At 71.2% G+C, this 114574-nt stretch carries 100 protein-coding genes, 1 other RNA gene and 2 pseudogenes (2 of these 103 running past the window's edge); 56 read left to right on the top strand and 47 right to left on the bottom strand.

Annotated elements, in window-relative coordinates; translation table 11 throughout:
- Window positions 1-32: the 3' end of a TetR/AcrR family transcriptional regulator gene (locus OIE67_RS07415; protein ID WP_106234058.1), read on the top strand. The gene continues 577 nt to the left of window position 1, outside the view; 32 of the gene's 609 nt are visible here — the last part of the coding sequence; its start codon lies beyond the left edge, outside the window; the stop codon is at window positions 30-32.
- A 23-nt stretch (window positions 33-55) separates the two neighbouring features.
- On the opposite strand, the gene OIE67_RS07410 is transcribed toward OIE67_RS07415, so the two are convergent.
- The 4 genes from OIE67_RS07410 to OIE67_RS07395 all read right to left on the bottom strand — a co-directional run bounded on the left by OIE67_RS07410 (window position 56) and on the right by OIE67_RS07395 (window position 3552).
- Complete coding sequence (locus OIE67_RS07410; protein ID WP_326637932.1) at window positions 56-880, bottom strand: hypothetical protein; 825 nt, start codon at window positions 878-880, stop codon at window positions 56-58.
- Between the two features lie 90 nt (window positions 881-970).
- Window positions 971-1270 carry a DUF4193 domain-containing protein gene (locus OIE67_RS07405; protein WP_090929286.1) on the bottom strand — a complete coding sequence of 100 codons (300 nt, stop codon included), beginning with the start codon at window positions 1268-1270 and terminating at the stop codon, window positions 971-973.
- Between the two features lie 321 nt (window positions 1271-1591).
- Window positions 1592-2860 carry a sensor histidine kinase gene (locus OIE67_RS07400; RefSeq protein ID WP_407674831.1) on the bottom strand — a complete coding sequence of 423 codons (1269 nt, stop codon included), beginning with the start codon at window positions 2858-2860 and terminating at the stop codon, window positions 1592-1594.
- A gap of 38 nt (window positions 2861-2898) precedes the next feature.
- Entirely contained in the window at window positions 2899-3552 is a 654-nt protein-coding gene (locus OIE67_RS07395) for a response regulator transcription factor (RefSeq protein WP_106234055.1), read from the bottom strand.
- A 235-nt stretch (window positions 3553-3787) separates the two neighbouring features.
- Between OIE67_RS07395 and OIE67_RS07390 the strand changes: the two genes are divergently transcribed.
- Complete coding sequence (locus OIE67_RS07390) at window positions 3788-3952, top strand: hypothetical protein (RefSeq protein ID WP_165974805.1); 165 nt, start codon at window positions 3788-3790, stop codon at window positions 3950-3952.
- 54 nt (window positions 3953-4006) lie between these two features.
- On the opposite strand, the gene OIE67_RS07385 is transcribed toward OIE67_RS07390, so the two are convergent.
- A complete protein-coding gene (locus OIE67_RS07385; RefSeq protein ID WP_326637914.1) occupies window positions 4007-4795 on the bottom strand; it encodes an inositol monophosphatase family protein in 789 nt (262 codons plus the stop codon).
- Entirely contained in the window at window positions 4795-6816 is a 2022-nt protein-coding gene (locus OIE67_RS07380; protein WP_326637912.1) for a S9 family peptidase, read from the bottom strand. The genes OIE67_RS07385 and OIE67_RS07380 overlap by 1 nt, the downstream gene beginning before the upstream one ends.
- An 11-nt stretch (window positions 6817-6827) precedes the next feature.
- Here OIE67_RS07380 and OIE67_RS07375 point away from each other — a divergent pair, with 11 nt between their 5' ends.
- Window positions 6828-7796, top strand: a complete 969-nt coding sequence (locus tag OIE67_RS07375; RefSeq protein ID WP_326637911.1) for a ferrochelatase — start codon at window positions 6828-6830, stop codon at window positions 7794-7796.
- 20 nt (window positions 7797-7816) lie between these two features.
- Here OIE67_RS07375 and OIE67_RS07370 read toward each other — a convergent pair whose 3' ends face one another.
- Window positions 7817-9052 carry a lytic transglycosylase domain-containing protein gene (locus OIE67_RS07370; protein ID WP_326637909.1) on the bottom strand — a complete coding sequence of 412 codons (1236 nt, stop codon included), beginning with the start codon at window positions 9050-9052 and terminating at the stop codon, window positions 7817-7819.
- Window positions 9053-9144: 92 nt separating this feature from the next.
- On the opposite strand from OIE67_RS07370, the gene OIE67_RS07365 reads away from it, so the two are divergent.
- From OIE67_RS07365 to OIE67_RS07355, 3 genes are read left to right on the top strand one after another with little or no spacing between them, the layout of a single operon-like run.
- Entirely contained in the window at window positions 9145-10347 is a 1203-nt protein-coding gene (locus OIE67_RS07365; protein WP_326637906.1) for an MFS transporter, read from the top strand.
- Window positions 10348-10401: 54 nt separating this feature from the next.
- Complete coding sequence (locus tag OIE67_RS07360; protein ID WP_326637904.1) at window positions 10402-11124, top strand: polysaccharide deacetylase family protein; 723 nt, start codon at window positions 10402-10404, stop codon at window positions 11122-11124.
- A 47-nt stretch (window positions 11125-11171) separates the two neighbouring features.
- Complete coding sequence (locus OIE67_RS07355) at window positions 11172-12449, top strand: D-arabinono-1,4-lactone oxidase (RefSeq protein ID WP_326637902.1); 1278 nt, start codon at window positions 11172-11174, stop codon at window positions 12447-12449.
- Window positions 12450-12600: 151 nt separating this feature from the next.
- Here the strand turns inward: OIE67_RS07355 and OIE67_RS07350 are convergent, their stop codons facing one another.
- Window positions 12601-13446, bottom strand: coding sequence for a hypothetical protein (locus tag OIE67_RS07350; protein ID WP_326637900.1), 846 nt, complete (start codon window positions 13444-13446; stop codon window positions 12601-12603).
- Between the two features lie 119 nt (window positions 13447-13565).
- Between OIE67_RS07350 and OIE67_RS07345 the strand changes: the two genes are divergently transcribed.
- Both OIE67_RS07345 and sepH read left to right on the top strand, forming a co-directional pair.
- Window positions 13566-14528: a protease inhibitor I9 family protein gene (locus OIE67_RS07345; RefSeq protein WP_326637898.1), complete on the top strand. Its 963-nt coding sequence runs from the start codon at window positions 13566-13568 to the stop codon at window positions 14526-14528.
- A gap of 160 nt (window positions 14529-14688) precedes the next feature.
- Window positions 14689-18102, top strand: a complete 3414-nt coding sequence (gene sepH, locus OIE67_RS07340) for a septation protein SepH (protein WP_326637896.1) — start codon at window positions 14689-14691, stop codon at window positions 18100-18102.
- A 419-nt stretch (window positions 18103-18521) separates the two neighbouring features.
- On the opposite strand, the gene OIE67_RS07335 is transcribed toward sepH, so the two are convergent.
- Together OIE67_RS07335 and OIE67_RS07330 are read right to left on the bottom strand one after the other, a co-directional pair.
- Entirely contained in the window at window positions 18522-19988 is a 1467-nt protein-coding gene (locus OIE67_RS07335) for a PH domain-containing protein (protein ID WP_326637893.1), read from the bottom strand.
- A 284-nt stretch (window positions 19989-20272) separates the two neighbouring features.
- On the bottom strand, window positions 20273-20788 hold the full coding sequence (locus OIE67_RS07330) for a PH domain-containing protein (protein ID WP_326637891.1): 516 nt from the start codon (window positions 20786-20788) through the stop codon (window positions 20273-20275).
- 754 nt (window positions 20789-21542) lie between these two features.
- Between OIE67_RS07330 and OIE67_RS07325 the strand changes: the two genes are divergently transcribed.
- The 5 genes from OIE67_RS07325 to OIE67_RS07305 all read left to right on the top strand — a co-directional run bounded on the left by OIE67_RS07325 (window position 21543) and on the right by OIE67_RS07305 (window position 28555).
- Window positions 21543-22055: a YbhB/YbcL family Raf kinase inhibitor-like protein gene (locus OIE67_RS07325; RefSeq protein WP_326637889.1), complete on the top strand. Its 513-nt coding sequence runs from the start codon at window positions 21543-21545 to the stop codon at window positions 22053-22055.
- Window positions 22056-22239: 184 nt separating this feature from the next.
- A complete protein-coding gene (locus OIE67_RS07320) occupies window positions 22240-23850 on the top strand; it encodes a hypothetical protein (RefSeq protein ID WP_326637888.1) in 1611 nt (536 codons plus the stop codon).
- A gap of 267 nt (window positions 23851-24117) precedes the next feature.
- Window positions 24118-25302, top strand: coding sequence for an RNA-guided endonuclease InsQ/TnpB family protein (locus OIE67_RS07315; RefSeq protein WP_326637887.1), 1185 nt, complete (start codon window positions 24118-24120; stop codon window positions 25300-25302).
- Between the two features lie 100 nt (window positions 25303-25402).
- A complete protein-coding gene (locus tag OIE67_RS07310; RefSeq protein ID WP_326637885.1) occupies window positions 25403-27643 on the top strand; it encodes a bifunctional SulP family inorganic anion transporter/carbonic anhydrase in 2241 nt (746 codons plus the stop codon).
- Window positions 27644-27916: 273 nt separating this feature from the next.
- The gene (locus OIE67_RS07305) at window positions 27917-28555 is read left to right on the top strand and encodes a class I SAM-dependent methyltransferase (protein ID WP_326637883.1); all 639 of its coding nucleotides are present in this window, start codon (window positions 27917-27919) and stop codon (window positions 28553-28555) included.
- Between the two features lie 14 nt (window positions 28556-28569).
- Here OIE67_RS07305 and OIE67_RS07300 read toward each other — a convergent pair whose 3' ends face one another.
- The 4 genes and pseudogenes from OIE67_RS07300 to OIE67_RS07285 all read right to left on the bottom strand — a co-directional run bounded on the left by OIE67_RS07300 (window position 28570) and on the right by OIE67_RS07285 (window position 32425).
- Complete coding sequence (locus OIE67_RS07300; protein ID WP_326637881.1) at window positions 28570-29700, bottom strand: methyltransferase domain-containing protein; 1131 nt, start codon at window positions 29698-29700, stop codon at window positions 28570-28572.
- Between the two features lie 23 nt (window positions 29701-29723).
- Entirely contained in the window at window positions 29724-30644 is a 921-nt protein-coding gene (locus OIE67_RS07295) for a radical SAM/SPASM domain-containing protein (protein WP_326637879.1), read from the bottom strand.
- A 190-nt stretch (window positions 30645-30834) separates the two neighbouring features.
- Window positions 30835-31293 (bottom strand): annotated as a pseudogene (locus OIE67_RS07290) (ester cyclase); the annotation flags it as partial.
- 697 nt (window positions 31294-31990) lie between these two features.
- On the bottom strand, window positions 31991-32425 hold the full coding sequence (locus OIE67_RS07285) for a hypothetical protein (RefSeq protein WP_326637877.1): 435 nt from the start codon (window positions 32423-32425) through the stop codon (window positions 31991-31993).
- Between the two features lie 87 nt (window positions 32426-32512).
- Between OIE67_RS07285 and OIE67_RS07280 the strand changes: the two genes are divergently transcribed.
- On the top strand, window positions 32513-32866 hold the full coding sequence (locus OIE67_RS07280) for a MerR family transcriptional regulator (RefSeq protein ID WP_326637876.1): 354 nt from the start codon (window positions 32513-32515) through the stop codon (window positions 32864-32866).
- 507 nt (window positions 32867-33373) lie between these two features.
- Complete coding sequence (locus tag OIE67_RS07275; protein ID WP_326637874.1) at window positions 33374-34183, top strand: hypothetical protein; 810 nt, start codon at window positions 33374-33376, stop codon at window positions 34181-34183.
- An 85-nt stretch (window positions 34184-34268) separates the two neighbouring features.
- Here OIE67_RS07275 and rnpB read toward each other — a convergent pair.
- The 4 genes from rnpB to OIE67_RS07255 form a co-directional block, all read right to left on the bottom strand.
- Window positions 34269-34660: RNase P RNA component class A (rnpB, locus tag OIE67_RS07270), an RNA gene on the bottom strand.
- Between the two features lie 141 nt (window positions 34661-34801).
- Window positions 34802-36091, bottom strand: coding sequence for a bifunctional RNase H/acid phosphatase (locus tag OIE67_RS07265; protein WP_326637872.1), 1290 nt, complete (start codon window positions 36089-36091; stop codon window positions 34802-34804).
- The gene (locus OIE67_RS07260) at window positions 36088-36828 is read right to left on the bottom strand and encodes a zinc ribbon domain-containing protein (RefSeq protein WP_106234022.1); all 741 of its coding nucleotides are present in this window, start codon (window positions 36826-36828) and stop codon (window positions 36088-36090) included. The genes OIE67_RS07265 and OIE67_RS07260 overlap by 4 nt, the downstream gene beginning before the upstream one ends.
- A 2-nt stretch (window positions 36829-36830) precedes the next feature.
- Window positions 36831-37631: a Nif3-like dinuclear metal center hexameric protein gene (locus OIE67_RS07255; RefSeq protein WP_106234020.1), complete on the bottom strand. Its 801-nt coding sequence runs from the start codon at window positions 37629-37631 to the stop codon at window positions 36831-36833.
- A 106-nt stretch (window positions 37632-37737) separates the two neighbouring features.
- Here OIE67_RS07255 and OIE67_RS07250 point away from each other — a divergent pair, with 106 nt between their 5' ends.
- From OIE67_RS07250 to OIE67_RS07240, 3 genes are all read left to right on the top strand, one after another.
- Window positions 37738-39192 (top strand): flavin-containing monooxygenase, encoded by a 1455-nt coding sequence (locus OIE67_RS07250; protein ID WP_326637868.1) that lies wholly within the window; start codon window positions 37738-37740, stop codon window positions 39190-39192.
- A 155-nt stretch (window positions 39193-39347) separates the two neighbouring features.
- Entirely contained in the window at window positions 39348-40376 is a 1029-nt protein-coding gene (locus OIE67_RS07245; protein ID WP_326637866.1) for a dipeptidase, read from the top strand.
- Complete coding sequence (locus OIE67_RS07240; RefSeq protein WP_326637864.1) at window positions 40373-41452, top strand: M20/M25/M40 family metallo-hydrolase; 1080 nt, start codon at window positions 40373-40375, stop codon at window positions 41450-41452. Before OIE67_RS07245 ends, OIE67_RS07240 begins: the two co-directional genes overlap by 4 nt.
- 60 nt (window positions 41453-41512) lie before the next feature.
- Here the strand turns inward: OIE67_RS07240 and OIE67_RS07235 are convergent, their stop codons facing one another.
- Window positions 41513-41908, bottom strand: coding sequence for an SSI family serine proteinase inhibitor (locus tag OIE67_RS07235; protein ID WP_326637862.1), 396 nt, complete (start codon window positions 41906-41908; stop codon window positions 41513-41515).
- A gap of 334 nt (window positions 41909-42242) precedes the next feature.
- Here OIE67_RS07235 and OIE67_RS07230 point away from each other — a divergent pair, with 334 nt between their 5' ends.
- The 5 genes and pseudogenes from OIE67_RS07230 (at window position 42243) to OIE67_RS07215 (ending at window position 47971) form a co-directional block, all read left to right on the top strand.
- A complete protein-coding gene (locus tag OIE67_RS07230) occupies window positions 42243-43673 on the top strand; it encodes an Nramp family divalent metal transporter (RefSeq protein WP_326637861.1) in 1431 nt (476 codons plus the stop codon).
- 97 nt (window positions 43674-43770) lie between these two features.
- Window positions 43771-44862, top strand: a pseudogene (locus OIE67_RS55370) (zinc-binding dehydrogenase); the annotation flags it as partial.
- Window positions 44863-44871: 9 nt separating this feature from the next.
- Complete coding sequence (locus OIE67_RS55365; protein WP_407674888.1) at window positions 44872-45834, top strand: NADP-dependent oxidoreductase; 963 nt, start codon at window positions 44872-44874, stop codon at window positions 45832-45834.
- 17 nt (window positions 45835-45851) lie between these two features.
- Window positions 45852-46808 (top strand): helix-turn-helix transcriptional regulator, encoded by a 957-nt coding sequence (locus OIE67_RS07220; RefSeq protein ID WP_326637857.1) that lies wholly within the window; start codon window positions 45852-45854, stop codon window positions 46806-46808.
- Between the two features lie 35 nt (window positions 46809-46843).
- Window positions 46844-47971 carry a C45 family autoproteolytic acyltransferase/hydolase gene (locus OIE67_RS07215; RefSeq protein WP_326637854.1) on the top strand — a complete coding sequence of 376 codons (1128 nt, stop codon included), beginning with the start codon at window positions 46844-46846 and terminating at the stop codon, window positions 47969-47971.
- Here OIE67_RS07215 and OIE67_RS07210 read toward each other — a convergent pair.
- Genes OIE67_RS07210 through OIE67_RS07200 form a run of 3 tightly spaced genes read right to left on the bottom strand, consistent with a single transcriptional unit; the run spans window position 47926 to window position 51656 of the window.
- Window positions 47926-49440 carry an AMP-binding protein gene (locus OIE67_RS07210; protein ID WP_326637852.1) on the bottom strand — a complete coding sequence of 505 codons (1515 nt, stop codon included), beginning with the start codon at window positions 49438-49440 and terminating at the stop codon, window positions 47926-47928. The two genes, OIE67_RS07215 and OIE67_RS07210, sit on opposite strands and share 46 nt — an antisense overlap.
- On the bottom strand, window positions 49441-50493 hold the full coding sequence (locus OIE67_RS07205; protein WP_326637850.1) for an acyl-CoA dehydrogenase family protein: 1053 nt from the start codon (window positions 50491-50493) through the stop codon (window positions 49441-49443). It abuts the gene before it with no gap.
- Window positions 50490-51656, bottom strand: a complete 1167-nt coding sequence (locus tag OIE67_RS07200) for an acyl-CoA dehydrogenase family protein (RefSeq protein WP_326637848.1) — start codon at window positions 51654-51656, stop codon at window positions 50490-50492. Before OIE67_RS07200 ends, OIE67_RS07205 begins: the two co-directional genes overlap by 4 nt.
- A 323-nt stretch (window positions 51657-51979) precedes the next feature.
- Between OIE67_RS07200 and OIE67_RS07195 the strand changes: the two genes are divergently transcribed.
- A complete protein-coding gene (locus OIE67_RS07195) occupies window positions 51980-52579 on the top strand; it encodes a TetR/AcrR family transcriptional regulator (protein ID WP_106234003.1) in 600 nt (199 codons plus the stop codon).
- 80 nt (window positions 52580-52659) lie between these two features.
- The gene (locus OIE67_RS07190) at window positions 52660-53658 is read left to right on the top strand and encodes an AurF N-oxygenase family protein (protein ID WP_326637845.1); all 999 of its coding nucleotides are present in this window, start codon (window positions 52660-52662) and stop codon (window positions 53656-53658) included.
- On the opposite strand, the gene OIE67_RS07185 is transcribed toward OIE67_RS07190, so the two are convergent.
- Entirely contained in the window at window positions 53606-54385 is a 780-nt protein-coding gene (locus tag OIE67_RS07185) for a class I SAM-dependent methyltransferase (RefSeq protein WP_326637843.1), read from the bottom strand. The genes OIE67_RS07190 and OIE67_RS07185 overlap by 53 nt on opposite strands.
- Before the next feature lie 50 nt (window positions 54386-54435).
- On the opposite strand from OIE67_RS07185, the gene OIE67_RS07180 reads away from it, so the two are divergent.
- Window positions 54436-55002 carry a copper resistance CopC family protein gene (locus OIE67_RS07180; protein WP_326637841.1) on the top strand — a complete coding sequence of 189 codons (567 nt, stop codon included), beginning with the start codon at window positions 54436-54438 and terminating at the stop codon, window positions 55000-55002.
- The gene (locus OIE67_RS07175) at window positions 54999-56033 is read left to right on the top strand and encodes a copper resistance D family protein (protein ID WP_326637839.1); all 1035 of its coding nucleotides are present in this window, start codon (window positions 54999-55001) and stop codon (window positions 56031-56033) included. Before OIE67_RS07180 ends, OIE67_RS07175 begins: the two co-directional genes overlap by 4 nt.
- A 79-nt stretch (window positions 56034-56112) precedes the next feature.
- Here the strand turns inward: OIE67_RS07175 and OIE67_RS07170 are convergent, their stop codons facing one another.
- The 3 genes from OIE67_RS07170 to OIE67_RS07160 form a co-directional block, all read right to left on the bottom strand.
- Window positions 56113-57312 carry a hypothetical protein gene (locus OIE67_RS07170; RefSeq protein WP_326637837.1) on the bottom strand — a complete coding sequence of 400 codons (1200 nt, stop codon included), beginning with the start codon at window positions 57310-57312 and terminating at the stop codon, window positions 56113-56115.
- Between the two features lie 79 nt (window positions 57313-57391).
- A complete protein-coding gene (locus OIE67_RS07165; RefSeq protein ID WP_326637835.1) occupies window positions 57392-58198 on the bottom strand; it encodes a class I SAM-dependent methyltransferase in 807 nt (268 codons plus the stop codon).
- A 10-nt stretch (window positions 58199-58208) separates the two neighbouring features.
- Window positions 58209-59468, bottom strand: a complete 1260-nt coding sequence (locus tag OIE67_RS07160; RefSeq protein WP_326637833.1) for a cytochrome P450 — start codon at window positions 59466-59468, stop codon at window positions 58209-58211.
- A gap of 89 nt (window positions 59469-59557) precedes the next feature.
- On the opposite strand from OIE67_RS07160, the gene OIE67_RS07155 reads away from it, so the two are divergent.
- From OIE67_RS07155 to OIE67_RS07140, 4 genes are all read left to right on the top strand, one after another.
- On the top strand, window positions 59558-59965 hold the full coding sequence (locus OIE67_RS07155; protein ID WP_326637831.1) for a PaaI family thioesterase: 408 nt from the start codon (window positions 59558-59560) through the stop codon (window positions 59963-59965).
- A gap of 102 nt (window positions 59966-60067) precedes the next feature.
- Window positions 60068-60493, top strand: a complete 426-nt coding sequence (locus OIE67_RS07150) for a nuclear transport factor 2 family protein (RefSeq protein ID WP_326637829.1) — start codon at window positions 60068-60070, stop codon at window positions 60491-60493.
- A 45-nt stretch (window positions 60494-60538) separates the two neighbouring features.
- Window positions 60539-63274 (top strand): alpha/beta fold hydrolase, encoded by a 2736-nt coding sequence (locus tag OIE67_RS07145; RefSeq protein WP_326637827.1) that lies wholly within the window; start codon window positions 60539-60541, stop codon window positions 63272-63274.
- Window positions 63271-64119: an ABC transporter permease gene (locus tag OIE67_RS07140; protein WP_106233986.1), complete on the top strand. Its 849-nt coding sequence runs from the start codon at window positions 63271-63273 to the stop codon at window positions 64117-64119. The genes OIE67_RS07145 and OIE67_RS07140 overlap by 4 nt, the downstream gene beginning before the upstream one ends.
- 15 nt (window positions 64120-64134) lie before the next feature.
- Here OIE67_RS07140 and glpK read toward each other — a convergent pair whose 3' ends face one another.
- The 3 genes from glpK to OIE67_RS07125 form a co-directional block, all read right to left on the bottom strand.
- Complete coding sequence (gene glpK / locus OIE67_RS07135) at window positions 64135-65646, bottom strand: glycerol kinase GlpK (protein WP_326637823.1); 1512 nt, start codon at window positions 65644-65646, stop codon at window positions 64135-64137.
- Window positions 65647-65667: 21 nt separating this feature from the next.
- Window positions 65668-66474, bottom strand: a complete 807-nt coding sequence (locus tag OIE67_RS07130) for an MIP/aquaporin family protein (protein ID WP_326637821.1) — start codon at window positions 66472-66474, stop codon at window positions 65668-65670.
- A 109-nt stretch (window positions 66475-66583) separates the two neighbouring features.
- Entirely contained in the window at window positions 66584-67042 is a 459-nt protein-coding gene (locus OIE67_RS07125) for a GNAT family N-acetyltransferase (RefSeq protein ID WP_326637819.1), read from the bottom strand.
- 245 nt (window positions 67043-67287) lie between these two features.
- Between OIE67_RS07125 and OIE67_RS07120 the strand changes: the two genes are divergently transcribed.
- A complete protein-coding gene (locus tag OIE67_RS07120) occupies window positions 67288-69396 on the top strand; it encodes an ATP-binding protein (RefSeq protein WP_326637817.1) in 2109 nt (702 codons plus the stop codon).
- Between the two features lie 8 nt (window positions 69397-69404).
- Here OIE67_RS07120 and OIE67_RS07115 read toward each other — a convergent pair whose 3' ends face one another.
- Together OIE67_RS07115 and OIE67_RS07110 are read right to left on the bottom strand one after the other, a co-directional pair.
- Complete coding sequence (locus tag OIE67_RS07115; RefSeq protein ID WP_326637815.1) at window positions 69405-70325, bottom strand: terpene synthase family protein; 921 nt, start codon at window positions 70323-70325, stop codon at window positions 69405-69407.
- Between the two features lie 155 nt (window positions 70326-70480).
- A complete protein-coding gene (locus OIE67_RS07110) occupies window positions 70481-70873 on the bottom strand; it encodes an ankyrin repeat domain-containing protein (RefSeq protein WP_106233978.1) in 393 nt (130 codons plus the stop codon).
- 95 nt (window positions 70874-70968) lie between these two features.
- Here OIE67_RS07110 and OIE67_RS07105 point away from each other — a divergent pair, with 95 nt between their 5' ends.
- Window positions 70969-71868: a proteasome assembly chaperone family protein gene (locus tag OIE67_RS07105; RefSeq protein WP_326637811.1), complete on the top strand. Its 900-nt coding sequence runs from the start codon at window positions 70969-70971 to the stop codon at window positions 71866-71868.
- A 91-nt stretch (window positions 71869-71959) separates the two neighbouring features.
- Window positions 71960-73024 (top strand): Gfo/Idh/MocA family oxidoreductase, encoded by a 1065-nt coding sequence (locus OIE67_RS07100; RefSeq protein WP_326637809.1) that lies wholly within the window; start codon window positions 71960-71962, stop codon window positions 73022-73024.
- 45 nt (window positions 73025-73069) lie between these two features.
- On the opposite strand, the gene OIE67_RS07095 is transcribed toward OIE67_RS07100, so the two are convergent.
- Complete coding sequence (locus OIE67_RS07095) at window positions 73070-73873, bottom strand: tyrosine-protein phosphatase (RefSeq protein WP_326637807.1); 804 nt, start codon at window positions 73871-73873, stop codon at window positions 73070-73072.
- Between the two features lie 160 nt (window positions 73874-74033).
- On the opposite strand from OIE67_RS07095, the gene OIE67_RS07090 reads away from it, so the two are divergent.
- Entirely contained in the window at window positions 74034-74810 is a 777-nt protein-coding gene (locus tag OIE67_RS07090; protein WP_146177988.1) for a hypothetical protein, read from the top strand.
- Window positions 74811-74835: 25 nt separating this feature from the next.
- Here the strand turns inward: OIE67_RS07090 and OIE67_RS07085 are convergent, their stop codons facing one another.
- Together OIE67_RS07085 and OIE67_RS07080 are read right to left on the bottom strand one after the other, a co-directional pair.
- Window positions 74836-77376, bottom strand: coding sequence for an ATP-binding protein (locus tag OIE67_RS07085; protein ID WP_326637804.1), 2541 nt, complete (start codon window positions 77374-77376; stop codon window positions 74836-74838).
- Window positions 77377-77445: 69 nt separating this feature from the next.
- Complete coding sequence (locus OIE67_RS07080) at window positions 77446-79557, bottom strand: M6 family metalloprotease domain-containing protein (RefSeq protein ID WP_326637802.1); 2112 nt, start codon at window positions 79555-79557, stop codon at window positions 77446-77448.
- Between the two features lie 106 nt (window positions 79558-79663).
- On the opposite strand from OIE67_RS07080, the gene OIE67_RS07075 reads away from it, so the two are divergent.
- A complete protein-coding gene (locus tag OIE67_RS07075) occupies window positions 79664-80824 on the top strand; it encodes a PucR family transcriptional regulator (RefSeq protein ID WP_326637800.1) in 1161 nt (386 codons plus the stop codon).
- A gap of 18 nt (window positions 80825-80842) precedes the next feature.
- Here the strand turns inward: OIE67_RS07075 and OIE67_RS07070 are convergent, their stop codons facing one another.
- Window positions 80843-81262 (bottom strand): MarR family winged helix-turn-helix transcriptional regulator, encoded by a 420-nt coding sequence (locus tag OIE67_RS07070; RefSeq protein ID WP_106233966.1) that lies wholly within the window; start codon window positions 81260-81262, stop codon window positions 80843-80845.
- A gap of 85 nt (window positions 81263-81347) precedes the next feature.
- Here OIE67_RS07070 and OIE67_RS07065 point away from each other — a divergent pair, with 85 nt between their 5' ends.
- The 8 genes from OIE67_RS07065 (at window position 81348) to OIE67_RS07030 (ending at window position 87589) form a co-directional block, all read left to right on the top strand.
- Window positions 81348-83081, top strand: a complete 1734-nt coding sequence (locus tag OIE67_RS07065; protein WP_326637797.1) for an ABC transporter ATP-binding protein — start codon at window positions 81348-81350, stop codon at window positions 83079-83081.
- Between the two features lie 104 nt (window positions 83082-83185).
- Window positions 83186-83455 (top strand): MFS transporter, encoded by a 270-nt coding sequence (locus tag OIE67_RS07060; protein WP_326637796.1) that lies wholly within the window; start codon window positions 83186-83188, stop codon window positions 83453-83455.
- Complete coding sequence (locus tag OIE67_RS07055; RefSeq protein WP_326637794.1) at window positions 83452-84150, top strand: MFS transporter; 699 nt, start codon at window positions 83452-83454, stop codon at window positions 84148-84150. Before OIE67_RS07060 ends, OIE67_RS07055 begins: the two co-directional genes overlap by 4 nt.
- 94 nt (window positions 84151-84244) lie before the next feature.
- The gene (locus OIE67_RS07050; protein WP_326637792.1) at window positions 84245-84676 is read left to right on the top strand and encodes an Hsp20/alpha crystallin family protein; all 432 of its coding nucleotides are present in this window, start codon (window positions 84245-84247) and stop codon (window positions 84674-84676) included.
- Between the two features lie 56 nt (window positions 84677-84732).
- Complete coding sequence (locus OIE67_RS07045; protein ID WP_326637789.1) at window positions 84733-85044, top strand: MerR family transcriptional regulator; 312 nt, start codon at window positions 84733-84735, stop codon at window positions 85042-85044.
- An 86-nt stretch (window positions 85045-85130) separates the two neighbouring features.
- Window positions 85131-86672: a gamma-glutamyltransferase family protein gene (locus OIE67_RS07040; protein ID WP_326637787.1), complete on the top strand. Its 1542-nt coding sequence runs from the start codon at window positions 85131-85133 to the stop codon at window positions 86670-86672.
- Between the two features lie 23 nt (window positions 86673-86695).
- The gene (locus OIE67_RS07035; protein ID WP_326637785.1) at window positions 86696-87232 is read left to right on the top strand and encodes a hemerythrin domain-containing protein; all 537 of its coding nucleotides are present in this window, start codon (window positions 86696-86698) and stop codon (window positions 87230-87232) included.
- A 33-nt stretch (window positions 87233-87265) separates the two neighbouring features.
- Window positions 87266-87589, top strand: a complete 324-nt coding sequence (locus OIE67_RS07030) for a DUF5709 domain-containing protein (protein WP_326637783.1) — start codon at window positions 87266-87268, stop codon at window positions 87587-87589.
- Here OIE67_RS07030 and OIE67_RS07025 read toward each other — a convergent pair.
- A complete protein-coding gene (locus OIE67_RS07025) occupies window positions 87582-88232 on the bottom strand; it encodes an HAD family hydrolase (protein WP_326637782.1) in 651 nt (216 codons plus the stop codon). The two genes, OIE67_RS07030 and OIE67_RS07025, sit on opposite strands and share 8 nt — an antisense overlap.
- Window positions 88233-88398: 166 nt before the next feature.
- Here OIE67_RS07025 and OIE67_RS07020 point away from each other — a divergent pair, with 166 nt between their 5' ends.
- Entirely contained in the window at window positions 88399-89013 is a 615-nt protein-coding gene (locus OIE67_RS07020) for a Uma2 family endonuclease (protein WP_326637780.1), read from the top strand.
- On the opposite strand, the gene hrpA is transcribed toward OIE67_RS07020, so the two are convergent.
- Together hrpA and OIE67_RS07010 are read right to left on the bottom strand one after the other, a co-directional pair.
- The gene (hrpA, locus tag OIE67_RS07015; protein ID WP_326637778.1) at window positions 89003-92875 is read right to left on the bottom strand and encodes an ATP-dependent RNA helicase HrpA; all 3873 of its coding nucleotides are present in this window, start codon (window positions 92873-92875) and stop codon (window positions 89003-89005) included. The two genes, OIE67_RS07020 and hrpA, sit on opposite strands and share 11 nt — an antisense overlap.
- 93 nt (window positions 92876-92968) lie before the next feature.
- Complete coding sequence (locus tag OIE67_RS07010) at window positions 92969-93337, bottom strand: VOC family protein (protein WP_326637775.1); 369 nt, start codon at window positions 93335-93337, stop codon at window positions 92969-92971.
- Window positions 93338-93395: 58 nt separating this feature from the next.
- On the opposite strand from OIE67_RS07010, the gene OIE67_RS07005 reads away from it, so the two are divergent.
- Window positions 93396-93833, top strand: a complete 438-nt coding sequence (locus tag OIE67_RS07005) for a MarR family winged helix-turn-helix transcriptional regulator (protein WP_326637774.1) — start codon at window positions 93396-93398, stop codon at window positions 93831-93833.
- A 17-nt stretch (window positions 93834-93850) separates the two neighbouring features.
- Here the strand turns inward: OIE67_RS07005 and ppgK are convergent, their stop codons facing one another.
- Window positions 93851-94609, bottom strand: coding sequence for a polyphosphate--glucose phosphotransferase (gene ppgK, locus OIE67_RS07000; protein ID WP_326637772.1), 759 nt, complete (start codon window positions 94607-94609; stop codon window positions 93851-93853).
- Window positions 94610-94728: 119 nt separating this feature from the next.
- Between ppgK and OIE67_RS06995 the strand changes: the two genes are divergently transcribed.
- A complete protein-coding gene (locus OIE67_RS06995) occupies window positions 94729-95877 on the top strand; it encodes a TIGR03118 family protein (protein WP_326637769.1) in 1149 nt (382 codons plus the stop codon).
- Between the two features lie 149 nt (window positions 95878-96026).
- Window positions 96027-96680 (top strand): TenA family protein, encoded by a 654-nt coding sequence (locus OIE67_RS06990; RefSeq protein WP_245955418.1) that lies wholly within the window; start codon window positions 96027-96029, stop codon window positions 96678-96680.
- Window positions 96681-96793: 113 nt separating this feature from the next.
- Here OIE67_RS06990 and OIE67_RS06985 read toward each other — a convergent pair whose 3' ends face one another.
- Window positions 96794-97372, bottom strand: a complete 579-nt coding sequence (locus OIE67_RS06985; protein WP_326637765.1) for an HAD family hydrolase — start codon at window positions 97370-97372, stop codon at window positions 96794-96796.
- A 109-nt stretch (window positions 97373-97481) separates the two neighbouring features.
- On the opposite strand from OIE67_RS06985, the gene OIE67_RS06980 reads away from it, so the two are divergent.
- The gene (locus OIE67_RS06980) at window positions 97482-98300 is read left to right on the top strand and encodes a DUF4253 domain-containing protein (protein WP_326637764.1); all 819 of its coding nucleotides are present in this window, start codon (window positions 97482-97484) and stop codon (window positions 98298-98300) included.
- Window positions 98301-98471: 171 nt separating this feature from the next.
- Here OIE67_RS06980 and OIE67_RS06975 read toward each other — a convergent pair whose 3' ends face one another.
- A complete protein-coding gene (locus OIE67_RS06975) occupies window positions 98472-99281 on the bottom strand; it encodes an SAM-dependent methyltransferase (protein WP_326637762.1) in 810 nt (269 codons plus the stop codon).
- A gap of 206 nt (window positions 99282-99487) precedes the next feature.
- A complete protein-coding gene (locus OIE67_RS06970; RefSeq protein ID WP_181306872.1) occupies window positions 99488-100744 on the bottom strand; it encodes a helix-turn-helix domain-containing protein in 1257 nt (418 codons plus the stop codon).
- Window positions 100745-100965: 221 nt separating this feature from the next.
- Here OIE67_RS06970 and OIE67_RS06965 point away from each other — a divergent pair, with 221 nt between their 5' ends.
- From OIE67_RS06965 to OIE67_RS06945, 5 genes are all read left to right on the top strand, one after another.
- Window positions 100966-101688, top strand: coding sequence for a hypothetical protein (locus OIE67_RS06965; RefSeq protein ID WP_106233931.1), 723 nt, complete (start codon window positions 100966-100968; stop codon window positions 101686-101688).
- A gap of 825 nt (window positions 101689-102513) precedes the next feature.
- Window positions 102514-102729, top strand: a complete 216-nt coding sequence (locus OIE67_RS06960; RefSeq protein ID WP_326637756.1) for a hypothetical protein — start codon at window positions 102514-102516, stop codon at window positions 102727-102729.
- Between the two features lie 49 nt (window positions 102730-102778).
- Window positions 102779-103540: a maleate cis-trans isomerase family protein gene (locus OIE67_RS06955; protein WP_326637754.1), complete on the top strand. Its 762-nt coding sequence runs from the start codon at window positions 102779-102781 to the stop codon at window positions 103538-103540.
- Complete coding sequence (locus tag OIE67_RS06950) at window positions 103537-104712, top strand: FAD-dependent oxidoreductase (protein WP_326637752.1); 1176 nt, start codon at window positions 103537-103539, stop codon at window positions 104710-104712. Before OIE67_RS06955 ends, OIE67_RS06950 begins: the two co-directional genes overlap by 4 nt.
- Before the next feature lie 51 nt (window positions 104713-104763).
- Entirely contained in the window at window positions 104764-106575 is a 1812-nt protein-coding gene (locus tag OIE67_RS06945; RefSeq protein WP_326637749.1) for an RNA polymerase sigma factor, read from the top strand.
- Between the two features lie 53 nt (window positions 106576-106628).
- On the opposite strand, the gene OIE67_RS06940 is transcribed toward OIE67_RS06945, so the two are convergent.
- Entirely contained in the window at window positions 106629-108551 is a 1923-nt protein-coding gene (locus tag OIE67_RS06940) for a Xaa-Pro dipeptidyl-peptidase (protein ID WP_326637747.1), read from the bottom strand.
- 282 nt (window positions 108552-108833) lie between these two features.
- Between OIE67_RS06940 and OIE67_RS06935 the strand changes: the two genes are divergently transcribed.
- A complete protein-coding gene (locus OIE67_RS06935; RefSeq protein ID WP_326637745.1) occupies window positions 108834-109493 on the top strand; it encodes a FadR/GntR family transcriptional regulator in 660 nt (219 codons plus the stop codon).
- A 73-nt stretch (window positions 109494-109566) separates the two neighbouring features.
- Here the strand turns inward: OIE67_RS06935 and OIE67_RS06930 are convergent, their stop codons facing one another.
- A complete protein-coding gene (locus tag OIE67_RS06930; RefSeq protein ID WP_326637743.1) occupies window positions 109567-110310 on the bottom strand; it encodes a hypothetical protein in 744 nt (247 codons plus the stop codon).
- A gap of 159 nt (window positions 110311-110469) precedes the next feature.
- On the opposite strand from OIE67_RS06930, the gene OIE67_RS06925 reads away from it, so the two are divergent.
- Window positions 110470-110715, top strand: coding sequence for a hypothetical protein (locus OIE67_RS06925; protein ID WP_106233919.1), 246 nt, complete (start codon window positions 110470-110472; stop codon window positions 110713-110715).
- A 135-nt stretch (window positions 110716-110850) separates the two neighbouring features.
- On the opposite strand, the gene OIE67_RS06920 is transcribed toward OIE67_RS06925, so the two are convergent.
- The 3 genes from OIE67_RS06920 to nirB form a co-directional block, all read right to left on the bottom strand.
- Window positions 110851-111393: a nuclear transport factor 2 family protein gene (locus OIE67_RS06920; RefSeq protein ID WP_326637739.1), complete on the bottom strand. Its 543-nt coding sequence runs from the start codon at window positions 111391-111393 to the stop codon at window positions 110851-110853.
- 466 nt (window positions 111394-111859) lie between these two features.
- Window positions 111860-112204 (bottom strand): nitrite reductase small subunit NirD, encoded by a 345-nt coding sequence (gene nirD / locus OIE67_RS06915; protein ID WP_326637737.1) that lies wholly within the window; start codon window positions 112202-112204, stop codon window positions 111860-111862.
- Window positions 112201-114574, bottom strand: partial view of a nitrite reductase large subunit NirB gene (nirB, locus tag OIE67_RS06910; RefSeq protein WP_326637735.1) — the 3' portion only. Its footprint extends 56 nt past the window's final position; the window shows 2374 of its 2430 coding nt (coding positions 57-2430); its start codon lies beyond the right edge, outside the window — the gene reads right to left on this strand; the stop codon is at window positions 112201-112203. The genes nirD and nirB overlap by 4 nt, the downstream gene beginning before the upstream one ends.

The raw sequence follows: 114574 nt of genomic DNA, 5'->3' as shown, positions 1-114574 counted from the left end.
TCGGCGGCCTGCGCGTCGATCCGGCCGCCTGACGGCCGGCTGCCGAGCCGCGCGCTCAGGCGTCGAGCTGGTCCTGGGGCGTCGCGGAGCCGACCGCGCCGGACGCATCGCCGGAGGGCAGCTTGACGCGCAGGTCCGCGCGGATGGCCTCGCCCAGTTTCTTCGTGGCCATGCGGTTGAGCGCGCCGCCCGCGACCGCGCCGGTCAGGAAGGGCCCGAAGGTGGTCAGGTGGCGGCCCAGCGTCCGCATGAGCCGGTTGCGCAGGGCGGTCTTGGTGGCGGCACCGAGCGCCAGGGAGACGGACGCGGGGGCCAGCGGGTCGACGCCGCGCTGTTTGGCCCAGGCGGCCGTGAACGCGACCGCGCGCTGGGTGCCGGTGCCCTGGACGCGGACGCCGTAGACCTCGTGCAGCTCGGCCAGCAGCTTGACCTCGATGGCCGCGACGACGATGGTCTCCGCGACGAGCTGGGCGGGGGCGGAGAGCAGGAGGGGTGGTGCGGCGAACTCGGCCGCTGCCAGTGCTCCGCCGATGGCGCCGACCGTCATCGTGGCCTTCTGGGCGGTGCGCACCAGGTCGTCGGCGAGCTCCTCGCCGGTCAGGCCGTGATGATGTTCGGCGAGGGTGTGCAGGTCCCGGATCGGGATGCGCGGCGCGATGTTGAGGAAGACGTCCGCCAGCCAGCGGCCACGGCCCGCGCCGGTCTCCCGGGCCTTCCTGGCCCCGGTGGACAGCGCCCGGGCTAGTCGGCCGAGCAGCCTGCGCCGCTCGGCCGGCTCGAGCTCACCTGGCGCGGTGAGCCTGCCTACGAGCTCGCCGACCTCGTTCTCGGGGTCGGCGACCTCACTGCCTGGTTGACGGTCTTTCTCCGGTACGGCCACGCGATGCCTCCATGTCTCTTGGTCGCGATCGCTCAGGGATGAACCGATGCCGGTCCTCGCCATCTCCCCGAGCCTGCTCGCTCCAGATGATCAGGCGGCGCACTCCCGGCAGACCTGCTGGCCGTTCCTCTCGGAGGCCAGCTGGCTACGGTGATGCACCAGGAAGCAGCGTGAGCAGGTGAACTCGTCGGCCTGACGGGGGATCACCCGCAGGGACAGCTCTTCGTTGGACAGGTCGGCGCCGGGCAGTTCGAGCGACTCGGCCAGATCGGTCTCGTCGATGTCGATACTGCCGGACGACTTGTCCGTGCGCCGCGCCTGAAGTTCCTGAAGGCTGTCCTCCCCCAGGTCGTCATCTGTCTTGCGCGGGCTGTCGTAGTCGGTAGCCATTGTGCTTACTCCATCCCCCTCAGCTATATGTCTTCGCGCTCATCGCGCGTCTTCTAACGTCCGGGAAGCCCATCTTGTGCCCGTTCCGTCGGGGAGATTTCCCATCGGTACCCCGCGGAAACGAACAACGAACCTCCCAACACGTCAGGGCCTGCTGCCGACGGCAATGGTTAGCCAAATATGGCGAAACCCACAGCCTTGGCGTCATGCACCACCGTGTTCGACGGCACATCCAACCACATGTGCGGCGCGAATGAGACGCCCCCCGTGCCTCAACACGCGCATCAACATGCGGACGAACGCGCCGGAACGCCACGAGTGTCAGCGCCTCGGCAGTCTGACGGTCACGACAAGGCCTCCACCTTCGCGTGGCACGGCGGTCACATTTCCGCCGTGCGCCTGTACCACCGCACGGACGATGGACAGCCCGAGCCCTGATCCCTTGGCCGATTCGACGCGGTCCGCATGGAGCCTCCTGAAGGGCTCGAACAGGCTGTTCACCTCGTACGCCGGGACGTGCTGCCCCGTGTTGGCCACCTGAACAACCAAGGCACCGTCCGCCATTCCCGTCCGGATCCATACTTTTCCGTTTTCGGGAACGTTGTACTTGACCGCGTTCTCCAGCAGGTTGCTCACGGAGCGCTCCAGGAGCACCGGATCGCCTACGGTAGGCGCGCTGACCAGTTCGGTGGTGACGGTTACGCCGTGCTCCTCGGCGAAGGGCGTGACCTGTTCCACGGCCGTCTGCGCGACTTCCTGAACGTCGAGCGGTTTACGCACCGCGAGTTCGCGTTCGCTCCTGGCGAGCAGCAGCAGCCCCTCGATCAGCTTCTCGTTGCGCGCGTTGACTTCGAGCAGGGTACGCCCGAGCGCCTTCAGGTCCTCGGACGCCTCGGGATCGGACAGGGCGATCTCCAGGACCGTCCTGTTGATGGTCAGCGGCGTACGCAACTCGTGCGAGGCGTTGGCCACGAACCTGCGCTGCGTGTCGAAGGCGACGTTGAGCCGGGCGAGCATGGCGTCGAAGGTGTCGGCCAGCTCCTTCAGCTCATCGCCCGGGCCCTCCAGGGCGATGCGCTGGTGGGCGAGCGTGCTCTCCGAGAGCTTCTTGGCGGTCGCGGTCATCTGCGCGACGGGCTTGAGCGCCCGGTCGGCCACGAAGTAGCCGATGATGAGCGCCAGGATCCCCACGCCCACCAGGGCCAAGGGGGCGCTGCCGAGCAGCCCGTCACGGGCGTTGGCGATGGCCAGCTCCTGGAACTGGCGCCAGCGGTTCTGCAACTGCTCGTTCTCGTAGGGGCCCAGGCCCAGATCGATCGTCGGCCAGGCCGTGCTGATGGCCGTGCCGACGATGGCGTAGACCGAGATGAGCAGCACCGCCCCGGCCCCGAACACGAGCGTGCCGTAGGTGAGTGTCAGCCGCCACCGGATGCTGACCTTGGCGGGGAGCTCCTTCACACGTTCCATGGTGGAGCGCTGAACGGGCTGCCGCGCAGGCGGAGGGGGGCCGTCCCATGCGGGCGGCCCCGTCGGCGGCGGCGGCGCCTCCTGCACCCGCGTCGTCTTCCGCGCCGAATGCGGGCTGATCATGGGGTGCGTCGGCCCAGCCTCGCGTTCTGGCCTTTCAGTCACAACTTGTACCCAACTCCGGGCACGGTCTCGATCACCTGAGGCTCGCCCAGCTTCTTCCGCAGCGTCATCATGGTCACGCGGACCACGTTGGTGAAGGGATCGATGTTCTCGTCCCAGGCCTTGTCCAGCAGGTCCTCCTGGCTGACGACGGCGCCCTCGGCCCGCATCAGCTCTTCGAGCACCGCGAACTCCTTCTTCGTCAGCACGACCTCCTTGCCGTCGCGCTCCACCAGCCGCTTGCCCGGGTCGAGCCGGATGCCGCCGCGCTCCAGCACGGGCGGCAGGGCGGGGGCCGAACGGCGGCCGAGCGCGCGGACCCGGGCGACCAGCTCGACGAAGACGAACGGCTTGGCGAGGTAGTCGTCGGCCCCGAGGCCGAGCCCCTCCACCTTGTCGTCCACGTCGCCGGACGCGGTCAGCATGAGGATCCGTGAGGCCGTACGCTGCTCGACCAGCCGCCGGCACACCTCGTCGCCGTGGACGACGGGCAGGTCGCGGTCGAGCACGATGACGTCGTAGTCGATGTAGGAGGTCCGTTCGAGCGCGCCGCCGCCGTCGTAGGCGACGTCGACCGCCATCGCCTCGCGCCGCAGCCCCGTCGCGATCGCGTCGGCGAGCACCCGCTCATCCTCAACCACCAGCACTCGCACGCCTGGCACACCTCTTTCCCGATTCTGGGCCCTCATTGTGCCCACCACCTCGATAAGCGCACGGTAAGGCATGTTCGGGACGAGCTGACCCCGGGAGAGACGGCGCCAGGAGAATTTCATGTTTCGGAAGGCGACAACCTGGGGTATGCCTGCGGGACACCCATTGCCCAGTCTTCATCCGGCAATGGGGTAACTTCGCCCCCCACACGGATCGAACCCCCAGAGAGTAGGTGAGATGGGCGAGTTCACGACCACGATCGAACACCGCCTCGACCAGGCTTACAAGGGCCTTCGGGAGGCCCGCAGCGTCGGCGACGACTACCTCGCCGACACCCTCACCGCCGAGATCGAGGACCTGCGACGACTGGCCGACGATCACGGCATCCCGTTGCCCCGCTAGCTGACGCGAAACGGCCGGAGCCAGGCTCCGGCCGTTTCGCTCCCGACACCTTCGTCAGGCGTCACGTTCGGGGTTCAGCCCTGCCAGCAGATCGTGCAGCTCCTCGAACAGTCCCGGGGCCGCGCACAGCGCGAAGTCGGGGCTGACCGGCCTGCCGTGCAGCCCGCCCAGCCTGGCGCCCGCCTCGGTGGCCACCAGCCCGGCCGCCGCGAAGTCCCACTGGTTGACCCCGCGCTCGTAGTAGGCGTCCACCCGGCCCGCCGCCAGCGAGCACATGTCGATGGCGCACGAGCCGCCGCGCCGGATGTCACGCACGCGCGGCACGACCTGCGCCACCACCTCGCCCTGGACGGCCCGCCGCTCCTTGAAGTACCCGAACCCGGTGGCGACCAGTGCCTGCGCCAGCGGCACGCCGGTGTTGCAGCGCAGCCGCTCGTGCCCGAGCCAGGCGCCCTGGCCGAGCGCCGCGGTGTAGACCTCGCCGCGGGCCGGCACGTTGACGACGCCCGCCACGACCTGGCCCTCGACCTCCACGGCGATCGACACGGCCCAGTCGGGCAGGCCGTACAGGAAGTTGACCGTGCCGTCGATCGGGTCGACGATCCAGCGCACGTCGGACTCGCCGGGCGCCTCGCCGCCCTCCTCGCCGAGGATCCTGTCGCCGGGCCTGGCCGACAGGATGCGGTCGCGGATCAGCTCCTCCGACGCCTTGTCCAGCGTGGTGACGACGTCGGTGGGGCTGGACTTGGTCTCGATCTCGGCCGACATGGTCGGCCGCTTGGCCAGGATCATCTCCCCCGCCTCGCGGGCGATGTCCTCGGCAAGTCTCAGGAAGTCCGTCATCACGCCACCGAGTCCGGACGCTTCCACTCCTGGCCGAGCACGTGCTGGGCGAGGAAGGCGAGCACGGTCTCGTACCAGGCGACGGCGTTGCCCGGCTTGAGGATCCAGTGGTTCTCGTCGGGGAAGTAGAGGAACTTCGAGTCCACCTCCGTGCGGCGCAGGTCCCACCACAGCCGCAGGCCCTCGCCGATCGGCACCCGGTAGTCCTTGTCGCCGTGGATGACGAGCAGCGGGGTGGTGATCTTGTCGAGCGAGTGGTGCGGCGACAGCAGCTGGTAGCGCTCGCCGCCGGGTACGCCGAACTCGCGCTGCCAGTACATGGCCGCGTCGGTGGTTCCGGCGAACTGGTCGAGGTGCCACAGCGAGGCGTGGGTGACGATGGCCTGGTAGCGGTCGGTGTGGCCGGCGAGCCAGTTGGCCATGTAGCCGCCGAACGAGCCGCCCAGCGCGGCGACGCGCTCGCTGTCGATGTCGTCCCTGGCCAGGGCCACGTCCACGATCGCGTCGAGGTCGGCCTGGGTGCGCGGGCCCCAGTTGCCCCAGCCGCGGTCGATCATCTCCTGGCCGTAGCCGGTGGACAGGCAGGGGTCGGGCAGCAGGACGGCGTACCCGTGCTGGGCCATGATCCACGCCTGCCAGCGCCACTGCCAGTCGTTCCAGGAGGCCACCGGGCCGCCGTGGATGAACAGCAGGAACGGCGCGGGGTCGGCGGCGGAGGCGCCCTCGGGCAGGACGAGCCAGCCGCGGACGGTGGCGCCGTCGTCGGCGGTGGCGGAGATCTCGGTCAGCGTGCCGGGCACCTCGGGGCGCGGCGCGGGCGTGGGCAGGTCGGCGATGTCGCCGGTGGCGGCGTCGATCCTGGCCGGCCCCGGCGCGAGGTTGACGGCGCTGCGCAGCGCGTAGACGAACCGGCCGTCGGGGGACGGGCTGAGCCCGAGGTAGGCCGCGTCGTCCTGGGTCAGCCTCTCCGCGTCGCCGTCGAGCGGGACGCGGAAGATCGGGCGGCGGCCCTGGTGGTCGGCCACGAGGTAGACGGCGGAGCTGTCCGGCGCCCATTCGAGGTCCATCGGGAACAGGTCGGGCGCGTACGCGCGGCCCTCGCCGGTGGCGAGGTCGGCAATCCACAGCTCGCTGCGGGCCGAGACGTCGAAGCCGGTGTGCCGATCGCGCGAGCAGGCGATCCTGCTCCCGTCGGGAGAGACCGCCAGCGGGCCGGTGAAGTCGTGGGCGTCGTCGCTGAGCAGCGGCCGCCGCTCGCCGCTGGCCACGTCGATGGCCACCAGGTCGGTGCGCCACTGGCCGTTCGGCAGGTATTCGCGCCAGGTGGTGATCACGGTGGCGCCGTCGGGGGTCAGCTCGAACCCGCCCTCGCGCAGCGCCTCGCCCGCGTCGGGGGTCAGGTCGCGTACGTCCTCCAGGCGGTCCGCGCCGAGCCTGGCCGCGAACAGCCGGGGCCGGCCGGGCCCGAGGTCGTGGTCCCAGAACCGGACGGGGTAGCCCTCGTGCAGGATGGCGCTGATCCCGGCGTCCTTGCGGGCCTTGCGCTTGTCCTGTTCGGCCGCCTCCTCCCCGTCGAGCACGTCGGAGGAGAACACGACCACGTCGCCGGCCGTGCGCACGGCGCCGATGCCGCCGGGCCTGGCGGCCACCTGGCGGGCCTCACCGCCCGCGCGGGGCAGCAGCCACAGCGACGGCACCTCGTCGGTGGAGTCCTTGACGGTCACGTCGGGCCGCGCCGAGGTGAACAGCACGTCCCCGGCCGCGGTGAAGACGGCGGCGGACTCACCCTTGGCCGAGCGCGTCAGCCGGTACGGCTCGCCGTCCACGGGAATGGCCCAGAGCGCGGTGCCGAACGACTTGCCGTCAGGGTTGAGGGACTGGACGGTGGAGACGAGCCTGGAGCCGTCGGGCGATAGCCGCAGCGACAGAACCCGGGGGATGGCCACATAGTCACGTATGTCGTTGAATGCGCTCACCCGATCGAACCTACCTCGCGGAGGAGACCGGAGGCACTCCCGCATAGGGTTGTCACGTGGGAATTTACGACGCCTTGCTGGTCCTGTCGTTCGGCGGTCCCGAGGGGCCCGACGACGTGATGCCGTTCCTGGAGAACGTCGTGCGCGGGCGGGGCGTGCCCCGCGAGCGGCTGCTCGAAGTGGCCGAGCACTACCAGAGCTTCGGCGGGGTCAGCCCGATCAACGAGCAGAACCGCGCGCTGGTCGAGGCGCTGCGCCCGGTCGCCGGAGTGCCGGTCTACTGGGGCAACCGCAACTGGCACCCGTTCGGCGAGGACACCGTGCGCCGGATGAAGGACGACGGCGTCAGGAAGGCGGCCGTGTTCGCCACCTCCGCGTTCGCCGGCTACTCCAGTTGCCGGCAGTACTACGAGGACATCGACCGGATCTCCGTCGAGGGCGGCCCCGAGCTGGTCAAGATGCGCCACTACGGCGAGCACCCCGGGTTCGTGGCCGCGATGGCCGACCGCGTCCGCGCGGCGCTCGACCGGCTCGGGCGCGACGACGCGCGGCTCGTCTTCACCGCCCACAGCATCCCCGTCTCGATGGCCGAGACGGCCGGGCCGTCCGGCGGGCTCTACGAGGCGCAGCTGCGCAGGAGCGCCGAGCTGGTCAGCCGGGCGCTCGGCCGCGACCAGCCGTGGGACCTGGTGTGGCAGTCGCGCAGCGGCCCGCCGCAGGTGCCGTGGCTGGAGCCGGACGTGTGCGACCATCTGCGCAAGATCGACGCCGGATCCGTGGTGCTGGTGCCGATCGGGTTCGTCTCCGACCACATGGAGGTCGTCTACGACCTCGACACCGAGGCGAAGGCGGTGGCGGCGGAGCTGGGCCTGCCGATGGAGCGCGCCGCGACGGCGGGCACCCATCCGCGGTTCGTCCAGATGGTGCGCGAGCTGCTGGAGGAGCCGGAGCCGACGCCGTGCCCGCTCACCTGCTGCCCGCCCCCGCGCCGCCGGCCCCAAACGGCCGCCGCCGCTCAGGCGTAGGCGCGGGCGTACGGCACGGCTCAGGCGTAGGTGCGGGCGTACGCCTCGGCGATGCCCATGACCTTGTTCACGTAGTCCCACGAGTGGTTGTAGAACCAGATCGCCTTACGCAGCCGCTCGCCGCCCTGGCCGGCCTTGTTCGCGCACAGGTAGTTGGCCGCGCCGGGCACGGCGTCGTACGGACTCCAGATGTCCTTCTTGCCGTCACCGTCGCCGTCGACCCCGTAGTGCTTCCAGGTGGCGGGCATGAACTGCATCGGCCCGAGAGCGCCCGCGCTCGAAGGGCCGTTGTTGCGCCCGTGGCTGCTCTCCACCTGCCCGATCGCGGCCAGCACCGTCCAGGACAGGCCGGGGCAGCGGGTGGCCGAGGCCTTGTAGAGCTCCAGGTAGCTGCCGGGGCGGCCGACCGTGACCTGCTGCGGCTGACCCTGCTGCGGCTGATCCTGGGACGGCTGGTCCTGGGACGGCTGCCGCTGCTTGGGGACACGGGCGGAGGCGTCCAGCATGACGATCTGGGCGCCCTTGCCGAGCAGCCGGCGTACGCCCGACTCGCGGATCCTGCCCTCCTTGCCGTGCAGCAGCACCGCCACGCCCTGCGCGAACCCCAGCGTCCGGCCCAGGTCCGCGCTGACGAGCCCGTCCACGCCGTGCAGCCCGAGCGGGGCCGAGGCCGCGACGCGCAGCCGGGGCCCGCCGTCCACCTGGTACATGGCGCCCAGAATCATGCCGAACTTGCGCATCGCGGCGGCGTCGGCCACCAGCTCGCCCCTGGCCAGCGCCTGCCACACGGCGGGCTGGTCGGCGACGGGCTGCGGCGTCCAGGAGCGGAAGTCCGCCGGGTCCACCGCCAGCAGGTTGATCGTGGTGCCCGACACCTTGACCGCGCCCGCGTCCACCACGGTCGCCTTCCGCACACTGGCGAGCTCGCCGAGGCGGAACCTGGTCTGCTTGGGCACGGTGCCGGGGGCGATGGCCAGCACGCGCGGCGGCGTCGCGGTGACCTTGGCGCCTGATCGCGCGAGGTCCTTGACCGGCTGCTTGACCGGCTCCTTGATCGGGGCCGCCGTGGGCACCAGCTCGTCGAGGCGCGGCGCGGGCGACTGGGGCGGGCTGGGCTGCCTGCGTACGGGCGGCTCCTGGGCGGTGGTGACCACGTCGTCGCCCACGAGCACGACGACCCCGCCGGCCGCCGCCGTGGCGGCGAGCACGGCGATGACCATGAGCATGACCGCACGGAACGAGGGAAGACCCGACACCCGGGACACGTTAACTCACCCCGCCCGAAACCGACTTGCCATCCGGACATACGGTGCGCAATGGTTAGCTGCTTGCGTAAGGGGGAAACAGCGTGGTCGGGCCTTACCGGGGATTGTTCGACAGGCCCGGCGTCAAAGCGTTCGTGCTGGCCGGTCTCATCGGCCGGATGCCGATGTCGATGCTCGGCATCGGCATCATCCTGCTGATCTCCACCTTGACCGGCTCCTACGCCACCGCCGGGGCGGTCGCCGCCACCACCAACGTCGCCTTCGCCGTCGCCGCGCCGTTGTCGGGCCGGCTGGTGGACAGGTTCGGGCAAGGGCGGGTGATCCCGCCCTTCGCCGTCGTCAACGCGGTCGCGCTGGCGGCCCTCATGGTCGCCGCCCAGTGGGGGCTGTCCGACTGGACGTTCTACGCCAGCGGGCTCATCGTGGGCGCCACCTCACTGTCCATCGGCTCGATGGTGCGGGCCCGCTGGTCGGTCATCTACGGCGGCTCCGGCAGGCTGCACACCGCGTTCGCGTTCGAGTCGGTGGCCGACGAAGTCGTCTTCGTCACCGGGCCCGCGCTGGTCACGGTGCTGGCGACCAGCGTGAACCCGTACGCGGGGCTGATCGTGGCGCTGTTGTGCATGCTGGGCGGCAGCCTGGCGCTGGCCACGCAGCACGACACCCAGCCGCCCGTGCAGGGGGTCAGGTCGTCGGCGGGCTCGCCCATCCTGATTCCCGGCATCGCCCTGCTGGCCTGCGTCTCCCTGGCGCTGGGCGCGATCTTCGGCTCGGTCGACCTGATCACGGTGGCCTTCGCCGACGAGCACGGCGCGAAGGGGGCCGCCGGGTTCCTGCTGGCCGCGTTCGCGGGCGGGTCGATGGTCTCGGGGCTGTGGTTCGGCTCGCGGAACTGGCGGATCCCGCTGCGCAAGCGGTTCGTCAGGGCGCTCGGGCTGTTCGTGGTGGGGCTGGTGCCGATCATGTTCATCGGCAGTCCGTGGATCATGGCGGGGGCGCTGTTCCTGGCCGGGTTCGCCATCTCCCCGACGCTCATCACGGTCTTCTCGATCACCGAGCGGATGGTGCCGCAGTCGCTGCTCACCGAGGGCATGGCCTGGATCTCGACCGCGATCGGGTTCGGGGTGGCGCTGGGCTCGTGGGCGGGCGGGGCGCTCACCGAGTCGTACGGCGCGTCCAGCGCGTACGTCTTCTCCGTCTGCGCCGCCGCCCTGGCCGTGGCGGTGGGAATCGGAGGTTCGGGTTTGCTGAGACTTCCCGAGGCTCCTTCACCGTCGCAGGCGTGATCCGCTACCGTCGGGACATCCCTCGCAACACCCATCACACCGGAAGCTTTTGTTATGTCCCGACGAATCACATCACTTCTAGCAATCGCGGCTGTCTGCGTCGCTGTCGCCCCGGCGCCGGCGTCCGCTCAGGCGCCCAAGAAGGAGCCCATCGACTGTTCGCAGGTCAAGTGCATCGCGCTGACCTTCGACGACGGACCGGGCAAGTACGCCGGCACGCTGCTCGACACGCTCAAGAAGAACGGCGCCAAGGCGACGTTCTTCCTTGAGGGCCAATACGTGAAGAGCCGCCCCTCCTACGTCAAGCGCATGGTCGCCGAGGGCCACGAGCTCGGCAACCACAGCTACAGCCACCCCGACTTCACCAAGAGCGAGGCCGGGACCATCAAGAGCGAGATCCAGAAGACCCAGGACGCGGTGAAGAAGGCGGCGGGCGTCGAGCCCAAGCTGCTGCGCCCGCCGTACGGGCTGGCCGACCTCCAGGTCTCCGACATCGCCGCCGAGTTCGGCATGCCGATGATCCTGTGGACCGCCGGCTCCCAGGACTGGAGCTCCAAGAATGTCAAGGCCATCCAGAAGCAGACGCTGGCCGTGGCCAAGCCCAACGGCATCATCCTGATGCACGACTGGGTCAAGCAGACCGTGGACGGCATGCCGTCGCTCATCAAGACGCTGAAGAACAAGGGCTATCACCTGGTGACGGTCTCCGACGTGATCAAGAGCCAGAACCTCGAGCCCGGCGACATCTACCCCGTTCCGGAGGGCTGGGAGAAGTGAGTATCGTTCGCGTCTAACGCAACGATGCTCTTTTCCAAGGGGTGCTCGTGACCTTCGTGAACTGGGCCCGCAACCAGTCGGGCACCCCCGCCGAGGTGCGTACCCCCGCCTCCGTCGAGGACGTCGTACGCGCCGTCCGGGACGCCGCCGCCTCAGGGCGGCGCGTCCGCATGATCGGGACGGGCCACTCCTTCACCGGAGTGGCCCTGACCGACGGCATCATGCTCCGCCCCGGCGCGCTGACCGGGATCAGGTCGTACGGGGACGGCCTCGTCACCGTGGCGGCCGGCACCCCGCTGCGCGCGCTCAACGAACTGCTCGCCGAACGCGGCCTGGCCCTGGCGAACATGGGCGACATCACCGAGCAGACCGTCGCCGGCGCCATCCAGACCGGCACCCACGGCACCGGCCGCGACAGCGGCGGCCTCGCCGACCAGGTCGCCGAGCTGGAACTCGTCCTCGCCGACGGCTCCGTGACCACCGCCGCACCGGGCGAGGACCTCTTCGACGCGGCCCGCGTGGGGCTCGGCGCCCTCGGGATCCTGACGGCCGTGACGTTCCGGGTCGAACCCGCGTTCCTGCTGCACAACCGGCGGCGCAAGCTCGCGCTCAGCGACATCCTGCGCTCGCTCGACGACCTGACCGCGGCGAACGAGCACCTCGACTTCTTCTGGCTGCCGCACACCGACGCCTGCCTGGTCAAGACCAACAACCGCAGCCCGGGCCCGGCCCGGCCGCCCGGCGCGGTGCGGCACTGGCTGGACAACGTGTTCCTGGAGAACACCCTCTTCGGCGCCGCCTGCGCGCTCGGCGCCCGCTCCCCCGGGTTCATCCCGAAGATCAACGCCGTCAGCGCGGCGGCGCTGGGCGACTCGGAGTCGGTGGACGCGTCGTACAAGGTGTTCACGGCGCGGCGGGACGTGCGCTTCCTGGAGATGGAGTACGCCGTCCCGCGCGAGCGCCTGGCCCAGGCCCTGCGCGAGACCGGGGACCTGATCGGGCGCATGGACTGGAAGATCACCTTTCCGGTGGAGGTGCGGGTGACGCCGCCCAGCGACGCGTGGCTGTCCACGGCGTACGGGCGGTCGACGGCGTACGTCGCCTGCCACATCTATCGGCCGACGCCGAACCCCGCCTACTTCGCGGGCGTCGAGGAGATCATGACCCGCCTGGACGGGCGTCCCCACTGGGGCAAGCTGCACACGCGCGAAGCCGCCTACCTGGCCAAGGTGTACCCGCGCCACGCCGACTTCGCCGCCCTGCGCGACCGCCTCGATCCGGGGCGCCTGTTCACCAACGACTACCTGGACACCGTGCTCGGCTGACCCCGCTCAGCCCGCCGACCCGCCATCCCGCCGCTGAGCGAGTCGTCAGGGGACGCTCCGGCCGGACAGCCGGTCGTCACCACTCGTCACCACGGACCGTCGCCGGCCGGACAGCCGGCCACCACGGACCACACCCCGGCCGGACGACAGGTCACCAGAGGCCGTCCCGGCCGGCGGGATGGTCTTCCGAGTCGTCCTGGCCCGCGGGCGGAGACGGCTCCTCGGTGGCCGACGGCGCCTCGTCGGTCCCGTCCGGCTGCTCGGGCTGTTCCTGCGGCGGCGCGTCCGTCGTTCCCTGTGACGGCTCCACCGGCTCCGACCGCGTGGGCGTCGGCGTGGGCGTGGGCGTGGGACGCGCGTCCGGCGTCCTGCTCGGGGTCGGCGTCGGGGTCGGCGTGGGCGTCGGGGTCGGGGTGGCGGGCTCGTGGGTGAGGGTGTGCGGCGGGTACGCGGGCGCCCGGTTCTCCGGCTCGCGGGTGACCGGCGTCCTGTGTTCGCGCGCCTTCACCGGCGCCTTCCCGGTGACCTGCTCGTGCACCGTCCGCTCGGCCACCGCCTGGTAGACCAGGATGCTCCCCATGCTGACCGCGAACACCGTCGCCGCCGCCACGCCGACCTTCATCCACGGCAGCCCACGCCCCGGCCCGTGTACGGCCGGCATCACCAGCGTGCTCCCAGCGTCACCCGAGGCCGTGTGCGGGGTCGTCTCCCGGTCGGCCGGGGTCGCGTGCGCGGCGGCGGCCAGCAGGCCGCCCTGCTCGGGGTCGCGTCCCCCCTTCGGGACCAGGGTGTGGTGTTTGACCCGTTCTCCGGTGCGCTTGAGGTAGTGCGTGTAGATCGCCGTCGCGACCGAACTGGCGACGCTGACGACCGCCGCCCCGATCACCGTGCCCGCCACGCCCAGGTACGACGCGGCCACCGCGGCCGTCACCGCGGCCAGGGCACTGCCCAGGATCTGTGGGACGCTCAGCTCGAACCTCCGCTGCCCGTCACTCATCCCCCGGTTCAGTCCTTCCTCGTCATGCGTTCGGTATTGGTAAAGAGCTGTCTCGTGAATAGACGCGAGTGCGTGTCCTGTTGTTCCTGTGACCTGCGCGACAGGCACCCTTATAGCTCGTGCCCCGACGACTCGGCCTGCCCTCCGTTTACCTCGCCGCGGCCGTGGCCACGGCCGCCGCGACCGCCGTACCCTCCGCCATGACGCCCGCCTCGGGTCTCGCCCTGCGTCCCTCGCTGTCCGAGCCCGCCCGCCCGTACATCGTCATCGCCCGCAGCCGGGTGGCCGCCCGCGACCTCGTCGGCGAGGTGCGCTGGCGGGTGCGCCGCTACTACACCTCGGCGCTGCCCGGCTTCGCCACCTTCCTCACCGCCGCCGAGCTGGACGACCTGCGCGCCGACCGGCGGGTGCGCTCGATCGAGCCCGACCGCCAGATCCGCCCCATGACCGGCGCCAGACCCTCCCGCCCCTACGCCGTGGAGGCCGAGGGCTCGGGCGTCACCGTGTACGTCGTGGACAGCGGCGTCGAGACGGGCACGGAGACCGGGGGCCGACGGATCTTCGGTGACCGGGCCTGGCGGGCCTTCGACGCCACCGGCGGCACCGGACGCGACTGCGGCGGCCACGGCACGCAGTCCGCCTCCCGTACGCACGGCGTCGCGCCGGAGGCCGGCCTCGCCTCCGTCCGGGTGCTCGGCTGCGGCGGCTCGGGCACGCTGTCGGACGTCCTGGCCGGGCTGGACTGGATCCGCAGGCACGCCAGAGGACCCGCCGTGACGAGCATGGCGATCGACGGCGCCGGCTCCCCCGCCCTCGACCGCGCCGCACGGTCGCTGGTACGTAAAGGCGTGTTCGTGGTCGGAGCCTCATCCACCGGCACATGTCACGTCACTCCGGACGGCCGGGCATACTCTCCGCACACCCCGTATCTCGCCGGAGCCGCCGCCCGTCACCTGGAACTTCACCCCGAAGCCGGCCCCGCCGCGCTCGCCACGTGGCTGAAGTGCGCACCCACCCGTGCCGCGATTCGCCAGAACCCGTCGAGGGCATCTAACCTCCTCATGCGCGATGGCGGGCTCTAGAGTGATGGATTCCACAAATGTGACCGGCGTCACAACGCCTGCGGGCTATCCCAGGAAGGCGATGTTCGGACATGCCGGGTACGGTGCTGGCAGGCAACCGGCACACGCGAGAGACTCAAGGGTCCGGGGGAAGAATGGCGACGCTGACGAAGGGACTCGCATGCAGGAGCTCCGACTCGTCGCGGTAAGTGAGGACGGCACCTACCTCGTGCTGGCTACTGCCGGACGGGGTACGCGCTTCACGCTTCCCGTGGACGACCGGCTCCGTGCTGCCGTCCGCGGCAACTTCTCCCGTCTCGGCCAGTACGAGATCGAAGTGGAGAGTCCGTTGCGCCCCAAGGAGATCCAGGCCCGCATCCGAGCCGGAGAGACGGCGGAGGAGATCGCGGCGACCGCCGGGATCCCCGTCGAGCGCGTCCGCTGGTTCGAGGGGCCGGTGCTGCAGGAGCGGGAGTACGTCGCCCAGCAGGCGCAACGTGTGGCCGTACGGATGCCGGGCGAGTCCGCTCCCGGGCCGACGCTCGGCGACCTCGTCGCGGAGCGGCTGACCAGGCGCGGCGTGCCCACCGACGAGATCGACTGGGACTCCGCCAAGCGCGACGACGGCCTGTGGCGGGTCAAGCTCGGCTACGTGTGGAACGGTCACACGCGCCACGCCGAGTGGCTCTTCGACCCGCGCAAGCGGCACGTGACACCCCACGACGACGAGGCCCTGCGGCTGTCGTCCGCCGACTTCGACCCCGATCCCGCCGTGGTGGAGGACACCACGGTGATGCCGTTCGCGCCGCGGGTGGCCAAGCTGCAGCCGGTGCCGCCGCTCGCCTCCGACGCGCTGCCGTTCCCGTCGGTGGTACGCCGCGAGCCGGAGGAGCCGGCCGTCGGCTACACCCCGCCGGTCCGGTCGCCGGAGACCGCCTACACCCGGCCGCCCGAGACGCCGCCGCGCGAGGCGCCCTTCGCCCCCGGCCCGCGCCAGGACTACGACCAGGGCGAGGAACCGGCCGCCCACTACGACACTCCGGCCAGGGACTCCGGCCACCGCGCCGACCCCGGCCACCGGCAGGACTCCGTACGCGAGCCCTACCGGCCCGAACCGCCCGCCCGCGAAACCGGCCACACCCGCCCCGGCGACACCTCGTCCCGCCGCGGCGGGTCTTCGCCGTGGCTGCCCGACTTCGGCGCGGGACGCTCCGGCGACCGCGAGACCGACTCGATCTACGCCCCGGCCGCCCCGTCATCCTCCCGCCCCACGCCCTGGCCGCCCACCGACGACACCCCGTCCCACACCGACCAGCACTTCACTCCGTCCGACGACCACCGCCCCTCGCACCGTCCCTCGCCCACCCAGGACCACCGCCCCAACGGGCCGACGTCCGCCCAGGACCAGCGCACCACGAACGGGCCGGCATCCGCCGAGGACCAGCGCACCGCACCCAGGCCCGCTCTCGCCGACGACCAGCGGCCGAACGGGCCCGCTTCCGTCGAGAACCGACCCAGCACGCAGAGCCCCGCCTCTGACGCCCGGCCGGACGGCTTCACGCCCGTCCAGGACCAGCAGACGGCACGGCCGCAAGCACCCGCCGACGCGCTCTCCCCCGCCCAGGCCCAGCCGGTCGCCGACCTGCGCAACACGACGGCCACCCAGTCCGAGCCGCCATCCGCCCAGCCCGCGCCCCCGGCCCGCCAGACGGAACCGGCCGCCCACGCTGAGACGGCCACCACACAGCCCGAGACTCAGGCCGTCCAGCCCACGCCGCCGACCCACCAAACGGGACCGGCCGCCCAGGCGGAGACGGTCACCGCGCGACCCGAGGCTCAGGCTGGCCAGCCCACGTCTTCGGCCGTCCACCCGGAGTCGGGCACCCAGGCCGGGTCGGGCACCCAGGCCGAGCCGAGCGCCCAGGTTGAGCCGGCCTCTCAGGCTGAGACCGCCGTCGTCCGGGCGGACGCGCCGCCCACCACGGCTCCGTCCGCCGTCACGACGGCCGAGCTCGCGGAGAAGGCCGTCGCCGAGACCGCCGCCGACGCGCAGACCTCTGCCAGGACCGAGTCCGGGGCTGCGGCGAGCCAGGCCGGCACCGGCGCATCCGTTCCCACGGCGGAGGACACCTCGCGGACCGCCACGGAAGCGGCCACCGCATCCGTTGCGCCGGCCGCCTCCACGGACGTCACGGTGGAAGTGGTCGGGCAAGCCACCACCGCAGAGCCCGCTGCCACGGCCACCTCGGAGACGACACCCGCTCCCGCCGCGAAGGCCGTGACTCCCGCGACCGAGGCCCAGCCCGAGCTCGCGTCCGGATCCGCACCGGCCCAGCCCGTCGAGAGCAGCGAGACCGCCGCCGAGGCCACCAGCACAAAGGCCGTCGAAGCCGACAACACGGCCACTACCGCCGAGCCCACCAAGAGCGACACGACCACCACGGCCGGAGCCCCGGAGGCTGCAACCACCGCCGATCAGCCGGTCGCCACCGAGCAGCCGGCCAACAGCGAGAAGCCGCTCGTCAGCGAAGTGACCACCGCGTCCCAGACTGCGGCGTCCCAGACTGCGACATCCCAGACTGCGGCGTCCCAGGCGCCCTCGTCCCAGACGACGACCGCCTCGAATACGGCAACCGCGTCCGACTCCACGGCCGAGAGCACGGCCAAGGACACGACCGAGACGACAGACACGGCGAAGGACACGGCCGAGACGACGGGCACGGCTAAGGACACGGCTCCGGCCCGGACCACGTCCGCTCCCGGCTCCACCGTCACCGCCGAAACCGCCGCCAACCCCGGGGCCGCATCAGAGACCCCGGTCGCGGCCGGGACAACGCCAGCTACTGAGACCGCTGCCGCTGCCGAGACCACGGCGACTGCCGACTCCACGGCTGCAGGCTCCACGGCTGCAGGCTCCACGGCTGCCGAGTCCACCGCTACCGACTCCACGACTGCCGCCGAATCCACGGTCGCTGCCGAGGCTACGGTCACTCCCGAGACGGTTGCTTCCGAGACCACGGCGACTTCCGAGACGACGGCCGCCGCTGCATCGGCCGCCACCGCCGAGCCGTCCACGAGCGACGAGACGAAGTCGGCCGCCGAGGTCGCCGCCGCCGCCGAGACGACGCCGGCTCCCGACGCGACGCCCGTCCCCGAGGCCGCTGCCGCTCCTGAGGCGACGCCCGTTTCTGAGACGGTCTCCGTTCCCGAACCGACGCCCGCTCCCGAACGGGCAGCCGCTTCCCCGGCGGCGGCCGTTCAGGAAGAGACGCCCGCCTCCGAAGACGCTCCTGCGGCGGCGACCGAATCTGAGACGCCGACCCCGGCGAAGCTGGCGGCGCAGAAGAAGACGGGGCGGCCCGCGCCCGAGCAGCCGGCTCGGGAGAGCAAGCCCCCGGCGCCCAAGCCGAAGCCCGCTCCTGCGGTTCCGGCGGCGCGCGCGGCCAAGGACGAGCCGAAGGAGGATCCGGCCGTGCCCGTGCCCTCTCCGCCGCCCGCTCCGGCCGCCCGTCAGGCGCGCAAGGGTTCGAGGGGCCGCCGGGCCTCCGTGCCGACCTGGGACGAGATCATGTTCGGCGCCCGCCGCCAGGACTGATCAGAACGACCCAAGCCTGACCAGCACGGGCCCCGAACCGACCGGGCTGAGCCCGGACTGACCGGGTTCAGGCCAGGACCGCCCGGGCGAACCCGAACTGTCCCGGCCGGACCAGGACTGACCGAGGGCAGATCGCAGGAGGCCGGGCGACGGGCGACGGTGGCGGAACCCAGGACACCCGTCCACGCGCCCATGTCACCGCGCCCACCAGCAGGCCCACAGGTCTACCGGGCCCACCAGATCCACCACGTTCATGGATCCACGGGTCCACCGCGTCACCGCGTCCGTCAGCTCCGCCGATTTCACGAGTCCACCAGCGTCCATGGAACCAGGTCCACGGGCTCACGGGTTCGTGAGATCCACGGTCCACCAGAACCACAGGGTCACCAGATTCACCGGGTCACCGGGTGAGTCCTCGGTCAGGGCTCGTGGTGTTCCAGGAAAGGTGTGAGCCACTCCGGGGTCACCTCGGTGGGGAAGCCGACCGCCTGTGGCAGGGACACGTCGATGGCCGAGTAACCCCCCTTGCCGGCCCCGACCCCGGCGATGAGTGTGAGGACCCCGGCCTGTCGCTGGAACCATGTCTGCCGCAGCCGCCAGCCCACCACGGCCCGGCGTTCGACCACGGCCTGGGCGCGGCGCAGTGAGCCCGACCGTACCGACAGGCGTACCCCGTCGTAGCCGTGGCCCAGGGAGGCGTAGCGGTCGAGTCCGAGCGGCACCCCGATGCCGGCCATGGCCAGCAGCAGCACCAGCAGGACCCACCACAGCACCGCCCCGGTGAGCGCCGCCGCGACGGCGGCGAGCAGGGCGGCGAGGAGCCAGGGGAAGACGGCGCGGAACAGCCGCCGCCGGCGCGCCACCGGCGGATGGGGCCTGAGCTCACCGCGGTAGGGGCCGATCGCGTCGCCGGTCACCTGGAAGGCCACGTCGCGGGGCACGTCGGGCAGCAGTTGCCCCCGCGTCTCCGAGTCGCCGAGCCCGGTGACGATGGCCCAGACGCGGGTGACGCCCGCCCACCGTTCGGCCAGGCCGTCCACGATCTCGTAGCCGCGTACCCGCTGCGACTCCAGCGACACGCTGCGCCGGTTGATCAGCCCGCGTTCGGCCACGAGGTAGCCGTCGCGGCGCTTGAGTGTGAAGTCCCAGTTGAAGATCGCGTACATCAGACCGCCCGCGAACGGCATCGCCACCACCAGCAGCACCGCCAGCGCCAGCAGCAGATAGGGGTGCTCCCAGAGCCACTCGCCCGCGTTCCAGGCGGTGTCCCGGCTGAACCCCAGCTCGTCGCCCCATTGGAACGCCAGCCCCACCAGGCCGCCGGCGAAGGCGAAGGGGGTCAGCAGGTACGCGCCCGAGAGCGGCCCGTACAGCAGCCACCTGCGCGGCACGGCGATGATCGGGCGCTCCCTGGGCCCGCCGGCCGGCGCCGCCTCGCCGGGGGTGTGCGGCTCGGGCTCGGCGGTGCGGCGCAGGAGCACCGCCTTGAGGCGTTCGGCCTCCTCCGGCGTGACGCCGGCCAGCTTCGCCTCCTCCTCGCCGCCGCTCGCCCCGGTGTCGATCTTGAGGATGGTCAGGCCGAGCAGCCGGTGCATGGGCGGGGTGGAGACGTCGACGCCGCGGATGCGTTCCAGGGGGATGGTACGGACGGAGCGGCTGATCAGCGAGCGCTTGGTCTCCAGGCGGTCGCCGACGATCTCGTACGTGAACGTGGCCCAGCGGATGATCGCGAACACCACGGCGCCGATGACGCCCGCGGCGGCGTAGCCGTACGACCTGGCCGAGAAACCGCCCACGAACAGGACGCCGACCAGGGGAAGGAGCAGTGAGGGGAGCATGCGCACCGGGTCGATGAGCAGCACCTTGGGGCTGAGCCGCTGCGGCACCCGTACGGCGGGCCCGGGAAACGGTCCAGGCCCCGGCCCCGTACCGGGATGACCCGGCAGAGGCGGGACGTGTCCGCCTTCCCTGGCGTCCGGGGGCGGCCCGGCCGGCGGCGACCATCCGCCGCCCTGAGGAGGCACCGGCACGGGAGGCCGCCCGTCACGCGGTGGCGGCGGGTCGCTGGACCGCGACGGGTCGACGGGTCCGGACGGGTCGGTGGATCGGAACGGGTCGGTGGGTCCGGACGGGTCTGACGAAGGGGGCGGGTCGTCCGGGTGAGGGCCGGTCACGTCGCGTCGTCCCTCAGTTGTTCGGCACGGTGGGCCAATTCCTCGGCCAGCCCGGCCGCCACCCGGTAGTCGAGCCCCTTGATCGTGGACGAGCCCGCGTGCGACGCCGTGCGGATCTCCAGGGTGGCCAGACCGAGCATCCGCTCGAACCACCCTTGCCCCTTGTCGACCGTCTGGATGCGGCTCACAGGCACGAACACCCACTCCCTGGTCAGGAAGCCCGACCTGGCGAAGACGACGTCTCCTGACAGCTCCCAGCGATGCACGGCGTACCGTACGAACGGCTCGGCCGCGAGGAACGGCAGCGTCGCCACCACGACCGCGGCGGGCAGCAGCCACGGGTCACGGGCGAACCACTCGGGCACCCAGGACCATCCGCCGGCCCACCGCGAGAGCAGCAGCGAGATGCCGGCGAAGAACACGAAGGCGATCAGCGACTCCAGCAACCACAGCCGTACGGCCTTGGGCGAGACGCGGTTCGCCGGATCGCGCAGCGGGCCATTTGACGTCACAAAGCCAGCTTAGGGTGCGAACCGCCGGGGTGATCTGCCAGCGGGGCGGTAAAGATCCGCCGGACGCTCCGGCGTGTCTGCCACCCGGGGACTTCACGCGGGTGCATGCTCGTTGGCGGCCCGGCCGCAGGCTGTCGAGCTTGGCCACGTCGGCGGCGCCACGTTCGTGCCAGCCAGGCTCGGGCGGCGCGGGGACCGCACCACAGCGCGAGCGCCTAACGCAACGTGGCAGCCGCCGTCCGCGCCCTCGCCCGCGAACGCCGCCCGCCGCAGCCGACAGGCGCTCCCGCACACGAACGCCGCCCGCCGCAGCCGACAAGCGCCCTCGAACCCGAACGCCGCAGCCGGCAGGCCCCCCCCGTACGCGAACGCCGCCCCATCGGGCGAGCCCCTTTAGCCGAACGGCGCGACCTGGCGCACCCGATTTTTCGTCCGGACCCGTTAATGGAACGATGGCCCCGTCAGCCACGGCCAAGGGCCCGCACCGCCTCCATGTGCGGCCGCGGCGAACGCGCAGCCCAGAAATGGTCCGCCGGCATGTCCGGATCGTCCCCCGACCTGGCGCTCCTACCGTCTCCGATGTGGCCAAGTTCACTACGCGGATGCCGTCATTCCGGCAGTTTTCGGATCCTTTACCTACCACCGACCATCGAGAAACGGTCTGCGCACCGCCGAGACCCGCGTAGCATCATCCGGCATGGGGCTGTGTAACACGGCATCACGCATGCGACGCATCACTGTCAGTGTGACAGTGGTGGCACTCGCGTTCGCGCTGGCGGGTTGTGGCAGCTTTTTCGGCAGGTCAGAGGCGAAGGACATCGCGGAGATCAACGTCGCGAGCCCCGAGCTGCGCGACGGCGAGCCGCTGCCGCGCGAATACTCCTGCCGGGGCGATCAGGGCAGTCCGCCGCTGCGCTGGTCGAGCCAGCCCCTGTCCGAGGCGGAGTCGATCGCCATCGTGGTCGACAGCCACACGTCATCCGAGTCGGCCGTGCACTGGGTGCTGTACAACATCCCGGCCACCACGACCGAGCTCGGCCCCGATGCCGCCGCCGATCCCCCCGAGGGATCCGGGCAGGCGAAGGTGACCAGCGGGAAGGTGGGCTACGAGCCCCCCTGCCAGGACCGGGCCAGCTACCGGTTCACGGTCTACACGTTGGACGGCAAGGTCGATCTGCCGGGAGGCTCCGAGCTTCCCGAGGTTCTGAAGAAGATCGCGGATCAGACCATCGCCCGCGGCAGGCTCACCGCGGTGAACATTGAGTGAGCAGTCAAATACGACATGTAGTACCGGTGTACCAATTCTTCACGTAGGGTGTGACAACTCTCATAGTGGTCCGACACAATCAGATCCAATCGTTAGGCACTGGTGATCAAAGGGGGCAGGTCGCGTCGATGGCCGCGCGATCTCATCGGTGCCAGAGGGAGGCCATGACTTTGAGGGTGGTGCAATGATCGCGGTCGTCATCAGCTTGGTCGCTGTCGTGCTCGCCGTGCTCGCTGTCGTGGCACTGGGCATGCGCTCCATGAACCGCAGGGAGAGCTCGCTACCTCCGGAACGGCTGAAGGAGATGGCCGAGAAGGAGGAGAACACGCTCACGCGCTCGACGGACCAGTTCGCGGCGCACGAGCCGCGCATGGCCAACTTCAGCCCCGACTTCAGCCCGATCGACGAGCCGAAACCGAAGCCGGTCCGTACCGGTCAGCGGGGCAGGCGCGGCGTCGACGAGTGGGGCAACCCGAGCACGGACGACGACGACGAGGAGTTCTGGGCCAACATCCGCAGCGACGCGGAGGAGGGCGGCTTCGGCGCCGGCGGCACCGTCGCCGCGCGCAAGGGCGCCTCCCGTCCCGTCGAGCGTGAGCGGCCCGCCGCCGAGCGTCCGGCCCAGCGTGAGCGTCCTGCCGAGCGTGAGCGTACGGCCGAGCGCGAGCGGCCCGCGGAACGCGAGCGCACCGCTCCGCGTGAGCGGCCCGCCGAGCGCCGTTCCGAGCGGCCCGCCAAACGGTCCAGCCGTTCCGCCAAGCCGCAGCCCGCGACCGCCGGCGCCGATCCCAACGCCGCCACCGTCCAGGCCCCCCTCCCCCAGCGTCAGCCCGCGGCCGCCAACCTGGCCGACCTGGTCGAGCCGCAGAAGCGCGCCGCTCCCTCGCAGTCCGAGCTGGCCGACCAGCGCACCGTCACCTTCGCGGCCCCGACGGCCGACGTGATGAGCATCCTCGGCGCGGGCGCCCAGCCGGTGCCCGCCCCCACCCGTCCCGAGTCGTCGCCCGTGAGCCGGCCCGCGCGGGCCGAGCGCCCGGCGGCCAGGCCCGCCCCGGTGGCCTCCAACGGGGTCTCCTCCAACGCCTATCCGGCGAGCGGCGGCAGCGGCTCGTTCCCGGCCCAGCCCTCGGTGAGCGGCAGCGGCTCGTTCCCCGCGGTGAGCAACCCGGCGAGCCCGGTGAGCAACCCCGTGAACCCCGCCTCCAGCGGCAGCTTCCCCGCCGTCCCCGCCGCGCCCATCCACGGCGCGCCGACGAGCGACCCGTTCCCCGCGTACGGCGGCGCCGACGCCCTGGAGACCACCTACCCGCCCGCGGCGGCGAGCTCGTCCGGCTCCTGGCCCGCCTCTCCCGACATCTTCGACGACCCCGCCCCCGCGGCCGCCGCCTATCCCGGCGCGAGCTCGTGGCCGGCGTTCGAGCAGCCCGCCGAGCGTTCCTCCTATCCCGCCTCCTACGAGGTACGGGCCGGCTGGGCCGTGGCCGACGACTCCGACCCGCTCACCGCCCCCTCCCCTGCGACCGGCACCCCGACCGCGCCCGCCCGCGCGGTCTCCAACTACGACGACGTGCTCTCGGCCCCGAAGCCGCCGCAGTCGCCGTTCGGGCCGGGCGCCTACGAGACGGGCGACATCACCACCGCCCCCGCCGCCGCCTGGCCCGACCCTCCGGCCGCGGGCAACGGCGCTCAGGGCACCTGGCCCGGGTACACCGGGCAGCCTCCGGCGCAGGACAACGGCCGTGGCAACCACCGCCGGGGCCCGGAGCAGGACTATCCGAACGACTACTACCGATGATCTTCAGCGCCTATCAGGGGCTTCCCGAGGGCAACTGTCGCCTTCGGGCGACGGAGGAATCGGGAGCGGGAGGATCACCAAGGCGGCCCGAGCGTGCATTGACCTTTCAGATCTGCACATCAGAGATCTCCGTTCATCGCGCATCAGATGGATAGCGCTGTTATAACGATCGTGTGACTCGTCAGGTGCGCACTTCCCCGGGCGCGGCGTACGACCTCGGGCACCACGTCGTGTGGTGCCCGAACGAGCGGCCGAAAGGCGGTGGCCGTGCGTAGATCGTTCAAGTTCCTGCTGCGTCCCACCGCACGTCAGGCGGCGGCGCTTGCGGCGTGCCTGGAGGACCACCGGCAGCTCTACAACGCCGCTCTGGAGCACCGGCGCACCGCCTACGCCAAGGCGGGCGCGAGCGTCCGATACGGAGACCAGTCGGCCGACCTCAAGCACATCCGCGCCGACGACCCGGACGGCCAAGGCCGCTGGTCGTTTTCCTCGCAGCAGGCCACCCTGCGGCGACTTGACAAGGCGTTCCGCGCGTTCTTCGACCGCGTCGAAGCGGGCCGCACGCCGGGCTACCCCCGCTTCAAAGGGCGTGGCTGGTTCGACAGCGTGGAGTGGCCCAAGGACGGCGACGGCTGCCGGTGGGACTCCCAGCCCGAGCACCCCGCCGCGATCTACGTCCGGTTGCAGGGCATCGGGCACGTCCGTGTCCACCGGCACCGCCCCGTACACGGAAGAGTGAAGACGATCAGCGTCAAGCGCGAGGGCCGCCGCTGGTACGTGCTCGTGTCGTGCCAGGACGTACCCGCTCAGCCCCTGCCCGCGACAGGTGCGGTCACCGGTATCGACCTGGGCGTGGCGTCGCTGGTCACCACCTCCGACGGCGAACACGTGCTCAACCCGCGTCACCTGGCGGCGACCGCTGACCGTCTCGCCGTCGCGCAGCGGGACCTGGCCCGCAAGCAACGCGGATCCAAGCGCCGTCGCAAGGCCGTCGCCCAGGTCGCCGCCCTGCACGCCAAGGTCCGCCGCCAGCGGCTCGACGGGGCACACAAGACCGCGCTGGCGCTGGTCCGCAACTACGACGTGATCGTGCACGAGGACCTGCGGATCACGAACATGACCCGCTCGGCGTCCGGCACGATCGACAACCCGGGCCGCAACGTCGCCGCCAAGGCCGGGCTGACCCGCTCGATCCTCGACGCGGGTTGGGGGGTGTTCCTGACGATCCTCGCGCACAAGGCTGAAAGCGCCGGTCGAGAGCTGATCGCGGTGAACCCTGCCGGCACCTCCCGCACCTGCGCCCGATGCGGGCACTGCGCGAAGGACAACCGCCTCACCCAGGCGGAGTTCGCCTGCACGGCGTGCGGGCATGCCGCACACGCCGACGTCAACGCGGCGATCAACATCTTGAGGGCAGGGCTTGCCCTTCGCCGGGCTGCGGAAGCGGCTTAGCGAGAAGCCGCTCCTTTCAGGGAGCGGAGGAGTCACTAATGCGTAAAACCCGCGTGACGCCCACCCAAAGCGGGGTCGACGGAGCAATAGGGTTTGCTCCATGTTCCGCGACACGCAGAGTAGCTGGCTGAGCACCCTCCGGCATGACGTGCCAGCCTCGCTCGTGGTTTCCCTCGTCGCGGTGCCCCTTTCCCTGGGCATCGCGATGGCCTCCGGCGCGCCGCTGACAGCCGGGCTCATCGCCGCCGTGGTGGGCGGCATCGTGGCGGGCGCGCTGGGCGGTTCCGCCGTCCAGGTGAGCGGTCCCGCCGCCGGTCTCTCGCTGGTGGTCGTGGACCTGGTGCACACGTACGGATGGCGTGCCACCTGCATGATCACCCTGCTGGCCGGGGCCGTACAACTCGTCCTCGGAGTGTTCAAGGCGGCCAGGGCCGCGCTGGCGGTGTCACCCGCCGTGCTGCACGGCATGCTGGCCGCGGTCGGCGTCATCATCGCCCTCTCCCAGCTCCACATCGTGCTGGGCGGCAGCTCGCAGCGCTCCGCCATCGCGAACCTCGTCGAGCTGCCCGGGCAGATCCTGCACCTGCACGGCCACAAGGTCGCCGTGGGCGTGCTCACGATCACCGTGCTGGTGCTGTGGACGCGCCTGCCCCGGCGGATCAAGGCGGTGCCCGCGCCACTGGTGGCGCTGCTCACGGCGGCGGTGACGGCGTGGGCGTTCGGCTGGGACGTCACCCGGGTGGACCTGTCGGGCGGCTTCACCGACTGGGCCTTCCCCGTGCTGCCGCAGGGCGACTGGCATCTCGTGGTGGCCTCCGTGCTGCTGGTGGCGCTGCTGGCCGGGTGCGAGTCGCTGCTGTGCTCGGTCGCGGTGGACGGCATGCACGGCGGCCGCCGCGCCGACCTCGATCAGGAGCTGACCGGCCAGGGCGTGGCCAACATGGTCAGCGGCGCGCTCGGCGGCCTGCCGCTGGCCGGGGTGATCGTGCGCAGCACCGCGAATGTGGCGGCGGGCGGGCGTACCCGCTGGTCGACGATCCTGCACGGGGTGTGGGTGCTGGTGTTCGCGACCGGGTTCGGCTGGTCGATCACACTGATCCCGCTGGAGGCGCTGGCGGCGCTGCTGGTGTTCATCGGCATGCAGATGGTGAACCTGGGCCACATCAGGAAGGTGCACGGGCACGGCGAGGTGCCGGTGTACGTCGTCACGCTCGTCACCGTGATCCTGCTCGGCCTCGCCGAGGGTGTGCTGGCGGGTCTGGCCCTGGCCGCGCTGCTCGCGCTGCGCCGCCTGACCTGGGTGACCGTGCTCAAGCGGGCGGAGGGCGACGGGCGGCTGCATGTGACGATCTCGGGGTCGCTGACGTTCCTCGGGGTGCCGCGGCTGACGCGCGAGCTGCGCACGATCCCCGCGGGCACGCCCGTCGACCTCGACCTGAACATCGACTTCATGGACAACGGCGCCTTCGAGGCCATCCACTCCTGGCGGCTCGACCACGAGCGCATGGGCGGCACGGTCGACATCGACGAACTGCACGACGAGTGGTACGCGCTGGCGGCCAGCGGCGCCCACATGCTGCCGGTGAAGTCGCCGCCGAAGGCGCCGGACCGCTGGTGGCTGCCGTGGGCGCAGCGGCGGCGGCGTCCCGAGCCGGTCCCGCTGGACGGCGCCGTCGCGGGCGCGCAGGAGTGCCTGCTCACGGCCGGGGCGCGCGAGTACCACCGCAGTACGGCGCCGCTCGTCCGTCCGATCTTCACCGAGCTGGCCCGCAAGCAGCAGCCGACCCACCTGTTCATCACCTGCGCCGACTCCCGGATCATGCCCAGCCTGATCACCGCCAGCGGTCCCGGCGACCTGTTCACCGTGCGCAACATCGGCAACCTGGTGCCGCGCCGGGGCTCCGAGCCGCACGACGACTCGATGGTGGCGGCCATCGAGTACGCCACGCAGGTGCTGGGCGTGCACACGATCACGGTGTGCGGCCACTCGGGCTGCGGCGCGATGGCCGGGGTGCTGAGCGGCGGGGTGCAGGCGGGCAGCCTGCCCGGCCTGCGCAGGTGGCTGCGGCACGGTGACCACAGTCTGGCCACGTTCATCGACACCGAGGGCGACCGGCTGCACAGCGGGGCGCTGGACGTGCTGTGCCGGGTGAACGTGCAGCAGCAGCTGGAGAACCTGCGCACCTACCGCAAGGTCGACGAGCAGGTCAGGGCGGGCAAGCTGGAGCTGGTGGGGCTGTTCTTCGACATCGGCTCGGCGCGGGTGCACATGGTGCCGCCGCTGCGCCCCTCGAACGCGCCCAGGACGTTCGACCATCCGGTGGCCGCGGGCGAGGAGTAGATCCCGCCCGTTCTGCGTAATCCTCCGCAGAACGGGCGGGGAAGCCGGGTTAGGGTCGCGGTGCCAGCGAGGTGCTCCCGTTGCCCACGGCGCCCCTCGCGACGCCGGTCCTCACTCCCAGGGGCCGGAGGGGCGGAGGCGCGCGCCGTTCGAGCTGTGCCCCCTCTCGGGGCCGCCGATGGTAGCCGGACGGAGCGCGACCCACCTCCGCCCCTCACCGGCCGGAACGCGTTGAGCCGGGCATTCTGGTAGAAACAGAACCCGGGGGACGCCATGACATCAGACTTCCAGAATCCGCGCTTCGCGCAGGCGTACGCACGGATGAGCGTGCTCACCGACCAGCGCGGCGCGTACGAGCACCGGCGGCGGCTGCTGGCGGGCGCCGAGGGCCGGGTGATCGAGATCGGCGCCGGCAACGGCCGCAACTTCCCGCACTATCCGAAGGCTGTGACGGAGGTCGTGGCCGTGGAGCCGGACGACACGCTGCGCGGCCTGGCCACCGCCGCGGCCAGGTCGGCCCCGGTGCCCGTCTCCGTGATGGCCGGCCACGCCGAGGCCCTGCCCGGCCCGGAGAACGACTTCGACACGGCGGTGGTGTCGCTGGTGCTGTGCTCGGTGCCGTCACAGCAGCGGGCGCTGGCGGAGATCGCGCGCGTGCTCGTCCCGGGCGGGCGGCTGTGCTTCTACGAGCACGTACGCTCGGCGAACCCGCTGTTCGCCCTGCTGGAGGACGCCATCACCCCGGCCTGGCGCCGAGCGGCGGGCGGCTGCCACCCGAACCGCGACACCCTGCGGGCGATCGAACGAGCGGGCTTCGAGGTGACCGAATCCGACCGGTTCACCTTCTCCCCCCAGCCCCTCGTCCCCCGCACCGCCCACATCCTGGGCCACGCCCGTACGACGAAACCCTGAGGGTGCCCCGCCTCCTACCGGCCGATGACGGCCTTCCAACGGCCGCGCCGAAGCGTGATCACCCCGTCGTGGCCGATCGTCGCCCGGGCGCCACGAAACGGCAGCTCGCCATGGCGGATCCAATGGTCGCGCACGTCGTCGAGGTGGTCCCACAGGCGGCGCGGCCCACCCTGATGCACGGTGACGTCACCCTCGCGCTCCTCGGCGCGGGCCCACGAGCCGTCCTCGTGCGTCATGACCGCGACGCGGAGGTCGCCTTTCTCCAGGTAGTGGTGCTCGATGCCGGGCGCGAGTATCTCCAGCATGGTGCGGACGTCCCACGCCTCGACCACGTCCAGCACCGGATAACGGCCGCGCGTGACGTACTCGCCCGCCGCCGTTTCGGCTAGCTCGCACAGCGCCGGATCATACGGCGGGTAGTCGTCGCCGGTCCTGGCGTGCATGAACATGGCCTGGTCACGCTCGATCCTGCCGGCCGCGGTGCCGTCCTCCCGTTTCTCGGCGGTGAGAACGAGCCCCATGTCGGCGAGCGTGGTGACCAACCGGCCGCCGACGTGCAGCGCCTCCAGCCATGAGGGCGGGACGGTCCGCACCGACACCATCGCGACGACGCGGTCCCACCGCCCGGGCAGTGGGCCCTGGGCGTCGGTGGTGATGAGCTCCGGCTGGTGACCGAGCTCGTCCAGCCGGTCTCGGGCCGCGCTGTTGAGGTACGGGTCCACGTCGACGGCGCTGACGCGAGCCGCTCCGAGCCGGGCGCAGAGTACGGCGGTGCCGTACCCGCTGCCGGTCCCGACGTCCAGCACGGTGCATCGGTCGCCGATCGAGGCGTGCCGGTACATCTGCACCACCAGCCCCGGCAGGGTGGACGACGAGGTGGGCAGACCGGCCGGAACCGCACCCGGCCCGGCGTGATCCGCGTGCAGGGCGCCGACCCGGGTCACAAGCGTCTGGTCGCTGTACGCCGCCTCCAACCACATGCGGTGATCGGACGTACCGTCGCGAAGCTCCCAGCCGCTGGAGGCGTACTCCCACCACCGAGGAACGAACGCGTGCCGCGGTACGGACTCGACGGCGCCGCGCCAGCTGGAGCCGAGCGGGGTGGCGACCGCGGCCAGGGCCCGCGCGTGCTTCCTCCATTCCATCGCAGAGCGCTCACCGACGCCGGTCACCGACCGCCTCCTGTCTCCGGGCGAATCTCGCGTGCGGAAATCCGCGGCAGAACAAGTGCGTCGCCCTCGCAGATGGTCTCGGCCGGTTTACAGTCACCGCCGTCCTGGTTCGGCTTGCAGGGGGTGTTCGGCTTGCAGTCGCCGTCTCGCGGCTGAGGCCGGCGAGGCACCTGCGCGAGCAGCTCGTACCAGGCGGCGCTGCCGAAGATGTCGGCCAGCCGAGTGGTGCGGACGTTGCCGGCCGAAGGCAGGAATCGGGACAGGACACACATCCGGACGTCGCCGTTCCAGGAGACGGCAGCACGACCGTCACCGCACTGGCCACACAACTCGTTCACGTTCGACTGCACACCCATGGTGCGGGCGGCGCGGCCGACCGCACGTATCCGGTCGGGAGCCCCGACATGAGCAGCGCCCATGCTGATCATCTCCTCACGAGCTTCGTCAGCACGCTGACCAGGCCCACCGAGGTCAACGATGCCGACTTTGAGCGCGATGCCGCGTTCGATCGCCCGCAGGATGTTGGCACGGGTCCTGGCATGGCTGCCTCGGCGGTCGGTGATCCTGTCATGCTCGGCGGCGACGTCGCTGTAATAGGACGTCGCCAGCGTCACGTCCGGATGGGAGTACAGCTCCCACAACGGGGCGGTGACGCGGTACAGGTTGGAATACACCTGCACGCGCAGCCCCACCCCGAGAGCGTGCTCGGCCAGGCGCGAGAAGTCCGGGTGAACGGTCGGCTCGCCACCGATGAGCTGGACCGTCGTGATGCCGGCGGCGGGAGCGGTGTCGAGGAGCCGTTCCCAGTCGGCGCAGGTCATCTGCCCATGACCCTTGGTAGGGCCGGCGTCGGCGTAGCAGAGGCTCGGGCACCGCAACTGGCACCGCTGGGTGAGCTCCAGCTCCAGGAACCACACCGAGGCGAGGGCGGGTCGGGCCCCGGAAGCCGGAGTGGCGAATGCTGGTTCAGCCGTCATGATGATCGACTTTCTTGAGGCGGGTCTGTTCTGGCGCCGAGGGGTGAGCCGGCATCAGAAACGCTGCGGGCCGCGCTGAGGTGACCAGCGGCTCGCAGGTTATCCCTTCCATGGTTCAGGCGGCGGCGGTTCAGGTAACGGCGGGCAACCGCCCGCGGCCGCTGTGTGACAGCCGACGCGAACAAAAGCCGCCGAAATGGGCGCTGACCGACGTTGCTCCTCCGAAACGCCGGCTGACCTCCTTCCTCCCCGGTCTCAGCCCTCCGCCCGCGGGCGTCGGCGGAGATCGCGCGTGCTCGGGTCGCCGGGGGACGGCATTCGGGTCGGGGACGAGCCCCGCCTGACGGAGCAACCCGTACACATCGGTCTCGCCCCAGAACTCGACGATCTTGCCATCATGCAGTCGGTACGACTTGATCCCTGTCATGGTCAGATCTCTGCCCGTGCGGTCGTGCGCATAGGTCAGCGTGAAGGCCGCAGTGACCCGGTCCCCGGCCGCGAAGAGGTCGTCGATGCGCACGCGCAGTTCGACAATCCGGGCGTCAAGATCGACGCTTCGACATGGTGCCGCCCTCGCACGTGCTGGCCCGCGCCATGGATGAGCACATCCTCGGCCATTAGGCCCTCTAGGTCAGTTGTCCGACGGTCCTCGAAGATCCGCAAGTAGCGGCGGACGACTTCGGCATGACGCTGGGCGATGGATTTCGTCACGTCCGGCATGCACAACCCTCGCAATCGCGCGGCCACTGACCAAATATCGGAGCTCAGGAGATCGTGTCTCCGCCTTCACCGATCAGGCGGTCATCTCTTGTTTCAGCGAGGTATTCGTTCACCTGGCGCGGGTTGCAGCCGCGCCACGCTGTCACGAAATGAGCTTTCCTGCTTGTGGGAGAAGCGTCATCATGCGGCCGCTCCAGCGACGCTATGTAGCTGTCCACGTCGTGCCGGCGGTAACCGCGCATCGTGATCTCGAAGCGAGGATTCCCGTGGGTTTGCCGGGTCCTCGTGCGTAGAAATCACGCATCGTACTCGCGCAAAGCACGACGCCCAAGAGTACGAGGGCCAGGAGTGTCGCGAATTCGAAGCCGGAAGGCCGGACGATGACCAGTCTCGTCAGGCCGAAAATCACGATGATCGGCGGAGCGGTGAGCGCGATGATTTCTGTGTGACGGGGAGGCCGTTCCACCAGGGCCTGCGGTCCGCCGGGCTCATGGGCTCGATATGTCAGAGCGCGGCCTGCCGGTACATGTCTCCAGGGCGTCAAGGAGCAGACGCTTCGACGAAGGTCATGCGGCTACAGACTTCGCCGCACGGCTCGGCCGCCAAGGTGCGAGCTGAAGCACTCCGAACGTCACCTCGACCACGAGGAACAGCCACAACACCCGCGTGACGCCCTGGCTCAACGCATAGGCCTGCCAGATCGCGAAAAGCGTGCGTGCGGCGCCGTCGAACAGTCCGTGCACCGGCAGTGGTCTGACGATGCGCAGAACGGCCCAGACGACGACCACCGAACCCATCAGATTCGCGTACAGAATCTGCAGGGGATCGAGGGACGGCAGGACGCCCAGTCCGAGGGTGGCGCCCAATGACGAGAGGGCGCCGTGGACGAGGGCGTAGGTCCACGGCGTCACGAATCCGGCCGTGACGACGAGGTCGTACCAGGCGCTCGCACGCACGACGTGCAGATAGGAGGGACGGGAAGGGGTGAAACGGCGGATCACGGTGGACCTCCTGCGGTTGCTCAGCGGGAGTGCCACGCTAAAGGGTGGAGTAGGCTCCAAGGTCAAGTCCGGAGCCGACGGAGGATCATGCGCATCGGAGAACTGGCCGCCCAGGCGGGCATGACCAAGGACACCATTCGGTTCTACGAAAAGGTCGGCCTCGTCGCAGGCCATCGGCTGGCCAACGGCTATCGCGATTTCCCTCCCGAGACAGTGGTCTGGCTGCATTACGTACGCACGGCGCAGAAGCTCGGTTTCTCGCTGGCGGAGATCGCACGGCATGGCGAGGAGCTGCGCGACGCACCGGACAGCGCGGAGGCCCTGTCCGCGCTGTTCCAAGAGAAGATCCAGGTCATCGATGAGCGCATGGCCGAACTCGGTGCCCTGCGAGCCGAACTCACCGCACGTGTCGGCACCGGGTGCCCGTTGCGGGCGAGCTGAAGGTGCGCAGCGCCCATCGCCATCTCGGGTTGATGGCCTCTTCTCGCTGGTCAGAGCAGCATGATCTTTTCTTTCACATGTGGCACGAAGGCTGATCTTCATAGCGACTTGCCCGGCAGTGCGACCGCGCGGACGACGGCAAGCGAGCTGGTCCGGCTCGTTGGTGCTGCTCGTCATCCGTGCTGATCGGCGAGGCCGCAGTTCGCGTAAGGAGTAGTCGCAGGCAGTCCGGTAACCGGTGCGAGGCAGCACGTCAATCCAGTCGAGGTCACGGACAGGGATGGCATACCGCTCGACTTCATGATCCACGTGCCGAGGCCACGACTCGCCGATAGGCAGTGTCTGGCCCGCCGGCGGCCGGGGTCGTGCAGGAAAGCCGCTCGTGCTGGCCGAGCGACTGACGGCCGCCTCCCCTCGCGAAGCCGCCCCTCACCCAGTACATTTTTCTTCGTCGCGTCCGGGCTCGGTGTCTCCTCGCTAGTTTCTCTGGGTGAACGGGATGGTGGCATGGATTTCCAGCTTGCCGTGGTCGCCGACCATGTCGTCTGCGTGACCAGCATCCTCATGCTCGTCCTGTCGGCGGCATTCCTCGCCTTCTCCGCGTTCAAACGCGACGCTGCGGAAAATGCCGGAAAGGGAGGGCATGTGTTATCTGCCGGCGCCCTCACTCTCATGGGCAGCCTTCTGGCCAGCGCCACCTGCCTGCCGACCTGGTTCGGTGTTTCCTACGAGGACTCCAGCAAAATCCTGCAAGCGATCGGCGGCATCTCGGCGGTGACGGGCGCGACGATGGCGATCAGGTCGCTGCCCGGATTCATGCGCTTCATCCGTCCCGTGCTCCGCCTCCTCCAGGCCCTGGGCGCCCTCGTGGTCTTTCTCGCCGTGATCATGGGCATAGCCACGATCCCTAGGGCGGCCACCGGGTATATGGACATCGAATACCTGAAGGGCGACAAACCGGCCAGAAGTCGCGAATGTCAGCCAATTCTAGGCTTCGCCTATTGCACCGACCATTACACCCTACGACTCCCCAGCCGCTCCCAAACGGACACGACATACCGGGTCAATTGTTTGGCCTACTGCGGTGGAAACACCATCATCCGCCTTCAGGTGGCCGGATGCCCAGAAACGAAGTCCAGCTACGAAATCACCGGAATCGTTCCTGCTCTCCGAGGCGAACTCAACTCCGCCGACTCACCCCTCCAGATCAAGACGGACGATATGTCCCCCGGTCAGGGCCTCCGGATCCACCTCCGCAGAACCGACCCGGCCACTTGCCCCGCCGATTTCATCCTGATTTCCGGCAAGCTGATGTAATGGGCACGAACGAAAGCAGATCGTCGAGGATCTCGCGGGAGTGTGTCAATGGATTCGTGCATCAAGGCAACCGGAAAGTGATGGGGTGACGAGTCGGCCTGTAGGCCGGGTTCTGTCCTTCTGATGAAGGGGCGACCATCCATCTAGGGCCGCCGTTGCCGGCGGTCTCAAGCGGTCTACCCGCGCGGCTCGGGCGGGCAGCCCTCGAACGTCGCGCGCGGAACGCTCCGGAGAGCGTCCCTTCTTGACCTTGCTCCGGGTGGGGTTTACCTAGCCGCCCACGTCGCCGTGGGCGCTGGTGGTCTCTTACACCACCCTTTCACCCTCACCTCCCGGCCAGGCCGGAAGGCGGTCTGCTTTCTGTGGCACTTTCCCGCGGGTCACCCCGGGTCGGCGTTACCGACCACCCTGCCCTGTGGAGCCCGGACCTTCCTCGGCGGGCCTGATGAGGCCCGACGCGGTCGCCCGGCCGACTCGTCTGCGGAAGGCTATCAAACTTCACGTCGTTTCCCACTCAAGCGCAAGATCGGACGGCTGGAATGAGGTGGTCATCGCCTGAGGGGGGTGGTGGCGAAGTCGGCGGCCGTGCCGGGTGACACAGTCCCGGCACGGCCCCGGTCAGCGCAGGTGGGAGGTGTCGTTGAACGACTTCACCACGGACGGGCCGTCCGCGTAGTACTCGATCAGCGACAGGCAGGCCAGGTCGAGGTGCATGCGGTAGAGCGACTCCAGCGGCGCCATCAGGGCCTGCCTGAGGAGCAGCTTGATGGGCGTCACGTGCGAGACCGCCAGCACCGTCTTGCCCTCGTGCCGTTCCGCCAGCCGTTCCCTGGCCGCCTCGACGCGGCGGGCGGTGGTGGCGAAGCTCTCGCCGCCCGGTGGGGCGACCTCGGGGTCGGCGAGCCAGGCCGCGAGCTCGGCGGGCCAGCGGCGCTGCACCTCCGTGAACGTGTGGCCCTCCCAGGCGCCGAAATCGGCCTCTCTGAGGTCTTCGCACATCTCCACGTCGAGGCCGGTGCGGGCGGCGACCGCCTGCGCGGTCTGGCGGGCGCGGGTGAGCGGGGAGGTGACGATCACGTCCAGCCGGTACGGCTCCCGCGACAGCCGCTCCGCCGCCGCCGACGCCTGGGCCAGGCCGGCGGCCGTGAGCTCGGCGTCGCCCCGGCCCGAGAACCGGCGTTCGACGGACAGTTCGGTCTCGCCGTGGCGGAGGAGGAGCAGGGAGGTGGCGACGCGGGTAGGCGGGGCCCAGCCGGTGCCGGTGGCCGTGCCCGCGGGTCTGGCTGTCTGCTGGGCGGTGGCGAGGGAGGCGGTGGGGCCGGACAGTTCGGAGATGTCGCCCGCGTCGAGGAGGTCGGTCTGCCCCGTGGCCGCCGGCTTCTTCGTTGCCTTGGTGGCCGTTCGGCGGCCGGCCTCGGGGGTTCCGTCATCCCCGCGCGTGCCGGTCGCGGGCCCGGCTTCGGTGGCCGTGCCGCCCGCCGTCCAGGTGAGGCCCTTGGCGGCGGCGTCCATGGCCTCGTTGGCCAGGCGGTCGGCGTGCTTGTTGCGTTCGCGCGGAATCCACGTCCACTCGGTCACGCGCAGCCGCCTGACCAGCGAGCCGGCCTGCGCCGCCAGCGGGCGCAGGCCCTCGTTCTTGATCTTCCAGCGGCCGGCCATCTGCTCGACGACCAGCTTCGAGTCCATCCGCACGGCCACGGCCGAGCCGTCGCCGCCCAGGTCGAGCACCGCCTGCAGGCCCGCGATCAGGCCGCGGTATTCGGCGACGTTGTTGGTGGTGACGCCGATCGCCTCGGCCGCCTCCGCCAGCACCTGGCCGTCGGCGGCGTCCTTGACGACCGCGCCGTAGCCGGCCGGCCCCGGGTTGCCCCGCGAGCCGCCGTCGGCCTCGATGACGTAGGAGGTCACAGGCCTGACTCTGCCGTACGGACGAGGATGCGGCGGCACTCCTCACACCGGAGCACCTCGTCGTGGGGAGCGGCCTTGATGCGGTTCATCTCGGCGATGGACAGGGCCACCTTGCAGCCCTGGCACCGGCCGCCGTGCAGCATGGCGGCGCCGACGCCGTACTGCTCCCTGAGCTTCTCGTAGAGCTTGAGCAGGTCGGCGGGGATCTCACCGGCGACGCCCGTGCGGCGGCCCTGGACCTCGGCCGACTCCTTCTCGATCTCACCGAACGCGGCGTCACGGCGGTCCTCGGCCGCCGAGAGCTCGGCGCGGACCTCGTCGCGCTTCGTCACCAGGTCGGTCACCTTGGTGTCGGCGGCCTCCCGGCGCTCCATGATCTCCAGCACGACCTCTTCCAGATCGCCCTGGCGCTTGTGCAGCGAGACGATCTCGGACTGGAGGCTCGCCAGGTCGCGGGGCGAGGTCACGGCGCCGGAGTCGAGGCGCTTCTGGTCACGGTCGGCCCTGGTGCGCACGGCTTCGACGTCACTCTCGGCCTTGCTCTGCTCACGCGCCAGGTCGCCCGACTCGGTCTCGGCCTCGATCACCTGGGTAGCGAGCCTGGCGTGCAGCTTGGACCGCTCGTCGATCACGGCCAGCTCGGGAAGGGTGCGGCGGCGGTGGGCCAGCCGGTCAATCACGGAGTCGAGCTCTGCCAGGTCGAGCAGTCGCTTCTGGGCCTCGGGGGCTGCTTTCATGATCAATATCCTCTTGTCCAAGCATCGGTGACCGTGGCGGAGACACGCGTCTCAACGGTAACGCCACTGGCGTGCAGGATGGACGCCGCGCTGTCGAGCCACGGCCACTCCGTCGCCCAGTGGGCGGCGTCGATCAGCGCGGGGCCGCCGGACTCCACGAACTCGCTGGCCGGATGGTGCCGCAGATCGGCGGTCAGGAAGACGTCGACGCCCGCGGCGGCGGCCGTGGCGAGCAGCGAGTCGCCCGCGCCGCCGCTGACCGCCACCCGCGCGACCGGGCGGGACGGGTCGCCCGCCACGCGGATGCCCGCGGACGTCCGCGGCAGGCCCTTGGCCGCCTGCTCGGCGAACTCCTCCAGCGTCATGCCCGCCGCCACCTCCCCGATGCGGCCCAGCCCGCGCCACGGGTCGTCCGCGAACGGTTTGAGCGGCACCAGGTCGCCCACCAGCCCGACAGCCCTGGCCAGGGCGTCGGAGACCCCCGGATTGGCGACGTCGGCGTTGGTGTGGGCGGTGTAGAGGGCTATGTCGTTCTTGATCAGGGTGCGGATCAGCCGGCCCTTCGGCGTGGTGGCCGCGACGGTCGTGGTGCCGCGCAGGTAGAGCGGGTGATGGGTGACGATCAGGTCGGCCCCCCAGTCGAGCGCCTCCTCGGCCACGGCGGCGACCGGGTCGACCGCGAGCAGCACCCGGCGCACCTCCTGGGCCGGATCTCCGCTGACCAGCCCCACCGCGTCCCACGACTCCGCCCTGGCGGGCGGGTAGGCCGCCTCCAGCACCTCGATCACGTTCGTCAACGTCACAGCAGCCACCTGCGCAGACTACCGGTCCGCCGGGTTCGCGGGGTGTCTTCGGAACGGGGTTCGGCGTAACGTAAGTGGATCCTGACTTCGAGGCGGGAGGGACGGCATGGCACCAAGCGTGGCGATCGTCGGTGCGGGGTTCGGTGGGCTGTGCATGGCGATCCGGCTCGAACGCGCCGGCATCCGGTCGTACACGGTCTTCGAGAAGGCCGGTGATCTCGGCGGCACCTGGCGGGACAACAGCTATCCCGGGGCCGGGTGCGACATTCCCTCGCATCTGTACTCGTACTCATTCGAGAAGTACTCAAGCTGGACACGGCGGTACCCCGAGCAGCCCGAGATTCTCGGCTATCTCGCCCACTGCGCGGACAAGTACCACGTCAGGGGAAAAATCCGGTTCCGTACGGAGGTCAGGCGCGCGGTGTTCGACGGCTCGGCCTGGCAGGTGACCACGGTTTCGGCGGACGGCGCGGAGCGTACGGAGCGGTTCGACGTGGTGGTCATGGGGGTGGGGCAGCTCAATCGGCCTCGGTTGCCAGACATTCCCGGCATGTCGGATTTCAAGGGCGTCTCGTTCCACTCCTCCCGCTGGAACCACGAGCACGACCTCACCGGCAGGCGCGTCGCGGTGATCGGGAACGGATCGTCGGCGGCCCAGTTCATCCCGCGTGTCGCCGAACGGGCGGGGCACCTCAGCGTCTTCCAGCGCACGCCCAACTGGGTCATCCCCAAGCCGGACGCCACGTTCGGGCCGCTGGTCAGGCTCGCCTTCCACTACGTGCCTGGGCTGCAGCGCGCCTACCGCGAATGGATCTACCGGTACGCGGAGGGCACCCTCTACCCCGCGCTCGCCCAGGGCTGGAGCGAGGGCATGCTCAAGCAGCGGGCGCTGCGCCACCTGCGCGACCAGGTGCCCGACCCCGAGCTGCGGGCCAGGCTCACGCCCGACTATCCGCCCGGCTGCAAGAGAGTCGTCATCGACAGCTCCTTCTACCCGGCCCTCACCAGACCCGATGTGTCACTGGTCACCGACAAGATCGTCCGGATCACGCCCAAGGGCGTCGAGACCACCGAAGGCTCGTACGAGGTCGACACCATCGTCTACGGCACCGGTTTCCGGAGCACCGAGTTCCTCGCGCCGATGGAGGTGATCGGCCGCGACGGGCTCTCCCTGGAGCAGCGGTGGAAGGACGGCGCCGAGGCCTACCTGGGCATCTCGCTGCCGGCCTTCCCCAACCTGTTCATGTTGTACGGGCCCAACACCAACCTCGGGCACAACTCCATCATCTTCATGATCGAATGCCAGGTGAACCATGTCATGGCGTGCCTGCCGTACCTGGCCGGGCAGGGGCCCATCGAGGTGCGGCCCGAGGCGATGGCGGCCTGGCGGCGCCAGCTCGCCGCGGCCATGGCGCGGATGGTGTGGGGTGAGGGCTGTCGGAGCTGGTACAAGACGGCCGACGGGCGCGTCACGAACAACTGGCCGGGGCCGACGACGCTCTACCGCCGGCTCACGGCCCGGCCGCCACGACCGGCGTACCGCAGCGCCGGCGCCACCTGAAGGGGCCACCTGACAGGGCCACCTGAAGGGGCCACCTGAGGAGGCCCGCCCTCGCCAGGTCCAGCGATTCTCCCTGGTGGCACATGTATCCGCCTGGGGTGAAAAACCGGAGTGCTTTGTGGAGCTGGAACGAGGCCCGCGATACCGTCCGTCCCATGACGAACTCCCTGCACGAGCGCGCGATCGTGGCCGACACCCACAACGATCTCCTCATGGCCGTCTCGGCCAGGCCGCCACGTCAGTGGGCCTCGTTCTTCCGTGAGAGATGGCTGCCCCAGTTGCGTGACGGCGGCGTGAACCTCCAGGTGCTGCCCGTCTTCATCGACGACCAGTACCGGCCTGAGGGCGCGCTGCGGCAGACGTTGCGCATGATCGAGTGTGCTCACGTGCTGGCCGAGGGGAACGCCGAACACGTACGGCTCTGCCTCGACGCCGCCGACATCGACGAGGCGCTCGCCGACGGCAGGATCGCCCTGGTGCTGGCCATGGAGAGCATGCCGGGCCTCGACGCGAGCGTCGAGCTGATCTCGACCGTGCACCGGCTGGGCGTACGGGTGGCCTCGATCGCCCACTTCGGCCGCACGCCGCTGGCCGACGGCAGCGGCGAGGACGCGACCGGCAGCGGCCTGACCACGGACGGCGTCGCCGCGCTGGCCGAGATGGAACGGCTCGGCATCGTCTTCGACGTCTCCCACCTGGGCGCCTCCGGCGTCGAGCACGTGCTGGAGCTGGCCACCAAGCCGGTCATGGCCACCCACTCCTCCGCCCGCGCCCTGCGCGACCACCACCGCAACCTCACCGACGACCAGCTCCGCGCCGTCGCCGCCACCGGGGGCGTGATCTGCGTCAACTTCTTCGCCCCCTTCCTGGCGGAGGACGCGCGCGACATGACGCTCGACCGCCTGCTCGACCACATCGAGCACATCGTGTCCGTCGCGGGCGTCGACCACGTGGGGCTCGGCCCCGACTTCATCCGCGAGGTGATGGACGACCTGACGCCGCCGTGCTGCGAGGACGTCTACGCCAGAGGCGTGGACCCGAAGCGGGCCGTCCCAGGGCTGGAGGGCCCGGCCGGGCTGCCCATGGTGACCGAGGGACTGCTGGCGCGCGGCCTGCCGGAGAAGGACGTCATGGCGATCATCGGCGGGAACGTGCACCGCTTCCTCGGGGAGCGGCTGGCGTGAACGACACCGCGAGCATGATCGAGGACCTCGAAGAGCTGGTCCGCTGCGAATCGTTCTCCAGCGACCTGGAGGCCGTGGCCCGCAGCGCGAAGGTCGTCGCCGCGATGGGGACCCGCTACCTGGGCACGGCCCCGGAAGTGCTGATGATCGACGGCGTCACGCATCTGCGCTGGTCGTTCGGCACGCCCAGGGTCCTGCTGCTCGGCCACCACGACACCGTCTGGCCGATCGGCAGCCTCGCCACCCACCCCTGGTCCGTGGTGGACGGCGTGGCCAGGGGGCCGGGGGTGTTCGACATGAAGGCGGGGCTGGTGCAGACCTTCCACGCCCTGGCCGGGCTCGACTCGCTCGACGGCGTCACGCTGCTGGTCACCGGCGACGAGGAGGTCGGCTCGATCAGCTCGGCCCCGCTGATCCAGGAGACCGCGCGCGGGCTGGCCGCCGCCTTCGTGATGGAGGCCAGCGCCGACGGCGGCGCGCTGAAGACGGCCCGCAAGGGCACCTCGCTCTACCACGTCAACGTGCACGGCAAGGCGGCCCACTCCGGCCTCGAACCGGAGAAGGGGGCGAACGCCGGAATCGAGCTGGCCCACCAGATCCTGGCCATCGCGGCCCTGGGGGCGGGCGCGACCACCGTCACCCCGACGGCCCTGTCGGGCGGCACCACGCTCAACACGGTTCCCGCTGCGGCCACGGTGGGCGTGGACGTGCGGGCGGCGGAGGTGGCCGAGCAGACCAGGGTGGACGCGGCGATGCACGCCCTGCGGCCGGTGCTGCCGGGCACCCGGCTGGAGATCCTCGGCGGCCCCAACCGGCGGCCGCTGGAGACCTCGATGTCGGCCGGCCTCTTCGCGAGGGCGCGGGAGCTGGCGGCCGGGCTGGGGCTGGAGCCGCTGACCTCGGCCTCGGTGGGCGGCGCCTCCGACGGCAACTTCACCGCCGGCGTCGGCTGCCCGACACTCGACGGGCTGGGCGGGGTGGGCGGCGGGGCGCACGCCGACCACGAGCACGTCATCGTGGCCGAGATGCCCGGCCGCACCGCCCTGCTGCGGGCGCTGATCGAGGCCGTCCGCTAGCTGATCGGCTCGGCCGGCTGGTGTCAGGGGGCCGGCCGAGCCGGCCCTCTGACGCCTCGGTCAGACGAGCGGGCCGAGCCTGCGGTCCATGTCGCAGCGGTTGCTGAACGTCTCGTGGAACGACGTCGGCCGGCCGTACCAGTGGCCCTTCACCTCGACCTCCACCGGGTCGAAGATCAGCGGGCAGGGCCCCGGGTCGACGTTCAGATCGTGGACGTGCCCGTCCACCCCGTGCAATGCGTCGCAGGCGGCCCGCGGATGTGGGTGGACCCCGCCGTCCGGGTCGCACGTCAGGCGGGTGGCGTAGGCGCCGCCCGCGCGCGGGGTGACCGTGATGAAGAGCTCGGCTCCCGCGGCGGCCTGGGCGGGAAGCGCCGTGAACGGCACGGCGAACGTGGCGGCCACGCAGAGTCCGAGCGCGGCCAGCCTGCGGGCCGCGGTCAGCACGAGCGTCATGAGAACCTCCCTGGTCAGCGGTGTCCCGGAGCGGGACGGCGCACCCGTCATGACTACCGTGTGTAATCGCAGCGCCACCAGCGATCACAAGGGCATCTGATCGTGTTCGATCGGACACAGAATGGTGTCTTCGCTGGTCATAGGCAGGCCTGCCGTGGTGGCAGGCGAGCCCGGGCCCATGAGCCGGACGCTGGGCGGAGCCAGGGAAGCGGGCGGCCACGGCGTGGGCTTCACGGATCAGGGGGAATATGCGGCGATGATTAACTGGCTATTCCACTCACCATTTGGGTCTCTGTAATGTGACGTCCAGGTAAGTCCGAACAAGGAGATCCGCATGGCGGAGTTCACCCCCACCGTTCCTGCGCGAGTCCTGCCCGCCGTCGCCGTCCGCGACCTTCCCGAACCACCCCGATCAACCTGGCGCATCATCGGCCCCGGCCTGGTCGGCGCCGGTGTGGGCCTGGCCTCGGGAGAATTCATCCTCTGGCCGTACATCGCCTCACAAGTCGGCCTGGTCTTCATCTGGGGAGCCGCGATCGGCATCATCACCCAGTGGTTTCTCAACATGGAGATCGAGCGTTACACCCTGGCCACCGGCGAAACCGCGCTGACCGGTTTCAGCCGGATGTGGAAACACTGGGGTCTGGTCTTCGTCCTGATGGCCCTGGCCTCGAATCTCTGGCCGGGGTGGGTGACCACGTCGGCGACCATGGTGACGTACCTGACCGGGTCGGGCGAGGGCTCGGTGCGGTGGATCGCGATCGGCATGCTGATCGTGATCGCGCTCGGCCTGACACTGGCGCCGGTGATCTACACCGCGCTGGAAAAGGTGATCTTCGTGAAGATCGCCCTGGTGGCCATCCTCGCCGTGGTCGCGGTCGTCTTCGCGATCAACGCCGAGAGCTGGGTGGAGCTGGGCAAGGGCCTGTCCGTCGGCGCCCAGTTCCCCGTGCCGCCGCTGGACTTCGCGGTGCTCATGGGCGCCATCGCGTACGCCGGAGCGGGCGGCGGCCAGAACCTGTGCCAGAGCAACTGGATCCGCGACAAGGGCTTCGGCATGGGCCAGTACGTGCCACGCCTGGTCAGCCCGGTCACCGGCCACGAGGAGGCGGCCGCCTCGACCGGCTTCCAGTTCGCCCCGACGAAGGAGAACCTGGAGCGCTGGAAGCAGTGGTGGCGCTTCGCGAACGTGGAGCAGGCGTGGACGTTCGCCATGGTGTCGTTCGTGACCATCGCGCTCATGTCGATGCTGGCCTACTCCACGGTCTTCGGCCGTGAGGGGCTGGAGAACAGCATCGCCTTCCTCGAGGTCGAGGGCCAGGTGCTGCAGGACGTCGTCGGGCCCTGGTTCGGGGTGCTGTTCTGGCTGATCGGAGCGCTGGCCCTGTTCGCCTCGGCGATGGGCATCGTCGACTACACCTCGCGGCTGGCCTCCGACACGATCAAGACGGTCTACCTGCGCGACAAGGCCGTCTCGGTGAACCGGGTCTACTTCATCGTGGTCTGGGCGATGGCGGTGATCGGCACCGGGATCCTGCTGGCGGGCCTGGACCAGCCGCTGATCCTGCTGGTGTTCTCGGCGTGCTTCGCGGCCGTGATGATGTTCGTCTACTCCATCCTGCTGATCATCCTCAACCGGCGGGCGCTGCCCGAGGCCATCAAGGTGCGGTCGTACCGGCTGGGCGCGCTGGTCTGGTCGGTGGCGTTCTTCGGCACGCTGACCGTGATCGTGGTGTTCCAGCAGGCGCAGCGGTTGTTCGGCTGATCGCCTGAGCGCACGGCGGGGAGCGGGCGGCCGGTACGGGCCGCCCGCTTCCCCGCCGGTTGACCTCAAGCGCACCTGAGGTTGCAGACTCGGCCGCATGAACGTGGTCGAGGTGACGAAGTACGGTGGCCCCGAGGTGCTCGTGGCGGGGCGGGCACCGGATCCCGTAGCCCAGGCGGGACAGCTGGTGATCGGCGTGTCGGTGGCGGACGTCATGTCCATCGACGCGCAGTTGCGTTCCGGGTGGGGGCGCGAGTGGTTCCCGGGCGAGCCGCCGTACGTGCCGGGCAGCGGAGTGGCCGGGCGGGTCCTGTCGGTGGGCGACGGGGTGGACGCCGGCTGGATCGGGCGGCGGGTCGCCGCGCTGGTTCCCGGCGGCGGGTACGCCGAGCGGGTCGCGGCGGACGCGGAGACGGTCGTGACGGTGCCGGACGAGGTTCCCCTCTGGCGGGCGGCGGCGCTGGTCCAGGTGGGTCCCGCGGCGTTGAGTCTGATACGGGCGGCCGGCCTGGAGCCGGGGACACGGGTGCTGGTCACCGGAGCCGGCGGGGCGCTGGGGCTGGCGCTCGTCGGGCTGGCGACCGCGGCCGGGGCCCGGGTCACGGCGGCGGCGCACGGCCCGGCCAAACAGCGGGCGGCCCTGGAGGCGGGCGCGGCGACGGTCGTCGACTATCCGCGGCTCGAAGACCCGGACGCCCTGACCGAACCGGGCGACTCGACCGGCCTGTCCCGTCCGCACGACCCGGGCGACTCGACCGACTTGTCCCGGCCAGACGACCGCACCGGCGCGGGCGGCTTGACCGGCTTGTCCCGGCCGGACGACCGCACCGACGCGGACGGCCCGGCTGCGCCGGGCGGTGGCGGGCGGTTCGAGGTCGTGTTCGACGGGGTCGGCGGTGAGGTCGGCGGGAGCGCGTTCCGGCTGCTGGGGCGGGGCGGGCGGTTCTTCGCGTACGGGGTGCCGAGCGGGGCCACCGCCGCGATCGATCCGGCGGAGGCGGACCGGCGCGGGGTGCGGGTGACCGGCATGGAGCAGGTCCAGTTCGCACCCGCCGAGTTCAGCAGGCTCGCGGAGGAGACCATGCGGGAGATCGCGGCGGGCCGGCTGGCGACCGTCGTGGGCCTGGCCGTACCCCTGGAACGGGCGCGAGAGGCGCACGCGGCGCTGGAGGCCCGCGAGCTGGTCGGCAAGGCCGTCCTGCTCGTCACCGCCCAGGCCGTCCGCTACCGCGAGCACGGCGGGCCCGAGGTGCTGGAGCTGGAGGAGGTCCCGATGCCCCGGCCGGGGCCGGGCCAGGTGCGGGTGGCGGTCAGGGCGGCGGGTGTGAACCCCATCGACAGGAAGATCCGGGCCGGTTTCCCCGGCGCCACGATCGACGGCCCCCAGGGGACGGGGATCGAGCTGGCCGGCACGGTCGACGCGCTCGGCCCTGGGGTGACCGGATGGCGGCTGGGCGACGCGGTCTTCGGCCAGGTGGCCTCGGGGGCGCTGGCCACGCACGCGATCGCCGAGGCGGACCGGCTGGTGGGCAAGCCGGCGGAGCTTTCGTACGCGGAGGCGGCGGCGCTGCCCGTCGCCGTCGGGACGGCCGTCAGGACCCTGCGCGAGCTGGGCGCCGGCCCGGGGCTGACGCTGCTGATCCACGCGGTGGCGGGCGGCGTCGGCCTGGCCGCCGCGCAACTGGCCCGCGCGCTCGGCGCCCGCGTGATCGGCACCGCCAGTGAGCGCCACCACGAAGTCCTGCGCGGCCTCGGCGTCCACCCCGTCACGTACGGGGACGGCCTGGAGGAGCGCCTGCCCGGCCGCGTGGACCGGGTGCTGGACGCCTCGGGCAGGGGCGTGCTGAAGCTGTCGGTCGAGCTGACCGGCGATCCCGCCAAGGTGATCACGATCGCGGACATGGCCGACGCGGGCGAGTTCGGCGTGCGCTTCTCCTCGGGCCGGGGCGCGAGCGCCGAGGACGACGTACGGGCCCTGCGCGACCCGCTCACGGCGGCCGGCGGCGACCGAGACAGCGCGGAAGATCCCAAGGTGGTGGTACGGGTGCCGGTCGCCGAGGTGTTCCCGCTGGAGCGGGCCGCCGAGGCCCATCGTCGCAGCGAGGACGGCCACTTCCTGGGCAAGCTGATCATCAACGCGGAAGACGCCTTTCCGCGTTAGCGGGCACACTGGTGCGCATGCTCGACACCTCGGCCCGCCTGCTCAAGCTGCTGTCCCTGTTCCAGACGCGGCGCGACTGGCCGGGCCCCGAGCTGTCCGCCCGGCTCGGCGTCTCGACCAGGACGATCCGCAACGACGTCGAGCGCCTGCGCGCGCTCGGCTACCCGGTGCACGCCACCCCCGGCGTGGCGGGCGGCTACCGGCTGGGGGCGGGGGCGGCGCTGCCTCCGCTGCTGCTCGACGACGAGGAGGCCGTCGCGGTCGCGGTCGGGCTCGGGCGTGCCGCCGGGGGCGGGGTCGAAGGGATCGAGGAGTCCTCCTTACGGGCGCTGGCCAAGCTGGAGCAGGTGCTGCCGTCCCGGCTGCGGCGGCGGGTCAGCGCGCTGAACGCCTACACCGTGCAGATCCCGGGCACCGCCCCTTCCGTCGCGCCGGACGTGCTGACCACGATCGCGAACGCGGCCCGCGACCACGAGGTGCTTCGTTTCGACTACACGGGCCACGACGGCGCGGCCGCCCTGCGGACCGCGGAGCCGTACCGGCTGGCGCACCGGCGCGGGCGCTGGTACCTGGTGGGCTACGACCTCGACCGTCGGGACTGGCGCACGTTCCGGGTGGACAGGCTGAGCCCGCGGACGCCGCCCGGCCCCCGCTTCACGCCGCGCGAGCTGCCGCAGGGCGGCGACGTGGCCGCGTACGTGGAGAAGGGCGTCAGCACGGCGATGTGGCGTCATCACGCCACGGTGCTGCTGCACGCGCCGGCGGAGCGGATCAGGGCGGTGTCGCCGAACCAGGACGTGGAGCCGGTGGACGAGTCGACCTGCCTGCTCCGGCTGGGCGGCGACGACGTGAACGGGATGGCGGTGTGGATCGGCTTCCTCGGCGTCGACTTCGAGGTGCTCGACCCGCCGGAGCTGGCCGAGCACGTCCTGCGCCTCTCCGAACGCTACCGGCGCGCGGTCAGCGGCCGGTAAGGGGGTGGTCAGCGGGGTCCGGCAGGGTCGGCGGCATGAAGAATTTGACACATGTCGCGGGCGGCAAGAACGACTTCCAGCTGGTCCGCCACCTGACGCTGGCCGGCGGCCAGGTCGAGATCGGCCGGGCGCTGGCCGAGGAGGCCAGGCGGCTCGGCTGGGCGCCCACGCCGATCGACCCGGTCGTGGGCCGGGCACGCAGGACCTGGTTCGAGCGGCACTGGCCACAGCACCACGCGCGCATGGACGGCGCGGCGGCGGCGCTCGGCCTCGATCCCGACCAGGACGAGCTGGCCCTGGACGCGCTCGCCTTGGTCCCCGAGGGCTCCGGCTGCTCGGCGATGTGGATCCCGCCGTCGGCCGCCGCCGACGGGCACGGCAGGGCAGGGCGCAATTACGACTTCTTCCCGACGACGACCAGCGAGATCATGGGCGGCACCCCGGGGCCTGGCGAGCTGCCCATGGCGTCGCGCCCGTACGTGATCACGACACTGCCCGACGAGGGGCTCGCCTCGGTCGTGCTCACCATGAACGAGCTCGACGGCTGCATGGACGGCATCAACGCGGCGGGCCTGGCGGTCATGCTGCTGGTCGCCGACTTCGAGCACGCGGAACCGCCGAAGGGCCCGGCCACGCCGCAGGTGGGCCTGGCGAGTGTGCAGCTGCCCAGGTTCCTCGTCGACACCTGCGCGAACGCCGACCAGGCCAAGCAGGCGCTGCTGGGCGCCAAGCACTACGACTTCGGCGTGGCGCTGCACTACCTGGTGGCCGACGCGTACGGGCAGGCGTTCGTGTGGGAGCGGGGCACGGACGGCAGTGAGCACGTCATCGACCTCGGCGACGCCCCGCTCTGCGTCACCAACCACCTGCTGCACCGCCATCCGGACCCGGCCAGGCTGCCCGCGGACGGCCCGCACAGCTTCGGCACGTTCGGACGCCTGCGCACCCTGTACGACCGCGCCAGGAGCGGGATGACGGCCGCGGACGTGCGGGACGGCATGGACGCGGTCCGCCAGCCGGAGACCGGCGACCTGCCGTTCCGCACGTTGTGGACGACGGTCTTCGACACCGCCGCCCGTACCCTGTCGGCCCGCTTCTACCTGGGCGACGGCGGCCGTTACAGCGAGGAGCTGGTGTTCTCGGCCGACGGGTCCGCCAGGTAGTCGGCGCGGACCTTCGAGCGCGACAGCTTGCCGGTCGGCGTGCGCGGCAGTCTCTCGCGGTAGGCGATCAGCTTCGGCTGCTTGAACCTGGCGATGCGCGGCCCGCAGTGCTCCAGCAGCTCGGTGGTCAGCTCGGGGCCCGGCGGGTGGCCGGGGGCGGGCTGCACGAGCGCGACCACGTTGTGGCCCCACTCCTCGTCGGGCACCCCGATGACGGCCACGTCGGCGACGGCGGGATGTTCGAGCAGGGCGGCCTCGATCTCGGCGGGGTAGATGTTCACCCCGCCGGAGACGATGAGGTCGGTGCGCCGGTCGCACAGGAACAGGTATCCGTCGGCGTCGAGGTAGCCGATGTCGCCGGGCGCGTACCACTCGCCACGCATGCTGGCGGCGGTCTTGCCAGGGTCCTTGCGGTACTCGAAGGTGCCCATGCTGGACTTGACGTAGATCAGGCCGGGCTCGCCGGGCGGCAGCTCCTGGCCGGCCTCGTCGAGGATCCTGGCCTCGAACGTGGGCGCGGGCCGGCCCACGGTGCCGGGCCTGGCCAGCCATTCGTCCGGCTTGACGGCGAAGGCGATGGTGGACTCGGTGGAGCCGTAGTACTCGTACAGGACCGGCCCCCACCAGTCCATGATCTGCTGCTTGACCGCGACCGGGCAGGCGGCGGCGGTGTGGATGACCTGGCGCAGGCTCGACACGTCGAACTTGCCCCTGACGTCCTCGGGCAGCTGCAGCATCCGGTGGAACATGGTCGGCACCATCATCGCGTTGGACACCCGGTACCGTTCGACCAGCTCCAGGATGTTCACCGGGTCGAACCTGGGCGTGATCACCACGGTGTGGCCGAGGTGCAGCGCGAACTGGGCGTGCGCGCACGGCGCGGAGTGGTACATCGGCGAGGTGACCAGGTGCACCTCGTCGCCCGCCTTGAGGTCCACGACCTGCCCGAAGAACCACGTGTAGAGCGGCACGAGCTGCTCCGGCTCGGCGCCGGCCAGCGGGCGCTGGACGCCCTTGGGGAAGCCGGTGGTGCCGGAGGTGTACCACATGACGGCTCCGGCGGTGCGGTCGGCGGGCGCGCTCGCCGGCTGCCCCGCGGCCAGGCCGTCCGTCCCGATCTCACCGCCCGGCACGGCGTGCTCGGCGCTGGTGACGACCACCTTGGCGTCGCAGTCGCCCAGGATGTACGCCACCTCGGCGGCGGTCAGGTGCCAGTTGATCGGCACGTAGTAGAGCCCGATCTGCCCGGTGGCCATGACCAGGACGAGGGCGTCGACCCCGTTGGGCAGCACGCCCGCGACGACGTCACCGGTGCCGAGCCCGCGCGCCCGCAGGCCGTGCGACACCTGGTTGACCCGGGCGAGCAGGTCGCCGTAGGAGGTCTCCGAGCCGTCGGTGTCGATCACGGCGCGGCGGCCGGGATCGGCGGCGGCGATGGCGTAGAAGCCGGGGAGGTCGCTGACGTCCATTTACAGCTCCAGCAGGTGCGCGAGTCTGGCACGGTGGATCCTCGGGGGGCCCAGCAGCACCTCGTCCGCCTTGGCCCTTTTGTAGAACAGGTGCGCGTCGTGTTCCCAGGTATAGCCGATGCCGCCGTGCAGCAGCAGGTGGTCGCGGGCCACCTCGAAGCAGGCGCGGCCGACGTACGCCTGCGCGAGCGCGGCGGCCTCGGGCAGCTCGCCGGGCGACTCGTCGGCGGCCCAGGCGGCGTAGCGGACGATGGACTCGGCCTGTTCGAGCTTGCCGTGCATGTCGGCGAGCTTGTGCTTGACCCCCTGGTAGGAGCCGATGTAGCGGCCGAAGGCCACGCGGACCTTGGCGTAGGCCACGATCGACTCCAGCGCCGCCCGCATCACGCCGAGCTGCTCGGCGGCCAGCGCCACGCACAGCCGGTCGCCGACGCCGGTCTTCGGGGCCGGCCCGAGCACGCGCGCGGGCGCGCCCTCCAGCACCACCTCGGCCAGGCCGCGGGTGAGGTCGAGCGGCTCCAGCGCGGTCCTGCGCACGCCGGGCCCGGCCAGCTCGACGGCCAGCAGGACCTTCCCGCCCCCGTCGCCACCGCCGTCGCCGCCGCCGTCGCCGCTGGGGGCGGGCGCCACGAGCACGTCGGCCTCCATGCCGGTGAGCACGCGCGGCAGGGTGCCGCTCGCGGCCGAGCCGTCGAAGGAGAGCTCGCCCTGGTCGAGCGTGGCGGCGACGCGGCCCTCGGCGATGCCGGTCAGCAGCTCCTTGTCGGGGGTCCCGGTCAGCGCGAGTGCGGTGAACGCGGTGGCCAGGAAGGGGCCGGGCAGCAGGGCCGCGCCGGTCTCCTCCAGCACGACGGCCAGCTCGGACAGGCCGGCTCCGGCGCCGCCGTACTCCTCGGGGACGATCAGGCCGGACAGGCCCAGCTCGCCGTTGAGGCGCGCGTACACCTGCGGGTCGTAGCCGTCGCGGACCTTGGGCAGGGGCGAGGCGGCGCGCAGGAAGCCGCGTACGGCCTCGCGCAGTTCGCGCTGTTCCTCGCTGAGTACGAGCTTCACGCCTGCGTCCCCACCTTCAGGTCCTTGAACGGCACCGTCTTGTCCACCCGGGGCTCGGGCGGCAGGCCGAGCACGCGGTCGCCGACGATGTTGCGCATGATCTCGTTGGTGCCGCCGCCCAGCGCCATGCCGGGGGCCGTCGAGATCGCGCGGGCGAGGGGATGGCCGGCCAGCATCGCCTCGGGCCCGACGAGCCGGGTGGCGAGGTCGGCCTCGAACTGGGTCAGCTCGGCCAGCAGCAGCTTGGCGGCGCTGCCCCGGGCGCCGGGGAAGATCCCGGCCCTGGTCTCCTGGGCCAGCCGCTGGTTGAACAGCGCCAGCGCGCGGGTGCGGATGTGCAGCTCGACGAGTTCGTCGCGGACCAGCGGGTCGTCGGTGTCGACGACCCGGCGCAGCGCCTCGACGGAGGCGGGGTTGTCCTTCTGCCCGCCCATGCCGACGCCCGCCGAGATCGACAGCCGCTCGTGCAGGAGCGTCGTGACGGCCACGCTCCAGCCGTCGTTGACCTCGCCGACGCGGTGCTCGTCGGGAACGGGGACGTTGTCGAAGAAGATCTCGTTGAAGTTGGCCCTGCCGGACATGTCCTTCAGCGGCCTGACCGTCACGCCGGGGTGGTGCATGTCCACCACGAACATGGTCAGGCCCTTGTGCTTGGGCACGTCCACGTCGGTGCGGGCGAGGAGCAGCCCCCAGTCGGCGTGGTGTGCGACGGAGGTCCACACCTTCTGGCCGTTGACGATCCAGTGGTCGCCGTCGCGCTCGGCCCTGGTCTGCAGGCTGGCCACGTCGCTGCCGGCGCCCGGCTCGGAGAAGAGCTGGCACCAGATCTCCTCGCCGCGCAGCAGCGGCCGGACGAACCGCTCGCGCTGGGCGTCGGTGCCCCGGTCGACGAGCGTGGGCCCGGTCATGCCCAGGCCGATCATGAAGACGTAGGTGGGCAGGGTGTAGTCGCGGGCCGCCTCGGCGAAGGCGCGTTCCTCGGCCTGGGTCAGCCCCTGACCGCCCCACCGCTCCGGCCAGGTGATGCCGGAGTAGCCGGCGTCGTAGAGCTTGGCCATGAAGTCCTTGGCGCGGGCGATCCCGTCGGCCTCCGGATGGTCGTCGGATGGAGCGTTGTCCCGCAGCCAGGCTCCGGCCGCACGCCGATAATCAGCAAGGTTCACATCGACTCCTCGGCATCAGTGCTCACTTACTCTAGTCAGGTCGCCCTGGCCCGCATAGAGCATTGCTCTGGAGGTCTTTCCCGCGCGGCTCGCCCGGCCACGCCCTGAAGGGCCGCCCGTTTCATCACATGCGTGGCGAAATAGGCGACTGAGCCGCTTTTGTGACCCCCCGCCGAAGGACGTTCGGTCCTTACCGGTTACCATGATCAACATGACTGTCGGCGAATGAGGCCGCCGTACCGTACCGGGATATCTCAGGCCAGAGACACTGACGCCCGGTTTGTCCTATAAATACTAGTGATCAGAAGTTAGAGTTACTCGCTGTGACAACAGGTTTCAGCCGATTACGGCGCGAGGATCTACTGAAGACGGCCTGCGAGGTGATCGCGGAGCGGGGATTCGGGCACGCCAGGACCCTGGACATCGCCAGGGCGGCCGGCGTCAGCCAGGCGCTGCTCTTCTACCACTTCGAGACCAAGGAACGGCTGCTCGCCCAGGCCTTCGCGTACGCGGCCCGCCTGCATCTCGACGCCCTGGCCGACGTGGAACGTTCGACGGGCACGCCCCTCGACCGCCTGCGCTCGCTGCTGCGGCTCTGCTCGCCCGCGATCCCCACCGAGGGCTGGCGGTTGTGGATCGACGCCTGGTCCGAGGCCATGCGCAGCACGGAGCTCGAAGAGACCTCGCGGCGCATCGACGCCAGGGGGCGCACGCTCATGCGCTCGATCATCGAGGCCGGCGTGGCGGGCGGCGAGTTCGCCTGCCCGGACCCCGACGGGACGACGTGGCGGCTCTTCGCACTGATCGACGGGCTGGCTGTCCAGACGCACACCCATCCCAAGGTGTTGTCACGACGCCGGGTCAACGTGCTGATCCGTACGGCGGCGGCGATCGAACTGGGGGTTCCCCAAGAAAAACTGTGACTCGGAAAGCTGTGATCCTCCCCTTTCCCGCCTTATTGGATTCTCCGTACAATTAGCGGGCGAGGAGAGGAGTGCACGCGATGACGAAGGCACCGAGCTCTACCACCGCCAGGGAACGCGACGAGCAGGTCGCGAGCGGAAGCGCCTACCGAGCGGTCATCGAACGCCTCTCGAAGGCGTCGGTCGACAAGCACTGGGAGCCGTACCGGGACATCCCCTGGGACGACCCGGAGTTCCTGGTGGACCCGGAGGATCCGCGCTGGGAGCTGCCCGAGGTCGACCGGCTGGGCGGCCATCCGTGGTACCGGGGCCGCTCCCCCGAGGAGCGCGCGCGGATCGGGCTGTGGCGGGTGGCCACGGCGATGAAGATCGGGCTGCAGTTCGAGAACCTGCTCAAGCGCGGGCTGCTCAACTACGCCTACCGCTTACCGAACGGATCCCCCGAGTTCCGGTACGTCTACCACGAGACCATCGAAGAGGGACATCACGGGATGATGTTCCAGGAGTTCGTGAACCGTACCGGGATGCCGATCCGCGGCATGCCGCGACCGCTGTCCGTGATCGCCCAGGTCGCGCCCTGGATCCCGCTCATCTCGACCGAGCTGTTCTTCGTCTTCGTGCTGGGCGGCGAGGACCCGATCGACCACGTCCAGCGCCGGGTACTCAAGGACGGCCGGGCGCACCACCCGCTGGAAGAGACGATCATGCGCATCCACATCGCGGAGGAGGCCAGGCACATCTCCTTCGCCCGGCACTACCTGCGCAACCGCGTCCCCAGGATGCCCGCGCACCGGCGGCTCCTGCTCGGCCTCGTCTCGCCGGTCATCCTCGGCGTCATGGCCCGCATCATGCTGGCCCCGCCGGGAGCGATGATCCGGCGCTTCAGGATCCCGGCGAGCGTCGTGGCCGAGGTCTATCTCCGCGATCCCGGCGCCCGGCAGGACATCCGCGACTCGATCGGCAAGACGCGCGAGCTGTGCGCCGAGATCGGGCTGATCAACGCGGTGACCCGGCGCGTCTGGCGGGTCATGGGGATCTGGGAGGCCCCGAAGCGCGGCGGGCGACCAGCACCTCGGTGACCGTCACCAGCTCCCACCTGCCCGCCGGGCACGACGCGAGCAGCGCCCGCCTGGCCGCCTCCCTGAAGGCGTCCAGCCGGTCGCCGAGGCGGGCCGGGGCGGTGTAGGAGTAGGACAGCTGCAGGCCGATCACCGCCTCCAGGTCGTAGCCGATCCGCACCTCGTAGTGGGCCCGGTCGAGGTCGCTGAACGGCGAGCGGGCCAGCACGTCGTCATGGTGCTCGCCGGTGGCCTGGTAGGAGTTGCTCGCGGTGAAGGTGTTGACGCCGAACGCGTCGCGCACCCGCCGCATGGCCGGCTCCCACGGCTGCTCCTCGCCCGCGCGGGTGGGGCCGACCAGCGCCACCACGCCGCCAGGGGGCAGCAGCCGGTCCAGCTCCGCCAGCACCGCGCGCCGGTCCATCCAGTGGAACGACCGTCCCATGACCACGTGGTCGAACGGGGGCAGCCGGTCGATCGTGGTCGAGTCGCCCCGCAGCCAGCGGATGTTCTCCGCCCGCGCGGCCAGGCGCCGGCCCTCGGCGAGCATCTCGGCGTCCGGGTCGACGGCCAGCACCTCGCGGACGCGCCGGGCCAGCGGGATGGCCACCGTGCCGGGCCCGCAGCCCAGGTCCAGCGCCGTCGCCCCGGCGCCGAACGTCATGGCCAGGTGCTCGATCGCCGGGTCGCCGTGCCCGGAGCGGTATTTCGCGTAGTAGGGAGCCGCGCCGCCGAACAGGTCCTCCATGGATGGGACCATATACGGGTTCGCGAATTGTCCGATGGAAGGTTTCATCTGTGAGGCGGCTACTCACGGTCCTGCTGCTCGCCTTCGCCGCCGTGGGCGTGGCCGGCGCCCCGGCCCAGGCGCACAACGTGCTCATCTCCAGCGACCCGCGCGACGGGTCCACGCTGGCGGCCTCGCCCGAACGGGTCACCCTGGTCTTCGACCAGGCGGTACGGCAGGGATACGCGCAGGTGGGCGTGACCGGGGCCGACGGGTCCTCGTGGGCCGACGGGAGCGCCGAGGTCGCGGCCGAGCGGGTCTCGGTGAAGGTGCGGCCGCTGCCGGCCGGAGGGTCGTACACGGTGGGCTACCGGATCCTGTCGGCCGACGGGCACCCCGTCACCGGGAAGATCAGCTTCACCCTGGCCGCCGGCGCCTCGGGCGCCCCCGCCGGCCAGACCGCCCCCGCCGGCCAGACGGCGCCGGCCGACAGCGCCGCGGCCGCCGAGGCGGCGGCCAACGGCGGGGCGGGGATGGCCGTGGTGTGGATCGTGGGGGCCCTGCTGGTGCTCGCCGCGGGCACCGCCGTCGCCCTGCGCCGCTCGGGCCCCCCGCGCGCTGAAGAGACGCGCTCGTGACCACCGTCGCCGCTCCCCCCGTGGCCGAGCAGCGGATCGGCGGGCGGCTGGTGGCGGGCGCGTTCGGCGTGTGCGCGGTCGTCGCGGCCGTGGCGGCCAGCTCGCTCACCGCTCAGCAGGCCGTCCCCGGCATCCCCATGCCGGGCCCCGTCGTCTCGGTCGGCCTGCCGATCATCCGCGCGCTGCTCGACGTGGCCGCCGTGGCGCTGGTCGGGCTCAGCCTGCTGCCCAAGCTGCTCGGCTTCAGGAACCCTGAGCGCTCGGAGCCGGTCCTGCTCAAGGTGCGCCCGCTGGCCGTGATGGCCGCGTGGGCGTGGGCGATCTGCGCGCTGGTCACGATCGTCTTCCAGACCGCCGAGCTCAACCCCGGCGCCGTGCCCACGTTCGGGATGATCGCCGATTACGTGCAGAGCGTCGGCACCGGCCAGGGGCTGCTGTTCAGCGCGGCGTGCGCGCTGGCGGCGGCCGGCATCGGGCTGATGGCGGTGCGGTTCGGCGAGAAGGTGCCGGCCGAGCTGCGGGTGATCGTGGCGCTGTTCGGGCTGCTGCCGATCCCGGTCACCGGGCACGCGGTGAACTCGGTCTGGCACGACCCCATCATGATCTCGATGGAGATCCACGTCATGGGGGCGGCGGCGTGGACCGGCGGGCTGGCGGCCACGGTCGTCTTCCTGGCCCCGCACCGCGACCTGCTGGCCGCCGTGCTGCCGAAGTTCTCCCGGATGGCGACCGTCTGCCTGCTGCTGGTGGCGCTGTCCGGGCTGGTCACGGGGCTGGGCACGATGGCGCTCACCCCCGGCGTGGTCCTGCCCGAGGCCATCGTGACCAGTCACTACGGGCTGCTGGTCGTGACCAAGACGGCGCTCGTGGCGCTGCTGGTGCCGCTGGCCGCCAACATCCGCTTCCGGCTGATGCCCGCCGTACGCCAGGGCCGGGCCACCGCCCTGGTCGGGTGGGCGGCGGCCGAGGTGGGAATCATGGGGCTGGCGTACGGGGTGGCGGTGGCGATCACCCGGGCCTCGATCGCCTAGAGACTCGATCGCCTGGAACCAGGGCGGCCGGCGGAACCGGCCTCGGGCCGCATCCGCCGACCGCGACAGGGGCGGCCGTTCAGGGGGTCGCGGGCGCGGTGACCGTGGGCGTCGTCGCCGGTGGCGGCGCGGGCACCTCCCGGGGCCTGCGCCCACGAGCGAACCACTCGATGGCCACCCAGGCGACCAGCAGCCCGAGCCCGGCCCACCCGGCCGACACCAGCACCAGCGGCGGCGAGCCCATCAGCTCCCGCTGGCCCTTGAGCGCGCCGTACACCGGGCCCATGACCGCGTTCTGGGCCGTCAGCGCCCCGTACGCGCCCGCCGTGACGACGGCCGTGCCGAGCACCGCGCGTACGGCGGGGATCCGCACCAGGAACGCGAGGTCCACCAGCAGCGCGCCCACGACCAGGAAGAACGGCAGCGCCGACGGCGGGAAGCCGGTGTAGGTGAGCATCGGCCAGATCAGCGTCCTGAACCCCACGTAGCTCGCCGCGACGAGGGTGGCGGCGCCGAACCTGCCGATCAGCATCCTGGCCGCCACCAGCACCGACAGCCCGGCGACCACGGCGTAGACCGGATAGAGGTAGTCGGGCACGGGCAGCGTGAACCCGGTGACCATCGTCCGGTCCACCGGCCGCCCCATCTGGTCGGCGGCGAACTGGAGCAGGATCTTCTCGGCGTAGACGACCCCGTTGTCCCAGGCGCCGAGCGACAGGATGCCGTATTCCTGGTGCTGCTCGGGGAAGTGCACGTTCTCCAGGAAGAACGCGAAGAACGCGCCGAGCACGACCGTCCGCTCACGCCCGGGGGGCGCGCCCATGAACCAGCCCCGGAGCACGCCGGCGATCATGAAGAACGTGCCGGCGTAGAGCATGATGTGGGACGGGCTCCACGAGGTGATGTCGAGCCCGTTGACGCGGTGGTTGATCAGGTCGAGCGGCACCGCGACGAGGAAGATCCCGGTGCCCCACTGGATGAGCCTGAGCGCGGCCTTGTCGACGCCGTAACCGGTGTAGCCGTGGATCATGACGAGGGCGACGACCAGGGCCGTGCCGGCGGAGTTGAGCAGGTGGGGCGGGGCGAGGTCGTCGCGCAGCCACCTGAAGTGCCACGAGACGTCCCACGCCGAGCCGAGCACCTTGAGCGTGAACGCCACCAGCCACCCGTAGTAGAGAACCCTGAACAGGTCATGCGGCGTCTCGCGGCCCGCTTCGCCGCGAGTCCAGTAGGGCAGGGCCCACTCGGCGGCCCTCTTGAACGATGCTGGAGACTTCACGGGACTGAATCTTACGGTCATCGGTCGCACTGGCCCACGATGAGTCGTTCGACCTGTTTCGTGATCTTCGTTCGGCGGGCTACGACCTGGCGTCGGCGGGCAGCGACGCCCGCAGGGAGAACATGAGCGGCGTCCTCGGCTCGCCCGCCGGACGGCGGTAGTCGTCCCCGTCCCCGACCAGGGTGCCGAAGCGGCGGAACAGGGTGTGGTCGTGCTCGTGCAGGAACTCCACCCGCAGCCCGGCCGCCGCGACCGCGCTGACGATCTCGCCGAGGCCGTGCCGGAACTGCACGGTGGTCTGGTGCTCCAGGATCTCGGGGCCGGTGTAGGTGTGGGGGTACTCCCAGACGTGGGGGCCGCGGTCGAAGTAGTCCTCGGTGACCTTGGTGCCGCTCTCGTCGTCGAGGACGTCCACGAACGGGTGGAACTCGGCGACGTACAGGAACCCGCCCGGCCTGAGCAGTTCCCTGACCGTGCGTGCCCAGCGGGTGAGGTCGGGCAGCCAGACCAGGGCGCCGATGCCGGTGTAGACGATGTCGTACGTCTCGCCCAGCGCCCGCGCCGCGTCGTAGACGTCGGCGGTGACGAACCTGGCCGGCAGGCCGCACTCCGCGGCGATCCGCCCGGCCTGCTCGATGGCGGCCTCGGAGAAGTCGAGGCCGGTCACCTCGGCGCCCGCCCTGGCCCAGGAGAGGGTGTCGAGGCCGAAGTGGCACTGCAGGTGGACCAGGCTGCGGCCGGCGACCTCGCCCACCTCGTCGAGTTCGAAGGGCCGCAGCGCGTTCCTGCCCGCCTTGAAGCCCTCGACGTCGTAGAAGGCGCTGCCGACGTGAACGGGGACGCGCGCGTTCCAGTTGGCCCGGTTGACCTGCAGATAGTCGTCCATGATCACGATGCTAGCGGCGGCGCAGGCGGACCGGGAGGTGCTTGAGCCCGTTCTGGAAGTTCGAGGTGAGCCGGCGGGGCGGGCCGGCCAGCTCGACGTCCCAGGCGAGCAGTTCCCGCAGCACCGAGCGGAACTGGGCGCGGGCCAGGTGGGCGCCGAGGCAGAAATGCGGGCCGAAGCCGAAGCTGACGTGGTCGTTCGGCGTGCGGGCGACGTCGAACCGGTCCGGGTCCGCGAAGACGGACGGGTCGCGGTTGGCGGAGGCGTGGTAGACGACCACCTTGTCGCCCTTCCGGATCGGCCGTCCCGCGAGGGTGAGGTCGCGGGTGGCGGTCCGCCTGAAGTGCATGACCGGCGGCCAGAACCGGAGCATCTCCTCCACGGCCGGGCCGAGCAGGGAGGGGTCGGCGCGCAGGCGGGCCAGCTCGGCGGGGTGCTGGAGCAGCGTGAGCACGCCGCCGGGGCTGCCGTTGCGCAGGGTCTCGTTCCCGGCGACGGCGAAAAGAAAGAACATGTTCTCGAACTCGGCCTCGGTCAGGCCGCCCTTCAGCATCGCCGACATGACCGACTCGCCGTCCACGGGGCTCTCGGCCAGGGCGTGGGCGTAGGCGAACATGTCGCTGAGCGCCGCCCTGGAGCGCGGATTGACCCCGGGACGCGGCTCGGGCCTGGCCGCGACGGCGAGCCGGCCGATCGGGGTGAGCGCCCGCGCGTCGGCCGTGGACAGGCCCGCGTAGTCGTCGTCCTGGTAGCCGATCACGCGCGAGGCCCAGTCGTACAGCAGCCGCCTGTCCTGCGCGGGAACCCCCATGACGTGGGCCAGCGTCCACACCGGCAGGTCGGCGGCCACCTCCACGAAGTCGCATTCCCCCGCCTCGAACAGCGCCGCCGCCCGGGCCGCGATCGCCTGCTCCAGCGCGCGCACGGCCCTCGGGGTGAACGCCGCCGCCACGATCCGGCGCAGCCTGGAGTGGTCCGGCGGGTCCATGTTCAGCATCTGCGCCTGGACGAAGCGCAGGTCGGCCGGGGTGTCGGGGTCGCGGATCTGGGTGGCGCCGAGGTGGGAGGAGAAGTCATGCGCGTCGCGCAGCACGTGTTTGACGTCGGCGTGCCGGAACACCGCCCAGTAACCGGGGCCCTCGCGCCAGGGGCCCAGGGCGGGCTCGGGGATCCAGCAGACGGGAGACTCCTCCCTGAGGGTGGCGAACAGGTCGTACGGGACGGCCGTCTCGTACGTGGACGGCTGGAACACCTCGACCGCTGACCTCATCTCCCCACGATGCGCTCCGCCCCGGCGCCCCGGCAACTCGCCCCGCCCCCGCCGGTAACGTCCGCGCGTCCGGTGGGGATGACGGTCACGTGACTCCGGAAAACGCAGAGGCGATTCTGCGGCAGTACTTCGCCCCCTGGATCCAGCGGCTCGGACTGCGCGTGGAGGAGGTGGGCGAGCGCCACGCCGTCGTACGGCTGCCGTGGTCCGACGACCTGGCCAGGGAGGGCGGCGGGCTGAGCGGGCAGGCGATGATGGCGGCGGCCGACACCGCGACCGTCGTCGCCATCTCCTCGGCGCGGGGCGGGTTCGTGCCGATGACCACGGTCCAGCAGTCGACGACGTTCCAGCGTCCGGTGGTGGGCAAGGACGTCCTGCTCGACGTGCGGATCACCAAGCTGGGCCGGACGCTGGCCTTCACCGAGATCACCCTGACGGCCGAGGGCGGCGACGAGGTCGTGGCGCGGGCGAGCACGGTCTACGCCCTCCTGGGATGAGCGCGGTAGGCGGCGCCCTTACGTCCGAGGTAATCGCGGTGCCGCGGGAACGAGAGGAGAGTGTGTGACGGCACCACTGAAACCGGACTTGAAGGACAGATCATGACGACTCGCGACACCGTTCAGGAACTGCTGCGCCGGATCGGCGAAGGGGACGCCGAGCGCACCGCCGGGCTGTTCGCCGAGAGCTGCGACTGGAAGTACAGCTGGCCGGAGGAAGGTCACCCGGCGGTGCCGTGGATCAGGCCGCGGTCGAGCCGCGACGACGCAGCGGAGCTCTTCCGCGCGCTGGCCACGTACCACGTGCCCGAGCTGAACGGCACCTCGGTGGCGCGCATCCTGGTGGACGGGGACGACGCCGTCGTGCTCGGGGACATCGTCCAGACGGTCGAGGCCACCGGCGAGGCGTACACGTCCCCGTTCGCCCTGCACCTCACGGTCGAGGACGGGCGCATCACCCGCTACCACATCTACGAGGACAGCCTGACCGTGGCCACGGCGCACTCCGCCCGCCGACGCGCTTCATGATCGTCGTCTCAGGGATCTCTCAGGTGCGGAAAGTAGGCTCACCGCATGAAGCGTGTGGCCGCTTGGACAGCGGCGCTCGCCCTCATCGGGGTGACGACGTGGCTCGTGTGGCCGTCGGCTCCCGAGGTGCGGGGCCAAGATCAGACAATAACCGTCGTCGACGGACCGGCCGACGACGAGAAGGTCGAGCTCGACACGACCTATTTCGCGCCACCCGGCGGCGGGAAGGCGCCGGCCGTGCTGCTCGCGCACGGGTTCGGCGGCAGCAAGCGGAGCATGCGGGACCAGGCGGTACGGCTCGCCCAGCAGGGCTACGCCGTCATGACGTGGTCGGCGCGCGGATTCGGCAGCTCGGGCGGCCAGATCGCGCTCAACTCGCCCGACTACGAGGTCAAGGACGTCAAGCAGCTCATCGACTGGCTGGCCCGGCGTCCTGAGGTCCAGCTCGACGCCTCGGGCGACCCGCGCGTCGGCATCGCGGGCGGCTCGTACGGCGGCGCCATCGCGCTGATGACCGCCGCCTACGACCGGCGGGTGGACGCGATCGTCCCCCAGATCACCTGGTCCGACCTGGCCGACGCGCTCTTCCCCAACGCCGCTCAGCCCGCCGCGCCGTCCACCGCCGCCCGGACCTCCGACCCCGTCGAGCCTTCGGACCCGGTGGGCGGGGTCTTCAAGCGCATGTGGGCCGGCATCTTCTTCGGCCAGGGTGTCTCGCTGGACCCCACGTCACTGCTGGGCCGGCGCGAGGCCGCCCCGCCGCTGACGCCCGAGCAGGCGCGGTGCGGCCGCTTCCTGCCCGCGATCTGCGCGGTCTACCAGCAGGTCGCCGAGACCGGCCGGGCCACCCCCGAGGCCGTCGAGCTGCTGCGCAAGTCCAGCCCGATCACCGTGGCCGGGCAGATCAAGGCCCCGACCCTGCTCATCCAGGGTCAGCGCGACTCGTTGTTCCCGCTCGGCCACGCCGACGCCAACGCCAGGGCGATCGCCGCCGGGGGCACCCCGGTGAGCCTGGCCTGGTTCGACGGCGGGCACGACGGGGGCAACGGCGAGGCCGACTGGCTGTTCGACCAGTCGGCGGCCTGGTTCGCCCGCTACCTGAAGGGCGACGACTCGGCGCCCCGGGTGAGCGCGTTCACGGTGACGCGTGACGGCGGCCGCGACCCCGGCACCCGCCAGCGCATCAGGCTGCACCCGGAGGCCGGCGCGTATCCCGGCCTGGCGGGCACCGGCACCACCGACGTCCGGCTGAGCGGCCCCGCGCAGAACATCGTCAACCCGCCGGGCGGCGCCCCGGCGGCGATCTCCACCGTGCCGGGCATCGGCGGCCTGCTGGCCGGCCAGAACACCGGCGGCGTCTCGCTCGACATGCCAGGACAGTCGGCCGCGTTCGAGTCGGCACCGCTCACCGCCCCGCTCCAGCTCACCGGCAGCCCTGCGGTCAGGATCAGGGTGTCGGGCGAGGGCGAGGCCACGCTGTTCGTGAAGCTGTACGACGTGGCGGACAGCATCCAGCCACCTGCCCTGCCGGCCGGCCTGGTCGCGCCGGTCCGGGTGAGCATCCCCGAGGGCGCCGGCAGCGCGGAGGCCACCGTCGCCCTGCCCGCCGTGGACCACAACTTCGCGGTCGGTCACCGGCTGCGCCTGGTCGTGGCAACGACCGACATGGGGTTCGCGACCCCCGCCCAGCCGGCCGCGTACCAGGTGGAGCTGGCCTCCCCCGCGCTCGCCGTCCCGACGGTCGGCACGCTGGCCGCCGCGCCGACCGGGATCGCGTGGTGGGTGTGGGCGATGCCGCTGGCCGCCGTGGTGGTCGCCGGCGTCCTGCTGGCCACCGGCCGCACCCCGTCCCGCTCCCGCCGCCGCGCCGCCGCCGTCGCCGTGACACCGGCCGCGAAGACCGGCGACGGGACGCCGGCCGCGGAGAGCGGCGACGGGGCACCGGCCGCGGAGAGCCGCGAGGCTGTCGCCGCCGCCAACGGGCGGACGGCCGGCCAGAAGGGTGACGCGGACGTGCCGCTGGGCCGTCAGGAGGGCGACGCGGACGTGCCGCTGGAGATCAGCGGGCTGACGAAGGCGTACCGCAACGGTGAGCTGGCCGTGGACGGCCTGTCGTTCCGGGTCGAACGGGGCCAGGTGCTCGGGCTGCTCGGCCCGAACGGCGCGGGCAAGACGACGACCATGCGGATGATGATGGGCCTGATCCAGCCGGACGCCGGCGAGATCCGCATCTTCGGCGAGCCGGTGGCCCCCGGCGCCCCCGTGCTGTCGCGGCTCGGGTCGTTCGTGGAGGGCCCCGGGTTCCTGCCGCACCTGTCCGGCCGCGACAACATCGCCCTCTACTGGGCCGCCACCGGCCGGCCCGCCGCCGACGCGCACTTCGAGGAGGCGCTGGAGATCGCGGGCCTGGGCAAGGCGCTCGACCGGGCCGTACGCACCTACTCCCAGGGCATGCGCCAGCGGCTGGCCATCGCCCAGGCCATGCTCGGCCTGCCCGACCTGCTCGTGCTGGACGAGCCCACGAACGGCCTCGACCCGCCCCAGATCCGCGAGATGCGCGAGGTGCTCAAGCGCTACGCCCGCGACGGCCGTACCGTGATCGTCTCCAGCCACATGCTGGCCGAGGTGGAGCAGACCTGCAGCCACGTCGTGGTCATGCGGCGCGGACGGCTGGTCTCGACCGGCCCGGTGTCGCAGCTGCTCGGCTCGGCCACCCGGTCCAACGGGCACGGGCCGCGCCTGGAAGACGTGTTCCTCGACCTCATCGGAGACAACGCATGACCGCCGCGACCGGCTACGCGCCGAACCGCACGCTGCCGCTGCGGGTGGAGATCGTCAGGCAGTTCAAGCGCAGGCGCACGATCGTCGCGTTCGGGCTGCTGCTGGCGCTGCCGTGGATCCTCGTGATCGCGTTCCAGTTCGGGCCGCAGTCGAACGCGCAGGGCCAGTCGGCGCTGCGCATCTCCGACCTGGCCACCGCGAGCGGCCTGAACTTCGCCGCCTTCGCCCTGTCGGTGTCGGCCAGCTTCCTGCTGGTGGTGGCGGTCGCGCTGTTCTGCGGCGACACGGTCTCCAGCGAGGCCAACTGGTCGTCGCTGCGCTACCTGCTGGCGGCGCCGGTCCCGCGCGACCGGCTGCTGCGGCAGAAGCTGATCGTGGCGCTCGGCTACTCGGCGGCGGCGGTGATCTGCCTGCCGCTGATGGCGCTGCTCGCGGGGACGCTGGCGTTCGGCTGGGACGACATCCAGGTGCCCGGCACGGGTGAGACCATCCCGGCGTTCGACGTGCTGCCGCGCTTCGGCATCGTGATCGCGTACGCGCTGGTCAGCCAGCTCGTGGTGGCGGCCGTGGCCTTCCTCGTCTCGACCATGACCGACTCCCCGCTGGGTGCCGTGGGCGGGGCGGTCGGCCTGTGGATCGTGTGCACCATCCTGCAGGCCGTGGAGGCGCTGGGGGTGCTGCGCGAGTTCCTGCCCACGTTCTGGAACAACGCCTGGCTGGACGCCCTGGCTCCCGAGCTGGACTGGAGCGGCATGGCGAAGGGGGCCTCGATCTCGATCACGTACGCGGCCATCCTGATCGCGGTGGCGTTCCGGCGCTTCCGCCGCAAGGACGTGGTCAGCTGACCGGGCCTCGGGCGGTCACCCGGCCCAGTCGAGGGCCCGGGTGACCGCCTTCTTCCAGCCCGCGTAGCCCTCCTCGCGCTGGTCCTCGCTCCACCGGGGCTCCCAGCGCCGGTCCTCGGCCCAGTGGGCGCGCAGCTCAGCGGTGTCGGCCCAGTAGCCGAAGGCCAGGCCGGCGGCGTACGCGGCCCCGAGCGCGGTGGTCTCGGCCACGGTCGGCCGGCAGACGGGCACGCCCAGGATGTCGGACTGGAGCTGCATGCACAGGTCGTTGGCCGTCACGCCGCCGTCCACCTTGAGCACGTCGAGCACCACCCCTGAGTCGCGCTGCATCGCCTCGACGACGTCGCGGCTCTGGTAGCAGATGGCCTCCAGCGCGGCCCTGGCGAGGTGGGCGTCGGTGTGGAAGCGCGACAGGCCGACGATGGCGCCGCGGGCGTCGGCGCGCCAGTAGGGGGCGAACAGGCCGGAGAAGGCCGGGACGAAGTACATCCCGCCGTTGTCGTCCACCTGCCGCGCCAGCGTCTCGCTCTGGGCCGCCGAGGTGATGATGTGCAGCTGGTCGCGCAGCCACTGCACGGCCGAGCCCGTCACCGCGATCGAGCCCTCCAGCGCGAAGATCGTGGGATCCGCACCGAACTTGTAGGCCGGGGTGGTGAGCAGGCCGCTCTCGGAGCGCACCGGGCCTGGCCCTGTGTTGAGCAGCAGGAAGTTGCCGGTGCCGTAGGTGTTCTTGGCCTCGCCCGGTGCGAAGCAGACCTGGCCGACGGTGGCGGCCTGCTGGTCGCCCAGGATCGCGGTGATCGGCACTTCGCCGGCCATGGGCCCCTGCCTGACCGTGGCGCCGTAGCCGGTCGGGTCGGCGGACGGGCGGATCTCGGGCAGCATCGCGCGCGGGATGCCGAAGAACGACAGCAGCTCGTCGTCCCAGTCGAGGGTGGTCAGGTCCATCAGCATGGTGCGGCTGGCGTTGGTCACGTCGGTGATGTGCACGCCGCCGTTGACGCCCCCGGTGAGGTTCCACAGCGTCCAGGTGTCGGTGGTGCCGAAGATCGCCTCACCGCGCTCGGCGTCCGCGCGCACGCCGTCGACGTTCTCCAGGATCCACTGGATCTTGCCGCCGGAGAAGTACGCCTCCGGCCGCAGCCCGGTGCGGTCGCGGATGACCTGGCCGCGGCCGTCGCGCTGGAGCTCGGCGGCGATCCGGTCGGTGCGGGTGTCCTGCCAGACGATCGCGTTGTAGTAGGGACGCCCGGTGCGGGCGTTCCACACGACCGTGGTCTCGCGCTGGTTGGTCAGCCCGATGGTGACGAGGTCGCCGTCGTGCAGGCCGGCCCGCTGCATCGTCGACTGGATCACGGCGGCGGTCCTGGTCCAGATCTCGATCGGGTTGTGCTCGACCCACCCTGACCTGGGCAGGATCTGCTCGTGTTCGAGCTGGTACTTGGCCACCTCGGCGCCGTCGTGATCGAAGATCATGAAGCGGGTGCTGGTGGTGCCCTGGTCGACGGCGCCCACGAACTCGGGCATGCGGTTCTCCCCCGGTCTGTCTCAGTCGGACGGCTTCACGGTGTCGCGGTCCTCGCCCTGGGGGAGATAGCGGGCGATGCACGCCTGATACAGGCCGGCCCCGATGACGCCGCCGATCAGCGGGCCGACGATCGGGACCCAGAAGTAGAGGTCGCCGTACTGGTCGCGCCACGCGCCGCCGTATCCGGTGAGAAAGCTGGCCAGGCGCGGCCCGAAGTCGCGGGCCGGGTTGATGGCGTAGCCGGCGTCGGCGCCGAAGGACATGCCGATCCCGACGATGAGCAACCCGATCACGAACGGCCCCATGTTCGCGCTCGGCGCCATGTTGGCCGTGTCGGACAGGGCGAAGATGACGAAGAGCAGGATCGCGGTGCCGATGATCTGGTCGCGCAGCCCGCCCCACAGGCCCACGGGCAGGGTGCCGTTGCCGGGCAGGGTGGAGAAGACGATCTGGGTCTTGATCGTGTGCCCGGGGTCGAACATGGTCAGTATTTCGGTGTAGTTCCAGCGCACGATGAGGGCGGCGAGGAAGGCCCCCGCCGTCTGCGCGACCACGTACGGGAGCACCTTGGGCCACGGGAAGCCGCGGAACAGCGCGAACCCGAGCGTCACGGCGGGGTTGAGGTGCGCGCCCGTCGTGCGCCCCGCTACGTAGACGCCCAGCATCACGCCGATGCCCCACGCCCACGCGATGCTGTCGTGGTCGCCGAGCCCGCCCGCCACCACCTGCGCGACCACTCCTGCGCCGAACAGGATGAGCACCGCGGTCCCCGCGAACTCCGCGATGAGCTCGCCTCTGTGCCCCATCCGGTTGAGCCGTCCGGCCACCGGTCACCTCCCTCGCACCGCTGTGTGCCATTCCCGATTTCAGCGGATGCATACGGAAGGTACGTGACGCGTTGCGGAAAGTAACGGCCAAGCGTCCCCGCGAGCCGCCTCAGATCGTGCGGGAGAAGGTGATCGCGTCCTTGCCCGGCCCGTTGTAGCCGGTCACCGGGCCGGTGACGTCGAAGCCCATCCGGCGGTGGAAGGCGACGGAGCCCGTGTTGACCGGCGAGGTGATCGCCCTGACGACGTGGCGGCCGTGCTCGCGGGCCAGGTCGAAGAAGCGTTCGTACAGGACGCGGGCCAGCCCGCTCTTCCGCGCGTCCGGCGCGACGCCGACGAAGTGGATGTAGGCCTCGTCCGGCTGGGACGGGGACGGGAAGCCGACGAGGAAGCCCGCCAGCGCGCCCGTGTCCTCGGCGATCAGGGACGTGCGGTGGAAGTGGTCGAGGAACACCCTGGGCAGGGCGGGCAGGATCGGCCGGCCCCACCAGCCGTCGACCACGGCCGCGATGGCGTCGTAGTCGCCGGGCGCGGCCTGTCGCAGGGTCGGGCGCGGGGTCGGGGTCATGCCGGGTCAGCCCCAGTGGGGTGGCCGGTTCTCCAGGTAGAAGGCGTCGGTGTCGCGCTCGCGCCAGTCGCCCCACGCGAGGTCGGTGTCGTCGGCCGTCTGCTCAGGTAGGAAATCTTCCACGCCGAACATACTACTCGGGCTTACAAACCCATACCGAGCGTGTCCGCAGGTCCAAGGACATGCGGCGATCGCGGCGGTACGATGGCGGTGCAGGTGTCGCCGATCCCCCCGTGAGGCTGCGCATGGCCACCCCGACAGGCTGGCGGCGAGAAGGCAATCTGCCGGCGGAGCTGACCAGCTTCGTGGGCCGGACCCGCCTCCTCGCCAACCTCAAACGGCACCTCGGCGAATCCCGCCTGGTGACCGTCACCGGCATCGGTGGTGTGGGCAAGTCCCGCACGGTGCTGCGGCTGGCCCATCAGGTGCGTCCCCACTACCCCGACGGCGTCTGGTTCGCCGACCTCGCCCGGCTGCAGGACGCGGGCATGGTCAGGCACACCATCGCCTCCGCGCTCGGCATCGCCGACCAGTCCTCGCGGGAGGCCTCGGAGTCGCTGTCGGAGTGGGTGGGCGAGCGCGACATGCTGCTCATCATCGACACCTGCGAGCACCTGGTGCAGGGCTGCGCCGAGCTGATCCACGAGCTGCTCGAGGCCGCGCCCAACCTGAAGGTGCTGGCCACCAGCCGCCAGTCGCTGCACCTGCCCTACGAGCACGTCGTGCCGGTGCCGCCGCTGCAGGTGCCCGGCGACGATCCGGCCGAGAGCCTGTTCACCAACGAGTCCGTGCAGCTCTTCGCGGCCAGGGCCGGGGCGAGCGTGCCCGACTTCGTGCTCGACGAGGACAACATCGCCCCGGTGGCCGAGCTGTGCCGCCGTCTCGACGGCATCCCGCTGGCCATCGAGCTGGCCGCGGTGCGGCTGCGGGCGCTGTCGGTGGAGCAGATCCTCGGGCTGCTGGCCGACCGGTTCAGCCTGCTGGCCGGCGCCAGCCGTACGGCGCTGCCCCGGCACCAGACGCTGCGCGCGGCCATCGGCTGGAGCCACGAGCTGTGCGAGCCGGCCGAGCGGCTGCTGTGGGCGCGGCTGTCGGTGTTCGCCGGCGACTTCGAGCTCGACGCGGCCCGGTTCGTCTGCTCCGACGGGCGGCTGCCGTCAGAAGACATCACCGACCTGGTGACCGGGCTGGTGGAGAAGTCGATCCTGCTGATCAGGAGCAACCACGCCGGTGTGCGCTACAAGCTGATCGACACCCTGGCCGAATACGGCGAGGAGTGGCTGGAGAAGCTCGGCCAGAAGGAGCAGATGCGCCAGCGGCATCTGGAGTACTACCTGAGCCTGGCCCAGCGCAGCGAGGACGCCTGGTCGGGGCCGCGGCAGATCTACTGGTTCGTCCGGATGCGCCAGGAGCACGACAACGTCCGCGTCGCGCTGGAGCACGCGCTCAGGCCGTCGGGCAGGTCCCAGCTCGCGCTGACCCTGCTGTCGTCGCTGTGGTTCATGTGGGTGTGCTGCGGGTTCGCCCGCGAGGGCCGCCTCTACCTGGAGCGGGCCCTTGAGGCCAACCCCACCGTGAGCAAGGAGCGGTGCAAGGCCCTCTGGGTGCTCTCCTACACCAAGAGCGCCCAGGGCGACAGCGCGGGCGCGCTGACGGCGGCCGAGACGTGCAGCACCGAGGCGGTGCGCGTGGGCGACTCCCGCGCGGTGATCCTGGCCTCCAAGATGCAGGGCACGGCGGCGCTGCTCCAGGGCGACCTGCAGAAGGCCAGCGCGCTGCTGGGCGTGGCGATCGAGTTCAACACCGACAACAAGGAGCTCAACCCGGGCCTGCTGCCCGCCATCGTCGAGCTGTCCATCGTGCTGACCACGCAGGGCGAGCTCTACGAGGCCGAGTCGCTGCTGCAGGACTGCCTGCAGGTGTGCAAGGAACGCGGCGAGCTGTGGGTCAGCTCCCACGCGCAGTGGGCGCTGGCCAGCACCAGGCTGGCCACCGGCCGCACCGGTGAGGCGCTGCAGAACGTCAGGGAGGCGCTGCGGATCAAGCGCCACTTCCACGACACGCTCGGCACCCTGATGGCGCTGGAGACCGCGGCGCGCATCTTCGCCGCCGCCGCGCAGCCGCCGGTGGCCGCCAGGCTGCTCGGGGCGTTGCAGCAGAACTGGCGCACGGCCGGCCTGCCGCAGCTGGGCGCGCCGTGGATGACCGACGATCACGACCGGTGCGTACGCGAGTGCAAGCAGGTCATGGGCGAGCTCGCCTACAAGAACGCGTTCGAGGAAGGCGCCAGGCTCGATCTCGATGAGGCGTCCGGGCTCGCGCTGGAGGATCCGGACGCCCCCGAAGAGAGCTGAAACGGGACCTAGACGGCCTGCGGCCAGCGGGTGCCGTCAGGCCAGGCGTGCACGTAACGCGCACTGCCGAGCGAGAACTCGATGTGGCCCCGTACCCAGTGTTCGAGGCCGCGGACGTACTTGCGCACCGGCAGCGGAGCCCACTGCTCCAGTGCGGCGCGCCGGTGGACGAACGCCGCGATGGCGTCGTTGTGCATCTGCGCGACCTCGCGCAGCGCGTCCTGCAGGGTGAGGGACTTGTGCGTGGCCAGCACGGTCACGAGATTGTGCCTGGCCTTGTCGTTGCCGCGCTCCTTCGCGTACGACAGGAGGTCGTTGTCCCAGCCGATGAGGTCGCACGCCAGGTCGGAGAGCGTGCGCACGTCGGGGTGGTGCCATTCCTCGGCTTCCAGCCGGTAGCCGCCACCGGCGTCGATGAGCGCGAAGCAGGTGTAGGTGGCCCCCGTGATGCGGCGCATCAGGACGTAGTCCTCGGGGGTGGGGATGAGGTCGACCTCGCGGTTGGCTGCCTCCCAGATCTGGGCGAACAGGTACTCCTTCACCGTGATCCGCCACCGGTCCACCTGTGCGGGGGTGGCGGCTTCGGTGATGCGGCGGAGGAGCTCGTTGAGTGCGAGGCCGAAGGGGTCGCCGGCGTCCGGCTCCCGTCGCCGGTCGAGGATCTCGAGCAGCGGCGGAAGGGCCCGCGCCAGCGCGGAGGCCCGGTGCCCCATCAGCTCGCCTTCGCAGAAGGCGTCGTCGAAGGCGAAGAGCCAGTTGTACCAGTCGTTGATCAGCCTGAGGCTTTCGCGCGGCACGGTGGGGTTGGTACGTGCCGCGAGCAGGCCGATCTGTGAGCGCCGGAAGTGATCGATGGTCTCGGCGCCGCTGAGCATTCTTGAGGCGGCCAGCCATGCGTGGCTCTCCGCGTCGACCTCCGAGGCATGCACGTTGATCTCGTTCGGGAACGGACATGGCAGCGGAGGGATGTGGAGCGGTCGCCTACTGAAGGAGTGCGCAGAAGTAGCCACGTCTCCCAGCATGACTAGGGAGTGTTCGAAAGGCCACACTCAGCAACTTCAGGCCCTTTAGTGCTTATTTCATACTATGAATCGCTTTGCGAGAACCATTGGATAAACTGGTCATTCGCGAACATTAGCGCCGTCTCACGCGCGGACGGCCGCCCGGCGTCGGGATCGGCTCCCCCGTCCAGCAAGGCCCTGACCACAGCCGATTCCTTCTTGAAGACCGCACCGGCGAGCGGGGTCTGCCCGCGGTCGTTGGCCCGGTCGACGTCGGCGCCGCTTGTGACAAGCATGCGTACGGTCTCGGCGTGACCGTAATAAGCCGCCAGCATCAGCAAAGTGTCACCTTTGTCGTTGGCCAGGTTGACCGGCAGCCCGGCCCCGACGTATGCGCGCAGCGCCTCGGTGTCGCCCGCCCTGGCCAGGCCGAACATCCTGGTGGCGAACTCCTCCAGCTCCGGGTCCTCGTCCATGCGTCCCCTTTTCCATCGATAGGGTGCCGTGCACGGAATCGTTCCGGCGCGCCGTAGGTTCTGGTGAAGAGTACCTAGGGAAAGGCTGTCCAACCGTGTTCGACCCGAAGGATCTCTACAAGCTCGCAGACGATGCGCCCGAGCTGACCGATCCGGTGTTGCTGTACCACTTCGACGGCTTCGTCGACGCGGGCGGTGCCGGACGCCTCGCGCTCGGCCACCTGCTGGCCGAGCTGGAGCACCGGGTCGTGGCGACGTTCGACGTGGACCGGCTGCTCGACTACCGGTCGCGGCGGCCCATCATGACGTTCGACACCGACCGGTGGGTGGAGTGCGAGAACCCCGAGCTGGCCGTCCATGTGGCCGAGGACTCGACGGGCACTCCGTTCCTGGTGATGAGCGGGCCCGAGCCCGACCGGGAGTGGGAGCTGTTCACCCAGGCTGTGCGGGCGCTGGTCCGGCAGCTGAAGGTGAGCAAGATGGTGACTTTGCACGGCATCCCGATGGCGGTCCCGCACACCCGGCCGCTCGGCCTCACCATGCACGCCAGCAGGCCCGAGCTGATCAACGCGCAGACCAGCGCGTTCGGCCGGGTCCAGGTGCCCGGCAGCGTGGCCGCGCTGCTGGAGCTGCGGCTCGGCGCGCAGGGCCACGACGCGGTGGGCTACGCGGTGCACGTGCCGCACTACCTGTCGCAGGCCGAATACCCGACCGCCGCCGTGACGGCCCTGGAGGCCGTGACGCGGGGCACGGGGCTCGTCTTCCCGATGGACGCCCTGCGTGACGCCGCCCGGCGCACCACGACGGAGATCGAGGACCAGATCCGCGCCTCGGCCGAGCTGTCCACCGCCATCTCGGGGCTGGAGCAGCAGTACGACGCGTTCGCCGGCGGGGCCGAACGCGAGAACCTGATGGCCGAGACGACGCCCATGCCCACGGGTGACGAACTGGCCGCCCAGTTCGAGCGCTTCCTGGCCGAACGCGACGACGAGTGACCCGCCGGCCTCGCCTCGGCCGGGTGACCGGCGAACCCTCCCCCGGCCGAGTGGCCGGAGGGCCTCGCCCGGGGCGGGATAGCCTGGCCGGATGAGCGAGATCCGCGTCGGGCTGGTCGGCTACGGCACCGCAGGGGCGTACTTCCACGCCCCGCTCGTCCACGCCACCCCAGGCCTGTCCCTGGCGGCCGTGGTGACCGGGAATCCCGATCGCCGGGCCGAGGTGGCCGCGCGGTACTCCGCGGTCGCCGTCGCCGACGTACGGGACCTGTGGGAGCGGTGCGACCTCGTCGTGGTCGCCTCGCCCAACAGGACCCACGTGAGCACCGCCGCCGCGGCCCTCGATCACGGCCTGCCCGTCGTCGTGGACAAGCCGCTGGCGGGCAGCGCCGCGGAGGGGCGTGACCTGGTACGGCTGGCCGAGGAGCGCGGGCTCATGCTGACCGTCTTCCACAACCGGCGCTGGGACGGCGACTTCCGCACCGTGCTGCGCCTGGCCGGCGAGGGCCGGCTGGGCGAGGTGCGCCGGTTCGAGTCGCGGTTCGAGCGCTGGCGCCCGGTGCCCAAGGGCGGCTGGCGCGAGACCGGCGGCCCCGAGGAGATCGGCGGCCTGCTGTACGACCTGGGCAGCCACCTCGTCGACCAGGCCGTGCGGCTGCTCGGGCCGGTGCGTGAGGTCTACTGCGAGAGCGACGTCAGGCGGGAGGGGGTCGCCTCCGACGACGACACGTTCATCGCGCTGACCCACACCGGCGGGCCCACCGACGGGCCCACCGACGGGGCTCGCTCGCACCTGTGGGTCAGCTCGGTGGCCGCGCGGCTCGGGCCGAGGTTCCGGGTGCTCGGGTCGCGGGCCGGGTTCGTGAAGTACGGGATGGACGTGCAGGAGGAGCGGCTGCGGGCCGGGATCTCGCCCGGCTCGCCCGGCTTCGGGGACGACGAGGAGGAGCGCTGGGGCGTGCTCGGCACCGAGGAGGCGCGGGAGGTCGTCCGCACCGAGGCGGGGTCATACCTGGACTTCTACCGGGGCGTGGCGGCGGCGCTGCGGGAGGGCGCGGCGCCGCCGGTGGATCCGCGCGAGGCGGTCGACGTGCTGACGGTCATCGAGGCGGCCCGCCTGTCGGCCGGCAAGCGAACCGTCGTCCACCTGGACTGACCTCCGGCACCCCGCCTCCGGCGTCACGGGGGCCCGGCGTCGCTGTCAGTCGCGCAGACGGGCGCGCATGGTCTCCGTGTCGGCGTCCGTCCAGCCGTTGCCGCCGAGCCATCCCAGCACCCCGCCGAAGCGGTCGTCGAGCACGCCGAGGAACTGCTCGATGTTCCCCGCCTTGGGCAGGTGGTAGTCGGCGGGCCTGGCGTCCAGGTCGTCCCGGTACGTCGCGCTGGCGCGCAGCCGCTTGAGCACCCGCTCCAGCCGCTCCCCCGTGACCAGGTAGTCCTCGACGATCGCCGCCCTGGTCACTCCGGCGATCTCCAGCGCCATCGCCGACAGGACGCCCGTACGGTCCTTGCCGGCCGCGCAGTGCACCACGGAGGCCCCGTCGTTCAGCGCCATCGCCCGCAGCGCCGCCACCACGGCGTCCGGCCGGTCACGCAGGTAGCCGTAGTAGAAGCCGGTGACGCGCAGCTCCTCGTCCAGCACCCGCTCGGCCCAGGGCAGCACCCGGTCGGCGTCGATGACGTCGGCGTCCACGTCGGCGTCCACGTCGGTGTGCCGCCCGCCCTCGGCGAACAGCGTCAGGTGGTGGTGGCTGACCTCGGGCACCCGGGTCAGCGGGCCCGGGCCCTCCAGGCGCACCTCGGGGGTCGACCGGAGGTCCACCACGTGCCGCAGGTTCAGCTCGCCCACCAGCAGGGACACGTCGGCGGGGGTGAGCCCCTGCAGGTTGTCGGAGCGGAAGATCCGCCCGTGACGGGTGCGGCCACCGTCACGAGTGGGCAATCCGCCCAGGTCACGCGCGTTGACCGCGCCTTCCAGGTCGATCCACCTTGTCGTCTCGCTCATTATTGCGACCCTATATGTCCGCCAAATATGAGCGGATTCGAGGTTCATAACGCAGCATGAACGTATGGATCCACGAGCTCTGCCTCCACGGCTGGTGATCGATCCATCGCTGCACCCGGAGATCTCGGTCGAGCTGCGCTCGAGTCCCCACCTTCTCCGCATGGCTCGATCGGGCGCGCGAATGGACACCACGCACAACCCCGCCATGCTCTTCGTGCTGCCCGCCTTCCTGCTCCTGATCTTCATGGTGACCGGCAGCGAGGGCCTGTTCGTCGCGGGCCTGGGAGTCGGCATGATCGTACTGATCAGGTGGATGGCGATGGACAGCACCTATCGCTCCACCCGGCGAAGACTCCGCCTCGCGCAGGCGCACGCCGAGCGGTACATCCTGCCGGAAGACCTTGACTATCCCTGTCAGATGTTGTTGCGCCGGGCGCAGAACGCCGTCGAGGCGATCATGAACTCGAAGGTGCACAAGGCCGGGCTGATCGACACCATCGAGAACCGGGTGTCGCTGCCCGAGGAGGTCTGGCAGATCGGCGAGCGGCTGCGGCGGCTGTCGTCCATGCACGCCGAGCACGGCAAGCTCATCCCGCGTGAGCTGCCGCCGGGTATGGAGGACGCGTTCAAGCCGTACACGAGCGCGCTCGACGCCGCCTGGACGTCGCTGTCCCAGCGCGTACGCCACCTGGAGAAGTACGCCAAGCAGGTGCTCAAGGCGGACAAGGTCTACCACGCGCACCAGCGCCTGGAACGGCTGGCCGCCAAGACGCCCGAGTACCAGCAACTGCTCGCCGAGACCGTACGCGACGAGATGGCCCACGAGCGGATCAGGGAGCTGTCCGACCAGGCGGCCCACGTGCGCAAGCTGTTCGAGGAGAGCATCCTGCAGGCCCGGCAGGCGGCGGGAGAGCTGCTACGGTCCCCGCTCACGTGAAGGACCCCGCGACGAGGCGGCGCCGTCACGGTTCCTGTTCGTCCGAGGGGACGGCGCGGCGGAGCAGTTCCAGGGTCCTGCGCGTGCCGGCCTCGTTGCCGAGGCTGCGGTAGATGTCCCTGGCCTGCTCCAGCGGCTCCACCGCGGCCCCGGGGCCGCCCCCGTTCAGGTGCGCCTCGCCGAGGTAGCGCAGGCTCTCGGCCATCCACCACCGGTCCCTCAGCTCCTCGAACTCCCGCACCGCCCGGCGCAGCTCGCCCTCGGAGTCCTCGATGCGGCCCAGCCTGGCCAGCGCCAGCCCGGCGGAGACGGCGTTGCGGGCCACTCCCCAGGAGTCGCCGAGCGCGGCCAGGATGTCGTCGGCCCGGCGCACGTGGTCCAGCTCGCGCAGCCCGTTGTCGGGGTCGCCGACCTCGCCGGCCGCCCGCAGGCAGCGCGCCTCCTCCCACAGCTCCCCGCGCTGCCTGAACATCTCCGCGGCCCGGTCGAGGCTGTAGCCGGCCCTGGTGAACAGCTCGGCCGCGCGCCGGTGGTCCCCCGCCCGGCGCTCACCGCGCGCCTGCGCCGCCAGCACCTCGCCGTAGACGCGCAGGGTCTGGGCCTCCGAATAACGGTTGCCGTCCCGCTTGAAGATCTCCAGGGCGTCCTCAAGCAGTTCCCTGGCCTCCTCCGGCCGCCGCTCCGCCATCCGCATCTCGGCCAGGTTGCGCTGGGTGCGGGCCATCCACCACAGGTCCTCCTCGCCCTTGAACGCGGTGATGGCCCCGATGAGGAAGTCCTGGGCCCGGTCGAGGTGGCCGTCGCTGAACAGCGTCATGCCGACCGTGCGCATGGCCCTGGCCCTCCACCAGGACTCGCCCAGGTCGGTGAAGATCGCCAGAGCCCCCTCGGCCTCCTCCCGCCCCCGATCGCGCAGCCCCATGCCGCCGTGCACGGAGGCGGCGTCGAGCAGCGCGATGGCCAGCGAGCGCCGGTCCCCGGTCGCGGCGGCCGCCTCGCAGCCCAGCTCCGCGACGGCCGCCCAGTCGGCCCAGTACGCGCGCAGCGAGTGGCACAGCGAGCAGAACGCCCTGGACAGCCCCCAGGTCAGCTCCCAGAGCCGGAGCTGGTGGGCCTGGTGGATCATGGCGATGAGCGAGAGCCGCTCGGCGTTGAGCCAGTCGCCGGCCCGGCCCTGCCCGCCTGCGCTCGGCCGCCTGCCGCTCCTGCTCCAGTCCTGCGGCCAGCGGTTCTGGGCTGCCTCCTCGGCGCGGCGGCGGTAGGCGTGCAGGACGCGCTCGATCGCCGCGGTGACGCGGTCCTCCTCGTCCTGTCCCACCAGCTCGGCGGCGAACACCCGGACCAGGTCGTGCAGCCGGTAGCGCATGGCGCCGGTCTGGTCGGTGCCCGAGCACTCGGCGAGTTCCGCGTCGATCAGCGCCTCCAGCTGGTCGGCGCCGTCCAGCCCGGAGACGTCGAGCAGCTCGCCGGCCACCCAGCCCGGCACGTCGGGCGAGTGCAGCGCGCTGAGCAGGCGCAGCAGGCGGCGCTGCACGCCGGTGCAGTCGTCGTAGCTGAGCTGGACGGAGGCGCGCACGCTCTTGTCCACCGTGGGCGCCACTTCCAGCTGGTCGAGCCGGCGGCGGCGGTCGGCCAGCCGGTTGGCCATCTCGCGCATGGTCCACTGCTCGCGGGTGGCCAGCCGGCCGCCGCAGATGTTGATCGCCAGCGGCAGGTAGTCGCACAGCCGCACGACCTCCTTGGCCGCCTCCAGGTCGTCCACGATCCGCGCGCCGCCCGCCAGCCTGGCCAGCAGCTCCACGCCCTGCGGCTCGCTGAACTCGCCGAGCCGCGTGTCGTGCGTGCCGTTCAGGAACAGCGGCGAGCGGGAGGTGACCAGCACCGCGCAGCCGGGTTCGGCCGGGATCAGCGGTGCGACCTGGGCGGCGTCGTGGGCGTTGTCCAGGCCGATGAGGATCCTGCGGCCCCTGGTCCAGGTCAGCCAGAGCCTGCGCAGCTCCTCCAGCCCTCCCGGATCGGTGGTCAGGCGGACGTCCAGCGCGCGCAGGAACCCGATCAGCACCTCCTCGGGCCGCACGGGGGCGTCCACGCCGCCGCGCAGGTCGGCGTACAGGCGGCCGTCGGGGTAGCGGTCGGCGACCTCCTGCCCGAACCTGGCCATGAGCGCCGACTTGCCCACGCCGCCGCGGCCGTACACGGAGACGACCAGCGGCGGGGCGAGGTCGGACGAGCGCCTGCGGGCGGCGAACACCTCGCGCAGCTCGGCCAGCGCCTCGGTGCGGCCGGTGAAGTGCTCGGGCACGGGCGGCCACTGTTCGGGCGCGAACACTCCCGGCTCCAGCGGCACGCGGCGCCTGGTGCCGCGGGCGTCAGTGGTGGCCCAGGTGGTCAGGCCGACGAGCACGGCCGCCCCCAGCGTCACGCCGATCTTGGCGACGGGCGGGATCTCCCACTCCACCGACGCGGCGAGCACGCTCGCGGCCGCGGCGGCCAGCCCCGCGGAGACGGGCGCCGCCCACGGCCTCTTCCGCCGGCGCGGTTTGTCCGGCAGTAAGTCCCCGGTCAACGAACACCCCCTTGGGGGTGATTCAAACGGATGGGGTACGCCCTACGCCAGACGTACCCCATCGTTCACTCAAATGCCGATCACGTGACAGGTGGCCGTCATCGTCTTGGACGGATCGCTCTCCGAGGTGGCGGTGAGCTTGACCCTGGCCAGCCGGTCGCCGCCGGAGGCGCGCACGGCGTTGACGCTCACGAGCGCCTGCCTGCCGAACGCGACGGAGGCCAGGGCGTTGGGCACCTCGGCGGTCCAGCCCTTGCCCTGTACCTCGGCCTTGAGCCTGTAGAGGTCGTGGTCGAGGTAGGCGCTGACGTTCTCCGGGTGCTGCCCCTGCGCGGGAGCGGCCTTGCCGGTGTTGAACAGCGGGAACTTGCAGGTGGACAGGTTCTTGCCGGCGGGGATGCCGGCCGCGGGCAGCAGCTTGACGCCGCGGCGCTGCGGGCCGGAGCCGTCGAGCGAGCGGACGGCGACGGTGTAGGACAGCTCGCCGGCGCGGTCACGCTTGAGGTCGGTGACGTAGAAGTGCAGGCGGTTGGCCTCGTCGACGTACTCGTACTCGCTGCCGGAGTCGGTGCCGGCGTGGAAGAGGGCGTCGGAGAGCTGGCGGTAGTCGCCGATCGTGATCGGCACCTCGGTCCCGTCGGGCAGGACGTAGTCGGTCATGCCGATGTCGGCCGGGTTGGCGTCGATCACCCACTCGAACGGGGCCCTGTCCTCGTTCTTGGTCTTGGCCAGCAGCACGCCGGAGTCGGGGGTGAAGGAGTCGCTGCCCATGCGGTCCACGACCTCGATCGTGTAGTTCTCGTAGCCGCCGCGGTCGCAGAGCGGGTCGGAGGTCTGGCAGGAGCTCTTGTCCCCGGTGTCGAAGGAGACGTTGACGCCCGACAACTCGTTCTTGCCGGGCTGCGCCACGCGGGCCAGGACCGTGGCCGTGACCAGGCCGGACTCGTCGAGCGCGTCACGGGAGAGCCGCAGGACGTTCTGCTCGTCCACCATGTTGAGCTTGATCTTGTTGCGCAGCATGTGCTGGGCGCCCATGGACGCGCCGCCGGTGGGCGGGATCAGCCAGCGGGAGTGCGGGCCGCCGGGGCCGTTGAAGCTGCCGCGGCTGAGCATCTCCCAGATGCCGGTGTACGCCCTGCGCGGCGGTTCCGCGTAGGGATTGTTGTAGTTGTCGGCGATGCCCATGATGTGGCTCAGCTCGTGGGCGTAGACCGCCATGCCGGAGCTCTCGGCCTGCACGGAGTCGACGCCGAAGCGGGCGTTGGGCCAGAAGGTGGAGCCGGCCTGCCAGGACGTCCATTCGACGTAGCGGGTGTCGACCCAGTTGGTCAGCGCGGGGTCGGGCGGCCCCCACTCGTCGGGCACGTCCTCCTTCGTCGGGAACTTCATCATCCCGAACTCCTGCCAGGTGGACGACTCGTCCTGGCCGGCGCTCAGGTAGAAGACGAAGTCGAACTGCGCGGCCGTCTCCTGGCCGACGTCGGCGAGCCAGGCGGCGTTGCCCTCGGTGCGCAGGTTCTTCGTGCACGTGTCGCCGGCCGGGCAGCCGTTGCCCGCCTGGAACTCCATGGCGTACTCGTGGTCCTTGCCGGTCATCTGGTACGGCCCGAACCCGGTCAGCTCCACGCCCAGCCGGCCGCCGGAGTCCTCCATCCAGTACTCGTGGATGGTGTGCCCCTTGTTCAGGGCGTTCGGGGTGTTGAGGAAGTCCTGGTAGAACGTGGCCACCTGGTCGCGCGGCACGTCATGGGCCTCGGCGCTCGGGTTGGCGAAGATCGTCGAGCCCTGGGGCTGGGTCACCACGAACGGCTGGTTGGGATAGTCGAGCAGCACCAGCGCGCCCTTGAAGGTGCGCTGCGACCCCTTCACGGCGGGGTCGTTCCACTTGGTGCCGGGCGGCTTCTTGTAGTCCGCCCACGTCATGTGGTCGGGGTTCTCCCAGTTCTGCGGGTCGATGGGCTTGACGCCCCCTGGGGGACGGGTGCGCAGGGCCTGCTCACCGGCCGGCGAGCCGGCGGGTGCGTCGCGTTGCCAGGGCTGCGTCTGCGGCCAGTGGTTCTGCCGCCACGGGTGCTCGGGATCTGTGGGGGGTGCTGCGGAAGCGGGGGTCGCGATCAGGCTCACCGGGATCAGCACGATGGCCGCCAGCAGACCCTTCAGCAGCTTCTTCGGGGCATTCACGGATTGACGGTATAGACGTTGTTGACGGAGATCACCGCGCAGTTGTAGGGAAGACCTGTAGGGCTGTTTCCGTCAATTGTCGAAATATCCAGGTAAAGGCGGCGCTGTGGCGGATCTCCAGCGGGTCGTGGACGAGCTCGCCGCCCGTCTCGACCGCCCTCTGCTGCTTGAGGACCGCGTCCAGAAGGTCGTGGTCTACAGCGAGCAGAGCGGCGCCATGGACGACGTCCGCCGCGACTCGATCCTGCGCCGCCGTACCTCGCCCGAGGTGCGGGGCTGGCTGCGCGACGCGGGCATCCACGAGGCCGCCCGGCCGCTGCGCATCCCCGGGGCGGCGCACCTGGGGCTGCTGCCGCGCGTCTGCGTCCCCGTACGGCACGCCGACGGCCTGCTCGGTTTCCTGTGGTTCATCGACGCCGAGCCGCCCATGCCGAAGAGCCGCGTCGCCGAGGCCGCGGCGGCCGCCCCCGCCCTGGCGCTGGCCCTGTTCCACGAGAGCCTGGCCAGCGGGCTCGCCTCGCACCGGGAGCTGGAGGCCGTCACGGGGCTGCTGCTCGGCGAGCCGGACGCCGCCAGGCAGCTCATCGAGGCGGGCGCGTTCCCGCAGGCGCGGCCGGTGACGGTGCAGGTGGCCAGGCCGGTCGCGGCCGAGCCCGACGACGCCCTCAGGCTGGCGCTGGAGCAGGGGCTGCTGGCGCTGCGGCGGCGGCTGGGCGGGCACCATCCGCTGCACCTGGTGCGCTACGACCACGCGGTGCTGCTCACCGCGGGCCAGCCGGTCCCCGGCGACGAGCTGCACGCGGCGCTGCCGGTGCCGGTGGTGGTCGGGGTCGGGCGGCCCAGGGACACGCTGGCGGGGGCGGCGGAGTCGTACCGGGAGGCGCTGCACGCCGCCGAGGTGACCGCGCGGGTGCCGGGGCTCGGGCGCACGGCCGAGTGGGCCCGGCTGGGCGTCTACCGGGTGCTCACCCAGCTGCCCGACCAGGAGCTGCATCCGGGTCTCGAAGGGCTGATCGGGGACGCCCAGCACCTGACGCTGCTGGAGACGCTGGAGACCTACCTGGACCTGGCGGGCAGCGCCGTGGCCACCTCGCGGGCGCTGCGGCTGCACCGTACCTCGCTGTACTACCGGCTGCAGCGGGTGGAGGAGCTGGCGCGTACGGACCTGAAGGACGGCGGCGAGCGGCTGGCCCTGCACCTCAGCCTGAAACTGGCCAGGCTGTCCGGGCGCTACTCCCCCAGGGACTCGCCCGCTTCGTCGTCCTGAAGCCGGCCCCTGCGGCGGTCAGCCGAACTGGCTCTCCACCAGGGCCAGCAGCCCGGCGAGCTGCTCGCGCTGCTCCTCCGACAGGACCGCGAACAGCTCCTGCCCCGCCTCCCTGCGCGCCTCGCGGGCCTTGTCGGCCATGGCCCGCCCCTCGGCGGTGATCACGACGAGGGTCGAGCGGCGGTTGGCCGGATCGACCTCCCTGCGCACCAGCCCCGCCTCCTCCAGCGCGTCCACGACCGGCGTGAGCGAGCGCGGCACGATGTGCAGCCGGTCGGCCAGCCAGACCATCCGCGGCGGCCGCTCGGCCTCGGCGATGACCCGCAGCGCCCGCGCCTGGCCGGGGTTGAGCCCGAGCGGCTCCAGCCGGCGGGAGTAGCCGTGGCGCAGTCGCCGTCCGGCCAGGAACAAGAGCTCCGAGAGCTCCTTCTCTGCCATGGAGGTAAGTTTAGCCGGAACAAATATGAGTTAACCTCTGTTTGGGTCCGCATCAGGAAGTCCGCATCCACAAGGGGGGCTCCACTTGGAGGAGGAACCACGCGCGCCGCTGGGGCGCATCATCAGACTCTTCGGCGCCTACCGCGGCCGGCTGGCCGTCGTGGGCGCGCTCATCGTCCTGTCCTCACTGGTGTCGCTGGCCTCGCCGTTCCTGCTGCGCGAGGTGCTGGACGTGGCCATCCCGGCCAGGGACGCCGGCCTGCTCACGCTGCTCGCCCTCGGCATGGTCCTCGTGGCCGTCGTCACGACCGTGTTCGACACGCTGCAGACGCTCGTCTCCACCACCGTCGGCCAGCGGGTCATGCACGACCTGCGCATCGCCGTCTACGGCCGCCTGCAGCGCATGTCACTGGCCTTCTTCACCAGGACGCGGACCGGCGAGGTGCAGTCGCGCATCGCCAACGACATCGGCGGCATGCAGGCGGTCGTCACCTCCACGGCCGCCTCCATCGTCTCCAACCTCACCACCGTGATCGCCACGATCGTGGCCATGGTCGCGCTCGACTGGCGGCTGACGGTGGTCTCGCTCGCGCTGCTGCCGGTGTTCGTGTGGATCAGCCGCAAGGTCGGCTCCGAGCGCAAGCGCATCACCGCCGAGCGGCAGCGCAAGCTGGCCGGCATCGCCTCCATGGTGCAGGAGTCGCTGTCGATCAGCGGGATCCTGCTGGGCCGGACGATGGGCCGCTCCGCCGAGCTGACCGAGCGCTTCGGCCGCGCCTCCGACGAGCTGGCCGAGCTGGGGGTGCGGACCAGCATGGCCGGGCGGTGGCGCCAGTCGTCGATCCAGCTCGTCATGGCCGCGATGCCGGCGATGATCTACTGGGCCGTCGGCCACACGGGCGCCGTCTCCGTCGGCACGCTGGTGGCGTTCACCACGTTGCAGACCGGGCTGTTCCGGCCGATGGTCTCGCTGCTGCGGCTCGGGGTCGAGGTGCAGACGTCGCTGGCGCTGTTCGGGCGGATCTTCGAGTATCTCGACCTGCCGGTGGACATCCGTCCCGGCACGCGCGAGCTGACCGGCGTACGCGGCGAGGTCCGGTTCGAGCGGGTCGACTTCTCCTACGGCGACGCCCCCACGCTCACCGGCGTGAACCTCACCGTACCCGCGGGCTCCAGCCTGGCCGTCGTGGGCGAGACCGGCTCCGGCAAGACCACACTGAGCTACCTGCCGCCCCGCCTGTACGACGTCACCGGCGGCCGGGTCACGATCGACGGGGTGGACGTGCGGGAGCTGACCTTCGACACGCTGAGCGACGCCGTCGGGGTGGTCTCGCAGGAGACGTACCTCTTCCACGCCTCGATCGCCGACAACCTGCGTTTCGCCCGGCCCTCGGCCACGGACGAGGAGCTCGTGGCGGCGGCGCGGGCCGCGCGCATCCACGACCACATCGCCGCGCTGCCCGACGGCTACGACACCGTGGTGGGCGAGCGCGGCTACCGCTTCTCCGGGGGCGAGAAGCAGCGCCTGGCCATCGCCCGCACGCTGCTGCGCGACCCGCCGGTGCTGATCCTCGACGAGGCGACCAGCGCCCTGGACACCCAGACGGAGAAGGCGGTGCAGGAGGCCCTCGACACGCTGGCCAGGGGCCGTACCACGATCACGATCGCCCATCGCCTGTCCACCGTCCGCGACGCGGACCAGATCGTGGTGCTCGACCACGGGCGGATCGTCGAACGCGGCACCCACGCCGAACTGATGGCCCGCGGCGGCCACTACGCGGCGCTGGTGAGCCGCGACCAGCCGCTCGAACTCGTCTGAATTCCCGCCAAACGTGCATTGCCTCACATTCCGGTCAGGCCGGAATCTTGCTCGCGGAGGAGCGTGTTCATCCCCGCGTCGCGCTCCCAAGGCAAGGACGCGTTTTGTCTCCCACTTCCTCCACGTTCAGAGCCCTGCGTCACCACAATTACCGGCTCTGGGCGGGAGCTGACATCGTCTCCGTCACCGGCACCTGGATGCAGGTGCTCGGCGTCAACTGGCTCATCCTCACCCTGACCGGCTCGGCGACCAGCGTCGGGCTGAGCCTCGTCATGCAGGCGCTGCCCACGCTGGTGCTGGGCATGTGGGGCGGCGCGCTGGCCGACCGCCTGCCCGGCCGGCCCGTCGTCGTCGCCGCGCCTTCTTCGTGGTGATCGCGGCCGTGGCGGCGATGCGACCGGCGGAGTTCCACGCCCTCGCCGCCGAGGAGCGGCAGCCGGGCGCCGTGCTCGGCGGCCTGCGCTACGTCCTGCGCACGCCGTGGCTGCTGGTGATCCTCGCGCTGTGGTTCGTCTCGGGCAGCCTCGGGCGCAACTACCAGGTCACCATGGCCGCCATGAGCGCGGGCCCGCTGGAGTCGGGCTCGGGCGGCTACGGCCTGCTCCCCACCGTCTTCGCCGCCGGCACCGTGCTGGGCGGCTTCCTGGCCGCGACCCGGCCGAACCTGACCGTCCGGCCGCTGCTGGTCATGACGTTCGCGACGGGGGTGGCGCAGGCGCTGAGCGGGCTGATGCCGTCGCTGTGGACGTTCGCGGCCGTGCTGCTGCCGATCGCGGCGGGCGCGGTGGCGCTCGACACCACCGTCTCGGCCAGGGCGCAGATCGACAGCCCCGAGGCGATGCGCGGCCGGGTGATCGCGGCCCTGTCCATCGTCAGCGCCGGGGCGGGCGCGCTCGGCGGGCCGCTGCTCGGCCGGCTGAGCGACACGTTCGGGCCTCGGGTCGCGCTGGAGATCGGCGGCGTGGCCTGCGTGGCGGCGTCCCTGCTCGCGGCCGTGGGCCTGGCCAGGCTGTCCGGGCGGACGGTCAAGCAGGCGATCCGGGTACGCCCCCGGCTGGAGAACGTCTGACTCCACGGACCGCTTGTCCACACTCAGAGATGGAGGTAACCTGTAACTGAAATTGGAGGTTACCTCCGAAGCCGACGACAAGGAGGGTGGAAAAATGCTGCTGACCTCGATCGACCCCTTCTTCCAGGAGTTCGAGCGGCAGTTCGACCGGCTGACCCGGCAGGCCTTCGACCACGGCTCCGCCGCGATGCCGATGGACGGGCTCCGGCGCGCGGACGACGTGCTGCTGCGCTTCGACCTCCCCGGCATCGACCCCGACTCCATCGAGGTCACCGTCGACCGCGGCGTCCTCAGCGTCAGCGCCCGCCGCGAGGAGGAGATCGCCGACGACGAGCGCCTGTTCGTGCGCGAGCGCACGATGGGCACCTTCACCCGTCGCGTCTACCTGTCCGAGCACCTCGACAGCGACAAGATCGACGCGGGTTACGCCAACGGCGTGCTCACCGTCCGCATCCCCGTCCTCGAGCGGGCCAAGCCGCGCAAGGTCGAGATCCAGCGCGGGGAGACCAGGGCCATCAAGGCCTGAGCGACGGCACCGGGGGCGGGCCACGGCCCGCCCCCGCGCCATGAGGAGAGCACGACATGCCCGACCTGCCCATCGACAACGAGCACGCCCCCCTCTACTCCCTCGGGCAGGTGGCGGAGATGCTGCAGGTTCAGCACGCCTTCCTGCGGCGGCTCGACCAGCACGACGTCATCAGGCCGAGCCGGTCCAGCGGCGGGCAGCGGCGTTACTCGCGTCACGACATCGTCATCGTGCGGCACGTCTCCCGGATGGCCGAGGAGGGGATGACGCTCATCGCCATCCGCCGCATCCTGGAGCTGGAGCAGGAGGTGGCCGCGCTGCGCCGCCAGCTCGACGAGGCCCGCGCCAGGCTGGGCGAGCAGGGGTGATCCTGAACCCGCGCCGATGCGCGGGCTCAGGCGGCTCCGCCGGCGGGCGTCCGGCGGCGGGCGCGCGGGCGCGTACGCTCTTGAACGTGCACAACACCAGATACGCGCCCTCCGGCATGGTGTGCAGCGTCGATCACCTGGCCTCTGCGGCCGGGCTGTCGATGCTGGAGCGCGGAGGGTCGGCCGCGGACGCGGCCATCGCGGCGAACGCCGTCCTGTCCGTCGTCGCCCCCCACATGTGCGGCCTGGGCGGCGACCTGTTCGCCCTCGTCCACGACGGCGGGGTGAGCGCGCTCAACGCCTCGGGCCGGGCGGGGTCGGGGGCCGATCCGGCCCGGCTGCGCGCCGAGGGCCACCGGCGCATGCCTCACCTGCACGACGTCAGATCGGTCCCGGTGCCCGGCTGCGTGGACGGCTGGGCCGCGCTGCACCAGCGCCACGCCCGCCTGCCCATGGCCGACCTGCTCGCCCCGGCGATCCGGCTGGCCGACGGCGGCTTCCCCGCCTCGCCGCTGATGGTGGCGGGCGCGCTCAACGCGGCCAGGCGGCCGGGCGGCTCCGACTTCGCCGGCGTCCGCGCCGCGGGCGACCGGGTGACCAGGCCGGGCGTGGCCCGCGCGCTGCGGGCGGTGGCCGAGCGCGGCCGCGACGGCTTCTACCTGGGCGAGTTCGGGCAGGGCCTGATCGGCCTGGGCGCGGGCGAATACACCGAGGCCGACCTGGCCACGCCGGGCGCCGACTGGGTCGAGCCGCTGAAGACGCGCGCGTACGGTCACGACGTCTGGTCGATGCCGCCCAACTCCCAGGGCTACCTGCTGCTGATGTCGCTGGCCATCGCCGACGGCCTCGACCTGCCCGCATCGCCGCACCACCCCGCCTGGGCGCACCTGCTCGCCGAGGCCGCCAGGGTGGCCGGCCACGACCGGCTCGACCTGCTGCACGAGGGCGCCAAGGACCTGCTCGACCGGGACGAGATCGCCCGGCGGCGGGCGCTCATCGACCCCCGTTCCCGGCTGCGCCTGCGTGCCCCCGCCGAGCAGGGCGACACCACCTACCTGTGCGCGGTCGACGGCGACGGCATGGGCGTGTCGCTGATCCAGTCGAACGCGTCGGGGTTCGGCAGCATGGTGTTCGAACCCCGTACCGGGATCAATCTCCACAACCGCGGCATCGGCTTCTCGCTCAAGCCCGGCCACCCCGCCGAGTACGGGCCCGGCCGGCGCCCGCCCCACACGCTCACCCCCGCGCTGATCACCCGCCGCGACGGCACGCTCAGAGCGGTCGCCGGCACGATGGGCGGCGACGCCCAGCCGCAGATCCTGCTGCAGGTCATCACCCGCCTGCTGCGGCACGGCGAGCAGCCGGGCCCGGCGCTGGCCGCACCGCGCTGGCGGCTCGGCACCGGCGGCACCGGGTTCGACACCTGGGAGGCGCCCGACGACGCCCTGCTCGACCTGGAGGAGGGCGGGAGCTGGGCCGACGGCCTCGGGGCGCTCGGGCACCGGGTGGCGGCGCTGCCCTACGGAAGTTCGTTCGGCCACGCCCACGTGATCGACGTGCGCCCCGACGGCATGCTGGCCGGGGCCGCCGACCCCCGTTCGCTCGTCGGTTCCGCGATTGGACGCTGAACGCCGGGGTAGCGGGCGACACCATGGCTACGGACGTCATCACTCTCATCACGCAGGACCACAGGGTCGTGGAAGGCCTGTTCGAGCGGCTCAAGAAGAAGGAGGGCGACCAGAAGGCCATGGTCGCCGAGCTGCGCGCCCTCCTGATCGCGCACGCGCGGGCCGAGGAGGACCGGGTCTATCCGGGCATCGACGCCCACCACAGCGTCGAGGAGCACAAGGAGGCCGAGATCCTGCTCGACTCCCTCGTCCGGGCCCGGCCCGGCACGGCGGAATTCGACCAGGCGCTCGACGACCTCATCGAGTCCATCAACCACCACGTCGAGGAGGAGGAGACCAAGCTCCTGCCCGCGCTGAAGAGCTCGGCCGACGCCAAGGAGCTGGAGCGGCTCGGCACGGCGTTCAAGCAGCGCAGGGCCGAGGAACTGGCCGCGCTCGGCTCCCCCGCCGAGCCCTCCAAGGCCGAGCTGTACGAGCAGGCGCAGCGGGCCGACATCCCCGGCCGGTCGCAGATGGACAAGGAAGAGCTGTCCCAGGCGCTGGGAGAGAACAAGTTCTAGGATTCCGGACCGTACCCAGGGTAGGGATCACGTATGACCGAACTACCTCCGAACCGGTACGGAATGAGCGACGAGCAGGAGATCGAGGTCTCGGAGTGGACCGACGATCTCGGCCAGCGCCACGAGATCGTCGAGGACGACCCGCAGCGCCGGGACACCCTCGACGAGCGCCTGCGGCGTGAGGCCCCGGAACGGCTGCACGAGCCCCGCCCCAAGCACCGGCTGACCCAGCCGGACGAGGGGCTCGAACCGGACACGGAAGACGAGGAGATCGGGGAGGACGTGAACGGCGACGCCGACGACCTGTCGGCAGAGGAGCGCGCCGTCCGGATCGACCCCGACGACACCCTCACATGAGCCGCAGGGCGGGCAGGATCGCGTGCAGGTCGTCGACGATCACGTCGGCGGCCTGCGCCCGCGGCCGCTCCGCGTGCAGATGACCCCAGGGCCCGCGGCGCAGCAGCGCGGTCCGCATGCCCGCCGCGGCGGCCGGCAGCACGTCGTTGTCCAGGCGGTCGCCCACGTAGAGGATCTCGCCCGGCTCACGCCCCGCCACCGCCGCCACCTTGGCGAAGAAGCCGGGATCCGGCTTCTGGACGCCCCACCCGTCGGAGGTGTGCACCGAGTCGGCCGGCAGGTCCATGGCCACCAGCGCGTCATAGGCGCGGCGCGGCTGGTTGCCGGCGATGATCACCTGGTATCCGGCCGCGCGGATGGCGGCCAGCGCCTCGCGTACGTCGGGATAGAGGTCGTCGGCGTCGAAGTGGTTGCGCAGCCCGCCGGGGTCGTCCCGCTCCCAAGCGGCCTCCTCGGCCACGAGGTCCACGCCGGGGCGGACGAGGTGGAAGGCGTCGCTGTGCGGGCGGTCCAGCGCGGCCATGCCGCCGAGCGCGCCCATCAGCAGGAAGTGGCTGACGCCGAGCCGCTCGGCCCAGCGTGACCAGATGCGCGTCTCACTGATCAACGTCTCGCCGACGTCGAACACCACTGCCTTGACCATCGTTCCCCCTGATTCCTTCACCGGACAAGTCCGGCAATACCTCCAAGCAGGATCATTTCACGCGGCCGGAGCACGATGCGAAGGCCGGTTCGAGTCGCACGATCCGGCCCTTGGTGGAATACTTAGCGTGCCTGTTCGAACACGAAGGGATAGTTCGATGGTAGCCATGATGATCGAATCTCCGGCAACCCAGCCCGAGGAGAGCAGCGAGCACATGCCACAAACCTCAGAGAACACGCCAGGAACCGCAAGAGAGTTGTTCGATGCCCTACCCCCCCTCCCCGGCTTCCGGGTCGAGGTCATCGAAGGGAAACTGATCGTGAGCCCGCTCGGCAGCCCGGAGCACCACTGGTCCTCAGCAGATCTGCACGATGCTTTCTATCCACTGCGCAAGGAACGTGGCTGGGTCGGATCACCACAGGGGCCAGGAATCTGTATCGAAGGCCCGCGAGACTCGCTTTCGCCCGACTACGTGCTAACACACGAGAAATGCGAACGATGGGGCAATGAGCTGCTCTCTTCTGGAGTTCTCCTGGTAGCCGAGGTCGTTTCACCAAGCAGCGTCTACGCTGATCGCGAGGAGAAGCTCCGTCTCTACGCGCTCGGCAAGATCCCGGTCTACCTTCTCATCGACCCCATCGCTCAATCGCCCACGGTCACCGTCTACAGCGACGTCAGCAACGGAAAGTATCGCCTCGCCCTGACCGAATCCATGGGAAAAGTGGTCATGCTGCCCACTCCCATTAACTTCGAGCTCGACACCTCCATGATCAGGGTGTGAGTTTCTCCATCGCCTTCGCGATCCGCTTCTCCGACACGGGGGTCGGGGTGCCGAGCGTCTGGGCGAAGAAGCTCACCCGCAACTCCTCGATCATCCACCGGATCTCCACCACGTCCGGATCCGTCCGCCGCGCCGGATGCAGTTTGTCCAGCACGTCCTGATAGTCGTCCTCGACCTTGTGCACCCGGTCCATCCACTCCTGGTCCCGCCACGGCTCCTCGGGGAGCTTGGACAGGCGGCGGTCGACGGCCCGCAGATAGCGCAGGATGTCCGGCAGCCGGCGGCTGCCCGTCGCCGTGACGAAACCGGCGAACACGAGCCTGCCGAGCTGGTCGCGTACGTCGTCGGTGGCCGCGCTCTGCCGCAGCGCGTCGAGGCGGGCGCCCGCCTCGTGCCAGACGCTGAGAATCTGCTCCACCCTGGCCAGCACGTCGCGTGCCGTGTCGTAGAGGTGGGCGCGTACGTGCTGGTAGAGGCGGTCGAAGCCGACCGGGTCCCAGGCGGGGCCGCCCACGTCCAGCATCAGCTTGTCGACGGCCGCGTCGACCACGTCGTCGAACAGCGCCACCGCGCCGCCGTGCGGGCTGCGTGACAGCGCCAGCTTGGCCTGGTTGGACAGGCCGCCGAGCAGGGACTTGGCCGGGTTGGTGACGTTGAGCATGAGCAGCCGGCGCACGCCGGGCCAGTGGGAGCGGCGCTGCTCGGCCTGCGTCTCGAAGATCTTGATGGAGACCGAGTCGCCCGCGTCCACCAGCGCCGGATAACCCTTCATCCGGCCCTGTTCGAACACCTTGGGCAGGGTGCCGAAGCTCCACGTGTGCAGGCCGGTCTGCTCCAGGTCGTCGCCGGCCTGGGAGAGCGTCTGACGCAGGCGCGGCGCGAGCCGCCGCTTGAGCGCGTCGAGGTCCTTGTCCTCGGCCACGGTGCGCTTGCGCTCGTCGATCACCCGGTACGTGATCCGCAGGTGATCGGGCACCTGGTCGAGCTGCCAGGCCTCGCGCGGCACGCGGATGCCGGTGAGCCGCAGCAGCTCGCGCTCCACGGCCGCCAGCAGCGGCTCCCCGCCCTGCGCGACCCCGGCGAGCACCTGCTTGGCGTAGTTGGGGGCGGGGACGAAGTTGCGGCGCAGGTGCTTGGGCAGCGACCGGATGAGCGCGGTGATGAGCTCTTCGCGCAGCCCGGGGATCTGCCAGTCGAAGCCGTCGGCGTTGACCTGGTTGAGCACCTGGAGCGGCACGTGGACGGTGACGCCGTCGGCGTCGGCCCCCGGCTCGAACTGGTAGGTCAGCTTCATCCGCTGGCCGAGCTGTTTCCAGGTGTCGGGGTAGTCGCGGGCGCTGATGTCGGCGCCCTCGTTGACCAGCATCTCGGGCGAGAACGCGAGCAGGTCGGGCTGCTCCTTGCCGGCCTTCTTCCACCAGGAGTCGAAGTGGCGGGCGGAGACCACGTCGGCCGGCACCCGCTGGTCGTAGAAGTCGTAGAGCGCCTCGTCGTCGACCATGATGTCGCGGCGGCGGGCGCGGTTCTCCAGCTCCTCGACCTCGCCGAGCAGCCGGCGGTTGTCCTTGAGGAACCTGTGGTGGGTGTCCCAGTCGCCTTCGACCAGCGCGTGCCTGATGAACAGCTCACGCGACAGGTCGGGGTCGATCCGGCCGTAGTTGACCTTGCGCCCGACCACGAGCGGCACGCCGTAGAGGGTGACCTTCTCCAGGGCGATCACCGCGCCCTGGTTCTTCTCCCAGTGCGGCTCGGAGTAGGTGCGTTTGACCAGGTGCTGGGCCAGCGGCTCGACCCAGTCGGGCTCGATCTTGGCGTTGACCCTGGCCCAGAGGCGCGAGGTCTCGACCAGCTCGGCCGACATGAGCCACTGCGGCTGTTTCCTGGCCAGCGTCGAGCCGGGGAAGACGGCGAAGCGGGCGTTGCGGGCGCCGAGGTATTCCTGGATCGGCCTGCGGCCGTCCTGGCCGCGCTGTTTGTCGATGACGTCCTTGACGCCGATGTGCGACAGGAGCCCGACGAGCAGCGACACGTGCACGTGGTACGGCTGCGCGGGCTGGCTGTTGGGCTGGGCCCCGAGCGACTGGCGTACCTGGCTGTAGATGTCCTGCCACTCGCGGACGCGCAGGTAGTTGAGGAACTCGGCCTTGCACAGCCGCCGGAACGCGCTGGACGACAGCTCCTTCTGCTTGTCGCGCAGGTAGTTCCACAGGTTGAGGTAGGCCATGAAGTCGGAGTCGGGGTCGGCGAAGCGGCGGTGCTTCTCGTCGGCCTGCTGCTGCTTCTCGGCGGGCCGCTCGCGCGGATCCTGGATGGACAGCGCGGCGGCGATCACCATGACCTCGCGCAGGCAGCCGTTCTTCTCCGCTTCTAGCACCATGCGGCCCAGGCGCGGGTCCACCGGGAGCTGGGCCAGCTTGCGGCCGACGCCGGTGAGGTTGCCGTGGGCGTCGAACGCGCCCAGCTCGTGCAGCAGGTTGACGCCGTCCTTCACCTGGCGGCGGTCCGGCGGCTCGACGAACGGGAACGCCTCGATGTCGCCGAGCCCGATCGAGGTCATCTGCAGGATGACGGAGGCCAGGTTGGTGCGCAGGATCTCGGGGTCGGTGAACTCCGGCCGGTTGAGGAAGTCCTCCTCCTCGTAGAGCCGGACGCAGATGCCGTCGGAGGTGCGGCCCGAGCGGCCCTTGCGCTGGTTGGCGCTGGCCTGCGAGATCGGCTCGATGGGCAGGCGCTGCACCTTGGTGCGGTGGCTGTAGCGGGAGATGCGGGCGAAGCCGGGGTCGACGACGTATTTGATGCCGGGGACGGTGAGCGAGGTCTCGGCCACGTTGGTGGCCAGCACGACGCGGCGCCCGGTGTGGCGCTGGAAGACGCGGTGCTGCTCGGCGGCGCTGAGCCGGGCGTAGAGCGGCAGCACCTCGGTGTTGCGCAGCTGCGCCTTGCCCAGCGCGTCGGCGGCGTCGCGGATCTCCCGCTCGCCCGACAGGAACACCAGGATGTCGCCGGGGCCCTCGCTGATCAGCTCGCGGCAGGCGTCGACGATGCCCTGCGTCTGGTCGTCGTCGTCGGCCAGCGGGCGGTAGCGCACCTCGACCGGGTAGGTGCGGCCGGACACCTCGATGATCGGCGCGTCGTCGAAGTGGCGGGAGAAGCGCTCGGGGTCGATGGTCGCGCTGGTGATGATGACCTTGAGGTCGGGGCGCCTGGGCAGCAGCTGCTTGACGTAGCCGAGGATGAAGTCGATGTTGAGGCTGCGCTCGTGGGCCTCGTCGATGATCAGCGTGTCGTACTGATCGAGCATGCGGTCGTTCTGCAGCTCGGCCAGCAGGATGCCGTCGGTCATGAGCTTGACCAGGGTGCGCTCGCTCGCCTGGTCGGTGAAGCGGACCTTGTAGCCGACCACCTCGCCGAGGCCGGTGCCGAGCTCCTCGGCGATGCGCTCGGCGACCGTGCGGGCGGCGATGCGGCGGGGCTGGGTGTGGCCGATCAGCCCGCGCACGCCCCGGCCCAGCTCCAGGCAGATCTTGGGGATCTGGGTGGTCTTGCCCGAGCCCGTCTCACCGGCGATGATCACGACCTGGTGGTCGCGGATGGCCGCCAGGATGTCGTCCTTGCGCTGCGATACGGGCAGGTTTTCCGGATAGGTCACGGTCGGCACGGCCGCGCGGCGCCGTACCAGCCGCTGTTCGGCCCGCTCCACGTCGGCGAGGATCTCCGCGACGATCTTGTCCCGGGTGTCCCGGGAGCGGACCCGGCGCATGCCGTCGAGCCTGCGCCGCAGGCGCCGCTGGTCGCGGGGCATGAGGTCGGGCAGGCGGGACTGGAGCTCGGCTATCGGAGAGGACAACGAAGGAGTTCCCATACTGCTTTCAGGATATTTGAGCTCCGCGTCCCCGGAGCCAACCGCCCATGGTGCCCCACGGGACCGGCCGCTCGCACCTCAATATCGCCGAGTCTAGCGATCGTGAATGGTGATCACGTAGCCGTCGGGGTCGGCGAGGCTGAACGTACGCCCGAAGGGGCTGTCGGCGGGCGCTGCCACGATCGGCACGCCGTCCGCCTTGAGGTCGTCGTGCAGGCGCTGCGCGTCCCCGGCCGCGGCCGTCGCGAGCCAGAGCACCACGCCCGTGCCGGGGCGCTCCGGCAGCTCCACGCCCGGGAGCGGTTCGCGGACGGCGAAGGCGATGGGCTCGGTGGCGAAGACGACGGCGTTCGGCGGGCCGCCGGGGGCCCGCTTCAGGCCGAGGCGCTTCTCGTAGAACTCGGCGGACCTGGCGAGGTCGCGCACTTGCAGGGCGACGAAGTCGATTCCGGTGACGGACATGGCACTCCCCTTGAATGTCAGGACTTTGACATCCAGAAGCTTATGTCAGAATGCTGACATGATGCAACAAGACCTGGGCCGCAGCATCGGCTACCAGCTCAAACGGGCGCAGGCCGCCCTGCGGGCGACCATGGACGGCGCGCTGCGCCCGCACGGGCTCACCACGCCGCAGTACTCGTGCCTGGAGCAGCTGCGGCTGCGGCCGGGGCTGTCGAACGCGGAGCTGGCGCGCGGGGTGTTCGTGACCCGGCAGTCGATGAACGTGCTGCTGCGCGGCCTGGAGGAGGCGGGGCTGGTGGAGCGGCCCGCGACGGCTCCTTCTGGACGCGCGCTGCCCACGCGCCTGACGGAGGCGGGGGCGCGGGCCCTGGCGGCGGCCAAGGCCGACGTGTCGGCGATCGAACGCCGCATGACGGCGGTCATGGACCCGGCCCAGGCGCAGGCGTTCGTGACCCAGCTCGCCGCGATGGCCGACGCCCTGTCGACGCCCCCTTGAGCCGGGTCGCCCGCCTCTCAGGCCCGGCTTGACGTCCTCGTACGACCGGGTGTCTTCGCGGGGGTGGCGGCGGCGTGGGCGGCGCCGATGATGCCGGCCTCGTTCTGCAGCCCCGCGGGCACCACCGGCGTGTCGAGGCGCACGTGCGGCAGGAACTTGTCGGCCTTCTTGCTGACCCCGCCCCCGATCACGATCAGCGACGGCGAGAAGAGCATCTCGACGTGCCGCAGGTATTCCTGCACCCGCCCGGCCCACTTCTCCCAGCTCAGGTCGTGCTCCTCCCGGGCCCGCGCGGACGCCCGGTGCTCGGCGTCCCTGCCGTGCACTTCGAGGTGCCCGAGCTCGGTGTTGGGCACCAGCACGCCGTCCACGAACAACGCGCTGCCGATGCCCGTGCCGAACGTCAGCACCAGCACGACCCCGCGCCGGTCCCGCCCCTCCCCGAACCGCATTTCGGCCAGGCCCGCGGCGTCGGCGTCGTTGAGCACCGTGGCGCCGCCGAACAGCCGGGCGGCGTCCACGCCGATCCACGAGCGGTCCACGTTCGCGGCGGACTTGATCACGCCGTCCGCCACGACTCCGGGAAAGGTCACCCCGACCCGGCCCTTCCAGCCGAAATGCTCGACGATCGAGGCCACGACACGGGCCACGGCGTCGGGCGACGACGGCTCTGGGGTCGGGATGCGCAGCCGGTCTTCCAGCAGCTCACCGGCTTTCGTGTCGACCGGCGCCCCCTTGATGCCGGAGCCGCCGATGTCGATGCCGAGGACGTTCATGGTTGTGCATCTCCCCCGCCTGGCGCGGAACACTCCCGTCCGGCCAATTCCGGCCCCGGCTGAACCCGCCTCCGGCCCGCCGCGTATCACCCGTCACAAGCGCTAACTAGGAGGCTCGGATGCGGCCACGCATCATCACACTCTGCGCTGTTGCGGTCGTCTTGGGAGCGACTCTCACCACTCCCGCACACGCCACCACCAGGACGCGATTCGACGTCATCAACCTTGTGTCGGACGTCAAGGGCAAAGCCCCTGTCACCGACCCCAAGGTCGTCAACCCTTGGGGCCTGGCCATGGGCAAGACACTCTGGGTGTCGAACACCGGCACCGGAAGCGCCACCGTCTACTCCGGCACGGGCCGGAAGGAGAAGACGGAGGTGGCCATTCCGGGCGGGGCCCCGACGGGCCAGGTGTTCAACCCGGGCGACGGCTTCACCGTCAAGGGCAAGCCCGCCTCGTTCATCTTCTCCAGCCCGAGCGGCGCCATCTCCGGATGGAACGCGGAGGTCGACCCGGCGAACGCGATCATCGCGGCCTTCACCCGGGGCGCCGACTACAAGGGGCTGGAGCTCGTCCAGACCGAGGACGACGAGGCCTTCCTGCTGGCCGCGGACTTCGCCGGCGGACGCATCCACGCCTTCGACGAGGACTTCGAGCGCATCCGCCTGGCCAGCTGGCAGTTCAGGGACCGGGCACTGCCCGAGGGCTACAACGCCTACAACGTCGCAGTGGCCAACGGCAGCGTCTGGGTGTCCTACGCCCTGCGTGACCCGGCCACCGGCAAGCCGGTCTTCGGCAAGGGCAAGGGCTTCGTCAGCCGCTTCAACGCCACCGGCCGCCTGACCGGGCGCATCTCCAGGGTGGGGCTCAACGCCCCCTGGGGCATCACCGCCGCGCCCAAGGGCTGGCGTCAGTACGACGGCGCGCTGCTGATCGGCAACTTCGGCGACGGGACCGTGCACGCCTACAAGCGCAACCGGCACCTCGGCGCGATCGCCGGCTCGGACGGCAGGGCGATCGTGCTGCCCGGCCTGTGGGACCTCGAACCCGGCACCGCGGCCACCGGCGGCGAGAGCTCGCTGTGGTTCTCCGCCGGCATCGACGGCACCAAGCACGGCCTGATCGGCGTGATCGCGCCGCAGGGCACAAAGGTGAGCTCCAACGGGGCGGCGGGCACGCCGTCCAGCAGACCGACGCATCCGTCGGGCCATCGGACGAGCGCTCCCAAGACCCCGTCGTCCTCCCAGAATCCGTACGGCGGGTACTGACAGGGCGCTCGGTCGCCGCCGCCCTCGGCCAGGCGAGAAGCGCAGCTCGCCGTAGTACGGCGGGGGCGGCGGTCACTCGGGGTTTCCGGCGCGGCCGGCGCGAGCCGCGCCGGAAACGACCCCGGCGAACGCGAGTTACAGTCGGGGCCGTGAGTGAGCGAATGTTCAGCGAGTGGCTCAGGCGACAGTGCGAGGCCGAGTGGACGGCGGTGGTGACCCACCCGTTCGCGACGGCGATCAACGAGGGAACGGTGCCCGACGACGCGTTGCGGCGCTATCTGGAGCAGGACTTCCAGTTCGTCGACTCCTTCACGGCGCTGCTCGGGGCGGCCGTGGCCGCCGCCGACACGTTCGAGGCCCGGGTGCCGTACGGGAAGTTCCTCGGGCAGGTGGCGACCACCGAGGAGAAGACGTACTTCCACCGGGCGCTGGCCGAGCTGGGCGGGCGCACCGACGCCCCGCTCGAACCGGTGACGGCGGCGTTCAGAGGACTGATGGACGAGGTACGCGCCTCTCAGGACTACCTGCTCGTCGCCGCGGTGTTGTGCGTGGCCGAGTGGTGTTACCTGGGCTGGGCCTCGCGGGCCCGTGAGCCGCTGCCCGAGCGCTTCGTGCACCGGGAGTGGATCGAGCTGCACGAGGGCGCGGAGTTCCGCGCCTGGGTGGGCTTCCTGCGCGGCGAGCTCGACCGGCTGGGCGAGGGCCTGGCGGAGGAGCGGCGCCAGGAGGTGCTCGGCGTGTTCCGCCGGGCCGTCGAGCTGGAACGCGCCTTCTTCGACATGGCCGCCGATCACGCGGGCTGACCGGCCGCGGCATGACCGTGGGCGGCGTGGCCCGGAACGTGACGCCGCCCACGCGGGCTGACCGGCGAACATGGCCGCGCGGTGCGGTCAGGAAGGTGACCGCGGCCGTGCGGTCAGCCGAGGACCGCCGCCAGGTCGTGGAATGACCGATAGTGGACGCCGGTCATTCCGAGCGTCCTGGCGGCTTCCACGTTCGGCAGCCGGTCGTCGACGAACAGGCAGCGCTCGGGCGCGACCCCCGCCCGCTCGGCCGCGATCTCGTAGATGCGCGGGTCGGGCTTGGCCACGCCGACCCTGGCGCTGCTGACCACGTCGTCGGCGAAGTAGGTGAGCCCCAGCCGGTCGAGGTGCTGCTCCAGGGTGTCCATGGCATTGGTCACGATGATCACCGGCACGCGCCGCTGCGCCCTGGCCAGCAGCTCCCTGACCTGCTCGTCCACCCAGAACTCGACCCGCATGAACTCCGCCACCGCCGCGCGGGCCCGCTCGTCCCCGCCGAGCGCCACGGCGATCGACTCGGCCCACTGCTCCTCGGTGACCTGGCCGAGCGTGGGCGGCATGATCAGCTCGGGGTCGAAGGCCGTCTTCATCAGCGGCAGGCCGTAACGGGCCTCGATGTCGGCCTGGGCCGTGTGGTCGAAGTGGCGGAGCACACCGTCGAGGTCCGAGAGGACCGCGTCAAAGGGGAACACAGCTCACCATTCTGCCCCGTAAGGGGAGTGATGGGGCCCGTCACAGGTGCTGAGGCGACCGTCGGCACTACCATCTCCGAGACAGGGTTCGGTATCGGAACGGTAGGGCATGAGCGATCTCCGGCTGCCACGTGAGCTGTGCCAGCTGTTCGCCGACGGAGGCAAGGGGCGGCGGCTGCCCGTGGAGCTGCCTCCCGGTGACGTCGTCTGGCCTGACCCCGGCTACACCGGGCACGGGGAGGCGTCGCGGCCGGCGTTCTGGATGAGCGACGAGCCGATCAGTGCCGCCGCGTGGTCGCTGATACGGGAGTGGCATCCGCACAGCGGCCTGTGGCCGCTGCTGCTGGACGAGTCGGCGCAGCCGTGGGGGGTCGGGCAGATCATCCCGGACGATCCCCGTCAGATCGAGCACTTCACCGCCGAGGGGTTCATGACCGAGGTGTGGCAGGAGTGGGTGTCCCAGATGCCGCAGGACGCGCTGGAGGAGCTGGAGCCGTACGGCGCGATCTGCCCGGGACCGGCGGCCCCCGGCGTGCTGAAGGCGGACCCCGAGGCGGTCGCGGACTGGCTGGCGGGCGAGCTGGCGGTCAAGGGGATGCCGCTCGGCCTGGTCGCCGCGGGCAGGAGCGCGGACGCGCTGACGATCATGGGCTGGCAGGGGGCGCTGCACCACAACGAGTGGATGGTGCCGATGGCGGCCGTGGTGCGCAGCTGGGAGGACCGGTTCGGGGCGCGGGTGGTGGGCGTCGGGTTCAACACCCTCGATCTGAGCGTTGCGGCGCCGCCGGTCGATGCCGAGCACGCGTTACAGGTGGCGGCCGAGCACTGGACGTTCTGCCCGGACAACGTCGTTCAGGGACCCGGCGACCTGCAGAGTTACGCCGAGCAGATCATCGGGGCGCACGCCTGGTCGTTCTGGTGGGACTGAACGTCCCACGACTGAGCGTCCTACGACCGGGCGTCCCACGGCTGAGCCTCCTACGACCGGGCGTCCCACGGCTGAGCCTCCTACGACCGGGCTTCCCGCGACCGGGCGTCCCGTGTCCGGCGCGCCGGACGACCGTGCCGAGCCGGCCGGGCCGGCCCTCGCGCGGCGGGCTCAGGGAATCCGCGCCACGGCGCCGTAGCCGCCGGACGCGCCCGGTTGTTCCGCACCTTCGACGTCCTGGCCGTCGGGCCGCCAATCCGGAATCCACACCAACCCCGGATCCACCAGCACGAGACCGTGGAGCAGCGCCTCCACCTCCTCCCTGGTACGAATCGCGTGACCGGGAAGCGTCATCGCCAGCAGATCGTGCACGGCGGACAGCAGTTCCGGCGGAATGGCGTCGAACGTGGTCTGCAGCAACGACAGGTAACTGCCTTCCCGCACGGCCTGCCTGATCCGTTTGATCACGTAATGGAAGTACTCGTCGTCGTTCAGGCTGTGCGTCGAGAGCAGCAGGACGGCCACGGGCCGGTCCCAGTCGAGGAACGTCTGCAGGACCCGGTCGTCGAGCAATTCGTCGATCGCACGGATGTCGCCCTCGACGACACGTACGAGATCGGTGATCGGCTCGATCGTCGCCCGCGCTCCGGCCAGCACCATCGGGTCGTTCTCCACATAGACCACGCGGGGCGCCGAGACGCGCAGCGCGTCACGGGCCACGTCGTGCAACTGCCCGCCCGGTGGCAGGCCGCTCGGGACGCCACTCCCGACGATGACGAACTGGTCCACACCTTCGCCCGCCAGATGACGGACCACACGGCACAGATAATGGAGCACGGCCCGTGCGGCCGTCGTCGTGACGGGTGCGGCCAGGTCGTAACGGCGCACGGCGTCTCGATCCGCCGTGAAATGGTTCTTCCCACCTGCGGCGGCGTCGAGAATCCTGGTGATCCTCGCTTGGGTCATGTCCAGCTTCGCCAAGTTTCGGATGGCACGCTGACGCATTGAGTGTTGCCCCTTTCCCCTCGCCCACTATCTCGGGAAAAGTTGTCCTTTCGGACCCCACTCGATGACCCAGACCATATGATCCTCGCTACACGGGGAAAGACAACCGGAAAAGCCATTAGTTTTGGGTATATGTGCGTCACCATTCCGACGCATAAATGATCTCCCAAGCGGGAAGCAGATCATTTCCCCAGTGAACGCGAAAGCCTTTCGCGATGGTGGTTGAGCATCTCGAACGTCTCGTCGCGGGTGGTCGTCGTCACCGACAGCTTGGTGAAGGCCTGGTGGTAGGCCTCGACCGCGGCCGAGTCCGTGAGCAGCGTGTCGGACTCGATGCCGTGGGCGCAGGCGACGTCGGGCTCGAACGCCTCGGCGAAGCGCCAGAGGGTGAACGGGCCGGTGCGCGGCACGTACGCGGGATCCTCCATCGGCACCACGTGCAGCGAGACGTTGGGCCTCTTGGCGTGCTCGATCAGCACCTCCAGCTGGCGCAGCTGGACGTGCAGCCCGACGATCGAGCGCGTCAGCACGCTCTCGTCGATCACCGCCCACACCACCACGCCGCTGTCGCGGGCCACGGCCTCCTGGCGGGCCAGCACGAGGGCGAGCGCCTCTTCGACCGTCTGCTGCCCGAGCGTCGCAGGGCCGGCCACGGTGATGGCGGCCCTGGCGTACTCCTCGGTCTGCAGCAGCGGCGGGACGAACTGGCTGTGGTAGGTGCGGATCACGGTGGCCCGCTGTTCGAGCGCGTAGCCGGTGGCCAGCCAGACCGGCACCGACTGGGCGTCGTACCAGGCGGCCTCGCGCTCGCCCCTGGCCAGGGCGAGCACGTATTCGCGGATGGGCGGGACGGAGACGCCGTAGACGGTCAGCAGGCGCTCGACGGTGATCGGCGCGGGCGCGATGCGGCCCTCCTCGATGGCGGGGATCGCCGCCGCGCCCTTGCCGACCGCGGTCTCCACCTGCTCGACGGAGAGCCCGGCGGTCAGGCGCAGGCCGTGCAGCCGCTTGCCGAGAGCCCGGCGCTGCGGCCCGCTCAGCGGCGCGACCGCCTCGGGGATGTCGGAGGTGGGCTCGGGCTCCTCGGGCAGCCCCTCGGCCTTGCGGGCCAGCTCGACCACGCCGCGCAGCACGGCGAGTGAGCCCTCCGACAGGCCGGAGGCGGACAGGCCGATGGTCGCGGCGCGCAGTTGCAGGTCCTCGACCGAGCCCGACTCGAGGAAGTCGTCGCCGACCAGCCAGCCGACGCTCACCTGAAGGCAGGTGGCCAGGGCTCGCAGCACCTGCAGCGTCGGGTTGGTCTGCTTGCCCGTGCGCAGCTGGCTGACGTAGGCGCGGGTGATCGGGATGCCTGCCTCCGTCAGGGCGGAGGCCACCTGCGCGCCGGTGAAGCCGCGCTTGGTCAGCGCGAGATCGAGCCGCTCGGCGAAGTTCGCCACGGCACACCTCCTACCGCCCGTGAACGTTCTCAGCGTAAGGGACGCGAGCCCCAGTGTCCCCTGCCATGCGGGCAAGCTCTGCCACGCGAGCAGGTAGCAACATATACGCAAACTGTCAGTTGACATACTCGCACACATAAGCGGACTATCGGAGCACGTGGTAACTGAGGCTTAACAGCCAAAGGGTTCTGAAGAGATCCCCGGCAAGGAGGTGGCCAGACGTGACCATGGATACCCCGGACGCTTCCCGGTTCACGGAAGATCCGGTCTCCCCTGGGCAGGAGCTCGTCGTCCAGCGCATCTGCGCCCGGGTCGCCGGGCCGCTGGCCGGCGACGGCGTGCGCGTCGCGAGCCTGCCGCTGGGCGGGGTCCAGGTCTGGCTGGACGACCCACGCCACCGCTGGCGCTTCTACCACCGGATGGCCCGCGAGCTGCGGCTGTCCGGCTGGCACACGGAGACCGGCCCTGACCGGCTGCTGTTGCTCGGGTGGAGTGCGGTCTGCCTGAGCCACCGCGTCAGGATGCTGGGCGCCGCGCTCAAGGGCCGGCTGGCCGACTTCGACAAGACGGCGTTCACCGCCGTCATGGTCGCCACCCGGCTGCGTCACGACGGGTTCCCCGCCGAGGACCTGCCGGCCGAGGTGGAGGCGCGCTGCGCGGACTCACTGCGCTGGCCCGCCCGCCTGGCCGATCTCGACGGCCTGGAACGACGGTCGTCGCTCGAGCCCCTGCGACTCAGGCTCGCCCAGGTGGCCGGCCTGGAGGTCAAGGTGAGCCGCCGCTGCGGCGAGCATCTCACGCTCGCCACCAAGGTCGCACGTACGGTGTCCGGTGGTGCGGGGCCGGCCCGTCCGCGTGCGGCGGGACCACGAGCGGGACTGACTGAACGCATGGTCTGCGTCAGCGTGCCGAACGTGGCGGGAAGCGCGGTGACGGCGCGATGACGTTGACGCCCCTGCGCGAGCACCCGGTCGCCCCGGTCCCGACGGCCGCGACGCGGCCCCGGCGACCGGCCCAGGCGACCGTGGCGCGCCGGGGGCGTCCGGCCGGCTCCCCCGGCCGGCCGAGCGTGCTCGCGCTCGGCCCGGCCCTGAACTGCCCGGACGCGCCGGCGGTCATCACGGCCGCGTCCCGGCAGGCGCCGCGGGGAGAACGGCCGGTTCAGCTGAACACCCCGGTTCGGGACGTTCCTCTGCGGAACGCACCGGTTCGGGACGTTCCTCTGCGGAACGCACCGGTTCGGGACATTTCTCTGCGGAACGCACCGGTTCGGGACGTGCCGATGAGGAACATGCCGATTCGGAACACACCGGTGCGTGACGTACCGGTGCGGGACTCAGGCGGCGCGACATCGTTCGCCGCCTCGCTCGCCGCCATCGCGGGAATGGCGGCGGCGCCCTCAGCGCCGGCCCCGGCGCTATCCCACCCCCCCGGCACCGTGAAGCACGTGCCCGACCTGGTCGGCACGGTGCTGATGGCCAGCGCGGTAGCGGCTGGCGTGCTGGCCATCTCAAGGGATAGCACCTGGGGTCGGCTTTTCTCCCGCCCGCCCGGCCGGGCGGGCACGTCCGCGGGACCGCCGCCGGGATCCCCTGAGATCCCGCGGCGGCACCGCGCGGGCGGCTCCCGGCCGGGGCAGGCCGTGCCGCCGGCCGCCGTTCCACTCGCCGCCACGGCGCAGGTGCGGGTCGCCGTGGCGTCGGGACGTGAGCAGCGGCCGGCCGGCTTCGAGCACCTCTCCCGTTCATCCGCGACCATGAGGAGCGATCATGCTCACCGATGAAGTGCCCAGGTCACGACCACACGAAGTGCACGCACGGGGCGTACGGCCCGGCGCGCCACCACCGGCCTGGAGCGATGACCAGGTCGCCGATCCGCCGCCGCCGGCCCCGGCGCGCACCGTGCACCGGCTGCGCCGCATCCGGCAGGTGTCCGTCGAGGCCATCACCGAGATCGACCAGGCGCTGCGGCACCGCGCGTCCTGACCTTGCTCTCCTTCCCGCACCGCTCGCCTTCCCGCACAGGAGGACATCCATGCGCACCCGTCCGGGGCATCCCGTGAGCCGCGGCAGGGTCGGCGTCGTCGTGGCGCCGGCGAACCCGTCAGCGGAACCCGAGCTGACCCGTCTGCTCGGCTCACGTGCGGACATGCACGTCGCCCGCTTCCCCGTACGGCCAGGGCTGCCCATGGCAGACCGGCTCGAAAGCTACAACGCGGACCTGCCCGCCATGGTCAACGCCTTCGACGGCCTGCGGCTGGACGCGATGGTCATGGCCTGCAGCGAGCCCCGATACCTGCTCGGCCCCGACGGGGACAAGGAGCAGTGCGAGCGGCTGACGGCGGCGACCGGGGTGCCGTTCGCCTCGGCCACGCTGGCCACGCGCGAGGCGATGGAACACGTGATGGTCAGCGACATCGTGCTGATCTCGCCGCACGAACCGTGGGTGACGGAGCTGGCCGAACGGTTCTGGAAGACGGCCGGCATGAACGTCACCCAGATCGTCCAGATACGCGCCCGCGAGGGCTACTCCTCCTACGCGGTCACCCCCCAGGAACTGATCACCCAGGTCGAGCTGGCCGAACCGCCGCCCGACGCGGCGCTGCTGTTCACCGGCACCGGACTGGGCACCCTTTCCGTGCTCGGCCCGCTGGCCGACGGCAACGACCGGACCCTGCTCACCTCCAACCTGTGCACCGCCTGGTGGGCCCTGTCCCACGCGGTCGGCCGGCACGTGAAGCTCAGCCGGGTGCCCTACCGCCGTCCCATGGCTTCGCAGGGGAGGCGCACGGCATGAACGGCGTCATCGTGGCCGGAGCCGGTCCCGCCGGGCTGACGGCCGCGCTCTCCCTGGCCAGGGCCGGGATCCCGGTCACCGTGCTGGAGCGGGAGAACGAACTGCCCAGGCAGGCGCGCTCGTGCACGTTTCACCCCGCCACCCTAGACCTGCTCGACTCCCTCGGCGTGGCCTCCCGGCTGGTGGCCGGCGGGCGCGTCGTGGACCGGGTGCAGTGGCGCGACCGGTCCGGGATCGTGCTCGCCGAGATGGGCATGAACCGGCTGGACGGCCTGACCCGGCATCCGTTCAGGATCCACGCCGACCAGTCCGCGCTCACCGCGCTGCTGCTTGAGGCCCTGAACGTCTACCCGGACGTGGACGTGCGGTTCGGCACCCACGTGGACGGCGTCGCCGAGGGCGGCACCGGCATCCGGGTCCGCGTCGGCCACACCTGGACGCGGGCCCGGTACATGATCGCCGCCGACGGCGCCCACAGCACCGTGCGCGGCTCGCTGGGGCTGTCCTTTCCCCGCTCCGCCTGTCCTGCGCAGGCGCTGCGGGTGTTCACCGACTCGCCGCTGGACCGGCTGCTGCCGAGCCTGGCGCCGCTGACGTACGTACGGGATGTGCAGCAGTCGTGCACCCTGCTCGGCCTGCCGGACCACTGGCGGATCATCTTCAAGATCCCCTGCGAGGCGCACGAGCCGCTGTCCCCGTCGAACCTGTCCCTGCTGGTCCGCCGGGCCCTGCCGGGCGCCAGCGAGCCGATCAGGGTGACCGGTGCCGACCGGTTCGGGCTGTCGAGGGGGGTGCTGCCCTCGTACCGGTGCGGGCGGGTGCTGTTCGTGGGCGACGCCGCGCACCTGACGTCCACGATCGGCGGGCTGAACATGAACGCCGGCATCCACGACGCCGCCGAGGCCGGCCAGGTCATCGCGGCGGTGATCGGCGGCTACGCCCAACCGGCCGCGCTGGAGGCGTGGGCCTGGCGGCGGCGCTCGGTGCTGCTGCACCGGGTGGTCCCGCGCGGCGAGACGCGGCCGGCGGGCGTGCGCGAGCACGACAGCGCCAGGCTCGCGGCGGCCATGGCCGGGCTGCGCGCCATCGCCGGCGATCCCGACGCCACCCGCGCCTACCTGGCGCAGGCGTCACTCCTGGACATCGCGCCGAAACCGGCCGGGAGGACCTGACGACCACGAGCACGCACCAGTCCGCGTACCGAGAGGAGGAGGTGACACCGGATGTGGCGAACCCTGTCCGACGACGCCCGCCAGGCCATCCGTGACCTGTGCGACAAGCACGGAGCCCGCCTCTACGACTACTGCCGCACCGAACTCGCCGCCGGCGACGCCGAGCAGGCGGTGGCGGGCGCCGTCATGACGGCGCACCTGTACGCGGACCGGGTGGTCGATCCGGCCCTGCGCCGGCCCTGGCTGTACGCGGTGGCCAGAGCCCACCGGGCGGTCGTGGCCAAACCGGCCAGCATCGGCTCGTGGTCGCGTCCAGGCCGCATGTCGGAACTGCTGCCCGAGGCGCTGCTGTCCCTGGACCGGCCACAGCGCGAACTGCTCGACCTGTCCGTCCGGCACGGCCTGGCCGACCCGGAGCTCAGCGCGCTCTTCGAGCTGCCCGAGGCCGAGGTGCGGGCCATCATCGAGCGGGCCGCCGCCGGCCTGGAGGAGTGGTTCGCCGCGATCGTCGCGGCGCGCTCCCGCGACGGCTGCCCCGACCTGACGGCACGGGTGGGTGAGTGGGTCACCGCCCCCGGCCGGCGGGCCAGGGCCAGGATCGGCCGCCACATCCAGTCCTGCGCGACCTGCCGGGCCGCGCCCAGGACCATGACGGCGGGCGCGCTGCTGCGCCGCCTGCCGATCGCGGCACTGCCCGGCACACTGCCCAACCGGCTGGCGTCAGCGCAGCCTCTGCCCGGAGAGGGACCACTCTGGCGGGCGGACGGCTTTCCTGTGCAGGCCCGCACACTGGTCGAGACCGGCTCCTCGTCGCCGGCTCCCCCGGTCGCTGACGTCACGCCACCTACCCCGGTCGCCGACCCCACGGCGGCGACCTCGGGAAAGCCCTGGTCGGCGGCGGGCGCGGCCGCCGCCGACCAGGAGCACCCCGTCGCACCCGCCGTGCGCGGGCGGCACCCGTTCACGCCGCCGAGCCGGACCCGGGCCTTTCGCGGCGGCGCGAACGGCGACAAGCTCGTCTACACCGCCGTCGTCAAGGGCGAGAGCAACGGCGTGCACCACGACGACGCGGTCATCCGCTACGGCGGCATCACCCTGTCCGGCGCGGAACGGTTCACGGGCGGCGGGGGCTCGGGAGGCGATCCCGGGCAGTGGCAGGAGTACTGGCGGGACAAGCCCGAGGACGACGATCCCGATCAGGGCACGCCGATCAGGGCGGTGGCCAGGCTGGGGCTGATCCTCGGCGTGGGCCTGCTGGCGGCGGGCCTGATCTGGGCCGTCATGAACGCCCGCGAGCATCCGGCCACGCTCACCAAGGCCGCGGCGCAGACGAGCGTGCTGCTGGAGCAGCCCTCCCGGTGGGTGGCCGAGGTCACCACCGGCACCACCGGCACCACCGGCACCACCGGCACCACGGCCGGCGGCTCGGAGGAGAGCACCGCCGGGTCGGCGCTGAAGGCCGTGCCCAGGACGTCCGCGCTGCCCAGGCCGGAGCCGCCGGCGGCCCGGCTGTCCCCGGCGTCGGTGTCGCTGGGACAGGGGCGTACCGGATCGTTCGCGCTGTCGTGCACCGGCCGATGCGAGGTCGTGTCTGCCTCGGGCACGGACGGCATCGCCGTGTCGGGGAACCGCTTCCGGATCAAGGAGACGGCGCGGTCGGGGCGCTGCGACGACGAGCCGGTCGTACGGCGCGGGGAGATCGCCGTCAGGTGGGCGGGCAGGACCAGCGGCGACGGCCACCACACCGGCGGCACGACCGCCGGCGGGGGCACGCTGCGCCTGAAGGTGTCCTGGACGGTCGAGCGCGGTGACGGCGTGCTGACGCTCGACGCCCGCGACGGGACCCACTGGCGCGACTGCTGAGACGGCCCGCTCGGGCAGGGAACCCACGGCCCTGCCCGAGCGGGGTCCGTGTTTTAGAAGAAGTGGAACCCGGGCTCGGGCTCGGGCAGGTCCAGCTTCTCCGGCCCGCGGAACCTGGAGGTGTCCTTCGGCACGTCGGGCAGCGGGGTGCCGAGCACGAACGGCACGGTCACACTGCTCCTGGCCAGGTCGACGGTGACGTTCGCCCCGGTGCCGGTCTCCGAGGTGTACGTCGAGTCGGTGCCGGCCACCACCAGGCCGATCCGGTGACCCTTCTTGAAGGTGTAGTCCTGCGGCAGGGTCAGCCACTTGACGGTGCCGTACGTGCCAGGGGGCAGCGGCTTGCCCTGGCTGAGCGAGTCGCGGTTGCGCACGTCGATCCAGCCGCGGGCGACGATCTCCAGCGGACGGGTGGCCACGTTGGTGACGACCTTGCGGTAGCAGGCGTCGTCGTCCGCGGTGCTCTCCCCGTGGCAGTCCTCCTCGGTGAGCGTGGTGATGCCCTGGCCGCGGCGCCAGTCGACGCGGGTGTCGTCACCGAAGTCCACCAGGAGCGCGGTCAGGTTGGCGGCCGGCTTGTCCAGCTTGACCCGCAGGTCGGCGGTCGGCGTGCCGGACAGGCGCAGGCTCAGCGGCAGCTCACCGGTGGTGAACGCCACCCGCCCCGGGTTCGGCTGACCCACCTCGGCCACCATGTCGGTCTCGCTCATGGCGACGTCGGTGAACGTCGCGGTGCTGTTGCGCGCGGCGGGCCGCAGGCCGAGCGAGCCGTCGGCGGAGGGGCGCAGCGACGCCTTGAGCGCGTACGGGGCCGGCCAGTCGCGCTGCGTGATCCACCGCGCCGGGCCGATCTCGACGTCGGCGCGCGGCTCGTTCGTGATGCCGTTGCGCACGCCGTGCAGCCAGTGGTCGAACCAGCGGTGCAGCGTGTCCACCCACAGGTCCCTGCGGCCCTCGAAGTCGAACGGGTCCACGTGCTGGGTCTGGCCGACCCAGATCTTGCGCGGCACGTTCCTGTCGGCCAGGGCCTTCCACCAGGCGGAGAAGTTGTCCGGCTTGACGTTGAGGTCGTTGACCGTGTGGATGACGAAGACGCTGGCCCTGACCTTGGAGACGTCGCCGAGCAGGCCCTTGATGTAGTCGCGCTCGGCCCAGAACCCGTTGTAGTCGCCGGTGTCGTCGCCGTCCTCGGCGTCCATCTTGTCGCGTACCGGCCGGCACTTGTCCTCGGGGTCGGTGTCGACGTAGTTCGCCAGCCAGGAGGCGTAGTCGTAGTTGTACACGACGCCGTTGGCGCGCTGGTACTTGTACCAGGAGCTGATCGCCGAGATCGGGACGATCGTCTCCAGGCCCTTGACGCCGGTGGCGGCGACGGCGTTGGCCAGGGTGCCGTCGTAGGACTTGCCGATCATCGCGGACTTGCCGGTGGTCCAGTCGGCCACGGCCGGGGTGCCGTCCGGCTTGACCGCCTTGGCGCGGCCGTTCAGCCAGTCGATGACGGCCTTGCCGCCCAGCACGTCGGCCTTGCCGCCGATGTCGGGGCAACCCTCCGACCTGGTCGTGCCGAGCATGTCGACGTTGAGGACGGCGTAGCCGCGCGGGACGAAGTAGTTGTCATAGAAGAGCGGAAATTTCGTGACATTTCCGGCGGCGTCGTAGACCTTACGCTCGCCCTCGTTCCCACGACCCGAATTGTCGTAGTACGGGCTCTCGTCGATGATCACCGGCACCCTGAGCCTGGGGCCGGACTCCTTGGGCCGGATGATGTCCACCCTGACCTTGTCGAGGTTGCCGTCGAGGTCGCTGTCGACGGTCGACTCGACGTACACGTGCTCGCGGACGGCGTCCGCGTAGGAGAAGACCGGCTGGGTCCGGCCGTTCTCGACGGTGATCGCGGGAGCGGCGGCGGCCTGGGCCGGCGTCGCTATCGCGAGGGTGAGCGCGACGGCGAAGAGGGCCGGGCGTAATTGTGACACGCGTGACCTCCGGGACGGTGTGCTGGAGCCAGAACGCAATCTCTCAGACGGCCTGACAGGTGGCAAGAGCACCAGTCGGTGCGCCCTGGTAATCAGCCCGGTAGTGAGCCCGCGCGGACAGGCCGATGGAGTGCCCCGTGGAGTGCCCCGTGGAGTGCCCGTGGAGTGGTTGCGGGGAATGGTGCGTGAACTGCCGCTTGCGGTGCCGCGCCACGGGGCTCCCCGCCCCACCCGCCTGAACGTCTAGGGTGGATGTCCGTCAGCACGTTGAGGAGAGGGTGCATGCGTAACGTCGCTCGGACCTCGCTCGTGGACGCCGCCATCGCCGAGCTCCGCAGGGAGATCGCCGAAGGAGTGTGGCCGGTCGGCACCAAGATCCCCTCCGAGAGCCGGCTCGCGGAGAGCCTGGGCATGAGCAGGCTGTCGGTACGCGAGGCGGTGCGGGTCCTCGCCCACGCGGGCCTGCTGCACACCCGGCAGGGCGACGGCACCTACGTGACGGCGACCGACGAGTCCCAAGTCGCGCTGCGCCGCCGGCTCGACACCGCCGCCGCCATGGACATCATCGACGTCCGCCGCGGCCTCGACCTCGTCGCCGCCAGGCTGGCGGCCGGCCGGCGCACCGAGGACGACCTGACCGCGATGCGCGCAGCCCTGGCCCGCAGAGACGCGGCCGGCCGCGCGGGTGACCTCGACGGCTTCGCCGACGCGGACGTGGACTTCCACCTGCTGGTGGCGGACGCGGCGCACAACGCGCTGCTCAGGGACCTCTACCGGAGCATGAGCGACGCGCTGCGCGACAGCGTGAGGGACCAGGAGCAGGCGGCCCTGGAGCCCGACCCCTCACACGAGGCACTGCTCCGCGCGATCGAGGAGTCGGACGCGGCCCAGGCGATCGCCGTCTCGGTCGCCATCCTGGACCAGCAGGAACGCGACCTCTGACCCCGTCCCGCTGAGGTGAGCCGGGATGCGCCCGGAGGGGTGCTGCTCGGGGCGCATCCCGGTCGTCCGGGGGTTATCCGGGGATGGCGATGGTGTCCGCCTCGTCGTTCACCGGTGGGTCGGGGTCTGGTTTCGGGCGTCTCCGGAGGAGGGCCGGGAGGCGTAGGGCGGTCAGGGTCAGCAGGGCGCCGGCGGCCGCGGCGAGGAGCAGGGTCCAGGCGGGGACGGCGCCGCTCTCGCCGCCGGGCGGGGGTGTGGCGGGCTTCTTGGCGAGGGCGGCGGGCGGTGCGTCGCCGAAGATCGGGGCCGGGGGTCGGATGGTGTCCCAGTACTTGTCGGCTTCGGTGCCCACGCTGTCCACCAGGTCCTTCGGCACGGGGTTGATCCGCAGGGGGCCGGGCACCGTCAGGGATCCCACCTCGTACGGCTGGAAGGGCCCCTGGACGGCCTCCACCTTCCAGGTGCCCTCCGGCAGCGCCACGGCCGTCGCGTAGTGTGCCGCCTCCGGCAGGGCCTTGCCGTCGAAGGTCAGGCTCGTGCCGTCGGCGCCGGTGAAGCGGAGCGCGACGGGGTTCATGAGCCCCTGGAACGGGTGCGTGCCGTGTTGCAGCACCCAGAACCCCAGCGTGTACGAATCGCCGCCCTCGAAGCGGGGCGGGGACGGATCCAGGTACGTCACCGCCCATGCGCCGGCCACCGAGGCCGGAACGCTCTCACCGGCCGCCGTGGCCGGCACAGTCTCCTCGGCCGCCGCGGCCGGCACTCCCCCGGCCGCCAGTGCCGTGACCATGGCCAGCGCCATCAGTGCCCTTCTCATGGGACCACCTCCGGTCTGCATACACCGCAGGCGGCCCCGAGGTTCCCGCGCTCCGGCGAACGCCCGGCCCCCGAAAGGAAAGTGCGACATTTCCCGATAGGGCGCGCACAATGGAAAGAGAAAGGCGAGAATTCGGCGAGGAGCGAGGAGGCTTGCGCCGTGCCCGCCGCCGGACGCGAATATCTGACCGCGATGCTCGACGTGCTCGTCTACGAGAACCTCTTGGTCGCCTGGCGCAGGATGCCGCTCGGCGGGTACATGATCGTCTCGCACGAGGGCGAGGAGATCAGGCTGACGGCGCAGCAGGCGGACATGTGGACACGGGGCGCCTTCGCCGTCTATCTGGCGCTGGTGGATCAGCGCCGCATCCGTCCCCGCATCCCCGGCGACACCGCCCAGAATTGATCCCCCGTGGCACCGCCGGAATTGGCCCGTTCTGCTGCCCGCGTACCCTTCTTGAATGCGGCTTTCTGACCCGTCGTTATACCTCCGGTCAGGCGACGCGGTTTTGCGCGGCGCGCCGGAACGCCAGGAAGCGGGTCAGGACGCCTGGTTGTTCATGAACTGCGAGATCTTCCACTCCTCGCCGTCCTTGGTGAGCAGGAACAGCTCCCGGTAATCGTCGTCGCCCTGCTTGCTCGTCGAGCGGACGAAGGCGTCCTGGTCACCGGCCGTACGCGACTCGTCGATCGTGTGCTTGGCCTGCTTCATGTCGTTCGAGCCCTGCAGCTTCTGGAACAGGGTGCGGATGGCGTCGCTGCCCTCCGCCGTGGCCTGCCCGTCCACCGCGACCACCGCGTCGTCGCTGAAGGAGCTGACGACCTGGTCGAGGTTGCCCGCCTTGAGGGCGTTGAAGTAGCCCTGGACGGCCGACTCCGCCTGGCTGCCGCCGGCGGTGCCGGACGGCGAGGCCTCGCCGGTGGCGGTGCCGGTCGTGCCGGGCGACATGGAGTCCATGTCGGTGGGCGTGCCGGGACTGGCCGCCCCCTTCATCGCCTGGTTGTTCGCGGAACATCCCGCGAGCAGGAGTGCGGGCACGATCGCGGCCAGCAGGAGTGCCCGGTGCTGAGGAATCTTGGTCATGGCCGCTTGATGCCCCCGCCGGTCAGCGGCGAATGCGCGGTTTAGCCACTTCGCACGCCCTCTTTACCGGGTCCGGGTATTACTCACGGTAACGCTTCACCGGAATTGAAGAGACCGGTCAGTGCCGCGATCGTTGCCACCTTGATACCCAGTGGGCATGGGAGCGCCGATAGCGTCCATCCAGTGCCGCGAACCCAGGCGAACCCCGAGCCTCTCCCCCAGCGCGACGACGCCGAACGCTGTGACAACGTCGAGTCAGGGCGGCGCTGCGTGCTTCCAGCGGCCCACCGAAGCGCACATGTCTACCCCCCGGTAGAGGTGGGCGCCGTGGAGACCAGAGCCTAGCCAGCCGCCCGCCCCCACCGCAGTCGAAACAGCGGAACACAGAAACGCCGCATCACGCCCGGACCGTCGAGACGGCCGGGCGCGATGCGGCGTTTCGCCGTGCGTCCCCGCGAAGGTTCCCCTAGACGCCGGCCTCCACGAGCTGACGCACAGTGACCTCGACGTACCGGCCTTCCGCCCGTACGGCGTAGACCGGCACCGACACGCTCTCGTCGTCCAGGCAGAGCCCCGTCACGAGCGAGAACACCTGCTTGTGCAGCGGCGAGGCGACCGTCGGCTCACCGCGCCTGGTGCCCACGATGCCGCGGGAGAGCACGTACGCCCCGCTGAACGGGTCGAGGTTGGACAGCGCGTACAGCTCGCCCTCGTACGTACGGAAGAGCGCCACCTGGACGCCGTCCACCAGGGCGCAGACGCCGCGCTCCGGCAGCAGGGCGTCGTAGGCGCAGATCGAGGTCCAGCTCATGGGGCCATCACCGGCCTGATCTGGCCGCGCTCGCTGCCGAACACGATCGACGGGTCGGGCACGCCGGGGGCGTTGACGAAGCTGACGAACCGGCTGAGCTTCTCCGGGTCGTCGAGCGTGGCCTGCCATTCGTCGGCGTACGTGGCGACGTGGTGGTCCATCTGCGCGTCCAGGTCGGCGCAGATGCCGAGTGAATCGTTCATGATCACCTCACGGAGGTAGTCGAGGCCGCCGTCCAGCGACTCGATCCAGGTGGCCGTGCGTTGCAGGCGGTCCGCGGTGCGGATGTAGAACATCAGGAACCGGTCGATGGTCCTGATCAGCTCGTCGGTGGTCAGGTCGGTGGCGAGCAGGTCGGCGTGGCGGGGCTTGAAGCCGCCGTTGCCGCCGACGTAGAGGTTCCAGCCCTGCTCGGTGGCGATGATGCCGAAGTCCTTCGAGCGGGCCTCGGCGCACTCGCGGGCGCAGCCGGAGACGGCCGACTTCAGCTTGTGCGGCGAGCGCAGGCCGCGGTAGCGCAGCTCCAGCCCGATGGCCATGCCCACGGAGTCCTGTACGCCGTAGCGGCACCAGGTGGAGCCCACGCAGGACTTGACCGTGCGCAGCGCCTTGCCGTACGCGTGCCCCGACTCGAACCCGGCGTCGACCAGCCGCCGCCAGATCTCCGGCAGCTGCTCGACCCTGGCGCCGAACAGGTCGATCCGCTGCCCGCCGGTGATCTTGGTGTAGAGGCCGAAGTCGCGGGCCACCTCGCCGATCACGATCAGCTTGTCGGGCGTGATCTCGCCGCCGGGGATGCGCGGGACGACCGAGTACGTGCCGTTCTTCTGGATGTTGGCGAGGAAGGCGTCGTTGGTGTCCTGGAGCGCGGCCCGCTCCCCCTCCAGCACGTGCCCGTTGTGCAGCGAGGCCAGGATCGAGGCCACGGCCGGCTTGCAGATGTCGCAGCCGCGGCCCTGCCCGTGCTGCCCGATGAGCTCGGAGAAGGTGGTGATGCCGCGCACCCGTACGATGTCGAACAGCTCGGCCCGCGAGTACGTGAAGTGCTCGCACAGCGCCTTGCTGACCTCGACGCCCGACTTCTCCAGCAGCTGCTTGAGCATCGGCACGCAGCTGCCGCAGGTCGTCCCGGCCCGCGTGCAGGCCTTGACGCCGGGCACGTCGGTGACGCCCTTGTCGGCGATCGCCGAGCGGATGTCGCCCGCGCACACGTTGTTGCACGAGCAGACCTGCGCCTCGTCCGGCAGGTCGAGGCTCGCGCCGGCCCCGCTGAACAACAGGTCGGACGGCGCGGCGGGCAGTTCCTTGCCGACGAACGGCCGCAGCGAGGTGTACGGCGAGGCGTCGCCCACGCAGATGCCGCCGAGCAGTGTCCGCGCGTCGTCGCTGATGAACAGCTTCTTGTACACGCCGCCCACCGGGTCCATGTAGGTGACGTCGAGCGCCCCCTCCATCGCCCCGAACTGGGCCACCTCCACGCCCAGCAGCTTGAGCTTGGTGGACAGGTCGGCGCCCTCGAACGCGGCCGAGCCGCCCATGATGCGGTCGGCGGCCACCTCGGCCATCGTGTTGCACGGCCCGACGAGCCCGTACACCATGCCGCCGGACAGCGCGCACTCGCCGACCGCGTAGATGGACGGGTCGGAGGTCCGCATGGCGGAGTCGACCACGATGCCGCCGCGCGGGCCGACGTCGAGCCCCGAGGACCTGGCCAGCTCGTCGCGCGGCCTGATCCCGGCCGAGAAGACGACGACCTGCGCCTGCACCAGGCTGCCGTCCGGCTTGCGCAGCCCGGTGACCTGGCCCTCCTCGTCGGCGACGATCTCCTGCACCCCGGCTCCGGCGTGCACGCTGAGCCCGAGCCCCTCGATGTGCGACTTGAGCACCGAGCCGCCGCCCTCGTCCACCTGGCGCGGCATCAGCCAGGGGCTCATCTCGACGATGTGCGCCTTGAGCCCGAGCGCCCGCAGCGCGTCGGCGGCCTCCAGGCCGAGCAGGCCGCCGCCGACGACGACGCCCTCCACGGCGTCCTTGGCGGCCACCCTGATCGCGTCGAGGTCCTCGATCGTGCGGTAGACGAAGGCGTGCTCGGCGCCCGGCACCGGCGGCACGAACGGCGCGGAGCCGGTGGCCAGCACGAGCACGTCGTAGGGCTCGGCGCCGCCGTCCGCCAGGACGACCCGGCGGGCGTCCCTGTCGATGCCGGTGACGCGGGTGTTCAGCCTGGTCACGACGCCCGCGGGCACGTCGTAGGTGAGGTCTTCGACGGTGGTGCCGGACAGGTAGGAGGTCAGCGCCACCCGGTCGTAGGCGGGGCGCGGCTCCTCACCGATCACGGTCACGGTGCCGGCGAAGCCCCTGCTCGTGAGC

Origin of the sequence: Nonomuraea fuscirosea, from assembly GCF_035917475.1 — a bacterium.
Taxonomy (GTDB): Bacteria; Actinomycetota; Actinomycetes; order Streptosporangiales; family Streptosporangiaceae; genus Nonomuraea; species Nonomuraea fuscirosea.
Note: the sequence above shows the minus strand (reverse complement) of the source record. Positions and strands in the feature narration are given on the sequence as shown.

Coding starts and splice junctions, on each gene's coding strand:
- OIE67_RS07405 (WP_090929286.1), bottom strand. CDS start 1,270: ATGGCTACCGACTACGACAGCCCGCGCAAGACAGATGACGACCTGGGG.
- OIE67_RS07400 (WP_407674831.1), bottom strand. CDS start 2,860: ATGATCAGCCCGCATTCGGCGCGGAAGACGACGCGGGTGCAGGAGGCG.
- OIE67_RS07390 (WP_165974805.1), top strand. CDS start 3,788: ATGGGCGAGTTCACGACCACGATCGAACACCGCCTCGACCAGGCTTAC.
- OIE67_RS07385 (WP_326637914.1), bottom strand. CDS start 4,795: ATGACGGACTTCCTGAGACTTGCCGAGGACATCGCCCGCGAGGCGGGG.
- OIE67_RS07380 (WP_326637912.1), bottom strand. CDS start 6,816: ATGCGGGAGTGCCTCCGGTCTCCTCCGCGAGGTAGGTTCGATCGGGTG.
- OIE67_RS07360 (WP_326637904.1), top strand. CDS start 10,402: ATGTCCCGACGAATCACATCACTTCTAGCAATCGCGGCTGTCTGCGTC.
- OIE67_RS07350 (WP_326637900.1), bottom strand. CDS start 13,446: ATGAGTGACGGGCAGCGGAGGTTCGAGCTGAGCGTCCCACAGATCCTG.
- sepH (WP_326637896.1), top strand. CDS start 14,689: ATGCAGGAGCTCCGACTCGTCGCGGTAAGTGAGGACGGCACCTACCTC.
- OIE67_RS07320 (WP_326637888.1), top strand. CDS start 22,240: ATGATCGCGGTCGTCATCAGCTTGGTCGCTGTCGTGCTCGCCGTGCTC.
- OIE67_RS07310 (WP_326637885.1), top strand. CDS start 25,403: ATGTTCCGCGACACGCAGAGTAGCTGGCTGAGCACCCTCCGGCATGAC.
- OIE67_RS07305 (WP_326637883.1), top strand. CDS start 27,917: ATGACATCAGACTTCCAGAATCCGCGCTTCGCGCAGGCGTACGCACGG.
- OIE67_RS07300 (WP_326637881.1), bottom strand. CDS start 29,700: ATGGAATGGAGGAAGCACGCGCGGGCCCTGGCCGCGGTCGCCACCCCG.
- OIE67_RS07280 (WP_326637876.1), top strand. CDS start 32,513: ATGCGCATCGGAGAACTGGCCGCCCAGGCGGGCATGACCAAGGACACC.
- OIE67_RS07275 (WP_326637874.1), top strand. CDS start 33,374: ATGGATTTCCAGCTTGCCGTGGTCGCCGACCATGTCGTCTGCGTGACC.
- OIE67_RS07260 (WP_106234022.1), bottom strand. CDS start 36,828: ATGAAAGCAGCCCCCGAGGCCCAGAAGCGACTGCTCGACCTGGCAGAG.
- OIE67_RS07250 (WP_326637868.1), top strand. CDS start 37,738: ATGGCACCAAGCGTGGCGATCGTCGGTGCGGGGTTCGGTGGGCTGTGC.
- OIE67_RS07245 (WP_326637866.1), top strand. CDS start 39,348: ATGACGAACTCCCTGCACGAGCGCGCGATCGTGGCCGACACCCACAAC.
- OIE67_RS07235 (WP_326637862.1), bottom strand. CDS start 41,908: ATGACGCTCGTGCTGACCGCGGCCCGCAGGCTGGCCGCGCTCGGACTC.
- OIE67_RS07230 (WP_326637861.1), top strand. CDS start 42,243: ATGGCGGAGTTCACCCCCACCGTTCCTGCGCGAGTCCTGCCCGCCGTC.
- OIE67_RS07220 (WP_326637857.1), top strand. CDS start 45,852: ATGCTCGACACCTCGGCCCGCCTGCTCAAGCTGCTGTCCCTGTTCCAG.
- OIE67_RS07215 (WP_326637854.1), top strand. CDS start 46,844: ATGAAGAATTTGACACATGTCGCGGGCGGCAAGAACGACTTCCAGCTG.
- OIE67_RS07210 (WP_326637852.1), bottom strand. CDS start 49,440: ATGGACGTCAGCGACCTCCCCGGCTTCTACGCCATCGCCGCCGCCGAT.
- OIE67_RS07190 (WP_326637845.1), top strand. CDS start 52,660: ATGACGAAGGCACCGAGCTCTACCACCGCCAGGGAACGCGACGAGCAG.
- OIE67_RS07185 (WP_326637843.1), bottom strand. CDS start 54,385: ATGGAGGACCTGTTCGGCGGCGCGGCTCCCTACTACGCGAAATACCGC.
- OIE67_RS07165 (WP_326637835.1), bottom strand. CDS start 58,198: ATGGACGACTATCTGCAGGTCAACCGGGCCAACTGGAACGCGCGCGTC.
- OIE67_RS07160 (WP_326637833.1), bottom strand. CDS start 59,468: ATGAGGTCAGCGGTCGAGGTGTTCCAGCCGTCCACGTACGAGACGGCC.
- OIE67_RS07150 (WP_326637829.1), top strand. CDS start 60,068: ATGACGACTCGCGACACCGTTCAGGAACTGCTGCGCCGGATCGGCGAA.
- OIE67_RS07145 (WP_326637827.1), top strand. CDS start 60,539: ATGAAGCGTGTGGCCGCTTGGACAGCGGCGCTCGCCCTCATCGGGGTG.
- OIE67_RS07140 (WP_106233986.1), top strand. CDS start 63,271: ATGACCGCCGCGACCGGCTACGCGCCGAACCGCACGCTGCCGCTGCGG.
- glpK (WP_326637823.1), bottom strand. CDS start 65,646: ATGCCCGAGTTCGTGGGCGCCGTCGACCAGGGCACCACCAGCACCCGC.
- OIE67_RS07125 (WP_326637819.1), bottom strand. CDS start 67,042: ATGACCCCGACCCCGCGCCCGACCCTGCGACAGGCCGCGCCCGGCGAC.
- OIE67_RS07120 (WP_326637817.1), top strand. CDS start 67,288: ATGGCCACCCCGACAGGCTGGCGGCGAGAAGGCAATCTGCCGGCGGAG.
- OIE67_RS07110 (WP_106233978.1), bottom strand. CDS start 70,873: ATGGACGAGGACCCGGAGCTGGAGGAGTTCGCCACCAGGATGTTCGGC.
- OIE67_RS07100 (WP_326637809.1), top strand. CDS start 71,960: ATGAGCGAGATCCGCGTCGGGCTGGTCGGCTACGGCACCGCAGGGGCG.
- OIE67_RS07095 (WP_326637807.1), bottom strand. CDS start 73,873: ATGAGCGAGACGACAAGGTGGATCGACCTGGAAGGCGCGGTCAACGCG.
- OIE67_RS07090 (WP_146177988.1), top strand. CDS start 74,034: ATGGCTCGATCGGGCGCGCGAATGGACACCACGCACAACCCCGCCATG.
- OIE67_RS07070 (WP_106233966.1), bottom strand. CDS start 81,262: ATGGCAGAGAAGGAGCTCTCGGAGCTCTTGTTCCTGGCCGGACGGCGA.
- OIE67_RS07050 (WP_326637792.1), top strand. CDS start 84,245: ATGCTGCTGACCTCGATCGACCCCTTCTTCCAGGAGTTCGAGCGGCAG.
- OIE67_RS07045 (WP_326637789.1), top strand. CDS start 84,733: ATGCCCGACCTGCCCATCGACAACGAGCACGCCCCCCTCTACTCCCTC.
- OIE67_RS07035 (WP_326637785.1), top strand. CDS start 86,696: ATGGCTACGGACGTCATCACTCTCATCACGCAGGACCACAGGGTCGTG.
- OIE67_RS07030 (WP_326637783.1), top strand. CDS start 87,266: ATGACCGAACTACCTCCGAACCGGTACGGAATGAGCGACGAGCAGGAG.
- OIE67_RS07025 (WP_326637782.1), bottom strand. CDS start 88,232: ATGGTCAAGGCAGTGGTGTTCGACGTCGGCGAGACGTTGATCAGTGAG.
- OIE67_RS07020 (WP_326637780.1), top strand. CDS start 88,399: ATGATGATCGAATCTCCGGCAACCCAGCCCGAGGAGAGCAGCGAGCAC.
- hrpA (WP_326637778.1), bottom strand. CDS start 92,875: ATGGGAACTCCTTCGTTGTCCTCTCCGATAGCCGAGCTCCAGTCCCGC.
- OIE67_RS07010 (WP_326637775.1), bottom strand. CDS start 93,337: ATGTCCGTCACCGGAATCGACTTCGTCGCCCTGCAAGTGCGCGACCTC.
- OIE67_RS07005 (WP_326637774.1), top strand. CDS start 93,396: ATGATGCAACAAGACCTGGGCCGCAGCATCGGCTACCAGCTCAAACGG.
- ppgK (WP_326637772.1), bottom strand. CDS start 94,609: ATGAACGTCCTCGGCATCGACATCGGCGGCTCCGGCATCAAGGGGGCG.
- OIE67_RS06995 (WP_326637769.1), top strand. CDS start 94,729: ATGCGGCCACGCATCATCACACTCTGCGCTGTTGCGGTCGTCTTGGGA.
- OIE67_RS06980 (WP_326637764.1), top strand. CDS start 97,482: ATGAGCGATCTCCGGCTGCCACGTGAGCTGTGCCAGCTGTTCGCCGAC.
- OIE67_RS06960 (WP_326637756.1), top strand. CDS start 102,514: ATGCTCACCGATGAAGTGCCCAGGTCACGACCACACGAAGTGCACGCA.
- OIE67_RS06955 (WP_326637754.1), top strand. CDS start 102,779: ATGCGCACCCGTCCGGGGCATCCCGTGAGCCGCGGCAGGGTCGGCGTC.
- OIE67_RS06950 (WP_326637752.1), top strand. CDS start 103,537: ATGAACGGCGTCATCGTGGCCGGAGCCGGTCCCGCCGGGCTGACGGCC.
- OIE67_RS06945 (WP_326637749.1), top strand. CDS start 104,764: ATGTGGCGAACCCTGTCCGACGACGCCCGCCAGGCCATCCGTGACCTG.
- OIE67_RS06935 (WP_326637745.1), top strand. CDS start 108,834: ATGCGTAACGTCGCTCGGACCTCGCTCGTGGACGCCGCCATCGCCGAG.
- OIE67_RS06930 (WP_326637743.1), bottom strand. CDS start 110,310: ATGAGAAGGGCACTGATGGCGCTGGCCATGGTCACGGCACTGGCGGCC.
- OIE67_RS06920 (WP_326637739.1), bottom strand. CDS start 111,393: ATGACCAAGATTCCTCAGCACCGGGCACTCCTGCTGGCCGCGATCGTG.
- nirD (WP_326637737.1), bottom strand. CDS start 112,204: ATGAGCTGGACCTCGATCTGCGCCTACGACGCCCTGCTGCCGGAGCGC.